Genomic DNA, 115,343 nt, shown 5'->3' on the forward strand with positions numbered 1-115,343 from the left:
CCGGGGTGGGCCTGGTCGTATGTTGAGAACTGTACAGTGGACGCGAGCATCTTTGTGGCTTTAAGTTTTTAAGGGCGCACGGTGGATGCCTTGGCACCAGGAACCGAAGAAGGACGTAGGAATCTGCGATAAGCCTCGGGGAGTCGATAACCAGACATTGATCCGAGGATTTCCGAATGGGGAAACCCGGCAGGCTTCATCGCCTGTCACCCGCACCTGAATATATAGGGTGCGTGGAGGGAACGTGGGGAAGTGAAACATCTCAGTACCCACAGGAAGAGAAAACAACATGTGATTCCGTGAGTAGTGGCGAGCGAAAGCGGAAGAGGCTAAACCTGGTCTGTGTGATACCTGGTAGGGGTTGCAGATCGGGGGTTGTGGGATTGCGTGTACCAGTGCTACCACGCTGGTGCGGAGTAAGAAATCGAGGGTATAGACGAAGGGTCTGGAAAGGCCCGGCAGAGTCGGTGACACCCCGGTAGTCGAAATGTCCTCGACTCCGTATCGCATCTCCCAAGTAGTACGGGGCCCGAGAAATCCCGTACGAATCTGGCAGGACCACCTGCTAAGCCTAAATATTCCCTGGTGACCGATAGCGGACAAGTACCGTGAGGGAAAGGTGAAAAGTACCCCGGGAGGGGAGTGAAATAGTTCCTGAAACCGTGTGCCTACAATCCGTCGGAGCTGGTCTGCGGACTGGTGACGGCGTGCCTTTTGAAGAATGAGCCTGCGAGTTAGTGCTCAGTGGCGAGGTTAACCCGTGTGGGGTAGCCGTAGCGAAAGCGAGTCCGAACAGGGCGTGTGAGTCGCTGGGTCTAGACCCGAAGCGGAGTGATCTACCCATGGCCAGGGTGAAGCGCGGGTAAGACCGCGTGGAGGCCCGAACCCACTTAGGTTGAAAACTGAGGGGATGAGCTGTGGGTAGGGGTGAAAGGCCAATCAAACTCCGTGATAGCTGGTTCTCCCCGAAATGCATTTAGGTGCAGCGTCATGTGTTTCTTGCCGGAGGTAGAGCTACTGGATGGCTGATGGGCCCCACCGGGTTACTGACGTCAGCCAAACTCCGAATGCCGGTAAGTGAGAGCATGGCAGTGAGACTGCGGGGGATAAGCTTCGTAGTCGAGAGGGAAACAGCCCAGATCACCAGCTAAGGTCCCTAAGCGTGTGCTAAGTGGGAAAGGATGTGGAGTTGCGAAGACAACCAGGAGGTTGGCTTAGAAGCAGCCACCCTTGAAAGAGTGCGTAATAGCTCACTGGTCAAGTGATTCCGCGCCGACAATGTAGCGGGGCTCAAGCACACCACCGAAGCTGTGGCAGTGACACAGTGCTCGGCCTGTCCCTTCGTGGGGTGGGTCCAGGCGTGTTGCTGGGTAGGGGAGCGTCGTGTCGCGAGTGAAGCATCCGAGTGATCGAGGTGTGGACGCGACACGAGTGAGAATGCAGGCATGAGTAGCGAATGAGGAGTGAGAAACTCCTCCGCCGAATAACCAAGGGTTCCAGGGTCAAGCTAATCTGCCCTGGGTAAGTCGGGACCTAAGGCGAGGCCGACAGGCGTAGTCGATGGACATCCGGTTGATATTCCGGAACCGGCGAAGAACCGCCCAGTACCGAATCACGTGATGCTAAGCGCCTGAAGCCTCCCGCTGTATCTCACCTTCGGGTGAGGTGCTGGGGGGTGGAACGCGTGACCCGAGCGTGTAGTAGGTAAGCGATGGAAGGACGCAGGAAGGTAGCCTCCGCGTGGCGATGGTAGTCCACGTCCAAGAGCGCAGGACCGGGGAGTGGTAAGTCCGCCCCAGCAGTGTCCGAGGCTTGATGGTGACCGTGTATGCGGGAAGTAGGGTGATCCTATGCTGCCTAGAAAAGTTCCTAGCGAGGTTCGAGCCGCCCGTACCCCAAACCGACTCAGGTGGTTAGGTAGAGAATACCAAGGCGATCGAGTGAATCGTGGTTAAGGAATTCGGCAAAATGCCCCCGTAACTTCGGGAGAAGGGGGGCCCGAGGCGTGAAACCCTTCACGGGTTAGCGTCGACGGCCGCAGAGACCAGGGAGAAGCGACTGTTTACTAAAAACACAGGTCCGTGCGAAGTCGCAAGACGATGTATACGGACTGACGCCTGCCCGGTGCTGGAACGTTAAGGGGACGGGTTAGCCGTAAGGCGAAGCTCTGAACTTAAGCGCCAGTAAACGGCGGTGGTAACTATAACCATCCTAAGGTAGCGAAATTCCTTGTCGGGTAAGTTCCGACCTGCACGAATGGCGTAACGACTTCTCCACTGTCTCAACCACGAACTCGGCGAAATTGCACTACGAGTAAAGATGCTCGTTACGCGCAGCAGGACGGAAAGACCCCGGGACCTTTACTATAGCTTGGTATTGGTGTTCGGTACGGCTTGTGTAGGATAGGTGGGAGACTGTGAAGCGGGCACGCCAGTGTTCGTGGAGTCATCGTTGAAATACCACTCTGGTCGTTCTGGATGTCTAACCTCGGTCCGTGATCCGGATCAGGGACAGTGCCTGGTGGGTAGTTTAACTGGGGCGGTTGCCTCCTAAAAGGTAACGGAGGCGCCCAAAGGTTCCCTCAGCCTGGTTGGCAATCAGGTGTCGAGTGTAAGTGCACAAGGGAGCTTGACTGTGAGACAGACATGTCGAGCAGAGACGAAAGTCGGGACTAGTGACCCGACGGTGGCTTGTGGAAGCGCCGTCGCTCAACGGATAAAAGGTACCCCGGGGATAACAGGCTGATCCTGCCCAAGAGCTCATATCGACGGCATGGTTTGGCACCTCGATGTCGGCTCGTCGCATCCTGGGGCTGGAGTCGGTCCCAAGGGTTGGGCTGTTCGCCCATTAAAGCGGTACGCGAGCTGGGTTTAGAACGTCGTGAGACAGTTCGGTCCCTATCCGCTGCGCGCGTAGGAAACTTGAGGAGAGCTGTCCCTAGTACGAGAGGACCGGGATGGACGAACCACTGGTGTGTCAGTTGTTCTGCCAAGAGCACCGCTGATTAGCTACGTTCGGACGTGATAACCGCTGAAAGCATCTAAGCGGGAAGCACACTTCAAGATGAGGTTTCCATGCCCCTTAGGGGTGAGAGGCTCCCAGCTAGACTACTGGGTTGATAGGCCGGATGTGGAAGCACAGTAATGTGTGGAGCTGACCGGTACTAATAAGCCGATAACTTAAACAACAAAGATGTTACGCGTCCACTGTACGGTCTCTCGAGATACGAACACCCCCCACCAGGCGTGGGCCCGGGATGGTTCGAAGAACTCGATAGTGTTACGGCGGTCATAGCGTCAGGGAAACGCCCGGTCACATTCCGAACCCGGAAGCTAAGCCTGACAGCGCCGATGGTACTGCACTGGAGACGGTGTGGGAGAGTAGGACACCGCCGGACTCAACTTTGTACTGTGCCCCCGTTCGAGGAGACTCGAACGGGGGCACAGTCATGTCCGGCCCTCGGAGTGGCAGACTGAGGCGCGTGACGCCGTTGATCTTCGAAGCGCTGACCCTCCGGGGGCTCACCGTGGCCGGCAGGGTGTGGGTGTCACCGATGTGTCAGTACTCCTGCCGCCCGTCAGAGCCAGGGTTCGTCAACGACTGGCATCTTGCGCATCTCATGAGCTTCGCGGTCGGGGGAGCGCCGATGGTCATGACGGAGGCCACCGCGGTCACCAGCACCGGGCGGATCTCGCCCTGGGACGCGGGGCTGTGGGAGGACCAGCACGTCGCGGGGTGGCACCGGATCGTGCACCAGCTGCACCACGTGGGCACCCCGGTGGGGATCCAGCTGTCGCACGCCGGCCGCAAGGCCTCGGTGTTCCCGCCCTTCGACCCGCGCTCCGGGAGCGTCCCGCGCGACGAGGGTGGCTGGGAGAGCGTCGGCGCGGGGGAGGACCCCTTCGGGCGGTACGCCGCACCTCGCCGCCTGGGCGTCGGCGAGATCGAAGGCATCGTCACCGCCTTCGCGCAGGCGGCGCGCCGGGCGGTCGGCTGCGGCTTCGACGCGGTGGAGGTCCATGCCGCGCACGGTTACCTGCTGTCCCAGTTCCTCAGTCCTCTGGTCAACACGCGCGACGACGACTACGGCGGGTCCGAGGAGCGGCGCAGCCGGCTGGTCCTCGACGTCGTCGACGCGGTCCGGTCCGTGCTCCCCGACCGCGTCCCGTTGCTGGTGCGGCTCTCGGCGACGGACTGGAGTCCCGATGCGCCCGGGGGCGTCGAGGGTGACCTCGAGCGGACCGTCGCCCTGGCGCGGCGCCTGCAGGATCGTGGGGTGGACCTGCTCGACATCTCCAGCGGGGGCAACGTGCCCTCACCCAGCGTCCCGGTGGGGCCCGGCTACCAGACACGTTTCGCGGCCGCCGTCAAGGATGCGGTTCAGATCCCGGTGAGCGCGGTCGGGCTCATCACGCAGGCACGCCAGGCCGAGCACGTGCTGGCCACCGGACAGGCGGACGTGGTCTCGATCGGGCGGGCCGCCCTGGCCGACCCACGGTGGTGGCACCGTGCGGCCCACGAGCTGGACCACACGCTGTCCTGGCCGCCCCAGTACGCGCGCGTCGTCGACAGCCAGGTCTACTGAGAAGCATCGATGACCAGCACGCAGCCCCGGCCCCCGTCCGGTCACCCCGCCCCGGTCGGTCCCGCCAGGGCCTCGGGTGCGGACGGCCCCCGCCCGGCGCGCGTCGGGATCCTCACCTCCGGTGGGGACTCGCAGGGGATGAACGCCGCCGTACGGGCGGTCGTGCGCACGACGCTCACCCTGGGTGGCGAGGCCTTCGCCGTCCACGAGGGCTGGGCCGGCGCGGTCGCCGGTGGGGCTCAGATCCGGCAGCTGGGCTGGGACGACGTCGCGGGTGTCCTGCACCGCGGCGGCACCGTGCTCGGGACGGCACGCTGCGCGGAGTTCCGCGACCGGGCTGGTCGTCGCGCGGCAGCCGGCAACCTGGTCCGGCGGGGGATCGACCGGCTGGTGGTCATCGGAGGTGACGGCTCCCTCCGGGGCGCGGAGGAGCTGCGCCGCGAGTGGCCGACCCTGCTGGACGAGCTCGTGGCGTCCGGGGAGGTCTCCGGGCACGACCGCCTGTCGCACCCCCGGCTCCGCGTCGCGGGGCTGGTGGGGTCGATCGACAACGACATGGCGGGCACGGAGATGACCATCGGTGCGGACAGCGCGCTGCACCGCATCTGCGCCGCGCTGGACGGGCTGCGGTCGACCGCAGCCAGCCACCAGCGCACGTTCGTGGTGGAGGTGATGGGCCGGCACTGCGGCTACCTGGCGCTGATGGCGGCGGTCGCCGGCGGCGCGGACGCCGCGCTGGTGCCGGAGGCGCCCCCGGCGGAGGGGTGGCAGGACCTGCTCGTGCGGCGGCTCCAGGCGTCCCGGGCCGCGGGGCTGCGCGACCTCATCGTCATCGTCGCCGAGGGTGCGGTTGACCGTCTCGGGCGACCCGTCCGGAGTGCCGACGTCGGGACGCTGCTCACCGAGCGCCTGGGCGGCGAGGGATCGCGGGTCACCGTCCTCGGGCACGTGCAGCGCGGTGGGCGGCCCTCGGCGTACGACCGATGGATGCCGACGCTCCTCGGCCACGCCGCTGCCCAGGAGGTGCTGGGCGACGGCGACCTTCCTGCCGTCGTGGTGGGTGTGCGGAGCAACCGGGTCACGCTGACGCCGCTGCCCGAGGCCGTGCGTGCGGTCGACGCGGTGCGCGAGGCGGCCGAGAAGGGCGACTTCGACGTCGCCAGGGCGGCCAGGGGCCGCTCCTTCGCCACTCTGAGCGCCTCTCTGGAGGATCTCTGCACGCCCCCGGGGCTGCTGGGCGCCGTGGGTGAGGAAAGGCCGACGGCCGCGACGGCCCTGGTCGGGGGAGCCAGCACGGGCGGGCAGGGCCCGGGAGGTGGGGATGGGGCGCAACCGGTCCCTCGGGCGCGCCGCGTCGGTGTCCTGCACGCCGGCGGCCCGGCCCCGGGGATGAACGCGGTGGTGCGGGCGCTCGTGCGCTCGGCAGCAGTCGGCGGCACCCGGGTGGTCGGCGTCGTGGGCTCCGTGCCGGCACTGGTCTCGGGCCCGGTGCGCGAGCTGGGGTGGGCGGAGGTCGACGACTGGATCGACCTGCCGGGGGCCGAGCTGGGCAGCCGGAGGACGGTGCTGAGGGCCGAGGACGCCGGTCGGGTCGCCGCGACGGTGGCCGAGCACCGGCTGGACGCGCTCGTCCTCGTCGGGGGGATCGAGGCCTACCGTTCGGCCGCGGTGCTGGACGCGGCCGCCGCGCAGCACCCCGCCCTGCGCCTGCCGACGGTGTGCCTGCCCGCGGCGATCGACAACAACCTGCCAGGGACGGATCTGTCCGTCGGTGCCGACACAGCCCTGAACACGGTCGTGGAGGCGCTCGACCGGCTGCGTTCCTCCGCCTCGGCCGCCCGCCGGTGCTTCGTGGTGGAGACGATGGGCGGCCCCTGCGGCTACCTGCCGATGATGGCAGGTATGGCCGCGGGGGCGGAGCGGGTCTACCTGCCGGAGGACAGGATCACGATCCACCGCCTGGCGCGTGACGCGGGACAGATGACCGAGGCCTTCGCCGGGGACCGGACGCAGTGGCTCGCGATCCGGGGCGACCAGTCCTCCGCGTCCTACACCGCCGACGTGCTGGCCAGGATCTTCGAGCAGGAGGGTGGGGACCTGTTCGACGTGCGGCAGACCGTGCTCGGGCACGTGCAGCAGGGAGGCGTGCCGACACCCTTCGACCGGCTCCTGGCCACCCGTCTGGCACAGGTGGCGCTGGCCGAGGTCGACCGCCGGCTGGCCGCGGGGCAGAGCGGGGCGTGCTTGGTGGGCGAGGTCGGTGGCCGACCCACGGTGACCCCGATCGACCGGCTGGAGGTCGAGCTGGACGACCGGGCCGACCGCCCTCGGCGGCAGTGGTGGCTCGAGCTCCGGACGGTGCACGAGCGGGTGGGCGGCCGGGCGGCGCGCGCGTGACCCGAAGGCCGGGTCCTCGGGTGTGGCGGCCCGACATCACGGTTGTGCAAAACATTGCAGCGCGTTGTTGTCCTGCAGACAGGAGCGACCTAGTGTCCTGGTGTCCCTCCGCACGTCCCCGTAGGAGTCCGCAGTGTCGCGTCGTCTGGTCCTGGCCGGTGTTCTCACCGCCTCTCTCTTCGTCCCGACCGCCGCGGGCCAGCCGTTCGTCGCCAGCTCGGCGGCGGCTCCGGGGCAGACGGCCGCCGCCCGCACCGTGACCCTGGTCGGCAGCCTGCAGCAGGAGCTCGGGTGCCCGGGCGACTGGGAGCCCGCCTGCGAGGCCACTGCGCTGGAGCCGGTCGAGGGGAGCGGCACGACCTACCGGGGCGTCTTCGAGGTGCCCGAGGGGAGCTGGGAGTTCAAGGTCGCCCTGGACGGCGGGTGGGAGGAGGACCACCCGGCCGCGAACCTGCCGCTGGTGCTGGAGGGGCCGGCCTCGCTGGAGTTCACCTTCGACGACGAGACGGACCGGGTCGGTGTGGCCCCGGCGGAGCTGGAGGGCCCCGCCGCCTCCGCCGACAAGGACCTTGCCCGGGACAGCCTGAGGCAGCCGGTGACCCGCGAGCAGTACTACTTCGTCATGGCTGACCGGTTCGCCAACGGCGACCCGTCCAACGACACGGCCGGCATCGAGGGGGACCGGCTCGACCACGGCTTCGACCCGCAGGACAAGGGCTTCTACCACGGTGGCGACCTCGCCGGGATCATGGACCGTCTGGACTACATCGAGGGGCTGGGGACCACCGCCATCTGGCTCACCCCGAGCTTCAAGAACCGCCCCGTGCAGGGCAGCGGGGACAAGGCGAGCGCCGGGTACCACGGCTACTGGGTCACCGACTTCACCCAGATCGACCCGCACCTGGGCACGAACCAGGAGATGGGCGAGCTTATCGACGAGGCGCACGCGCGGGGGATGAAGGTCTACTTCGACATCATCACCAACCACACCGCCGACGTCATCGACTACGAGGAGGGTGAGTACGGCTACATCGACAAGGCCACCGAGCCCTACCGCGACGCAGCCGGCAACGCCTTCGACGACCGCGCCCACATCGGCGAGCCGTTCCCGCTCCTGGACCCCGAGACCTCCTTCCCCTACACCCCGGTCTTCCGCACCGAGGCGGACGAGACGGTCAAGGTGCCGGGCTGGCTGAACGACCCCACGATGTACCACAACAGGGGGGACTCCACCTGGGCGGGCGAGTCCAACACCTACGGCGACTTCGTGGGCCTGGACGACCTTTTCACCGAGCGCACCGAGGTCGTCGACGGGATGGTCGACATCTACTCCACCTGGGCCGACATGGGGATCGACGGCTTCCGGATCGACACGGTCAAGCACGTCAACCTGGAGTTCTGGCAGGAGTTCAGCCCGCGCGTCCTCGAGGCCGCGCGTGAGGGCGACGAGGACTTCTTCATGTTCGGCGAGGTGTACGACGGCAACCCCGAGTACCTGTCGACCTTCACCACCGAGGGTCAGCTCCAGGCCGTCATCGACTTCGGCTTCCAGGGACGGTCGATCGACTTCGCTAAGGGCCGCCCCACGACCGACCTGCGCACCTTCTACGCCCAGGACGACTACTACACCGACGCGGACTCCAACGCCTACCAGCTGCCGACCTTCACCGGAAACCACGACATGGGCCGGGCGGCCATGATGCTGGCCAAGGACTTCTCCGGCGACGAGCTGCAGGAGCGGGTCGAGCTCACCAACGAGCTGATGTTCCTCACCCGCGGCCAGCCGGTCGTCTACTACGGCGACGAGCAGGGCTTCATCGGGTCGGCCGGTGACAAGGACGCCCGGCAGGACATGTTCGCCACGCAGGTGGACAGCTACGCCAGCGAGCCGGTCATCGCTGCCCCGTCCGGTTCGAGGGACCGCTACGACACCACGCACCCTCTCTACCAGCAGATCGCCACCCTGGGCGCCCTCACCCAGGAGCACCCGGCGCTCGCGGACGGGGCGCAGATCCACCGCTACGCCAGCGCGGACGCGGGGGTCTACGCCTTCTCCCGGATCGATGCCGACGAGCTGGTCGAGTACGTCGTGGTAGCCAACAACTCGACACAGAGCGCGACCGCGTCGGTCCCGACCTACGGCGAGAGGACCCAGTTCACCGGCATCTACGGCGACACCGCCCGGATCAGGACCGGCACCGACTCCCGGCTGGCTGTCGAGGTCGCCCCGCTCTCGGTCGAGGTCTACCGGGCCGGCAAGGCGCTCACGCCGCGCCAGGAGGCCCCGGCGGTCTACCTCGACTCGCCCTCCGCGGGTGGTGTCGTCGGTGGCCGCGCCGAGATCGGCGCCTCGGTCCCCGACCATGTCTTCGCCCAGGTCACCTTCGCCTTCCGTCCCGTCGGTACGCAGGACTGGACCGTCCTCGGGACCGACGACAACGCGCCCTACCGCGTCTTACACGACGTCTCCGGTATGCCGCACGGCACCCTGCTGGAGTACCGCGCCATCCTCCAGGACTTCTCGGACAACCTCTCCGCCTCTTCGACCTACGGCGTCGTGGGTGATCCTGCCCCCGGTGGCGGCGGGGGTGGCGGCAGCGACCCGGTCGGCCCGGTCGAGCAGCCCGACGCGGTGTCCGTGCCCGGCAGCCACAACTCCGAGATGGGTTGCCTGCCCAACCTGGGCCAGGATGGCGACTGGGAGCCGGGATGCGAGCAGGCCCAGCTGTCGCTGGACGCCAAGGACACGGTCTGGAAGGGCACCTACGACCTCGCCGCGGGCGACTACGCCTACAAGGCCGCCATCAACGGCAGCTGGGACGAGAACTACGGGGCCGGAGGTGCGCCGGGCGGGGCGGACATCCCCTACAGCACCGACGGCGGCCCGGTGACGTTCTACTACGAGCACGCCCGTCACTACGTGGCCTCCGACGCCGAGGGCCCGATCATCACGGCACCCGGCTCGATGCAGTCCGAGCTGGGCTGCCCCGGTGACTGGGACCCCGGCTGCATGCTGCCCTGGCTCGTCGACCCGGACGCTGACGGCACGTATACCTTCTCCACCACGCAGCTGCCGGTCGGGAACTACCAGGTGAAGGTCGCCCACGGTCTGGCCTGGGATGAGAACTACGGGGCCGGTGGCGCCCCGGGCGGCGCCGACATCGGCTTCTCCGTGCCGCGCCCCGGAGTCGTGACGTCGTTCAGCTACGACCTCGAGACGCACCTGCTCACGGTGACCACGTCCGAGGCCGGCGTCGCACCCGACCTGCGGTCGGCCAAGGGGCACTGGCTCGCGCCGGACCTCATCGCCTGGCCGGCCGACGGCGTCGAGTCTCCCGAACTGACCGACTGGCGCCTGCACTGGTCCCCCGACGGGGGGCTGGCCGTGGACGCCGAGGACGTCACCGGCGGCTCCTCGGCCCCGCTCACCTACGACCCGGCCGGCCTGCCGGACTCGGTCATCGAGGACTTCCCGCACCTCGACGGCTATGTCGCCCTGAGGCTGGACAAGAAGCTGGCCAAGCAGGCCGGCGAGATCCTGCAGGGCCAGGTCGCCGTGGCGATGTACGACGACCTCGGCCGGCTGCAGGACGCCACCGGCGTCCAGATCCCCGGCGTGCTGGACGCCCTCTACGCGGACAGGGCCAGGCGGACCGCATACGGGGTCTCGTGGCGCGGACCCAACCCGACCCTGACCCTGTGGGCCCCCACCGCCCAGGACGTCGACCTCCTCCTCTGGCCGGAGGGTGGGACCGGAGACCCGCAGCGCGTGGAGATGAGGCGCGGCGGGGACGGTTCCTGGACGGCGAAGGGCACAAAGTCCTGGACCGGTATGGAGTACCTCTACGAGGTGGACGTCCACGTCCCGTCCACGGGGCAGGTCGAGACCAACCTCGTCACCGACCCCTACTCGGTGGCGCTGACGCTCAACTCGCAGCGATCGGTCATCGTGGACCTGGACGACCGCCGCTGGCAGCCGCAGCTGTGGCGCACCGCCACGGCACCCGCGCTGGAGGACGAGGTCGACCAGACGATCTACGAGCTGCACGTGCGCGACTTCTCGATGGCCGACCCCGACGTGGAGGAGGAGCTGCGCGGCTCCTACCTGGCGTTCGCCGAGGACGGCTACGGTCGTCGGCACCTCGAAGAGCTGGCCGACGCCGGGATGAACACCGTGCACCTGCTGCCGACCTTCGACATCGCCTCGATCGAGGAGGACCCTGCGGAGCAGACGACCCCCGACTGCGACCTGGAGAGCTTCGCCCCCGACAGCGCGGAGCAGCAGGCGTGCGTCATGGCGCAGGCCGACACCGACGCCTTCAACTGGGGCTACGACCCGTGGCACTTCATGGCCCCCGAGGGCTCCTACGCCTCGACCGCGGAGGCCGCCCACGGGGGCGAGCGGGTCGCGGAGTTCCGCACCATGGTCGGCGGTCTGCACGACTCCGGGATGCGGGTGGTGCTGGACAAGGTCTTCAACCACACCGCACAGTCCGGGCAGGGCGAGAAGTCCGTGCTCGATCGGATCGTGCCCGGCTACTACCACCGGCTGAACGCCACGGGCCAGGTGGAGACCTCCACCTGCTGCCAGAACGTCGCGACCGAGCACCAGATGGCCGAGCAGCTCATGGTTGACGCCGTCGTGACGTGGGCCCGCGACTACAAGGTCGACGGCTTCCGGTTCGACCTCATGGGCCACCACTCGCGCGAGAACATGGAGGCGGTGCGGGCGGCGCTCGACGAGCTCACCCTCCGTCGGGACGGCGTCGACGGCTCGCAGGTCACGCTCTACGGCGAGGGCTGGAACTTCGGCGAGGTGGCGGACGACGCGCGCTTCCACCAGGCCACCCAGGGCCAGCTCGACGGCACCTCGATCGCGACCTTCAACGACCGGCTCCGCGACGGTGTGCGCGGCGGCGGGCCGTTCGACGACGACCCGGGCAAGGAGAAGGGCTTCGCCAGCGGCGGGACCAGCGACAACGACACCGACCTGGTGCAGGTGGGTCTGGCGGGCAACCTGCGCGACCTCACCCTGCGCAGTCAGGAGACCGGCGAGGTCGTCACCGGGGCCGAGATCTCCTACAACGGGGCGCCGGCCGGGTATGCCGAGCACCCGGACGAGATCGTCAACTACGTGGACGCCCACGACAACGAGACGATCTTCGACGCTCTCACCTTCAAGCTGCCGCAGGATCTGCCGATGGAGGACCGGGTCCGGCTCAACACCGTGGCGCTGTCGACGACGGCGCTGTCCCAGTCGGTCAGCTTCTGGCACGCCGGGGCGGACCTGCTGCGCAGCAAGAGCCTGGACCGCAACTCCTACAACAGCGGTGACTGGTTCAACGTGCTGGACTTCACGAGGACGGACAACGGTTTCGGCCGCGGGCTGCCGCCGGAGGGTGACAACAAGGACAAGTGGGAGATCATACGGCCGCTGCTGGCGGACGCCTCCCTCAAGCCGGAACCTGCCCACATCGAGCAGGCCTCGGTGATGGCCCAGGACCTGCTGCGGCTGCGGTCCAGCACCGAGCTGTTCCGTCTGGGCGACCCCGACCTGATCGAGCAGAAGGTCAGCTTCCCGGTGTCCGGCACCGAGCACGGCGACCCACAGGTGATCGTGATGCACATCGACGACACGGTCGGTACAGACGTAGACCCCGGTCTGGACAGGGTGGTGGTGGTGCTCAACGCCTCCGGCGAGGCCGTCGACCAGCGGGTGCCCGGCCTGGAGGGTGAGCGCTTGGAGCTGTCGCCGGTGCAGGCGGAGGGCGCCGACGACGTCGTCCGGCAGACCGTCTGGGACCCGGCCACCGGCACGGCTCACGTGCCGGCCCGCACCGTCGCTGTCCTCGTGCAGCGCTGACCGCATGAGCGGACCGTGACGACCTCGAGGGTCGACCTGCTGCGGGCCCGGGCGTACTGGCTCACCCGGGACCTGCTGGCCTTCCCCGAGCATGCGCTGCCCGGAGGCACCGCCGCCGAGGACCTCGGGTGGAGCCTGGGCGTGGCGCCGGAGGGCGGTCTCGACCCCGCCCGCCCGGAACCTCCTCAGGAGCTGCCGCTGCGGCTGGCCGACGGCGCCCTGCCGCGCTCCGTCGCAGACGCCTTCCCGCACCTGGCTGCCTGTCACCCGCTGCACCTGACGCCGACGGACGCAGCCCGAGCCGAGACGCTGCTCACCGGTCAGGTCGTGCTGCTCGGCCGGACGAGTGAGGGCCGTGTCGTGGTCGCGACCTCGCTGCAGGTCGCCGGGGTGCTGGACGACCTCTACGCGGCCCGGGCGGGCACCCGGACGCTCGGGGTGAGCTGGGCCGGTGGAGGAGGCGGTGCGCGCGTGCCGACGGTGACGGTGTGGGCGCCGACCGCCCGGTCGGTCGAGCTTCTGCTCTGGCACGAGACACCACCCGTCGGGCACGAGCGGGCGTGGACGCCGTCGGGCCGGCCCGAGACGGTCCCGATGACGCGCGAGCCCGACGGGACGTGGAGCGTGACGGGCACGACCCGGTGGGCGGACCGGTGCTACCAGCTCCAGCTCGAGCACGTGCTGCCGCGGACCGGGCAGCGTCGGCGCGTCCGCAGCACCGACCCGTGGTCCGTCGCCCTGGCGATCGGCTCCTCCCACTCGGTCATGGTCGACCTCGAGGACCCCGCCTGGGCCCCGGAGATCTGGAGCGGGACGCCGGTGCCTCCGCTGCACCGGGCGGTCGACCAGGTCATCTACGAGGTGCACGTGCGTGACCTCACCCGTGACGACCCCGAGGTCGTCCCCGGCCTGCGGGGGTCCTACCTCGGCCTGCGCGAGGGAGGAGCCGCCCACCACCACCTGGGTGCCCTGGCCGAGGCCGGGCTGACCACGGTCCACCTGCTGCCCGTCTTCGACCTGACCTCGGTCGAGGAGGACCCCGCGCTGCGGGTGGAGCCCGACCCGTGCCGGCTCGCCGAGCTGACCGCCCAGGACCCGGCGGGCACCGGGCAGCAGGCGCTCGTGCGGGCCACCGCGGACCGGGACGCCTTCAACTGGGGCTACGACCCCTGGCACTTCCTCGCCCCCGAGGGGTCCTACGCCTCCACCCCGGCCTCGGCGTACGGCGGGCGCCGGGTCGCGGAGGTCCGGGCACTGGTGGGGGAGCTGCACCGCCTGGGCCTGCGGGTCGTGCTCGACCAGGTCTACAACCACACGACGGACTCCGGCCTGCACCGGGCGTCGGTGCTCGACCGCGTGGTCCCCGGTTACTACCACCGGCTCGACGGGGAGGGCCTGGTCGAGACCTCGACCTGCTGCCAGAACCTCGCGACCGAGCACGCGATGGCCCGCAGGCTGATGGTGGACGGCTGCGTGCTCTGGGCCCGGCACTACCGCGTGGACGGGTTCCGCTTCGACCTCATGGGCCACCACAGCCGTGCCGACCTGGAGGAGGTCCGCGCCGCCCTGGACGCGCTCACCGTCGACGAGGACGGCGTGGACGGCCGAGCGGTGCACCTCTACGGCGAGGGCTGGGACTTCGGCGAGGTCGCGGGCAACGCGCGGTTCCACCAGGCCGTGCAGGGGCAGCTGGACGGGACGGGGATCGGCACCTTCGACGACCGCCTGCGCGACGCGGTGCGGGGCGGTGGCGCGCACGACGACGACCCGCGCACCGGGCTGGGCCTGGCGACGGGAGGGACGGACCCCCGCACCGTCGACCAGGTCCAGGTCGGGCTGGCGGGCGGGCTGCGCGACCTGGCCTTCCGGTCGCAGGCGACCGGCGAGCCGGTGACCGGAGGAAGCCTGATCCACGGTGGCCGCCCCGTCGGCTACGCGTCCTCCCCCGAGGAGGTGGTCAGCTATGTCGACGCCCACGACAACGAGACGCTGTGGGACATCCTCACCCTCAAGCTGCCGCCCGGCACACCCATGGCCGAGCGCGTGCGGCGCAACACCCTCGCGCTCGCCGCGGTGACCCTGTCCCAGGGGGTGCCGTTCTGGCACGCGGGCACCGAGGTCCTGCGCAGCAAGAGCCTGGACCGTAACAGCTACGACTCCGGAGACTGGTTCAACCGCCTCGACTACACGCTGCGCGACAACGGGTTCGGTCGTGGCCTGCCTCCCGCCCCGGACAACCACCACCGGTGGCCGCTGCTCGCCCCGCTGCTGGCCGACCCGTCCCTGCGGCCGACCCCCGCGGACATGGCGACCGCCCGCGACGGTGCCCTGGACCTGCTGCGCCTGCGGCGCGACCTGCCCCTGCTCCGGCTGGGCAGCGCCGGGCTCGTCCTGCAGAAGGTCTCCTTCCCGGTCTCGGGGACTCCGCACGGCCGTGCCGACGTGGTGGTCATGCTCGTCGACGACAGCGGACCCCCGACGGTGGACCAGGCCTGGTCCGGGCTGCTGGTCGTCCTCAACGCGGCCACCGACGTGGTGGCCCTGCCGCTCCCCGCGCTGCGGGGCCAAGGGTGGCAGCTGGCGCCGGCGCAGCGGGACGGCGCGGACCCGGTGGTCCGCCGCACCCGGTGGGACACGGGCGCCGGCGTGCTCACGGTGCCCGCGCTCACCGCCGCGGTGCTGGTGCGTCCCCGACCCTGAGGGCAGGGCAAAGGCCGGGTATGGGAAGTGTTCGGACGTGGTCAAGAACCTTGCCGAGCCCCGTCACCGGTTCTCAGGATGGTCCGCGTGTCACGCCGATGTGGCTGACATCACACGACTCCGAGGAGCTCCCCCATGACCGTCCGTCCCCGCACGCTCGCCGCGCTCGCCGGCGCAGCAGCACTGGCCCTGACCGCAGCCCCTGCGGCCACCGGCGCCCCGACCGTTCCAGCCGCGTCCGCCGGCGCCTCGACCTACATCGTCCTGCTGGAGGCCGGGGCGCAGGCGTGGACGCCGGGCGCGGACCAGGGCGCCGCACGGGCCGAGGTCGCGACGGCGACGGCGCGCGAGGTGGCCGCGGCACAGGCCCGGGGGCTGCACGTCGAGCGGACCTACCGCACGCTCGGCGGCTACGCGGCGACGATGACGCCGGCGCAGGCCCGCAGCCTCGCGGCGGACCCGGCTGTCGCCTCCGTGGAGCGCGACGGCGTCGTCACGCTGTCCGCAGACCAGCAGGGCGCCACCTGGGGCCTGGACCGCATCGACCAGCGCTCGCTGCCCCTCGACGGCGTCCACCGCTACACCGCGACGGGGGCGGGGGTGGACGCCTACATCCTCGACACCGGCATCCGCAGCACCCACGCCGACCTCGGCGACCGCGTCCAGGCAGGCGCAAACTTCGCCAGGGGCAAGAACACCACGGAGGACTGCAACGGGCACGGGACCCACGTCGCGGGCACCGTGGGCGGGAGCACCTACGGGGTGGCCAAGGGTGTCAACCTCGTCCCGGTGCGCGTCCTCGACTGCCGCGGCTCCGGCACCTGGTCCGGGGTCATCGGGGGTATGGACTGGGTGGCCGAGAACGCCTCCGGCCCGTCCGTGGCCAACATGAGCCTGGGCGGCGGCGCCAACGCCTCCATCGACGACGCGATCGCGCGGATGACCGGCGCCGGGGTGACCACCGTGGTGGCCGCCGGCAACGAGAACACCGACGCCTGCACCACCTCGCCGGCGCGGGCGCCCAGCGCCCTCACCGTCGCTGCCAGCGACAGCGCCGACCGGCGGGCCTCCTTCTCCAACTACGGTTCCTGCGTCGACCTCTTCGCCCCCGGCGTGGGCATCACGGCGGCCTGGCACACCGGTGACACGGCCACCAACACCATCTCCGGCACGTCCATGGCCTCGCCGCACGTCGCGGGCGTGGCGGCACTCGTGCTGCAGGGCAGCCCCGGGGCCAGCCCGGCACAGGTGGAGAGCGCGATCGAGGGCGACGCGACGAGCGGTGCCGTCAGCGGGACCGCAGGATCGCCGAACCTGCTGCTGTTCAGCGACCGCTGAGCCTCCCGGGCCACGCCGGCCCCCGTCCCCGCACCTGGGGGCGGGGGCCGCCTCACGCGTGCCGGTCCACCGGGAGCGCGCAGGTGTAGACCACGACCCGCTTGGCCGCCGGGTTGCCCTGCCCGACGCGGCGGTAGCGCTCCAGCACCTCCAGCAGCTCGGCCCGCAACGCCGTCGCCTGCTCGGCGGTGACCTGCACGGTGTGGTCCTCCAGGCCGCAGACCTGCTGCCACGTCAGGCCCCACTCCGCCCGCGCACGCAGCCAGGCGTGCGCCCGGTCGCCGAAGTGCGCCAGGTAGTCCTGGGCGAGCCAGTCCACGGCCTGGGCCTCGTCCTCGTCGAGCGGCTCGTCCTCGGACCTGCCCAGCGCGACCGCGGCCTCCGGCAGCGGCGCGGCACGCCATACCCGGCGTCGGCCGCCCCCGGTCCCGGTGTCCTCGACGAGCCCGACCTCGGCCAGCCTGCGAAGGTGGTAGGACGTCGCGCCCGTGTGCGTGCCCAGGGCCGCGGCCAGCTCGGTGGCGGTCGCCTGCCCGTGCACGCGCAGCTCCGCCAGCAGCCTGCTGCGCAGGGGGTGGGCCAGCGTCCGCAGCGCCCCGCGTCCGTCGGAGGGCGGTGCGGGCTGGGCAGGGCGGGCCATGCCGGACACCCTAACCACCGCCCCGGTAATGCACAATTGTTGTGCACACTTCGGTTGCAGAGCGGGTCGCGCAGCCCCGTGCGAGGCCGCTGACCTGCGAAGACGGGCGTTTTGGGTCGTGCTCGGGGACGCCGGTAGACTGGACCAGTTGCCCATCCATCCGACTACGAAGGTTTGCACCGTGCGTACCTACACCCCCAAGGCCGGCGACGTGACACGCGCCTGGCACGTCATCGACGCGACGGACGTCGTCCTGGGCCGCCTCGCGTCCCAGACCGCGATCCTGCTGCGCGGCAAGCACAAGACCATCTTCGCCCCGCACGTGGACACCGGTGACTTCGTCATCATCGTCAACGCGGACAAGGTGGCGCTCACCGGCGCCAAGCTGGAGCAGAAGAAGGCCTACCGCCACTCCGGCTACCCGGGCGGCCTGCGGGCCGAGACCTACGAGCAGCTGCTCGACAAGCACCCCACGCGCGCCGTGGAGAAGGCCGTGCGCGGCATGCTCCCCAAGAACTCGCTGGGCCGTCAGATGCTGACCAAGCTCAAGGTCTACGCCGGTGACAGCCACCCGCACGCGGCCCAGAAGCCCGTCCCGTTCGAGATCTCCCAGGTCGCGCAGTAAGGAAGCTGACGAAAGATGACTGACAACGACTTCAGCGCCGAGACCGGCGAGTTCGACGAGAACTCCCTGTCCGAGTACACCACCGAGTCCTCCTCGCCCGTCGAGGCCGCGGCCCGCCCGTCCGCCTCCGCGCCCGGCGCCGGCACCGGCCGCCGCAAGCAGGCCATCGCCCGCGTGCGCATCGTGCCCGGCACCGGGGAGTGGAAGATCAACGGCCGCACCCTGGAGGAGTACTTCCCCAACAAGGTGCACCAGCAGATCGTCAACGAGCCGCTGACCGCCCTCGAGCTGGACGGCGCCTACGACGTGCTCGTCCGGGTGCACGGCGGTGGCCCCTCCGGCCAGGCCGGGGCCGTCCGCCTCGGCGTCGCCCGCTCGCTCAACGGCGTCGACCCCGAGCTGAACCGCCCGACCCTGAAGAAGGCCGGCCTGCTCACCCGTGACGCCCGCGTCCCCGAGCGCAAGAAGGCCGGCCTGAAGAAGGCCCGCAAGGCGCCGCAGTACAGCAAGCGCTGATCGCCCCGTCCGGCGGACGGCGCTAGACACCGGCGAGGGCCGGCGGGAGCAGCAGCTCCCGCCGGCCCTCGGCGTCGGTACGGCTGTCGGCGGGCTGCCTCAGCGCATCGACACGTCGTCGATGAGGAACGACGTGGCCAGGGTGACGTCCTCGGCGGCCACGAAGCGCAGGGTCACCGTCTGCCCGGCGAACTGCGACAGGCTCACGCTGCGCTGCACGTAGCCGCTGGAGGCGTTGAGGTTGGACCAGGTGCCGAGCACGGTCGTCGCGCCGCCGGCCACCACCTGCACCTGCATCCGGTCGTAGGCCGACGTGCGCGTCGTCTCGGCGGTGACGACCCGGAGCCAGAAGTCGAGCGTCGCACCGGTCGAGGGGACGCTGACCTGCTGGGTGATGGCCTCGGTGCGCGTCTGCCCGTACCCGACGAGCCACGCCTTGGTCGACCCGGTGCGCGCGGCATACCCGCCGGAGCCGATGGTGCCGGTGTCACCGCTCCACCCGGTCGTGCCGCTCTCGAAGCCGCCGTTGGTGACCCCGCCGGTGGCGGGCGGCGGGTCGGTGGGGGTCGAGCCGCCGCCGGTCAGGGCCAGGGTGTGGAGCAGGCGGTTGGGCGTGCCCGAGCCGGGGCTGGTGACCCGGCCGGTGGTCGCCGCCCCGGTGACGGCCGAGGCCACCTGGGAGGGGGAGGCGGAGGGGTTGCGCTGCAGGTAGAGCGCGACCGCCCCGGCGACGTGCGGCGATGCCATCGAGGTGCCGCTGATGCTGTTGGTCGCGGTGGTGGACGTGTGCCACGCCGAGGTGATCGAGCTGCCGGGGGCGAACAGGTCCACGCAGCTGCCCCAGTTGGAGAAGCTGGAGCGGGCGTCCGAGGTGGTCGTGGACGCCACGGTGATCGCCGCTGCCGCCCGGGCGGGGGAGACGTTGCACGCGTTCTGGTTCTCGTTGCCGGCGGCGACCACGACGGGTATGCCGCGCGCGACCAGCCGGTCGACGGCCGCGTCGAGGGTGGTCGAGGCGCCGCCACCCAGGCTCATGTTGACCACGGAGGGTCGGGGGGCGTTGGTGGCGACCCAGTCCATCCCGGCGATGATGCCCGACGTGGAGCCGCTGCCGGTGCAGCCGAGCACCCGCACCGGGACGAGGGTCGCGCCCTTGGCCACGCCGTAGGCGGTGCCACCGACGGTTCCGGCCACGTGCGTGCCGTGGCCGTTGCAGTCCTCGGTGCCGCGCCCGTCGCTGATCGCGGTGTAGCCGGCGGCGGTCCGGCCCGAGAACTCGCCGTGCGAGGTGCGGATGCCGGTGTCCACGACGTAGGCGCGCACGCCCTGGCCCGTCGCGTCGTAGGTGTAGCTCCCGTCGAGCGGCAGCGTGCGCTGGTCGATGCGGTCCAGGCCCCACGTGGCGTTGTTCTGCGTGGCCTCGACGGAGATGACCGCGTCCTCCTCGACATGGGCCACCGCAGGGTCCGCCCGCAGCTCGGCCAGCTGGGCAGGCGTCAGGCGGGCCGCGTAGCCGCCCAGGGCCGTGTAGGCGTGGTCGACCGTGACTCCCCGGGCGCGGGCGCGGGCCACCTGGCGCTCGGTCGCGGCGCGGACCGCCTCGTGGGCCCGGGCCGCGGCCTTCTCCGACGGCCCGCCCTTGGCGGCCCGCGGCGTCTGGAGGACGACGATGTAGGACCCCTGGATCACGGCGTCCTGGTCGGCGTGGACCAGCGGTGCGGGGGTGTCGGGACGGTCCGGTGCGGCGACGGTCGGGCCGGTGAGCCCGATGGTCAGGGCCAGACCGGTGAGCGCGGCCAGGGTCCTTCGACGGGTGGGGTGCATCCGTGTGCTCCTTGGTGAGGACGACGGCGCCGCCTCGTCGCGGCGCCTCCGACAGCCTCGACCGTGGAGCACCGCCGTGGCGAGCACTCCTGTGCAACCTGTACCCAATCCTGACCGGATGCTGACCGGGGCTTGGCGAACTCTTGACGCTGCGGGAGTCCCGGGCCCGCCGCCGCGTACGTCATACTCGTGGGGGCCCGCTCCGCCGGGCCGCACGGACGAAGGAACGAGAAGAGGCACCAATGGCACGACTGTTCGGCACCGACGGGGTGCGAGGACTGGCCAACAAGGACATCACCGCCGAGCTCGCCCTGGACCTGTCGGTCGCGGTGGCGCACGAGCTCAGCGGCCAGGGAGCGTTCGGCGGTCACCGCTCGACGGCGGTCGTGGGTCGCGACCCGCGGGCCTCCGGCGAGTTCCTGTCGATGGCGGTCATGGCGGGGCTGGCCTCGGCCGGTGTGGACGTGCTGGACGCGGGCGTGCTGCCCACGCCGGCGATCGCCTACCTGACGCAACGGATGAACGCCGAGATGGGCGCGATGCTGTCCGCCTCGCACAACGCCATGCCGGACAACGGCCTGAAGTTCTTCGCGCGGGGCGGGCACAAGCTGCCGGACGAGATCGAGGACCGGATCTCCGGGCGCCTGGGGTCGGCCTGGGAGCGCCCGACCGGCCCCGCCGTCGGACGGATCCGTCCCTTCCCCCGCGGTGCGGAGTTCTACATCGAGCACCTGCTCACGGCCGTCCCGGGTCGGCTCGACGGCCTGCGGGTGGTGATCGACGGTGCGCACGGCGCGGCCTCGGTCGTCGGCCCGGAGGTCTTCCGCCGCGCCGGCGCGACCGTGGACGTCATCGGCGGCGAGCCGGACGGTCTGAACATCAACGACGGCTACGGGTCCACGCACGTGGCCCAGCTGCAGGAGGCGGTGCGCCTGCGCGGCGCCGACATGGGCGTCGCCTTCGACGGTGACGCCGACCGGTGCCTGGCCGTGGACGCGCACGGCCACGAGGTGGACGGCGACCAGATCATGGCGATCCTGGCGCTGTCGATGCGCGAGCAGGGGCGCCTGGCCCAGGACACGCTCGTCGCGACCGTCATGAGCAACCTGGGGCTGATCCAGGCGATGCAGGCACAGGGGATCCACGTGGTGCAGACCGCGGTGGGCGACCGTTACGTGCTCGAGGAGATGCGGGCCCGGGGTTACTCCCTCGGCGGGGAGCAGTCCGGGCACGTCATCATGCTCGAGCACGGCACGACCGGTGACGGCGTGCTCACCGCCCTCGCGCTGGCCCAGCGCGTGGTGTCCTCCGGCACGCCCCTGCACGAGCTGGCGGCCGTCATGACCCGGCTGCCGCAGGTCCTCGTCAACGTGCGCGGCGTGGACAAGAACCGCGTCGACTCCGACGAGGCCGTCCAGGCCGACGTCGCGGCCGTCGGCCAGGAGCTGGGGGGCCAGGGGCGCGTGCTGCTGCGCAAGTCCGGCACCGAGCCGGTCGTGCGGGTCATGGTCGAGGCGGACACCGAGGAGCGGGCCCGGGAGTATGCGGACCGCCTCGCCTCGGTGGTCAGCGAGCGGCTCTCCCTGCACGCCTGATCCTGCCGACGGGCGGGGCGGGGCGGTGCGCGGCGGGGCGTCGGAGGCGTGCGCCTCAGCGTGCCGGCTGACCCTCCGGGGCGGGCTGCCCCGGGGTGGGCGCCTCTGCGAGCTGCCGGGCGATCTGAGCGACGAGCTCCTCGATCTCCTCGACCCCGTTGACCGGGCCCCCCGCGAGCAGCCCGTCGGCGCCGAGGAGGACCGCCGCGGGGCTCGCTCCGGCCCGCAGCGCGTCGTAGACGGTCGAACCCGGGTCCCACCACACGCCGCCCGTGCCGGCCAGGCGCTCCTCCTCCCAGGGGCGGTGCGTGTGCACGAGCTGAACGCCCAGCTGGGGGAGCGTCTCACGCCAGCGGGGCAGGCGCGCCACCGACTCGAACGTCGGTCCGCACCAGCAGTTGACGAGGACGAGCAGCTGGGCCCGGTCCCGCACCAGGCGCCGCAGCGGGACGACGTCCAGGTCCTCGGCGAGCAGGACACCGTGCGGGACGGGGGTGCGCTCGTAGTCGTCGAGCTCGTCCGGCTCGTCGTCAGAGCTGGCGGCCGTGGGGCGCGCCGTCGGTGCTGGGGCGGGCGGCGTGCCCGCGCGCGCACCCCGGGTCCGGCGCCGGCGCGGGCTCGGCCCCGACGGGGCGGTCCGGGCGCCACCACCGAGGACCAGGACGGCCACGGTGGCGAGGACCACCGTCATCGCCAGCCACAGCACGTCGCCCGCGTCGTAGGTGCGCACCAGGGCCGCGGCCGGGGTGCCCTCCACCGCCAGCCAGGCGGTCACCACGGCCAGCGCCAGGAGGAGGACGTTGCGGGTCACCGTCCGCCCGTTGACCCGGTGGTCCCCCACGCGTCCGAAGCAGCCGCAGGTGGGGCGCGGGTCGAAGGTCATCGCGCGGGCGATGACCAGGAGGAAGGCGGTGAACAGCCCGAGCGAGGCCGCCGCGCCGACGGCGTAGGTCCACCGCCAGGGTGTCAGGAGGAGCGCCGCCGTGACGAGCTCGACCACGGGCACCGCCCGGGGCACGAGGCGGTGGCCCAGGACGGCGGGCAGGCGCAGCAGCGCGATCATGCTCGCCGTCGACCCCGGGTCGCGCAGCTTGGCGACCCCGCTGAGGACCAGCACGGCCACGAGCGCCAGCGGCGCCGACGACAGGGCCGGAAGCATGGTCACCAGGGTACGTGACGCGTCAAGGTCCTCAGACGAGCTGGGTCAGGCGGCCCGTGTCGACGTCGTAGAGGAAGCCGCCCACCTGGGCGCGTCCCTGGATCAGCGGGTGGCTGGTGACCCGGTGCACGTCCTCGACGAGGGCGGCGTGCTGGTCGGCCACGACGTGGAAGTGCTGCCACCAGGCGTCCTGGCCGGAGAGCTCGGTGATCTTCTCGCGCAGCTCGTTCTCGCTCATCCGGGTCATGGCGCAGCGGGTGTGCGGGACGACCAGCACCCGCTCGACCCCCAGCAGGTGGACGCCCAGGACGAGCGCCTCGAGCGCCGCGTCGGTGACCCGCCCACCAGGGTTGCGGAAGATCTTGGCGTCGCCGTGGGTCAGGCCGAGCATGTGCAGCGGCTCGATCCGCGAGTCCATGCAGGTGACGATGGCCACCCCGGCCCGGGCGATGCCGTCGAAGCCCGACAGCTCGTTGTCGGCGGCGTAGCGCTCGTTGGCCTCGAGCAGGTCGGCGAAGGCGGAGGACTGGTCGCTGCGGGGCTCTGGCATGAGGTCAGGGTAGTGGCGCACGCCCGCTCAGGGCAGGTCGGCCCGGGTGGGGGCCGCGGCTCCCGCCCGGGCCACGGTCCACGCACCGCAGGCCACCGCCCGGTGCAGCGCCGGCGCGACGGCGTCGGGGTCGACCTGGCGCAGCCGCACGCGCGCCTCGGGCGAGCCCAGCAGCCCGGCGTCGAGCAGCCCGCTGAGCAGCCCGGCCATGAACGAGTCTCCCGCGCCCACGGTGTCGACGACCTCCACCGGCGGCGCGGGGAGCTCGACCGTGGCCCCCTGCCGGGGCAGGTGCGCCAGGGCGCCGTCACCGCCGCGCGTGAGCACCACCAGCTCTGGGCTCAACCGGCCCCAGAGCTCGGCCACCTCGACCACGTCGGTGTCCTCGCCGTAGAGCCAGGCGACGTCCTCGACCGAGGCCTTGACCACGTCGCTGCGCCCGATGCACTCCTCGATCCGGGACCGGACCGCGTGGGGGTCGCCCATCACGGTCGGGCGGCAGTTGGGGTCGTAGGAGACGGTGGCGGTGCGGCGGGCGCGGGACATCACCTCGAGGACCGCCGAGGCGCCGGGCTCGAGAGTCGTGGCGATCGAGCCGGTGTGCAGGTGGCCGACGCCGTGCAGGTCCTGCGGACCCAGCTCCCAGACGAGGTCGAACTCGTAGCTGGCGACCCCGTCGGCGTCCAGGTGCGCGGTCGCCGTCGACGTGCGGGGCGCGTCGGTGGAGCCGGGTGTGAGGACGACGTCGGCGTCCAGCAGATGCTCGCGCACGCGGCGTCCCGCGGCGTCGTGGCCCAGGCAGGCCGTGAGCCGGCTGTCGTGGTCGAGCGCCGCGAGGCCGACGGCCACGTTGGCCGGGGACCCACCGACGTAGGACTCCCGTTCCCCGCCGCCGTGCGGCACGACCACGTCGACGAGGGCCTCGCCGACGGTGAGCACCGAGCACTGGCGCGGACCGCGCGACCTGACGCTCTCCATACCCCGTCCTGACCTCAGTGGTGGACGTCGGGGGAGAGGGAGTCGGCGATCCTGGCCACCTTGTCCAGCCGGTGGTGGGAGATGATCTCCCGGATCGTGCCCGACTTGGACCGCATGACCAGGGAGTTCGTGACGGCCGAGCCCGAGCCGTAGCGCACGCCCGTGAGCAGCTCGCCCGTCGTGATGCCGGTGGCCACGAAGAAGCAGTTGTCCCCGGTGACCAGGTCGTCGGTGGACAGCACGCGGTCGAGGTCGTGCCCGGCGTCGATCGCCCGCTGGCGCTCCTCGTCGTCCTTGGGCCACAGCCGGCCCTGGATCACGCCACCCATCGCCTTCATCGCGCAGGCGGTGATGATGCCCTCCGGCGTGCCGCCGATCCCGATGAGCATGTCGACCGCGGACTCCTCGCGGGCGGCCGCGATGGCGGCGGCGACGTCGCCGTCGGTGATGAAGCGCAGCCGCGCACCGGCCTCGCGCACCTCCTGGGTGTAGGTCTCGTGCCGGGGCCGGTCGAGCATGATGACCGTGAGGTCCTCCACGTAGCGCTTCTTGGCCTTGGCGATGCGCCGCAGGTTCTCGCGGATCGGCAGGCGGATGTCCACGCGGTCGGCGACGTCGGGGCCGACCACGAGCTTGTCCATGTAGAAGACGGCCGAGGGGTCGTACATGGTGCCCCGTTCCGAGACCGCCATCACCGCGATGGAGTTGTCCATCCCCTTCGCCGTCGGCGTGGTGCCGTCGATCGGGTCGACCGCGACGTCCACCTGCGGGCCGTTGCCGTCACCCACCTGCTCGCCGTTGTAGAGCATCGGGGCCTCGTCCTTCTCGCCCTCGCCGATGACCACGACCCCGTCCATCGCCACCGACGAGATGACCTTGCGCATGGCCTCCACGGCCGCGTTGTCCGCGAGGTTCTTGTCGCCGCGGCCCACCCAGCGCCCCGCGGCCAGGGCCGCGGCCTCCGTCACACGCACCAGCTCCAGTGCCAGGTTGCGGTCGGGCAGGACCTGCTCGGTGCTGGGGCGGGGGGAGGTGGTGGCCGTGGTCATGCGGACTCCTTCGTCTCGGGCGGCGCGGTGCCGCTCCAGCCTATCGGCCCGCGGGTCGGCCCGTGAGCCGCGGGATGCGACCATGAGGGGGTGAGCGAGACCAGCCCGACCCGTGCCGCCGCGCCGCCCCAGGGGGACACCGGCGCCCCCGGCGGCGAGGCCCCCGAGGACCGTCGCCGCAAGCGGCTCGCGTCCTACACGGTGCGCAACATGGTGTGGTCGATGCTGCTCGTCACCCTCTTCGTGCTGGCGTGGTGGTCCATGACCTACAGCAACGAGGGGTCGCAGCGCCAGGCGCCGGAGACCACGCAGACCACCGCCTACGTCGTGGAGCAGGCGGAGTGGCCCGTCTGGGTCCCCGACCCCGGGGACGAGTGGGTGCCGACCGTCGTGTGGTACGACGCACGGGTCGCCGGCGTCCCGACGTGGCACATCTCCTACACCTCGCCCGAGGGGGAGTATGTGGCGCTGCACCAGGCGGCGGACGTGACGCAGGACTGGCTCGAACAGGTGCTGGCGGGGGCGGAGGCCACGGGTGCCGACGTCGCCCTGCCCACTCCGGCGGGGGCGCGGCCGTGGCAGGAGTGGCAGGGCCCCGAGGGGGGCAATGCCGAGAACGGCTATCTGCTGGGGCCGGAGGAGACAGGCGGCACCACGGTCGTGGTCCACGGCACGGCGCAGACCGACGAGGTCGAGGACTTCCTGGGCTCGGTCAGCGCCCGCGACTGAGCGAGGACCCCCGCCCCGACCTGGAGGGCCGTGACACCGGACGTCGGCGGCGGGTGCTCAGCCCGCGGCCGCCTCCTGCTCGTCGTCCGGCCCCTCGTCGGCCTGCTCGGCAGCGCCCGCCGCCGGGGCTGCGCCCCGGTCCAGGCTGGCCTGGGCGGCGTCGAGCTTGGCCTGGCAGTGGGCGGCCAGCTGCTCGCCGCGTTCCCACAGCACCATGGACTCCTCCAGCGGCACCTTCCCCGACTCGATGCGGGCCACGAGCTGGACCAGCTCGTCACGAGCCTGCTCGTAGCTGAGGTCGGTCACCTCGGGCTGGTCAGGGGCAGGGGAGCCGGGGGCCTGAGACATGCGTACAGGATAACGGCGCGCCCGTGTCGCGTCGCGTTACGGCCTGCCGGGTCGTCGGGACAGGCCTACGGTGAGGTGACAGCACCGCGACGAGGGAGAGCAGCATCATGAGCGACCCGACGACGCCCGTCGACCCGTCAGGCCCCGGGGCACCGGGCCCGGCCCCCTCGCCGGGGCCGTCGCCCCTGGAGCCGACGCGGCCCAGCGACCCGTCCCCGGGCCCCGCGGACCCCACCCGTCCCAGCGACCCGGGGGTCCCGCAGCCCGGGCCCGAGCAGCCGTCACCGCCCGACGAGCCTGGGCTGCCGCAGCCCGGGCCCGAGCAGCCCCCTCCGCCGGACGACCCCGCCGGCCCGAGCACGCCGGACGAGCCGGGAGCGCCCGGCCTGCCCGAGGAACCTGCCGGGGCCTAACCGGCCTCCACGACCGGGCGGACGGCGAAGTCGCCCCGGGCCACGGTGACCCGCAGCAGCTCCTCCGGTCCGACCTCGGCACGGTCGCGCACGATCGCGCCGTCGCGGTGGCGCACCACGGCATACCCGCGCTCGAGGGTGTGCTGCGGCGACACGGCGCGCAGGTGACCGCGCAGATGGCCCGTGCGGTCCTGCTCGCGGGCCACCCGGTCGACGACACTGCGCCGGGCCCTGCTGCGCAGACCCTCCACCTCGCCCCGGTGCTGGGCCACGATGGCGTGCCGGTCGGCCATGACCGGCCGGCTCATGAGGGTCAGGATCCGCTCGCGCTCGGTCGTGACGCGGCGCACGAGCGCCCGGTGCGCCCGCCGCCGCACCGTCGCGAGCCCGCGCAGCTCGTCCGCGACGTCCGGCACGACCGCCGCCGCGGCGTGGGTGGGGGTCGAGGCGCGCAGGTCGGCCACGTGGTCGAGCAGGGGGGTGTCGCTCTCGTGCCCGATGGCCGACACCACGGGGGTCCGGGCCGCCGCGACCGCCCGGACCATCGCCTCGTTGCTGAAGGGCAGGAGGTCCTCGAACGAACCGCCTCCCCGGGCGATGACGATCACCTCCACCTCCGCGATCCCGTCGAGCTCGCGGAGCGCACCGGTCACCGCCGGCACGGTGTCGGCCCCCTGCACCGCCACCTGCCGGATCTCGAAACGGGCTGCCGGCCACCGGCGCCGCACGCCGGCGAGGACGTCACGCTCGGCGGCGGTCCCGCGGCCCACCACCAGGCCGATCGTGTGCGGCAGGAACGGCAGCGGACGCTTGCGGGCCGCGTCGAAGACGCCCTCCGCGCGCAGCAGCTGGCGCAGGTGCTCGAGCCGGGCCAACAGCTCTCCGACCCCCACGTGCCGCATCTGACGGGCCTCGAGCTGCAGGCTGCCGCGCTTGGTCCAGAACGTCGGCTTGGCGTGCACCACGACCCGTGCGCCCTGCTGCGGCGGGGAGGGCATGGCGTCGAGCGCGCCCACCGGGATCGCCACGGACAGCGACATGTCCACGTCGGTGTCGCGCAACGTGAGGAAGGCTGTCGACATGCCGGGACGACGGTTGAGCTGGACGATCTGGCCCTCGACCCACAGCGGTGACATCTTGTCGACGTAGTCGCTGATCTTCATCGACAGCGTGCGCACCGGCCACGGCGAGGACGCGGTGGTGTCCCGGGCGGTCGGCGGGAGGGAGGGCGAGGTCACACCCCTAGCCTAGGGAGCATGGCCGACAGCACCCACCGCCCGCGCCTGGTGCTCGTGCACGGGACGCGGATGGACGCCCGGCAGTGGGAGCCCTACGGTCCCCTGCTCCCCGGTGTCGAGGTGGTCGCTCCCGACCTGCCGGGGCACGGCCGGCGCACGGGTGAACCCTTCACGCTCGAGGCGGCGGTGCGCACGATCGCCCGGGCGGTCGACGGCGCGGACCCGGGCCAGCGCGTGATACTCGCGGGGCACAGCCTCGGGGGATACATGGCCACCGTCTACGCCGCCCAGCACCCCGGTCGGCTCGACCGGCTGGTCCTGGTCGGTGCGACGGCTGACCCGGCGGGGCCGCTCACGGCCCTCTACCGCGGATTCGCCCGGCTCGTGGGCCGTTCGGACCCCGAGCGCATGGCCCGCGCCACGAACCGCGTGGTGCGCTGGCTCGGAGCGCGCGCCGACATCGCCGCCAGGCTCCCGGGGGGCGAGGCGTACGCGGCGCTCCCGGCGGCCTGGCAGACGGTCATGGAGGAGTGCGGACCCGACCTGCTGCGGTCGGTGGACTGCCCGGTGGTGCTCGTCAACGGCCAGCTCGACCAGATGCGCCTGCACGTGCGCCGCTTCGCCGCGGCCGCGGGCGGGGCGAGGGTCATCACCGTCCCCCGGGCCACCCACCTCATGCCCCTGACGCACCCCGACCGGCTCGCGCAGATCCTGCGAGAGGTGGCGCTGCCCAGGGGGGATTCAGGGCCGTTGCCTACCATGGGGTCGTGACCACGACGACTCCAGCCACCCAGCCGACCGACGTCAACGTACCCGCGCCGGGCCTGCCCGGCGAGAAGAGGGTGCTGCTCGCGGCCCCCCGCGGCTACTGCGCCGGGGTCGACCGGGCGGTCGTGACCGTCGAGAAGGCGCTGGAGCTCTACGGGCCCCCGGTGTACGTCCGCAAGGAGATCGTCCACAACAAGCACGTGGTGCGGACCCTGGAACGACGGGGGGCGATCTTCGTGGACGAGACCAACGAGGTGCCCGAGGGGGCGCGGGTGATCTTCTCCGCGCACGGGGTCAGCCCGGCCGTCCACGCGGAGGCGCGCGCGCTCAGCCTCAAGACGATCGACGCCACCTGCCCCCTGGTCACCAAGGTCCACCGTGAGGCGGTGCGCTTCGCCGACGACGACTACGACATCCTGCTCGTGGGCCACGAGGGCCACGAGGAGGTCGAGGGCACGGCGGGGGAGGCCCCGGACCACATCACGCTCGTCGAGAGCCCGGACGACGTCGAGCACGTCGAGGTGCGCGACCCCGGCAAGGTGGTCTGGCTCTCCCAGACCACGCTGTCGGTCGACGAGACGATGGAGACGGTCCGCCGGCTGCGCGAGAAGTTCCCGCTGCTGCAGGACCCGCCCAGCGACGACATCTGCTACGCCACGCAGAACCGCCAGGTCGCGGTGAAGCAGATGGCGGGGGAGTGCGACCTGATGATCGTCGTCGGGTCGCAGAACTCCTCCAACTCCAAGCGGCTGGTCGAGGTCGCGCTGGAGTACGGCTCGCGTGACGGTCACCTCGTGGACTACGCCGAGGAGATCGACGAGGCGTGGCTCGACGGCGTGCGCACGGTGGGGGTGACCAGCGGTGCCAGCGTGCCGGAGATCCTCGTGCGCGACGTCCTGGACTGGCTGGCCGCGCGCGGTTTCGGCGACGTGAAGGCCGTGACCGCGGCCGAGGAGTCGCTGCTCTTCGCGCTGCCCACCGAGCTGCGCCGCGACCTCAAGGCCGCGGGCCAGGAGGCCAAGAAGGTGCGCCACGACCCCAGCGCGATCCCGGGGTCCGGGGACGGCCACCTGCGCTGACCTGCGGCCTCAGGAGGCGTCCCGGCGGACCTGCGGGCGCCGCTGCGGGCGGTCATCGGTCGGCGGCTCCGGCGCGGCGATCTCCTCGCGCGAGGGGGTGAGCGCCTCCAGCTCGGCGGCCAGCAGCTCAGGACTGGTCACCGGGCGCGGCGTGAGCTCCAGGGCCGTCAGGGCGGGCACGGCAGCCTCCACGAGTCCCAGCTCGTGCATGCGCCGGGAGGTCACCATCACGCGTGACTCCAGGGTGCCGACCAGCTGGTTGTAGGACTCGACCGACCTGCGCAGGGCGCTGCCCATGCCCGTGACGTGCCGGCCCAGCGTGGTCAGCCGCTGGTGCAGGTCGCTGCCGAGCCGGAGCAGCTCGCGCGCGTTGGCGCTGAGACTGTCCTGCTGCCAGGCCAGGGCGGTCGCCCGCAGGACGGCGAGCAGGATCGCGGGGGAGGCGAGCACCACCCGCCGTGCCTGGGCGTGGTCGTAGAGCTCGGGCGCCGAGCGCAGCGCCGCAGCCAGGACGGCGTCGCTGGGCACGAAGCACACCACCAGCTCCGGGGACGTCGTGAAGGCCGACCAGTACTCCTTGGCCGCCAGCGCGTCGACGTGCCCGCGCAGGCTGTCGGCGTGCTGGCGCAGCAGCCGGGCCGTCTCGGTCGAGGACAGCCCGTCGGCCTGGGCGCGCAGGAAGGCCGTCAGCGGCGCCTTGCTGTCGACCACCAGGACCTTGCCCCCCGGCAGCCGCACGACGACGTCCGGGCGGACGCGCGCGTCGTGGCGGCTGGTCGCGCTGACCTGCTCCTCGAAGTCGCACCGGTCGATCATGCCGGCGTGCTCGAGGACCCGGCGCAGCTGCACCTCTCCCCAGGTGCCGCGGGTGCCCGAGGCGTTCAGGGCCCCGGCCAGGCTCGCGGTCTGCTGGTGCAGGGTGCGGGTCTGGGCCGCGACCTGGGCCAGGTGCTCGCCGACCTGCCCGAACTGCTCCATCCGGTCGCGCTCGAGGGTGCGGACGTGGGCCTCCACCCGCTCCAGCGCGGCGCGCAACGGCGCCAGCTGCTCGGCCGACTCCCGGTCGTGCTCCGCCGCCGACTCCAGCGCGTCGAGCTGGCGGGCCAGCCCGTCGCGCTCGGTCTCGGCGCGGGCGACCCGGACGGCGACCCCCGCCCGTCCCAGGCTCACGCCGGCCAGGAACCCCACGACCAGCGTCAGCACGACGACCACCACGAGCTGCCACCACTGCATCTCCATGGGCCGGACCCTGCCACGGCGTCCTGACAGACCTCGCGTCGGCCGCGCCCCACGCCCGGTCGCAGCCGGATCGACCCGTCGTGACCACATCGTTACCCGGGCGGGGATTGACAGCCTCGGCCCGGACTGGTTTGGTACAGGCGAAACGTGAATCACCTTTCATGTTCATACCCGCACGAAGGAGTGTCCGGTGATCCGCACCCGACTGATTGCTCTCGTATCCAGCGCCGCGGTCCTGGCTGTCGCCGGCTGCGCCCCCTCCGCCTCCGACGATGCGCCGGCCGGCGACGGCGGCGGCGGTGCCGAGAACAGCGCCGCGCCCGCTGAGGGCGGCGAGGAGGCCGGCGGCACGGTCGACGTCGGCATCATCTACTCCGAGACAGGCCCGCTGGCCGCCTACGGCAAGCAGTACAAGGAAGGGCTCGAGGCGGGGATCGACTACGCCACGGACGGCACCGGCGAGGTCGACGGCACGGCGATCGAGATCACCTACCGCGACGACGCAGGCAGCCCGGACACCGCCGTCGCCGCGGCCAAGGACCTCATCGGGCAGGACTACAAGATCCTGGGCGGCACCGTGGTCTCCGGCATCGCCGTCGCGATGGCCGAGCAGGCCGTGCAGAACGAGATCCTCTACATCTCCGGACCGGCCGCGGTCGACGCCCTCACGGGGGTCAACGACTACACCTTCCGCTCTGGCCGTCAGAGCCTGCAGGACGTGGCCACCGCCGGTGCCATGCTCGAGGAGGAGGGTGGCAAGGTCGTCGTCCTGGCCCAGGACAACGCGTTCGGGCAGGGCAACCTGGCGGCCGTCGAGGCGGTCCTCGGTGCGGAGGGCGCCGAGGTGGACAGCGTGCTCGTGCCCGAGGACGCCACCGAGTTCACCGGCTTCGCCCGTCAGGTCGTCGACGCCGACCCGGACCTGATCTTCGTCGCCTGGGCAGGCGCCACCGCCGGCAACATGTGGCAGTCCCTCGACCAGCAGGACGTCTTCGACGCAGCGCCGGTCGTCACCGGCCTCGCCGACAGCGCCACCTTCGCCGCCTACGGCCCCATCGGCGAGAAGATCAGCTTCCTGTCGCACTACTTCCCGGGTGCCGCGGACAACGAGGTCAACCAGGCCCTCATCGACCACGTCACCGAGGCCGGTGGCACTCCCGACCTGTTCACCCCCGACGGCTTCGTGGCCGGGCAGATGATCGTCCAGGCGGTCGCGGAGGGCGGCGACGACGTCAACGCCATGATCGACGCGCTGGAGGGCTGGGAGTTCGAGGGTCCCAAGGGCACCACGATGATCCGCGAGAGCGACCACGCCCTGGTCCAGCCGATGTTCACCGCCACCCTGAAGCAGGACGGTGACACCTGGGTGCCCGAGCTGGTCGACACGGTGCCGGCCGACCAGGTGGCGCCGCCGGAGGCGTCCGGCAAGTGACCGACGTCACCGCTGGCTCGAGCGCGGGGGCGCGGGCCGCCCCCGCGCTCGAGGTCCGCGACCTCTCCCTGCGGATCGGCGGGGCGCAGATCCTGCAGGACATCAGCTTCGCCGTGCCGGCGGGGCAGATCGTCGGCGTGATCGGCCCCAACGGTGCGGGCAAGACGACCCTGTTCAACCTGGTGTCCGGGACGATGACGCCGACCGCCGGCCAGGTCCTCCTCGACGGGCAGGACATCACCGGTCGCAGCGTCACGCAGCGCGCCAGCGCCGGGCTGGGACGCACCTTCCAGACCTCCTCGCTCTTCCCGCGGCTGTCGGTGGAGGAGAACGTCCGGCTCGCCGCCCAGGTCCGGGAGGGCGGCGCGCTGTCGCTGACCCGTTTCCCCCGGCGCGGCGACGCCGCCTCGCGCCGGGCCGTCGAGCTGCTCGACGAGGTGGGCCTGAGCCACCGGCTCGGCCGCATGGCCGGCGACCTGCCGCACGGCGACAAGCGCAAGCTCGAGATCGCGATGCTCCTCGCGACCGACCCCTCCGTCGTCCTGCTCGACGAGCCGATGGCCGGGGTGGCCTCGGGCGACGTCGACGGGCTGACCGAGGTCATCCGCAGCCTGCACCGCGACCACGGCCGCACCGTGCTGATGGTCGAGCACCACATGGAGGTGCTGCTCGGCCTGGTCGAGCGGGTCGCCGTGCTGCACTTCGGCACCCTGCTCACGATCGACACCCCGGAGGCCGTCATGGCGGACCCGACCGTCCAGAGCGCCTACCTCGGGGAGGCGGTATGACGTCCTCCCCGCCCTCCCGGGATGCCGCGACCGTGGGCGCAGGCCCGACCGCACGCCCCACCGCGCCGGTCCTGCTCGTGCGCGACCTGCAGGCCCACGTGGCCGGCCAGCAGGTCGTCGAGCACGTCGACCTGCAGGTGGCGCCGACCGGGGTCACCGCCCTCCTCGGGCGCAACGGTGTGGGCAAGACCTCCACCATCAAGGCGGTCATGGGCCTCATCGGCCGGTCGGGCACGATCGAGCTCGACGGCGAGGACATCAGCACCCTGCCGACCTTCCGCATCGCCGGACGCGGCGTCGGCTACGTGCCCGAGGACCGCGAGGTCTTCTCCGGCCTCACCGTGACCGAGAACCTGCGGCTGGCCGAGCGGCGCGGCAGCGAGCACCGCTACGACCTCGTCTACGAGCTCTTCCCCGAGCTCGAGCAGCGGGGCGCGCAGGCCGCCGGGACCCTGTCCGGAGGGCAGCAGCAGATGGTGTCGCTGGCCCGTGCCCTCCTCAACGACAACCGGGTGCTGCTCATCGACGAGCCCACCAAGGGGCTGGCGCCCCGCCTGGTGACCGAGGTCGCCGAGGCGCTGGCGCGTGCCGCGGAGGTGGCGCCGGTCCTGCTCGTGGAGCAGAACCTGCAGGTCGTGCGCGACCTCGCACGGCACGTCGTCGTCCTGACCGACGGCCGCAGCGTCCACCACGGTGACGCCTCCGACTTCCTCGACGACCCCGTCGCCACGCAGCGCCTGCTCGGCGTGCACGGCGGCACCGACCCCGCGGGAGCAGCATGAGCACCGTCGTCCTCCTGCTGATCACCGGCGTCGGCCTGGGAGCCATCTACTTCCTGGTCGCCTCGGGCCTGTCCCTGATCTACGGGCTCATGGGCGTGCTCAACTTCGCGCACGGCGTGTTCCTCACCTTCGGCGCCTTCCTGGGGTGGGAGGTCGCCGCCCGGATGGGCGCGACCACCTGGGCCGGCTTCGCCGCCTCGCTGCTGGTCGGGGCCCTCGCCGGTGCCGTGTTCGCGGCGCTGACCGAACGCTTCCTGGTGCAACGGCTCTACGAGCGGCACATCGAGCAGGTCCTCATCACGGTGGGGCTGGCCCTGGCGGTCGTCGCGCTCTTCGACGGCATCTGGGGCACGGACGCCCGCTTCATCAGCGGTCCGCCGTGGATGAGCAGGACCACCACCATCGCGGGGGCCAACGTCCCCAACGACCGGTTCGTGGCGATCGTCCTCGCCGTCGTCGTGCTGGTGGCCATCGTGCTGTTCCTGCAGCGCACCCGCTACGGCATGATCATCCGTGCCGGCGTGGAGAACCGCTCGATGGTCACGGCTCTCGGCATCGACGTCCGCACCGCGTTCACGCTGATCTTCACCATCGGCGGGGCGGCGGCCGGTCTCGGCGGCGTCCTCGCCTCGCACGCGTTCGGCTACGTCTCGCCGATGCTGGGCCAGACGCTGCTGATCTTCGCGTTCATCGTGACCGTGATCGGCGGCCTGGGCTCGCTCACCGGCGCCGCGATCGCCTCGGTCCTGGTGGCGGTGCTCCAGCAGTTCGCCAACTACTACTGGGGCTACGGCGACTTCGCCGTGGTGGTGCTGCTGGCTGTGGTCGTCCTGACCAGACCCTCCGGACTCATGGGCAAGAAGGTGACGGCATGACCGACGCAGACATCGGCACGGACCGCCGCCGCCAGGCCGTGCGGGTCCTGCTGCCCCTCGGCCTGGTGGTCCTTCTGGCCTGCCTGCCGCTGCTGGACATCTCCGTCCCCGGGATCCTGCCCGGAGCGACCTACACCCCGGGCACGCTGCACCTGCTCGCGCTGGCCTGGGTGATGGCTGCGGTGGCGCTGTCCTACCACCTGCTGTTCGGCGTCGCCGGCCTCCTCTCCTTCGGTCACGCCCTCTACTTCGGGCTGGGTGCCTACGGCCTGGGCATCGTGATGCGCGAGCTGCAGCTGGGGCTGGTGCCCGCCGCCGTCCTCACCCTCGTCGTCGCGGTCGTCATGTCCACCGTCCTCGGGGCCGTCAGCCTGCGGGTGACCGGTATCCCGTTCGCGATGGTGACCCTGGCCTTCGCGCAGGCGGCCTACGTCTGGGTCCGCCGGGACCCTGAGCGGGTCACCGGCGGGGAGGAGGGGCTGCGTCTGCCGACCGAGTTCGTCCCCGGCTTCCTCGTCGGCGTCGCGGACACCCGCAACCTCTACTGGCTGGCGCTGGCGGTGCTCGTGCTGGCCTACCTGCTCACCGCCTGGGTGCAGAACAGCCGGGCGGGCCACGTGGCCGAGGCGGTGCGGGAGAACGAGCTGCGCGTGCGCGTGCTGGGGATGCAGCCCGTCCTGGTGAAGCTGGCGATCTTCGTGTCCGCCTCGGTGATCGCGGCGATGGTCGGCATGGTGCACCTGCTGCTGAACTCCGGGGCCGTGCCGCACGTCATGAGCGCGGAGTTCACCATCTCCCTGCTGCTCATGGTGGTGCTCGGGGGTGTCGGGTCGCGGTGGGGCGCGGTCGCGGGTGCGATCCTCTACGTCCTGCTCAACCAGCGTCTCACCGTCCTCGCCGGCGGTGCCTGGGTGGAGAGCCTCCCCGCCGTCCTGCGTATCCCGTTGTCGGAGCCGTTGTTCATCCTCGGCACCCTCTTCGTCCTCGTCGTGCTGTTCCTGCCCGGCGGTCTGGCCGGTACGGTGGCCCGGGTGACCGCCCGGTCGCGGGACCGTCGCGGTGACGACGGCCCGGACCGGCGCCCGCACCCCCCTGCCGCCGAGGAGCCGGAGGCCGATGACGTCCCGCAACGCCTGGAGGTGACGTGAGCACCCTTCCGGGGTCCGTCGCTGACGGCCTGCACACCCTGGGTCGCTGGCCCGGAGACCGGGCGCGGATCGCCCCGGCGCGGGTCGCGATCGTCGACCGCGGGGTCGAGCTCACCTACGGCCAGCTCGACCAGCGGGTCCGGGGGCTCGCTGCCCGGTTGCGCGAGGCCGGGATCGGGCGGGGGGACCGGATCGCCACGCTCGTGGGCAACTCGACGTGCCACGTCGTGCTCTTCTTCGCCTGCGCGCAGGTCGGGGCCTGCCTGGCTCCGCTGTCGTGGCGGCTCGCCCCGCGCGAGCTCGCGCGGCAGGTGGACCTGCTCGCGCCCGTGGTGCTGGTCACGGAGGAGGAGACCGAGGCCCTGGCGCGGGAGCTGGCCGGCCTGCTCCTGCGGCCGGTGCCCACGGCATACCTGACCGTGCTCGACACCGACGGCGGGCTGCCGCGGGTCCGGCCGGCGTCGGCCCCGGTGGAGGCGGTGCAGGACGAGGACGCCCTGCTCGCCGTGTTCACCTCCGGCACGGGCAGCGCGCCCAAGGCTGCGGTGCTGTCCCAACGTGCGTGCTGGTGGACCAACCTGTCGCTGTCGCGGACGGTGGAGCTCAGCGAGGACGACGTCGTGCTGGCGGTGCTCCCGCAGTTCCACGTGGGCGGGTGGAACATCCAACCCCTCCTGGCCTGGTGGACCGGGGCCACGGTGGTGCTCGAGCGGTCCTTCGACCCCGGGCGCGTGCTCTCCCTCATCCGGGAACGACGCGTCACCACGATGATGGGGGTGCCCACCCAGTACCTCATGCTCGCCGAGCATCCGTCCTTCCCGGGCAGCGACCTGCGCAGCCTGCGCAGCGCCATCGTCGGCGGTGCGCCGATGCCTGCCCCGCTGCTGCGGACCTTCCACGCCCGAGGGGTCGCGCTGACGCAGGGCTACGGGCTCACCGAGGCCGGCCCCAACGTGCTGTGCCTGCCACCCCCCGAGGCGATCGACCGGGCGGGGTGGGCCGGTGTGCCCTACCCGCACGTCGACGTGGCCCTCATGGACCCGGCGACCGGGGCCCTGCTGGAGGGGCCGGCCACCGGTGAGCTGCTGGTGCGGGGGCCGGGCCTGTTCAGCGGCTACCTGCACGACGAGACGGCCACGCACGAGGCGCTCCGCGCCGGGTGGCTGGCCACCGGCGACGTCGCCACCCGCGACGAGGGCGGCTACCTGCGCATCGTCGACCGGCTCAAGAACATCTACATCTCCGGCGGGGAGAACGTCGCGCCCGCGGAGGTCGAGGCCGTGCTGCGCCGGCACCCGGCCGTCGCCGAGGCCGGGGTCACGGGTGTGCCGCACCCCCGCTGGGGGGAGGTCGGCCTCGCCCTCGTCGTCACCCGGGCGGGCGTGCCGACCGACGAGCAGGACCTCCTCGAGCACTGCCGCCGCGAGCTGGCCTCCTTCCAGGTGCCGGAGCGCGTGCTGGAGGTGGACGCCATCCCCACGGTCGGGATCGGCAAGGTCGACCGGCAGGCGCTGCGCGACCTGGCCCGCGACCTCCATCCTGCGGACGTCTCCGGGGGGCCCCGGTGAGCGCGCCGGTAGCGACCCCGCAGCCCGGCGGACGTCCCGCGCCGCGCACCGCCAGGGGCGCCCGGACCCGGGCCCGCCTGCTCCAGGCCGCAGAGGACGTGTTCGCCGACGTGGGCTACCCCGACGCCTCGATCGTGAAGATCACCGAGCAGGCGGGGGTGGGCCTGGGCACCTTCTACGTCTACTTCGAGGGCAAGAAGGAGATCTTCGACGAGGTGGTCCGCGACCTCAACCACCGGGTCCGCGCCGCGATGACGGCCGCGACCGCCGACGCCCGGACGCGGATCGAGGCGGAGCGGGCCGGTTTCAGCGCGTTCTTCCGCTTCACCGCCGACCATCCCGCGCTCTACCGCATCGTGCGGCAGGCGGAGTTCGTCTCGCCCGAGGTGATGCGGGAGCACTACACCTCGATCCTGCAGGGCTACGAGCACGGTCTGACGCGTGCCCGCGAGGCGGGCCAGATCGCCCACCTGGACCCCACGGTGGCCTCCTGGGTCCTCATGGGGGCAGGAGAGCTCATCGGTATGCGGTGGGTGCTCTGGGAGGAGCAGCGCACGACCTACCCCGACGGCGTCCCTCCGGCCGTCTTCGAGGCACTCATGGACATCATCACCCAGCTGCTCGGCGCCGACGCCGAGGACAGGACGACGAGGAGCGACACGCGATGACCACCTGGATGCCCCTGCCCTCCCTGCAGGAGGTCGTGGGTCCGCGCTACCGGGCCGTGGAGGCCCCCGTGCGCGGCGGGACGATGCACGTCGGCGTCTGGGAGCCGGAGGGGGTGCCGACGAAGGAGGTGCCCACCGTGGTCGCGGTCCACGGCATCACCTCCTCCCACGTCGCCTGGCCGCTGCTCGCGGCCGCCCTGCCGGACGTGCGCGTGGTCGCGCCGGACCTGCGCGGCCGCGGACGGTCGCGGGACCTGCCCGGGCCCTACGGGATGCCGTCGCACGCCGACGACGTGGCGGCCGTGCTGGACCACCTCGACGTCGAGAGCGCGGTCGTGGTCGGCCACTCGATGGGCGGTTTCGTCTCGCTCGTCCTCGCCGACCGCCACCCGGGGCGGGTCCGCTCGCTGGTCCTCGTCGACGGCGGGCTGCCCCTGCTGCCACCGCCCGGGGTGGCTCCCGACGCGCTCGCGGGCGCGGTCCTGGGCCCGGTCGCCGACCGGCTGGCCATGACCTTCGCCGACCGCGACGCCTACCGCCGGTTCTGGCGCGAGCACCCGGCGATCGGGCGCGAGTGGACCGACCTGACCGACGCCTACGTGGACTACGACCTCGTCGAGGTGGACGGCGCGCTCCGGCCGGCGACGCGGGTCGAGGCCCTGCAGGAGGACATCCGCGAGCTGGTGGACGGGGACTCCGTGGCGCGGGCCCTGCAGCACCGGCGCCATCCCACGACCTGGCTCGTGGCGCCCCGCGGGCTGATGGACGAGGTGCCGCCGCTCTACCCGCAGCCGGCCCGGGAGCACTGGCTGGCCGCCTACCCCGACCTGCCGCCGGTGGACGTCGAGGACGTCAACCACTACACGATCGTCATGCTGCAGCGCGGGATCGACCAGGTGGTCCCGCACGTGCGGGCGGCCCTGTCCCTCTGACGCCGTCGTCCGGCACCCGGCCCGCACCGGTAGACTCTTGACCCCGTGGCACTCACCATCGGTATCGTCGGCCTGCCCAACGTCGGCAAGTCGACCCTCTTCAACGCCCTGACCAAGAACTCCGTCCTCGCGGCCAACTACCCGTTCGCGACGATCGAGCCCAACATCGGCGTCGTCCCCCTCAAGGACGGGCGGCTCGCGCGGCTCGCGGAGATCTTCGGCAGCGCCCGGGTCCTGCCCGCGACCGTCAGCTTCGTCGACATCGCCGGCATCGTGCGAGGAGCCAGCGAGGGCGAGGGACTGGGCAACAAGTTCCTCGCCAACATCCGCGAGGCGGACGCGATCTGCCAGGTCGTCCGCGCCTTCCGCGACGACGACGTCGTGCACGTCGACGGCAAGGTCTCACCGCGCGACGACATCGAGACCATCAACACCGAGCTGATCCTCGCCGACCTGCAGACCCTCGAGAACGCGGTCCCGCGGCTGGAGAAGGAGGTCAAGGGCAAGAGGGCCGACAAGGAGGTCCTCGACACCGCCCTGGCCGCGCGCGAGGTGCTCGAGCGCGGGGACACCCTGTATGCCGCCGGCGCCGCCGCGGGCGTCGACCTCGCGCTCGCCCGCCAGCTCGGGCTGCTGACGACCAAGCCGTTCCTCTACGTCTTCAACCTCGACGAGGACGGGCTGACGGACGAGGCCCTCCACGCCGAGCTGGCCGAGGTCGTCGCACCCGCCGAGGCCATCTACCTCAACGCCAAGCTCGAGGCCGACCTGGCTGAGCTGGACGACGAGGAGGCCCGTGAGCTGCTGGAGTCCGTCGGCGTGGAGGAGCCCGGCCTGGACCAGCTCGCCCGCGTCGGTTTCGACACCCTCGGACTGCAGACCTACCTCACGGCCGGCCCCAAGGAGACCCGGGCCTGGACGATCCGCCAGGGCTGGACGGCGCCGCAGGCGGCCGGAGTCATCCACACCGACTTCGAGCGGGGGTTCATCAAGGCCGAGGTCGTCTCCTTCGACGACCTGGACGCGGCGGGCACCATGCAGAAGGCCAAGGAGGCGGGGCGGGTCCGCATCGAGGGCAAGGACTACGTCATGCAGGACGGTGACGTCGTGGAGTTCCGCTTCAACGTCTGAGAGCCGGCGCGGCAGGGCCCGCCACCGTCCCGAGACCGGCCCAGGTCGCCCGCGGCGACCGGGGTCGGTCTCGGCGTCTCCCGGTCCGGGGCCCCCCTTTTGGAGTATTTGCACTACTGCGAGGATGAGTACTACTCTCCGTAGTGTCTTGCTCGAGGACCGGGAAGGAACGGACGAGGATGCGTGTGGTGATCGGGGCACCGGCGAACGGTGCGATGCTCAAGGACGAGGTCAGGGCCTTCCTGGAGGAGGACGAGCGGGTCACCGAGGTGGTCGACCTGTCGACGGCCGACATCACCTACCCCCAGGTCTCCTTCCGGGCCGCCCGCAGGGTCGTCGACGGCGCTGCCGACCGCGCCGTGCTCGTCTGCGGCACCGGGGTCGGCACCGCCATCGCCGCGAGCAAGGTGAGGGGCGCGCGCGCCGCCACCGCGCACGACCTGGTCACGGTCCGGGGCGCCGTCGAGAACTACGACGCACAGATCCTGTGCCTGGGCCAGAACGTCGTCGCGCCGGCCTACGCGCGCGCGCTCGTCGACCTGTGGCTGGACCTGCGGCACGACCCGTCCGGCTTCTACGGGCCGAAGGTCCGCGAGATCGACGAGCTCGAGTCCCGTGCCTGACCCGGCCCCGCGGTCGCGCACGCCTGGGAGGCAGGGATGAGCGGGGACAGCTCTATCCTCACCCCGTCCCAGATGGCCAGGGCCGCGGAGGACGCCGCCTTCGGCAAGGCGACCAGCCGCCAGCTCAAGTCCTTCCTGCTCGCCCTGACCGCCGGCGGCTACATCGCCCTCGGCTTCGTCTTCTTCACCACCAGCCAGGTCGGCGCCGACCAGCTGCCGTTCGGCGTGGCCAAGGTGCTCGGGGGCCTGGTCTTCGCCACCGGCCTCGCGCTCGTCGTGCTCACCGGCGCCGAGCTGTTCACCTCCTCGACGCTGACGCTGACCGCGCGGGCCAGCGGCCGGATCACCACCTGGCAGCTGCTGCGCAACTGGGTGGTGGTCTTCGCAGGCAACTTCCTCGGGGCGCTCACCATCGTCGCGCTGGTCTTCCTGGGCAAGGTGTGGCAGCAGGCCGACGGCGGATGGGCCGCCGTCGTCCTGGAGGTGTCGCTGAAGAAGGTGCACCACGACTTCCTCACGGCCTTCGTCCTCGGCGTCCTGTGCAACCTCATGGTCTGCCTGGCGATCTGGGCCGCCTACAGCGGCCGCACCGCGGTGGACAAGGTGGTCGCGGTCACGATGCCGATCGCGCTCTTCGTCGCGAGCGGGTTCGAGCACTCGGTGGCCAACATGTTCATGATCCCGCTGGGCATCCTCATCCGCGGCTCGGCCGGCGACGAGCTGTGGGAGACCTCCGGCCTGGACCCCGCGGCGTATGCCGACCTGACCTGGTCGGGCTTCCTCCTGGACAACCTGCTGCCGGTCACGCTCGGCAACATCGTCGGCGGGGGCCTGATGATCGGGATCCTCTACTGGACGATCTTCCACTTCCTCGACCCGCACGGCACAGACCAACCGGTGACGCCCGCCCAGCGGCGGGGTCCCTCGAACACAGGAGTGAAGTAAGGCATGGACGTCGACTTTCCGTTGTGGCTGCGGGCGCAGCACCTGCTCAACTTCGTCCTGATGGGCATGCTCATCAGGTCGGGCGTGGAGATGCTCTCGTCGCTCCCGCGCCTGTGGTGGCGCAAGGACTGCGCCCCCGGCACCGAGTGGCTGCGGTTCACCCGGCGGGAGCTGCCGAAGGAGGAGGGCGTCTACACCTCGCTGATGGACGAGAAGTCGGTGCACCCGCTCCTCTCGCTCCCGGGGCGGGAGAACATCGGGCTGGGCCGCCACTGGCACGGCCTGTCGGTGATGTTCTGGGTGCTCAACGGCGTCGTCTACGTCGGCCTGCTCTTCGCCACGGGGCTGTGGCGGCGGATCGTGCCCACCTCCTGGGACGTCTTCCCCGAGGCCTGGGACTCCCTGACCACCTACCTGAGCCTGGACGTGCCCGACCTCAGCCACTTCTCGCCCTACGACTCGCTGCAGATGCTGGGTTACACCTTCGTGATCTTCGTGCTGGCGCCGTTCCAGATGCTGACGGGGATCGCGATGTCCCCGGCGATCCGGTCCCGCTTCCCGTGGTACGTCAAGATGTGGGGCGGCCACCAGGGCGCCCGTTCGCTGCACTTCATCGGCCTCGTGCTGTTCAGCGGCTTCATCGTGATGCACGTGTCGCTGGTGTTCCTGGTCCACCGCGAGCACAACGTGGTCAACATGGTGTTCGGCGGCGGCGAGGTCACCACGGCCCGGGCCGCGCAGGCCCTGGTCATCATGGTCTCGACCGTCGTCGCGGTGGTGGCCTTCTGGATCTTCCTGTCCTACTGGTCGCTGGCCGACCGGGTACGCGCCCAGAGGTTCACCGCCGGCTTCACCGAGGTCGGCCGTCGCGTCTTCCTCAACCGGCTGCGTCCGCTCGGCGCGCGGAAGCGGGCCTACACCGACGAGGACATCTCCGAGTTCCACTGGACCAACGGCCTGCCGCCCACGCAGGAGGAGTCGGCCGTGTGGGTGCAGGCCCGGGACAACGACTGGGAGGGGCTGACCGTCACGGTGCGGGACGACATCAACGACGTGGAGCGGCAGCTGACGCTGCATGACCTGCGGGCCCTGCCGCAGCACTCCTACATCGCCACCCACACGTGCATGCAGGGCTGGTCGGCGACGTCGCGCTGGACCGGGGTGCGGCTCACCGACCTCATGGGGGTGCTCGGCCCGCGTCCGGAGGGCGCGCGCTACCTGATGGCCGAGTCCTACGGGCTGGCGCAGAAGATGTACGACAACCGGCCGCGGGAGCCGTTCTACGCCTGCATCGACCTGGAGACGATGGCGGAGGAGGAGTCGATCCTGGCCTACGAGCGCAACGGCCACCCCGTGGACGTCCACCTCGGCGGTCCGGCACGTGTCCGGGTCGAGTCGAACCACGGCTACAAGCACGTCAAGTGGGTGGCCCGGGTGATGTGGATCCACGACTACGCCGACTACGGTGACGGTCGGGGCGGGACCCGGGAGGACTCGGCCCTGCAGGCGTTCAACGGAAGGATCTGATGCGGCGTGGCGAGGATCGTGTCGACGTGCTTCCTCGTGGAGGGTGTCACCGACGACCGGGACACCAAGAGGGCGCTGCAGCCCCTGTTCGACATCTTCGCCGCGCACGGCCTGGGCCAGGCCACCTTCGAGATCGTGCCGGGAGAGCCGACGCGCCTGTGGATCAAGCACAGGGACAGCGTCGTGCCCACCCGGGAGCTGATCGACGGGGCGCTGGCCCGGGCCGGTGACTACCGGGTGGTGGACGGCTAGCTGTCAGGACGGCCGGCGACCGGACCGGCCGTCAGGCCGCACCGTCGGTCAGCCGGCCGCCGGCGCCCAGGTCGGCACGGTCGGCGGCGGCTCGGCCCCGCACCCATCCGGCAGCGTCGCTCACCACCCGGCTGCGGGTGCGGACCGTGTGCGGGAAGAGCTCGTGCACCAGCCGCTCGACCTCCTCGTCGCGGCTCCGCAGGACCAGCGCCATGCGGTCCTCGCCCGCAGCCCCGGACTCCTCGGGGGTCACCCCCGCACCGGCCAGCCTCGTCCTCGCCTCGGTCTCGGCCGCGTCGCTGGCCTCCTCCAGCCGTTGCCCGACCCGGGCGGCGAACCCGCTGAGGAACGACGAGCGGAACCCCCGCGTGCGGGTGCCGTCGTCACCGCGCTCGCCCTCACGTCGCATCGCGGCGGTCGCCTGCACGAGGAGGGAGGTGTAGAGGAGCTCGACCGCCCGTCGGTCGCCGGGGTGCCCCACCACGGTGACCAGGCCCAGGGGCTGGTCCCACAGGGCGCGGCACCGGTTGGCGGCGGCGATGACGTGCAGCAGCAGGGCCTTGGGCTGCTCGTAGGGGCGGTCGACCGGAAGCCGCACGGCGCCCGGCCCGCGTGGTGCCCGCGACCGGTCGTCCTCGGCTTCCAGCATCGCCCGGTCGATGCGGTGCCGGGCCATCAGCGACTGCGCCGCCGCGGTGAAGGTGTCGGCCTCCGCCTCGTAGGGGGTGCCCTCCGCCTGGGCCAGCAGGCGCCGCACCCGGGTCAGCAGCTTGCCGTCCACCTCCGGCAGGAGGTCCTCGTCGGGGCGGGCCTCGCCAGGAGGCGGCCCGATCACCGGCAGCGACGGGAGGCGCTCGACGAACACGGTGACGGTGAGGAGGTCGCCGCACAGCGCGGACCAGGTGGTGCTCCGTCCGCGGTCCCGCCGGCCCCGGGCGTGCTGCCGCGCCTGGCTCGGCGAGGAGGCGCGGCCCAGCTCCTCCATCTGCGCCCACCACCCCGGGTCGACCGTGCTGGGCGCGTAGGCGGCCAGCTCCTGGGTGACGCCGTCGGCCAGCAGGACGGTCCCGGCCGACGACAGCTCGCGCCGGGCCACGTGCATGACGTGTCCCGGCTGCCAGCCGCGACGCCACACCCCGGACAGGGCGGCACGCAGCTCGTCGCGGAGGCCGGCGGCCACCGCTGCTCGCACGGCGGCGTCCTGGACCGCCCCCAGCTGCTGGGCCACCGCGGCCGTGGCCGGCACTCCGCGCCGCACCCCGTGCAGCAGGGCCTGCACCGTGTCCGTCACCCGCGCCCGGGCCGTGCCCCGGCCTCCGTCCGTCTCGCTCTCGGTCTCGTGCATGGTCCCCTCCGTCGTGGTCCGCGTCCCGGTCGTGGGGCTGCGCCCGTGGGGCGTCACCCCGGCCGGTCGCTGCAGCGTGGCACGCCGGCGGCGCCCAGGCGCCCGTCGTCCACAGCGGGGGCGGAGGACCACCAGCGAGCGGGCGGGATGTGGACTTGCGTCAGCGCGCGCCGAGTTCGTCGTCGACGTAGACGTGCCGGGAGACGCGGAGCCCGGCCAGGGTCATGGCAAGTCCGCTGGTCATGAGCAGGACGAGGACGAGCGTCCACCCCTGGGTCACCTCGTGCACGAAGCCCACCGCGAAGGGGCCAACGGCGGCGAGGACGTAGCCGACCGGCTGCACGAAGCCCGACAGCCGCGCGGTGACGCGCGGGTCACGCGAGCGTGCCGTGATCAGCGCGATGGCGGTGGGAAAGGCCCATCCGGACAGGCCCAGGAGGACGGCCCACGCCCACGGCAGCTGACCGGCGGCCAGGAGGAGGCCGGTGTAGCCGGCCACCAGCAGCGTGCCGAAGGCCACCATCCACGGGGCAAGGGTGCGCGACCGGGCGATCACCGTGGGCATCACCAGGCCGCCGAAGATGCCCAGGAAGGCGATGAGGCCACCCAGGAAGCCGGCATACCCGGCCGACAGACCGGCGTCCCGGTAGATCTGCGGCAGCCAGCCGAACTGCACGTAGGCGTTCATGGCCTGCAGCCCGAAGAGGAGGGTGAGGGCCACGGCGGTGGGGGAGCGGTGCAGCCCGCCGGTGGCCGTCACCGGTCCGGTACGCCGGTCGGCCGGGTCGTTGTGCTCCCGCCACGCGATCACCGCCCAGGGCAGCAGTGCCGCGAGCGCGAGCAGACCCCATACCCCCAGGCCGCCCCGCCAGCCCACCCCCGGGACCTGGCTGACCGGTGCCACCACGGCGGCGGCGACCGCCCCACCCAGGGTCAGCCCCGAGCTGTAGAACGTCATGAGACGGACCCCGCCGTCAGAGGCGTGCCGCTTGATCCACGCCGGCACCAGCACGTTGCCGACGGCCATGCCGCCGAGGGCGAGGGCGGTCAGCAGGAGGAACAGCACCACGGACCCTGTGGCGGCACGGGCGACGAGGCCTACCACCACGGCGAGGACCCCCAGGGCGATCCCGACGGACATGCCGACGCGGTGCGCCAGCGTGACGGCCAGCGCACCGACCGCTCCGAAGCACAGCCCCGGCAGCGCGGTCATCAGCCCGGCGACGGCCGGGGCCATCCCCAGGCCGCCGCTCAGCTCCTGCAGCACCGGCCCCACCGAGGAGGCTCCGGGCCGCAGGTTGAGCGAGATGAGCACGACGGCCGCCAGCGCGAGGCCCACCCCTACCCCGCGGTGGGGGGAACCGGCGTGCGCCGGCGGCTGGGTGCTCACCACAGGAGTCCTATCACCCGAGACCTCGCGCTCCTGCGACCGGGTCGGTCCGGCGCTCGTCGCGGCCGCCACGGCGACCGCCCCCGTCCGGACCTCGGACGGGGGCGGTGCCTCGGGTGGCGGCGGGTGAGCGGTCAGCCGCGCAGCGCGTCGACCACGGCGTTGAAGGTGGCCGAGGGCCGCATCGCAGCGAAGGCCAGCTGGTCGTCGGGGTGGAAGTAGCCCCCCAGGTCGACGGGGGAGCCCTGCACCTCCAGCAGCTCGGCGGTGATCTGCTGCTCCTTGTCGGTCAGCTCCTGTGCCACCGGGGCGAACCGCTCGGCCAGCTCGATGTCGTCGGTCTGCTCCGCGAGCGCCTGGGCCCAGTACATCGCCAGGTAGAAGTGACTGCCGCGGTTGTCGATCTGGCCGAGCCGACGGGCGGGGGAACGGTCCTCGGTCAGCACGCGCTCGGTGGCCCGGTCGAGAGCGTCCCCCAGCACGCGAGCCTTGGCGTTGCCGTCCCGCTCGGCCAGGTGCCGCAGCGACTCGGCGAGCGCCAGGAACTCGCCCAGGCTGTCCCAGCGCAGGTAGTTCTCCGACTGCAGCTGCTGCACGTGCTTGGGGGCCGAGCCACCGGCGCCGGTCTCGAAGAGGCCGCCGCCGTTCATCAGCGGGACCACCGACAGCATCTTGGCACTCGTACCGACCTCGAGGATCGGGAAGAGGTCGGTGTTGTAGTCGCGCAGCACGTTGCCCGTGACCGAGATGGTGTTCTTGCCCTCGCGGATCCGCCCGACCGAGAACCGGGTCGCCTCCACGGGCGACATGATGCGGATGTCCAGTCCTTCGGTGTCGTGGTCGCCGAGGTACTCCTGCACCTTGGCGATGAGGTTGGCGTCGTGGGCCCGGGCCTCGTCGAGCCAGAAGACGGCGGGGTCGCCGGTCGCCCGGGCGCGCGCGACGGCGAGCTTGACCCAGTCGCGGACCGGCTCGTCCTTGGTCTGGCACGCGCGCCAGATGTCACCGGCGGCGACCCGGTGCTCAAGGAGCACCGTCCCGGCGGAGTCGACGACCTGGACGGTGCCGTCCGCCGCGATCTCGAAGGTCTTGTCGTGCGAGCCGTACTCCTCGGCCTTCTTGGCCATCAGCCCCACGTTGGGGACCGAGCCCATCGTGGTCGGGTCGTAGGCGCCGTGCGCCTTGCAGTCCTCGACCACCGCCTGGTAGACCCCGGCGTAGGAGGAGTCGGGGATCACCGCGACCGTGTCGTCCTCCTCTCCCGTGGGGCCCCACAGCTTGCCGCCGTTGCGGATCATCGCGGGCATGGAGGCGTCGACGATGACGTCGCTGGGCACGTGCAGGTTGGTGATGCCCTTGTCGGAGTTGACCATGGACAGCCGGGGCAGCTCGCGCAGCCGGCCCTCGATCGCCGAGCGCACCTCGGCCGCCTTCTCGCCGAGGGCGTCCAGGCCGGCGAGGATGCCGCCCAGCCCGTCGTTGGCGGACAGCCCCGCCGCCTCGAGGTCGGCGCCGTAGCGCTCGAAGACGTCGGCGAAGAAGACCTCGACCGCGTGGCCGAAGATGATCGGGTCGGACACCTTCATCATCGTGGCCTTGAGGTGCAGGCTGAGCAGGACGTCGTCGTCGGCCGCCTCGCGCACCTGCTCGGCCAGGAACGAGCGCAGGGCCGCGACGTCCATGAAGGTGCCGTCGACGACCTCGCCGGCCAGCACCGGCACGGCCTCCTTCAGGACGGTCCGGGTGCCGTCCTCAGCCAGGTGCACGATCGTCAGGGTGTCGTCGGCCTCCACCACCACGGACTTCTCGTTGCTGGCGAAGTCGCGCTCACCCATCGTCGCCACGCGGGTGCGGCTGTCGGCCGACCAGGCGCCCATCGAGTGGGGGCGGGACCGGGCGTAGTTCTTGACGGCGTCGGGGGCACGACGGTCGGAGTTGCCCTCGCGCAGCACCGGGTTGACGGCCGAGCCCTTGACCTTGTCGTACCGGGCGCGGGCCTCCCGCTCCTCGTCGGTGGAGGGGGACTCCGGGTAGTCCGGCACGTCATACCCCTGGCCCTGCAGCTCGGCGATGGCGGCGCGCAGCTGCGGCACGGAGGCCGAGATGTTGGGCAGCTTGATGATGTTGGCCTCGGGGGTCGTCGCGAGCCGGCCCAGCTCGGCGAGCGCGTCGGGCTGACGCTGCTCCTCGGTCAGGCGCTCCGGGAACAGCGCCAGGATGCGGCCGGCGAGCGAGATGTCCCGGGTCTCGACGTCGATGCCGGCGGCCCCGGCGAAGGCCTCCACGATCGGCTTGAGCGAGTAGGTCGCCAGCAGGGGAGCCTCGTCGGTGCGCGTGTAGATGATCGTGGACATGCCAGGGTCTCCTGCGGTCGAGGGCGGTGGGACGGTGTGCATCCTGCAGGTTACTAAACGCCGGTGCCCCCGGCCTCCGACGCCCTGACCGTCGACCCGTGCGGGGCCACCCGTTCGGTAGGATGGCTGCGACGGTTCGTAGTACACCTGGCGCGGAGGCGGTGGCGATGTCGGAGCTGGACGGTCGGGCGGTCGTGGTGGGTGCCGACGGGGGAGGGACGGACGGCCCGGCGCTGCGGTGGGCAGCGCTGCACGCGAGCCGGACCGGCCTGCCCCTGCTGGCGGTGCACGCCAGCGAGCCCGAGGCGCTGGCCGCCCGGGCCGCCGGGGCCGGCGCACCGGACATCACCGTGCTGCTGGAGGCGGAGGACGTGCGTGCCGGGTCGGTGCGGGCCACGGTCGCCGAGCTCGCCGCGACGTTCGGGATCGAGGCATCGGTCAGCATCGAGCGTGGCTCGCCTGTGCGTGCGCTGCTGGAGCACCAGGACCGGGCCGCGCTGATCGTCCTGGGCACCGGCCGCAAGGGAGCGCTGGAGGAGTTCGTGCTCGGCACCACCTCCATCGGCGTGGCCGCGCACGCGACGGTCCCGGTCGTGATCCTCAACCCCGAGGTCGACGTGGACGGGCTCACGCGCGGCCGCATCGCCGTGGCGGTCGACGGCAGCCCGGACAGCGAGGCGGCCGCCCGCGCGGCCGTGGCCTACGCGGCCCGCACCGGGTGCGCCCTGACGGCGGTGACGGCGTGGTACCTCGAGGTCGTCGACGGTTACGTCGTCACCGAGCCCGACAGCCCGGAGTGGCGCCAGATCGAGCAGGCGCGGGAGGCGATGCTGCGCGACGTGCTGCGTCCCGCGCTCGCCGAGCACCCCGGGGTGCAGGTTGAGCTGGACGTGCGTCGCGGACCGATCGTCGGCACGCTGCGCGAGGTGGCCCGCGAGGTCGACCTGGTCGTGGTGGGCAGCCGCGGGCGGGGCAGCTTCGCCGGGCGCCTGCTGGGCTCGGTGAGCCAGCGGGTCATGCGCGCGGCCCGGTGCCCGGTGATGGTCGTGACGTCGCCCAGGAGATGAGGCGGTTGCCTCACTCCCGGTCGGCCAGCGCCTCCGCGGCGCGCTCGGCGAGGGTGGCGCCGGCGCCCTCGAAGATGTGCACGACCACGTCGGCGCCGAGCTCCTCGTAGTCGCGGACCTCGGTGTCGTAGCGAGCCACGACCGCGACCACACCGCTGAAGCTGCCGGCGGCCAGCTGCTCCAGGGCCAGACGGCTCGCGCCGTGGAACGGCATCGCGAGCACCACGACGTCGACCTGACGCGTGGACTCGAGCCGCGACCAGAAGTCACGGTCGGCCGCGTCGGCCTCGACGATGGTGAAGCCCTCCGCCCGCAGGTCGTGCACCCGGTGGGAGTCGTTCTCCACCCCCAGCACCTCCAGGCCGTAGGCACCCGACAGCTCGCGGTAGGCGGACCGCCCGACCCGCCCCATGCCCATCACGACCGCACGCGCGCTGCCGAAGGAGATCGGCCGCTCGTGCGGGTGCACCTGGGTGGGCGGATGACCCCGCATGACCCCTCGCGCCAGCCGCAGGACGCTGTCCGAGCGCGCGTTGAGCAGGGCCGCCAGGACGAAGCTGCCGGCGACCGCGACGGACATCACCACGAGCCACGGCTCCTCCAGCATCCCTGCGGACACGGCGACCGCGACGACGATGAGCCCGAACTCCGAGTAGTTGCCGAGCAGGAGAGAGGCCTTGACCGAGGTGCGCCGGCGCAGCCGGTGGCGGTCCAGCAACCACACGTAGAGGAGGATCTGCACCGGCAGCAGGAGGAGCAGGGTCAGCCCCAGGCCCACCGTCTGCGTGGTCGCGGGCCCGCCGAAACCGATCGAGATGAAGAAGCCCACCAGCAGCAGGTCCTTGAGCATGAACAGGCTGTGCGAGAGCTCGCTGGCGGCGCGGTCGCCGGCCAGCAGCATGCCGGCGACGAGCGCCCCCAGGTCGCCCTGCAGACCCACCGCGTCGAAGGCGGCATATCCGGGCCCCAGCGCCACGGCGAGGCCGAAGAGCGCCTGCAGCTCTCCCGGGGGGATGTGGTCCCACACGCGACGGGCCACCCATCCGAACGGCACGAGGCCGAGCACGAGCGGCACGGCCCAGATGCTGGGCAGCTCCCCCTGGGTGGTGGTCATGAACACGACCGCCGCCAGGTCCTGCATCACCAGGATGCCGATGGCGACGCGCCCGTAGAACGACTGGAGCTCGGCCTTGTCCTCCAGCACCTTGACGACGAAGACCGTCGAGGAGAACGCCAGAGCGAAGGCGATCAGCATCAGGGTGTCGACGCCCACCCCGGCCAGCAGGGGGTAGCCGGCGAGGGCGAGCACCCAGAGGAAGCCGGTGCCGGCGGCCACCGAGAGCGCCAGGTGGGCCCCGGTGGTCACCCAGACCTCGCGCGAGAGCAGGCTGCGGACGTCGAGCTTGAGCCCGATACCGAACAGCAGGAGCGCGACGCCCAGGTGCGCGAGGAAGTCGAGGTAGGGCAGCTCCGTCACTCCGAGCGCATCCAGGACGAAGCCCGCACAGAGGAAGCCCAGCAGCGCCGGCAACCGCAGCACGGACATCAGCAGTCCGGCCGCGAAGGTCGCCGCAAGGAAGAAGGCGACGTCGCTCATGGCCACCTCCCTCGCGCCGGACGATGCCCAGGGTGCGGCGATTGTCGCACCCGGCGGGCCTACGCGACCAGAGCGATGCGCGCGAACCGCCGGATCAGTGCCTCCCAGGCCCGGTGCAGCTCCTGCCTCCGGCTGCGCAGCGCGGCGAGGGTCTCCTGCTCGACCGCCGGTTCGTCACCACGAGCCCAGCGGGAGACGATCCCCGCGTCCACCTCAGGATGGAACTGCACGCCCCAGGCGCTCGGGCCGAACCGCGCCGCCTGCACGGTCCCGTCGGGGGCGCTGGCCAGGCGGACCGCCCCGGCGGGCAGCTCGACGGCGACGTCGTTGTTCCAGTGCAGCACGGGGGACCCGGGCGGCAGGGCCGACGTGAGCGGGTCCTGGCGCCCGTCCTCGGTGGCGCCGAAGGGGACCAGCGCCCGTGCCCGGCCGTGCGGGTTGGGCGTCACCGTGCCGCCGAGGGCGACCGCGGCCAGCTGGTGGCCGAGGCACACCCCCAGGAACGGCCGGCCCGAGGCCACCGTGCCGGCGACGAGCGCCCGGGTCGGGAGCAGCCACCGGTGCTCGGTGTCGTCCTCGGCGCCCATCCGGCCGCCCAGCACGACCAGTCCCGCGTGGTCGACCAGCTCGGCGGGCATTGCCCGGCCGCGGTGGGCCTCCAGCACGTCGCAGTCGATCCCGGCCGAGCCCAGCCACGGCTCGATGAGGCCGGGCGGGCAGTCGTCCTCGTGCTGGACGACGAGCAGCCGGGGGCTCGCGCTGCGACTCATGCGCGCAGGCTACCGGCGGGCCGCGGTGCCGCGGGAGGACGCGCCCGGGGCGTGGGTGCGGTCTCAGCCCCCGTCGGTCGTCGGGTATGCGGTGTCCTTGGCGCCGAGCGCGGAGTCGTCGTCGTGGGTGGTCAGGGTCGGGTCCGTGACGCCGCTGACCGTCACGGCGTGGGGCTGGAGCTCGCCGGAGGCGATCTGCTCGGCCCAGTGGCAGGCCACCCGGTGGCTGCCCGCGACACCGTCGATCTCGACCGTCCGCAGCGCGGGCCGCTCGGTGTCGCACCGCGTCTCCTGCCGCCAGGGGCAGCGCGTGTGGAAGCGGCAGCCCGACGGCGGGTTGGCGGGGGAGGGCAGGTCCCCGACGAGGAGGATCTGCTCACGCGTGTCCTCGACGGTCGGGTCGGGCACCGGCACGGCCGACAGCAGCGCCCGGGTGTAGGGGTGCAGCGGTGCCTCGTACAGGTCGTCGGCGTCGGCCTCCTCGACGAGCGCACCGAGGTACATGACGCCCACGCGGTCGCTGATGTGGCGCACGACCGCCAGGTCGTGGGCGATGAGCAGGTAGGTGAGACCGAGCTCGGCCTGCAGGTCGGCGAGCAGGTTGATGACCTGGGCCTGGACCGACACGTCGAGCGCGCTGACCGGCTCGTCCGCGACGATCAGCTGCGGGTCGACCGACAGCGCGCGGGCGATGCCGACGCGCTGGCGCTGGCCGCCGGAGAACTCGTGGGGGTACTTCGACAGGGCGGTGCGGGGCAGGCCGACCTCCCGGAGCAGGTCGGTCAGCCGCTCGTGGGCGTCCCGGTCCTTGGTCATCCCGTGCGCGCGCATGCCCTCCAGGAGCAGCTGCTCGACGGTCTGCCGCGGGTCGAGGCTGCCCAGCGGGTCCTGGAAGACCATCTGCATGTGCCGGCGCTGGCGGCGCAGCTCCTCGCCCTTCAGGGAGGCGAGGTCGGTGCCGTCGAAGAGCACCTGGCCCTCGGTGAGGTCCTCCAGCCGCAGGATGGCCCGGCCGAAGGTCGACTTGCCGCAGCCGGACTCGCCGACCAGCCCGTAGGTCTCGCCACGGCGGATCTGCAGGTCCATGCCGTCGACGGCGTAGACGTGCCCGACCGTGCGGTCGAAGACCAGCCCCTTCTTGATGGGGAAGTGGACCTTGAGACCGCGCACGTCGAGCAGCACGTCGTGCTCGGCGGTGGCCGTGCCGGCTCCCGTCTCACCGGGGCCCGCCGCGGGACCGCTGCCGGGGGTGGGGTCGGGCGTGCTCATCGGGCGTCCTCCTCGACGGTGGGCGTGTCGTCCACCGGGTTGGCCGTCAGCGGGTTGTGGCACCGCAGCAGGCGGTCGTCGCCGACGGCATCCCGGTCCGGGACGAGCGTGGGGGTCTGCTGGCGGCACACGTCGACCGCGTTGGCGCAGCGCGGCGCGAAGGCGCACCCCTGCTCCCACGGGATGTTGTCCGACACCGAGCCCGGCACGGGCGTGAGCCGTCGGCCCCGCTCCTCGTGCAGCCGCGGGATGGAGGCCAGCAGGCCGCCGGTGTAGGGGTGGCGCGGGGTGGCGAACAGGTCGTGCCGCTGCGCGCGCTCGACGATCCGCCCGGCGTAGAGGACGTTGACCTCGTCGCACAGGCCCGCGACGACGCCCAGGTCGTGGGTGATCATGATCAGGGCCGTGCCGGACTCGCTGACCAGCTCCTTGAGCAGGGCCAGGATCTGGGCCTGGATGGTCACGTCCAGCGCCGTCGTGGGCTCGTCGGCGATGAGCAGGCGGGGCTCGCAGGCGAGCGCCATCGCGATGAGGGCTCGCTGCCGCATGCCGCCGGAGAGCTGGTGCGGGTACTCCTTGAGGCGCCGGTCGGGGTCGGGGATCCCGACCTTCTTCAGCATGGCCGCCGCCTCCTGCTGGGCGTCGGAGCGGTTGCGGCCCTTGTGGCGCTCGATCACCTCGGCCACCTGCACACCGAGCGGCACGACCGGGTTGAGGGAGGACAGCGGGTCCTGGAAGATCATCGCGACGTCGCGGCCACGGCGGTCGCGCAGCTGGTCGGCGGGCATGGACAGCAGGTCCTCACCGGCGAAGGTGACGCGCCCGCCCACGGTGTTGCCGCGGCCGGGCAGCAGACCCATGATCGCCAGCGACGTGACGGACTTGCCGCAGCCGGACTCGCCGACGAGGCCGACCGTCTGGCCGGGGTAGACGTCGAAGTCGACCCCGTCGACGGCGCGGAAGGCCTTGCGGCCCCGGCCGAAGGTGACCGTGAGGTCGCGCACGGACAGGAGCGCCTCGCCGGCGCCGTCGGCGGCGGGTCGTGGGCTGGTGATGGGCTGGGCGGTCATGGGCAGCCTCCTCAGCGGCGGGACTTGGGGTCGAGGGCCTCGCGGAGGGACTCGCCCATGAGCGTGAAGCCCAGGGCGACCACGATGATGCACAGGGCCGGGTAGACGGCGACCTCGGGGTGGGTGTTGAAGTACTGCTGGGCCCGCCCGAGCATCTGGCCCCACTCGGGCTGGGTGTCGTCGGGGTTGCCCAGGCCGAGGAAGGAGAGCGCGGCGGCGTCGATGATCGCCACGGCCAGGACCAGGGTCCCCTGGACGATCACCGGTCCCACGGAGTTGGGCAGCATGTGCCGGAAGACGATCGCGGGCGCCCGGACACCCAGCGCCTGTGCGGCCAGCACGTGGTCGCTGTGGCGCTGGGCCATCATCGAGCCGCGCAGCAGGCGCGCGAAGATCGGGATCTGGATGATGGCGATGGCCAGGATGACCGTCCACTGGCTCGGCCGGGCGAACATCGCGGCGAGAGAGAACGCCATGAGCAGCGAGGGGATCGAGAGCATCACGTCGACGATGCGCATGACGACCCCGTCCATCCAGCCACCGATGCCGCCGGCGAGGGTGCCGAGGATGAGGCCGCCGGTCAGGCCGCCCAGGGTGGCGAGCACCCCGACGATCAGGGTCTGTCGGGCGCCGACCATGAGCCGGGAGAGCATGTCGCGGCCGGCGTCGTCGGCGCCGAGAGGGTGACCGGGCTGGGGGCCGGGTATGGGGTTGCTCGTGGTGCGCTGGTCGATGAGCAGGCGCGCGGCGGGGTCGTGGGGGGCGATCCACGGGGCGATGACGGCCAGGACCACGAAGGCGGCGATGATGACGGCGCCGACGAGGAACACGGGGTCGCGCCGCAGTCGGCGCCAGGCGCTCTGCCACAGGCTCACGCCCTCCTCCTCGGAGAGGGTGCCGGCCTCGGCCAGGCGGTCGATGCGCTCCTTCTTGCGGGCACCCGGGCGGCCGGCCAGCCCGGGGCGCCGCGGCTCGGCCGGGCCGGTGCCGGAGCCCGTGCCTGTGCTGCCGGGGCTGGTGCCGGTGTCGGGGAGGTGGTCGGTCACGGCGCGCTCCTCACTTGGTCCGGACGCGCGGGTCGATGACCGCGTAGGCGATGTCGACCAGCAGGTTGACGAGGATGTAGATCAGGGCGGCCATCATGATGAGGACCTGCAGCACGGGGTAGTCACGGCGCTCGAAGCCGATGGCCAGCGCCTGCCCGATGCCCTGGAAGGCGAACACCTTCTCGGTCAGCACGGCGCCCGCGAGCAGCGCGCCGATCTGCAGGCCGACCACCGTGACGACGGGGATGAGGGCGTTGCGCATGATGTGCCGCACCCGGATGACCCGCGGGGTCAGCCCCTTGGCGCGAGCCGTCCGCACGTAGTCCTCCTCCATGACGTCGATGACGGCGGCCCGGGTGATCCGGAAGATGATGGCGAAGGGGATGGAGGCCAGCGCCAGCGCCGGCAGGAGCAGGTGCTTGAAGGCGTCCCAGGCGGCGTCCCACTCCCGGGTGAGGATGCCGTCGAGGACGTACATGTTGGTGATGTGGGTGGCGTTGATCCCCACGGTCTGCCGCCCCGAGGGCGGCAGCCAGCCCAGCTGCACCGCGAAGACGTACTTCAGGACGTAGGCCAGGAAGAAGACGGGGACGGCGACGCCGACCAGGGAGAAGACCACGCTGCCCGTGTCGAGGGGGCCACCGCGACGGCGCGCCGCGACGTAGCCCAGCGGGATGGCCAGCGTCAGCGCGAGGATCATCGCGAAGATGCTCAGCTCGACGGTCGCCGGCAGGCGCTGGAAGAAGACGTCCAGGGCGGGCTCCCCGCGGAAGACGCCGTTGGAGACGCCGAAGTCGCCGCGCAGGGCACGCTGGAGGAAACGCCAGTACTGCACGTAGAGCGGGTCGTCCAGGCCGAGTGCGGAACGCAGGGCCGCCGCGTTCTCGGGGGTGCCCCGCTCCCCGAGCAGTGCGCTGACGACGCCGCCGGGCAGGGAGCGGAGCCAGGCGAACAGCAGGACGCTGAGCACGAAGAGGGCGAGCAGCGCCTGCAGCGAGCGGCGCACGATGAATCTGAGCACGGGAGTCGGCTTCCTCGAAACGGGCTCGGGCCCCGCCCTCCCCGAACGGATCGGGGAGGGCGAGGCCCGGAGGGGTCACTCGGTGATGGTGACGGTGGCGAAGTTCTCCGCCGTCAGCGGGCTTGCGACCATGCCCTGCACGTTCGGACCCACGACGATCGCGGGCGGGCTGTGCGAGAGCGGCAGCCCGGGCAGCCAGTCAGGGCTCATGATCTGGGCGTTGAGCTCCTCGTACATCTGGGTACGGGTCTCCTCGTCCGCCTCGGCGTCCGCCGCCGCGATCTGCTCCTGCAACTCCTCGTGCCAGTCGTAGGCGCTCGTGCCGAACTGGTTGTCGTCGCCGCAGAAGAACGCGCACAGGAAGTTGTCCGCCGAGTTCAGGTCACCCGTCCAACCCAGGAAGAAGGCGGGCGCACGGCTGTTCTGGGTGTCGTCGATGTAACCGCCGGCCCACGGCTTGGTGACCGTCTCGACCGTGATGCCCGCGGCCTCCCAGTCGGCCTTCACCGCGTCGTAGACGCGCTGGGGGTCCGGCATGTAGGGACGCGTGACCTCGGAGGGGTACCACAGCTCGATCGTCAGGTCGGACAGGCCGGCCTCCTCGAGCAGCTGCTGAGCCTTCTCCGGGTCGTACTCGTAGGCCTCGATCGACTCGTTGTAGCCGCTGACCGTGCTCGGCATGAACTGCGTGGCCACCTCGGCGCCCTCGGGCAGCTGGGTGGAGACGAACTGCTCGCGGTTCAGCGCGTGGTAGAGCGCCTGCCGGACCAGCGGGTCCTCCAGCTGCGGGTCGGCGACCGGGTTGAGCGCCAGGTAGAGGATGTTGAACGGGTCGCGGATGAGGACCTGGTTGCCCGAGTCCTCCAGCGCCTGCCAGTCCACCGGGTTGGGCAGGTCGTAGCCCTGGATGGTGCCGGCCTCCAGCTCCTGACGGCGGGCGTTCTCGTCCGGGACGATCTTGAAGACGAGGGTCTCCACCCCGGCGGGGTCGCCCCAGTAGTCGTCGAAGCGGGTCAGGGTGACGGTGCCGCCGGCGTTGTCGTAGCCCTCGAACTGGAACGGCCCGGTGCCGGTCGGGTGGGAGGTGGCGTACTCGGGGAAGACGAACGCCTCACCCTCGAGGGCGATGCCGTTGGCGTCGTACTCCTCCATCGCCGTGGGCGACTGGATGGCGTAGGACGACTGCGAGAGCACCATCGGGAACTTGCCGGTCACCCGGCTGACGACGACCTCGGCCGTGAGGTCGTCCGTCGCCTCGCAGGACTCGTAGAGCGAGTCCTCGCCGAAGCCGAAGTCGTTGCCGTAGTAGTAGGCGCCCGAGGGGTTCTGACCGGCCTCGTTCTGGTCGGCCCACCGCTCGAAGTTGGCGCAGACCGCCTCGGCGTCGAAGTCGGTCCCGTCGTGGAACTTCACCCCCTCCTGCAGCTCGAAGGTCCAGGTCAGCCCGTCCTCGCTCTCCCAGCTGGTGGCCAGCTCGGGGACGCCCTCGGTGCCGCCCTCCTCGATGCCGATGAGGTTCTCGTAGATCTGCCGGGTCACCCGGAAGGTCTCGCCGTCGCTGGCGTAGAACGGGTCGAACGTCGTCGGTGCTCCTGCCGCGCCGAACACGAAGGTGGCGTCGCTGGCGGCCGCGCCACCGTCACCCTCGGTCTGCGTGGAGTCGCTGCCGGTGTCTCCGTCGGCGCCCGTGCCGGAGTCTCGCTCCGACTCGGCGCAGGACGTGAGCACCAGGGCGAGCGTGGCGACCGTCGCCAGCGCTCCGACCTTGCGGTTCTTCATCGTGCCTCCTACAAGGGGTCAGCCGGGCACCACGTCGGTCCGGCACCGACGAAGCCCATCACACCGCGGTGCCGCTTGGGAAGGGGTGCGGCCAAGTCGTGACGGGACCGTGACCTGCCCCGGCGTCACGTCGTGCGCCTCCCGGCCGCCCGGGCAGGATGGGGGTATGACGTACAGCTGCGCGCGGGTGCCGGTCGCCGCCGTCGCCCTGGTCGACGACCTGGCCCGCCCGACCCGCCTGCTCGCCGCCCGCCGCAGCGGCCCGCCCGCGCTGGCCGGGGGCTGGGAGTTCCCCGGCGGCAAGGTCGAGCCGGGTGAGCCGCCGGCCGGAGCGGCGGTCCGCGAGGCCCGCGAGGAGCTCGGCGTCCGGGTCGAGCTGGGCGACCCGGTGGGCCCCGGGCCCTGGCCCCTGGGGGCCACCCACGAGATGTGGCTGTGGTGGGCGGTGACCTGCCCCGGTGAGCCCGAGCCGCAGCCGCTGGCCGACCACGACGAGCTGCGGTGGGTCACGCTGGAGACCCTGCGCGACGTGCCCTGGCTCGCCAACGACCGGGCGGTCGTCGACCACGTCGAGGCCTTCCTGGTGCCCGTGGCCGACCTCGCGTGAGGCGCAGGCATCACCTCATACCTGCGAGAATGTGCCTATGCCCCTCACCGAAACCGGTACCGGCGTGCGCGCCGACATCCGCAACGTCGCCATCGTCGCCCACGTCGACCACGGCAAGACCACTCTTGTCGACGCCATGCTCACCCAGGGCGGAGCCTTCGCCGAGATGCGGGGGGAGCACGACGACCGGGTGATGGACAGCGGTGACCTGGAGCGCGAGAAGGGGATCACGATCCTGGCCAAGAACACCGCGATCCGCTACACCGGTGCCCACGCCCCCGAGGGCGGCATGACCATCAACATCATCGACACCCCCGGCCACGCCGACTTCGGTGGTGAGGTCGAGCGCGGCCTGTCGATGGTGGACGGTGTCGTGCTGCTGGTCGACGCCTCCGAGGGACCCCTGCCGCAGACCCGCTTCGTGCTGCGCAAGGCCCTCGCCGCCCGGATGCCGGTCGTGCTGTGCATCAACAAGGTGGACCGCCCGGACAGCCGCATCAGCGAGGTCGTCGACGAGGTCTACGCCCTGTTCATGGACCTGCTCGACGACCACGACCCCGAGGCGGTCGAGGCGGCGCTGGACTTCCCGGTGGTCTACGCCTCCGCCAAGGCCGGCCGCGCCTCGCTCACGGCGCCCGCCGACGGGGGGCTGCCCGACAGCCCCGACCTCGAGCCCCTCTTCGAGACGATCCTGGGCACCGTCCCGGCACCCACCTTCACCGAGGGGGCCCCGCTGCAGGCCCACGTGACCAACCTCGACTCCAGCCCGTTCCTGGGCCGGCTCGCCCTGTGCCGCGTGCACGAGGGCACGATCAGCAAGGGCCAGCAGGTCGCCTGGTGCCGCCGCGACGGCTCGGTGCAGCGGGTCAAGATCACCGAGCTGCTCCTCACCGACGGCCTGGAGCGCAAGCCGGCCGACGAGGCCGGTCCGGGCGACATCATCGCGATCGCCGGGATCCCCGACATCACCATCGGGGAGACCCTCGCCGACGCGGAGGACCCGCAGCCCCTGCCCCTCATCACCGTCGACGAGCCGGCCATCTCGATGACGATCGGCACCAACACCTCGCCGCTGGCCGGCCGGGTCAAGGGCGCGAAGGTGACGGCCCGCCTGGTCAAGGACCGCCTCGACAAGGAGCTCGTCGGCAACGTCTCGCTGCGGGTGCTGCCCACCGAGCGGCCGGACGCCTGGGAGGTGCAGGGCCGCGGTGAGCTGGCGCTGGCGATCCTCGTGGAGCAGATGCGGCGCGAGGGCTACGAGCTCACGGTCGGCAAGCCGCAGGTGGTCACCAAGGAGGTCGACGGCAAGCTGCACGAGCCGGTCGAGCGCCTGACGATCGACACCCCCGAGGAGCACCTGGGGACCATCACCCAGCTCATGGCCGCCCGCAAGGGCCGCATGGAGCAGATGACCAACCACGGCACGGGCTGGGTGCGCATGGAGTATGTCGTGCCCTCCCGCGGCCTCATCGGCTTCCGCACCGAGTTCCTCACCGAGACCCGCGGCACCGGCATCGCCCACCACGTCTTCGACGGCTACGCACCCTGGTTCGGCGAGATCCGCACCCGGCAGTCGGGCTCGCTGGTCTCCGACCGGGCGGGGGTGGCGACGTCCTACGCGATGTTCAACCTGCAGGAGCGCGGCACGATGTTCCTGGAGCCGACCACCGAGGTCTACGAGGGCATGATCGTGGGAGAGAACTCCCGCGCCGACGACATGGACGTCAACATCACCAAGGAGCGCAAGCTCACCAACGTCCGCTCCGCCGGCGCCGACGTCCTGGAGCGGCTGGTCCCGCCGCGCCTGCTCTCGCTGGAGCAGTCGCTGGAGTTCTGCCGCGAGGACGAGTGCGTCGAGGTCACGCCGGAGGCCATCCGGGTCCGTAAGGTCGTGCTCGACCAGAACCTGCGCGCCCGCGCGGCGGCCCGGGCGCGCAACCAGTCGTGACCCGCCGGCCCGACCTGCGCGACGGGCTCCCCGCCGCGGAGCCCGGCCGGCCGCTGCGGCTGGTCGCCGTGCACGCCCACCCCGACGACGAGACCCTGGCGACCGGCATCGCCCTGGCCTCCCACGCGGCGGCCGGTGACGAGGTGCACGTGATCACCTGCACCCTGGGCGAGGAGGGCGAGGTCATCCCGCCGCCGCTGGCCCACCTGGAGGGGTCGGAGGACCTCGGCCCGCACCGCCAGGCAGAGGTCGCGGCCGCCACGGCCGCGCTCGGCGTGCGCCACCACTGGCTCGGGGGCGACCCGCCGCGCTGGCGGGACAGCGGGATGGAGGGGTCGGCCGCGGCCGGGCACCCCCGGGCCTTCGCCGCGGCGCCGGTCCACGAGGCGGCGGCCGTGCTGGCCGCCCAGCTGGAGCAGATCGGCCCCGACGTGGTCCTCACCTACGACGTCGAGGGCGGCTACCGCCACCCCGACCACGTGCAGACGCACCGGGTCACGGTGGCGGCGCTGGCCTGCCTGCCCCGGCCCCGGCGCCCGCGGCTCTACGCCGTGCTCACGCCGCGGTCCTGGGCGGAGGAGGACCGGGCCTGGCTGCAGGCCCACGTGCCCGACGGGGTGACCGGCCCGGCGGGCGGGGCGGTCGTCGTGCCCGCGGCGGACGCGCCATACCCGCCCTCGGTCGTGGAGGACGAGCTGGTGACGCACGCGGTGGTGGCCCCGTCCGCGCTCCCGGCCCAGGTGGCGGCGCTGCGCGCCCACCCGACCCAGGTGACCGTGCACGACGGGTGGTACACGCTGAGCAACGACATCGCCGCCCGGCTGGCGGGTCGTGAGGGCTACGCGCCCGTGGAGGTGGAGGGGCCCTGAGCAAGGACACCGCTGCGGACGCCGGGCGCGCGCCCGGCCAGGTCGACGTCGACCGGTACCGGCAGGCCATGGGCCGGTTCGCCACCGGCGTGACCGTCGTGACGTCCCGTCACCGAGGCCACGACGTCGCCCTCACGGTCGGCTCGGTGGCGAGCGTGTCGCTGGACCCGGTCCTGCTGCTCGTCAGCCTGCACAACGAGGCGCGCGTGCTCGAGGGCGTCGACGCGGGGGAGGGCTGGGCCGTCAGCGTGCTGCCGGCCCGTCACCGGGGGCTGGCGGCGTGGCTGGGGGAGCCCGGGCGGCCCCTGCACAACCAGCTGGCGCGGATCAGCCACCGGCGCGGCGACGTGCTGGACGTGGCGATCGTCGACGACGCGCTGGCGGCCTTCGAGTGCCGCACGCACGCCGTCCACCCGGCCGGCGACCACAGCATCGTGGTCGGCGAGGTCGTCGCCGTGCACGCGCCGACGACCGACGATCCGGCCCTGGTCCACTACCGTGGGCGGCTGGGAGAGCTGCGGTGACGAGGGATGCCCGGCGACGAGACCGTGACGACGTCGGAAGGACACCGGCACATGAGCCAGACGGACACCAGGCCTGACCGCCTGCGCGAGGAGGACGGCGGGGGACCGGGCCGCGAGTGGGTCTCGGTGGTGCTCCGGCTGCTCGCGGCGGTCGTGGTGCTCGGCGGTGCCTACGTCGGCACCGCCCTCTACTTCGCCGACCGGCCGCCTGCCGGGATGAGCGTCGAGGGCGTCGACATCGGCTCGATGACCCGCGACCAGGCCGTGGCGCACCTGGAGCAGGAGCTGGTGCCCCGGCTCCAGGAGCCCCTGACCGTGACGGTGGAGGCGCAGGACGAGGAGGGGTCGCCCGAGGAGCTCGCGCTCGTCCCGGCCGAGTCGGGCCTGTCCTACGACCTGGACGCGACGCTGGAGGGCGCCGTCGGGCGCAGCTTCGACCCGCGGGTGCTCTGGGCGCACGTGTCCGGCTCCGGACGCGAGCTGGAGCTCGTCGGGGCGGTGGACCGGGAGGCGCTGACGGCCGCGGTCGGTGCGCTCGCGCAGGAGTATGACGCCGAGGCCGTCGAGGGAGAGGTCAGCATCACCGAGCAGGGCGTCGAGGTCGTCGAGGCGGGGTCCGGCCGCACCCTCGACGTGCCGGCGACCGTCGAGGCCGTCGCGGCGGCCTGGCCGGAGCAGGAGGCCGTGGAGGGCAGCGCCAGCAGCGTCGCCCCCGCCCTGACCGCAGAGGAGGTCGAGCGCTTCCGCGGCGAGCAGGTCGAGCCGGCCCTGTCGGCGCCGGTGAAGGTGACCGCCACCAGGGGCGAGGACAGCGTGACGGCCGAGGTCGCCCCGCGCGAGATCGCCGAGATGCTGTCCGTCGAGCGGTCCGAGGACCAGGCCTCCCTGTCCCTGGTTCTCGACGAAGAGGCCCTCCTGGCGCGGGTGCGCCAGGACCTCGGCCAGCTGGAGCGGGGGCCGCGGGACGCGACCGTCCGGCTGGAGGGCTCCGAGGTCGCGGTCGTGCCGGCACGGACCGGTTTCGCGCTCGACGAGGAGGGGCTGCCGGACGCCTTCCGGCAGGCGCTGACGGCCGAGGGCGAGGACCGCACGATCACCCTCGAGCTCGAGGAGATCGAGCCGGCCATCCCGACAGCGGCCTCGGAAGGCTGGACCTTCGGCACCATGTCGCGCTTCGAGTCCGTCTTCCCGACCGGCGAGCTCAACGCGCCCCGCACCGCCAACCTCACGGCGGGCGTCCGCAACGTCAACGGCACGGTGGTCATGCCGGGCGAGCAGTTCCGCCTCTCGCAGGCGCTCGGCGACCTCAGCAAGGCCGGCGGCTACGTGGAGGCCCCCATCATCCAGGACGGCCGCCTGGTCATGGGCCTGGGCGGCGGGCTGTCCCAGGTGTCGACCGTCGTCTTCAACGCGGCGTGGTCCGCCGGGGTGCAGCTCGACGAGCACACGCCCCACTCCTTCTACATCGCCCGCTACCCCGCCGGGCGTGAGGCCACCCTGGCCGTGCCCGTGATCGACAACGCCTGGACCAACGACACCGACAACCCGATCGTGGTGCGCAGCTGGATCACCGGGGACACGATCGTCATGGAGCTGCTGGGCGAGCGGCAGTACGACGTGCGCACCATCGACGGGCAGTGGCGCGACCGCACGACCGGCGAGCGCACGGTCGACGACAGCCCGGAGTGCGTGCCGCAGAACCCCGCCGAGGGCTTCACCGTCACCACCGTGCGGATCCTGTCCAGCGGCGGCCGCGAGGTGGGCCGTGACGAGTTCACGACGACCTACCAGCCGGCCGACGAGATCATCTGCACGCACCCCGACGCGGGGTACTGACGCCCCGTGCGAGGAGCACCCTCGCGGACGGCATACTCTTGGCCCATGACGTATGTGATCGCCCAGCCGTGCGTGGACCTCAAGGACAAGGCCTGCATCGAGGAATGCCCGGTCGACTGCATCTACGAGGGGGAGCGCTCGCTCTACATCCACCCGGACGAGTGCGTGGACTGCGGCGCCTGCGAGCCGGTGTGCCCCGTCGAGGCGATCTACTACGAGGACGACGTCCCGGAGGAGTGGGCGGACTACTACAAGGCCAACGTCGAGTTCTTCGACGACCTCGGCAGCCCGGGCGGCGCGGCCAAGATGGGTGTGATCCCCAAGGACCACCCCCTCGTGGCGGCCCTGCCGCCGCAGTCGCACGACGAGTGACCCGACCCCTCGCCCGGCCCACCCATCCCAGGAGGACCCGATGACCGACACGACGACCACCACCGCCCCCGTGCTGCGGCACGGGGACCACGAGCTGCCGCTGAAGGTCGTGCCCGCGGTCGAGGGCAACAACGGCCTCGACATCAGCGCCCTGCTCAAGACCACCGGGGACACCACCCTGGACGTGGGCTTCGTCAACACCGCGTCCTGCCAGTCCGAGATCACCTACATCGACGGTGACGCGGGGATCCTGCGCTACCGCGGCTACCCGATCGAGCAGCTGGCCGAGCAGTCCAGCTTCCTGGAGACCACCTACCTGCTCATCTACGGCGAGCTGCCGAGCGCCTCCGAGCTCGAGGCCTTCGACCAGCGCCTGCGCCGCCACACGCTGCTCGTCGAGGACATGAAGAACTTCTTCGACGGCTTCCCCCGGGACGCCCACCCCATGTCGGTGCTGTCCTCGGCCGTGTCCGCCCTGGGCACCTTCTACCAGGACAGCCACGACCCGCACGACGCCGAGGCCGTGGAGATCTCCACGATCCGCCTGCTGGCCAAGATCCCCACGATCGCCTCCTACGCCTTCCGCAAGAGCCAGGGCCAGTCGCTGCTCTACCCCGACAACGACTTCAACCTCGTCGAGAACTTCCTGTGGATGACCTTCGGCCAGCCCACCGAGAAGTACGACCTGGACCCCGACCTGGCCAAGGCGCTGGACCTGCTGTTCATCCTGCACGCCGACCACGAGCAGAACTGCTCCACCTCCACGGTGCGCCTGGTCGGCTCCTCCGAGGCCAACCTGTTCAACGCCATCTCCGCCGGCATCCACGCGCTCTCCGGCCCGCTGCACGGCGGTGCCAACTCCGCGGTGCTGAACATGCTCGGCCAGATCCACCGCGACGGCGGCGACGTCAAGGAGTTCGTCCGCAAGGTCAAGAACAAGGAGCAGGGCGTCAAGCTCATGGGCTTCGGCCACCGGGTCTACAAGAACTACGACCCGCGTGCGGCCATCGTCAAGAAGACGGCCCACGAGCTCTTCGAGAAGGCCGGGCACAACCCGCTGCTCGACCTGGCCATGGAGCTGGAGCAGACGGCCCTCGAGGACGACTACTTCGTCGAGCGCAAGCTCTACCCCAACGTCGACTTCTACACAGGCCTGATCTACGAGTCGATGGGCTTCCCCAGCAACATGTTCACCGTGCTCTTCGCGATCGGCCGCCTGCCGGGATGGATCGCCCAGTACCGCGAGATGATCAACGACCCGGCCACCAAGATCGGGCGCCCGCGCCAGGTCTACATCGGCGAGTCGGCGCGCGACTACCTGCCGGCCGCCCAGCGCTGACCTGCTGCTGAGCCGGGCCCCGACGGCCCCCGCCCGCACCCGCGGCGGGGGCCGTCGGCGTCAGCCCACCTGGAGGACGGGCGTCAGCCCACCTCGACGACGACCGTCGTGCCGCCGACCGGGTCGGCGGCCTCGGAGAAGGAGCTGGAGCGGGCCTCCCGCGACCACTCACGTCCGCCGACCTGCACCGACGCCACGTCCTCGGTGGCCGCGTGGCTGACCGCCCAGGTGGCGACGGCCCACGCCGTGGCCTCGTCGGGCAGCTCGAGGGTCAGCGTCCCGCGGGTGGCGTCCGGGGTGCCCGTGACCCCCAGCTGGGCGGCGGCCTTGGCCGCGAGGTCCGCGGCGCTCCCGTCCCCGCGGAGGTCGTCGAGGGCGCAGCCCATCGAGGTCGAGGTGCCCTCCTGGCCGGTGAGCACCGAGGCCAGGACGCGTCCCTCCCACTCGTGGTCGGCGTAGGCGTCGGGAAAGGCGCTGCGCTGCACCTCCTGCGCGACCTCGGTCACGACCCCGGTCTGCCAGCCGTCGACCTGGACGAGGGCGTCGTAGAAGGCGTTGCTCGCGTAGACGGGGTCGAGGATCTGCTCGACGGTGCCCCACCCCTGGCTCGGTCGCTGCTGGAACAGGCCCTGGCTGTCGGCGTCGCCGTAGCGCAGGTTGCGCAGCTTGCTCTCCTGGATGGCGGTCGCCAGGGCGATGGTGACCGCCCGGGGCGGCAGCCCACGCTGCACCGCCACGCCGGCGATCGTGGCGGCGTTGGCGGCCTGCTCCGGCGTGAGGGAGACCTCGCGGTCCGCGGCGGCGAAGACGCACCCGGGCGGCGACAGCTCGTCAGCCACCCAGCGTGCGCCGACCACGGCGGCCACCGCCGTGGCCCCGACCAGGGCCAGGGCGGTCAGCGTCCGTCCGGGCGAGGTCCGTGGCACGCCCCCGAGTGTAGGTCGCTGCTGCCCCGTCCCCGAACCGGCGCTGGCATAGGGTCGGAGGCGTGGAACGACGACGACGCGACTACCAGAGGGGGCCGGAGACCCTGCGCGGGTCGAGGGTGCCCAGGAGCACCACGGACCAGCGGCTTCTGGACAGCAGGGGCTCGGCGGACTGGGTGCACACCGACCCCTGGCGGGTCATGCGCATCCAGTCCGAGTTCGTCGAGGGCTTCGGCAGTCTTGCCGAGCTGGGGCGGGCCGTGGCCGTCTTCGGCTCGGCCCGCACGCCCGCCGACCACCCCGCCTACCGGCTCGCCGAGCAGGTCGGCGCCGGACTCGTGCGCGCGGGCTACACCGTCATCACCGGGGGCGGGCCGGGAGTCATGGAGGCGGCCAACAAGGGCGCGACCGAGGCGGGCGGGACCTCCGTGGGCCTGGGGATCGAGCTGCCCTTCGAGGCCGGGCTCAACGAGTACGTCAACGTGGGCATCAACTTCCGCTACTTCTTCGTGCGCAAGATGATGTTCGTCAAGTACAGCGAGGGCTTCGTCGTGCTGCCCGGCGGGGTCGGCACCCTCGACGAGCTCTTCGAGGCCCTGACGCTGGTGCAGACGGGCAAGATCACCAGCTTTCCGATCGTGCTGCTCGGCCGGGAGTTCTGGGGCCCGCTGATGGACTGGGTGGTGGGCACCCTCGTCGGGGAGGGGATGATCGCGCCGGAGGACGTCGACCTGGTGCGACTGACCGACGACGTGGACGAGTGCGTCCGCTGGATCGTGCAGGAGCGGGAGGAGCGCGGCAGGTCGGACTTCATTCCGACTTCCTGACGTGCGAGGATCGGTGCCGTGATCATCGTCGTGGCGGTCGTGGCCGTGCTCCTGCTGGGCGCGGTGACGGCGTGGCTCGTCAGCAGGCTCGACGTGCCCGGTGTGCCACCGGCGGTGACGACGGAGTCGGCGCGTCCGCTGCCGTCAGGCCCTCTGGGCGAGGACGACCTGCACGACGTCCGCTTCGACCAGGCCGTGCGGGGCTACCGCATGCAGCAGGTCGACGAGGCGCTGTCCAGGCTGGGCCGGGAGCTGCACGAGCGGGACGCCGAGATCGCCAGGCTGCGGGACGCGGCCGAGCACAGGGAGGCCAGCCCCGGATGACCACGACCACACCGCACCCGGACCTCTTCGTCGGGCCCGACGGGGTGGTGCGCTGCAGCTGGCCCGGGCTGAGCCACACCGACTACCGCGACTACCACGACCGCGAGTGGGGCAAGCCGGTCCACGGTGAGACCGCGCTGCTCGAGCGCCTGTGCCTCGAGGGCTTCCAGACGGGGCTGTCGTGGCTGGTGATCCTGCGCAAACGGGCCTCCTTCCGCGCCGCCTTCGCCGGCTTCGACGCCGACGTCGTCTCCCGCTTCGACGACGCCGACGTCGAGCGGCTGCTCACCGACGAGTCGATCGTGCGCAACCGCCGCAAGATCGAGGCGACGATCCAGAACGCCCGAGCCACCGTGGCCCTGCGCGAGTCCGGCGGGCTGGAGGAGCTGCTCTGGACGCACGCGCCGGAGCCCACGCCGCGGCCGATGCGCTTCGCCGACGTGCCCACGCAGACCCCTGAGTCCGAGCTGCTGGCCAAACGCCTGCGCAAGGCCGGGTTCGTCCAGCTCGGCCCCACGACCGTCTATGCCGCGATGCAGGCGTGCGGGCTCGTCGACGACCACCTCGTCGGCTGCTTCCGGGCGGGCGCCTCCCGCTCGGGGTCCCGGGTCCCCGGGGCGCGCGTCACCTCATGACGGGGGCCGTCGCCCCCCGCCTGCGACGCACCCTCGACCTGCGCTTCGTCCTGGCCGTGCTCCTGGCCTGGACCGTGCTGCGCGGCCTGAGCACCGTGCTGCTCGTGGTGCTGGCGCACGGGTGGCAGGACCCGGTGGTCTACGACCGTCCCGGGGTGCCGCGCTACTTCCAGCTCGCCACCCTCTGGGACGGAGCCTGGTACGAACGGATCGCCACGGAGGGCTACCCCGACACCCTCCCGGTGGACGGCGACGGCGACGTGCGGCAGAACGCGTGGGCGTTCTACCCCGTCTTCCCCCTCCTGGCCAGGGGCCTGACGGCCCTGACCGGCCTGCCGTTCGCCGTCACGGGCACGGTCGTCGCCACCGCCCTGGGGTATGCCGCGGCCGTCGTCGTGGCAGGTCTGCTGCGGGAGCGGGTGGGGACGTCCGGTGCGCTCGGCGCGGTCGTCCTGCTCGGCGCGTTCCCGACCTCCCCGACCTTCCAGGTCGCCTACACCGAGTCGCTGGCCCTGCTGCTGCTGGCGGCCGGGCTGTGGCTGCTCGTGCGACGACGGTGGCTGGCGGCGGGGGCGGTGGCCCTGCTCACCGGTCTGGCCCGCCCGATCGGTCTGCCTCTCGGGCTGGTCGCGCTCGTCGCGGTCTGGCTGCGCTGGCGGCGGCGGCACGACGAGCCGGTGTCTCCGGGCGAGTACGCCCGGATGGCCAGCGCCCTCGTCGGGTGCGGCCTGGCGGGGCTCGTGTGGCCGGCGGTGGCGTGGGCGCGCACCGGCGTGCCCGACGCCTACACGGTCACCATGTCCGCGTGGCGCGGAGGAGAGCGGGTCACGCCGTTCCGGCCCACCCTGGAGCGGGTCCAGTGGCTGTTCGGCGACGTGGGCGGCCCCGTGCTGCTCGCCGCCGGGCTGCTGGCGCTGGTGCTCGCGGTGACCGGCCCCTGGGCCCGGGGGCTCGGGCCCGAGCTGCGCACCTGGTGCCTGGCCTACGTCCTCTACCTGTTCGCGGCGCTCGACCCCTGGACGAGCATCTACCGCTACCTGGTCCTGCTCTTCCCGGTCCTCGTCCTGCTCGTCGGCGGCGGGTGGGATCGTGCCGATCCCCGTGCACCCTCCGGGCCGCGATGGCTCCTGGTGCTGCGGACCGTCGTCGTGGCCGCTCTGTTCCTGGGCTGGCAGGTGTGGTGGTCCTGGGAGCTGTTCCTGTTCGTTCCGCCCCGCGACAACCCGCCGTGACCGGCACGCCCGGGTCGGCGGTCAGCGCCCGCTGAAGCTCGGGGGCTCCTTGGCCAGGAAGGCGTCCACGGCGGCGCGGTGGTCCTCGCTGAGCCCGGTGCGGGTCATCATCTCGTCCTCGAAGTCCAGCGCGTCGGCGAGGGCGTGGGAGGAGGAGAAGGCGATGGCCCGCCGGACGGCGCCGTAGGCGCGGGTGGGGCCGGCGGCGAGGGTCCGGGCGACCTGCCCGACCCGCTCGGCGAGCTCGGCGTCCGGGACGACCTCGGTGGCGAGCCCCAGCTCCAGCGCCTCCCTGGCCGGGACGGTGCGCGGGAAGTAGAGCAGCTCCTTGGCCCGCCCGGGCCCCACCAGACGGGGCAGCGACCAGGAGGTCCCGGAGTCGCACGACAGGGCGATACCGGTGAAGGCCAGGTTGAAGCCGGCCGACTCCGCCACGTAGCGCAGGTCGGCGGCGAAGGCGAAGGCCGCCCCTGCCCCGGCGGCGACCCCGTTGACGGCAGCCACGACCGGCTTGTCCATCGTCGCGATCAGCTCCACGACGGGGTTGTAGTGCTCGGCCACCGTCGTCCACAGCTGCTGCGGGTCCTCCCCGAGCAGCCGCACGTGCTCCTTGAGGTCCTGGCCGACGCAGAACGCCCGCCCGGTCCCGGTGAGCACCACGCACCGCACGTCGGGGTCCGAGGCCGCGGCACGCAGCTGCGCCAGGAGAGCCTCCTTCGTGCGCACGTCGAGGGAGTTCATCGCCTCGGGGCGGGAGAAGGTGATCGTGGCGACGCCGTCGGAGCGCTCGGTCACGACGGGTGAGGGCTCGGTGCTCATGGCCCTAATCTACGCAGGCCAGACCCCTGCCGTCCGCCGCCCCCGACGGTCGGTCGGGCGCCGCCCGCAGCGTGCTCGTCACGAAGGTCTCGGCCCCCGGGCGCAGCCTCCCGGCCACGTCGAGGAAGGCCTCGCGCACGCGCTGTCCCGGCCAGTCCGCGGGCAGCACCTCCACGGGCAGGCCAGGGTCGCGGAAGAGGAACTTGCGCCACTCGTGCACCAGGGCGGTCCGCAGCGGGTAGGCCTCGTGGGGCGGGAGCCGCTCCAGGGAGGTCGGCTCCGGCAGGGTGGCGGCGAACTGCTGGTAGGCCGCGGCGAGGGCGCCCAGGTCCCACAGGCGCCCGGCCAGGGCCGTCGCGTCGTCCGTCTCGGGCGTGGCCGTCCACCCCGTCCACGCGGCACCGTGACCGGCCAGGGTCTCGTCGAGCTCGGGGCTGCGCCACGGGCTGGCCCACGTGCCGGGGGACAGACGTCCGTACCCGAGGTAGCCCAGCGACGCGGACACCCGGTCCCGCCGGCGGCGGTCCCCGTCGCCCCCGACCACGACCAGGTGCCAGGTGCCGGCCCAGGGGCGCGGACGGGCGGCGTAGATCCGCTCGTGCGCACGGGCCAGACGCTCCCGTGCCAGGGGCGTCGCGGCATACCCCCGCACCCCCTCCCGCCGCTGGGCCACGAGCCACCCCTCGCGCACCAGCCGGGAGACGGCGGTGCGGGCCGCAGCCGGCTGCACCTGACAGCTCGAGGCGAGCGCGACGAGCCCCGCGACCGGGGCCCACCAGCCACGTTCGCGCAGGTGGTCGCCGTAGAGGTCGACGACGGCGGAGCGTGCGTGCACCCCACCAGTATCACCGCACACCGGCGGGCAGCCGGGGGTCGGCGGCCTCTGCTGGATTAGGATGGGCTCACGAACCGGGAGATACTAGGGACGAGTGTCGAGAGCTCCCGCCGCGACGTGCGGCGGGTGCAGCGTTCCTCGGCCGCCACAAGGAAGGGCAACCATGGCAGCAATGAAGCCTCGCACCGGAGACGGGCCGTTGGAGGTCACCAAGGAAGGGCGCGGCATCGTCCTGCGCATGCCCCTGGAGGGGGGCGGCCGTCTGGTCGTGGAGATGAACGCTGACGAGGCGACGGCGCTCGGTCAGGCGATCAAAGAGTGTGTGGGCTGAGCGCTCGCACCCCATGACGAGGAAGCCCCCGGACCGTGCCGGTCCGGGGGCTTCGTGCTGTGCGCGGGCCTGCCGTCACCGGCGGACCGCGACGAACAGGCCGTCACCCACAGGCAGCAGGAGCGGCAGGAGCCGCTCGTCCGCCCGCAGCTTCTTGCCGAGGTCGCGCAGGAGGGTCGTCAGCTCGTCCCGGCTCGCCGGGTCGGCGACCCGGTCGTGCCACAGCATGTTGTCCAGCACCAGGACGCCCCCGGCACGCAGCAGCCGGATCGCCTGCTCCACGTAGACCGGGTAGCCCTCCTTGTCGGCGTCCACCAGGACCAGGTCGTAGGCGCCGTCGGTGAGGCGCCCCAGGACCTGCCCGGCGTCCCCGCTGATCACGCGGGTGCGCTGGGAGGGGATCCCGGCGGCCGCGTACGCCTCTCTGGCGGCCCGCTGGTGCTCGGGGTCGATGTCGATGGAGGTCAGGATGCCGTCGCGCGGCATACCCTGCAGCAGCCACAGCCCCGAGCTGCCCGCCCCGGTGCCCACCTCGACGACGTGCCGTGCCGAGACCGTCGCCGCCAGCAGTCTGAGCGTCGCCCCGGCAGCGTTGCTCACCGGGGTCGCGTCGAGCTGCTCGCCGCGCCGCTGCGCCTGCTCGATGACCGGGTGGGGGGTGATGAAGTCCTCGGCGTAGGCCAGCGAGGACACCTTCGCAGCTGCCATGGCGCCCACCCTATCTGCCCCGGCGAGCCGTCCCGGCCCGCGCGGGGTGTCCAGCGGGCTCCCAGCCGCTGGTGGCAGCATCGGGCCATGAACCCCCTGCAGCCGGACGTCGACGACCGCACCGCCGCGGTGCGCGACGAGCAGGCCTGGGTCCCGCCCACCTGGGACGAGGTCGTGCGCGAGCACTCGGCGCGCGTCTACCGGCTCGCCTACCGGCTCACCGGCGACCCGCACGAGGCCGAGGACCTGACCCAGGACGTCTTCATCCGGGTCTTCCGCTCCCTCGACTCCTACCGGCCGGGCACCTTCGAGGGCTGGCTGCACCGCATCACCACCAACCTCTTCCTCGACAGGGTGCGTCGCCGGCAGCGGCTGCGGTTCGACGCACTGACCGACGAGCTGGCCGCACGCCTGCCGCTGCGCTCCTCGGGGGCCGACCCCGAGCAGGTCTACGAGATGACGCACCTGGACTCCGAGATCCAGGCCGCCCTCGCCGCCCTGCCCCCGCAGTTCCGGGCCGCCGTCGTGCTGGCCGACATCGAGGGCCTGTCCTACGAGGAGGTCGCTCAGACCCTGGGGGTCAAGATGGGCACGGTGCGCTCCCGCATCCACCGCGGGCGCGCGCTGCTGCGCCAGTCGCTGTCGCACCGCAGGCCGACCCCTCACGGCCGGTCCGCGGCACCGCTGCGGCGGCCCGCCCCGGCTCTGGGCTGAGCACGGAGCCCTCCGCCCGTGCTGCCCCGCCCCCGCTTGGCACAATCAGGTCCATGAGCGACCCCACGCAGGGCATCGACGTCGACCGCACCGGCGCCCTGCCCCCTCCCGCCGGCCGCCCGGCCCCCCCGCCGGCCGGAGCAGCGGCGTACCCCGGGTGGAGCTCACCCGGCGAGCCCCTCGGGTCCGTCGCCCAGCACCCGCAGCCTCGGGCTGCCGACGGGGAGCCGCACGTCCCGGCTGCCGACCCGCAGCCGCACGGCCCGGCGCCCGCTGGTCCCTGGGCCGCCCCGCCCTCGGGCGCCCGTCGGCGGCACGCGCGCCCGGCGCGGCGCAGCGGCGTGCCGGTGGTGCTGGCCGCCCTGGTCGCCGGGCTCCTCGGCGGCCTGGGCGGAGGTGTCCTGGCCCAGGTCCTGGCCGGCGACCCCGCGCCCGTCACCCAGGGCAGAGGGACCGGTGCGCTCCCCGAGCCGGTCCCGGTCGTCGTGGCACCGGACGGGTCCATCCCCGGCCTGTCGCGCGCCGTGCTGCCGAGCGTGGCCCTCATCTCCGTCGGTGCCGGGGGCAACGACGGGCAGGGGTCGGGCTTCGTCATCCGTGAGGACGGCTACGTGCTGACGAACCATCACGTCATCGCCGCGTCCACCACCGGTGGGGGAATCACCGTCACGCTGCCCGGGGAGGAGCCCGTGCGCGCCGAGGTGGTCGGCTCCGACCCCGCCTACGACATCGCCGTGCTCAAGGTGGACCGGACGGGGCTGGCCGCCCTGCCGTTCGCCGACCCCGACGCGGTCGAGGTGGGACAGACGGTCGTGGCGGTCGGTGCACCGCTCGGTCTGGACAGCACCGTGACCAGCGGGATCGTCTCCGCCATCGACCGTCCCGTCGTGGCCGGTCAGAGCGAGGACGTCAGCTACATCAACGCCATCCAGACGGACGCGGCGATCAACCCGGGCAACTCCGGCGGCCCGCTGCTCGACCTCGCCGGCAACGTCGTGGGGGTCAACTCGGCCATCGCCCAGATGCCCAGCAGCGCGCTCGCGCCGGCGGGCAGCATCGGGTTGGGCTTCGCCATCCCGGCCGAGCAGGCGGAGCGCACCGCCACCCAGCTCATCGAGACCGGCACGAGCCAGCACCCGGTGATGGGGGTGCACATCGACCTGCAGTACACCGGTGACGGGGCGCGGGTCCTGGTGGAGAGCTCCTCGGGGGCCCCGGCGGTCATCCCGGGGGGCCCCGCCGAGAGTGCCGGGGTGCGGCCCGGTGACGTCATCGTCTCGGTGGACGGCACCCGCATCAGGGACTCTCAGCACCTGCTGGTCGTGCTGCGCTCCTACGCCGTCGGCGACACCGTCGAGATGGTGCTGCGTGACGATGCCGGGGACGAACGCACCGTGAGCATTACGCTGGCGGGCTCCGGCGGATAGCGTCCGCGCGGTCGGTAGGCTGTGCCTCTGACCGGGCACCCCGCCCTGCCCCGCCCCGGACGCCGAGGAGAGGTGTGACGTTCTTCAACCTCACGAGCACGGAGATCGTCCTGCTCGTGCTCCTGGCGCTCCTCGTGCTCGGTCCGCGGCGGCTGCCGCACTATGCCGCGAGGCTGGCCCAGCTCGTCCGTCAGCTGCGCGACCTCGCCGAGGGGGCGAAGGGCCAGATCCGTGAGGAGATGGGTCCGGCCTTCGACGACATCGACTGGCGTCAGCTCGACCCCCGTCAGTACGACCCCCGCCGGATCGTGCGCGAGGCGCTCCGGGAGCCCGGCAGTCCCCGGCAGGCGGCGGGGGCTGCCGCCGCCGCGGCCCCCGGGGGCGCAGCTGCCGCCGGTGTGGGAGGCGCCGCGCCCGGCGCAGAACGGTCGACGGCCACCCTGCCCCGGGCGGGCGCGCACGACCCCTCCCTGCCCACGCCCTTCGACCCCGACGCCACCTGAGGCGCCCGGGCCCGACGGCTCAGACGCGCGCGGTCGGCGTGATCCCCAGCTTGCGCCCGGCCAGACCGCGCCCGCGGCGCGCCAGCTGACGTGCGATGCCGCGCAGGGCCGTGCCGGCGGGAGAGTCGGGCGCCGAGGTGACCACGGGCCGGCCGCGGTCGCCGCCCTCGCGCAGGCTGACGTCCAGGGGCACCTGACCCAGGAGCGGGACGTCGGCGCCGATCGACCGGCTCAGCGACTCGGCCACGGCCTGGCCGCCGCCGCTGCCGAAGATCTCCTGCCTGGTGCCGTCGGGCAGCTCGAGCCAGGACATGTTCTCGATGACCCCGACCAGGCGCTGGTGGGTCTGCAGCGCGATCGCCCCGGCCCGCTCGGCGACCTCGGCCGCGGCCTGCTGCGGGGTGGTCACGACGATCAGCTCGCTGCCCGGCAGCAGCTGGGCGACCGAGATCGCGATGTCGCCGGTGCCCGGCGGCAGGTCGAGAAGCAGCACGTCGAGGTCGCCCCAGTAGACGTCGGCGAGGAACTGCTGCACGGCGCGGTGCAGCATGGGGCCCCGCCACACGACGGGCTGGTTGCCCGGGACGAACATCCCGATCGAGATGACCTTCACCCCGCCGGGCTCGGCGACCGGCGGCAGGATCATGTCGTCGACCTGGGTGGGCGGCAGGGAGACGCCCAGCATGCGCGGCACGGAGAAGCCGTAGATGTCGGCGTCGACGACACCGACGCGCAGGCCCTCCTCCGCGAGCGCCGCGGCGAGGTTGACCGTCACCGACGACTTGCCGACGCCGCCCTTGCCGGAGGCGACGGCATACACGGTCGTCAGGGAGTCGGGGCGGGCGAAGGGGATCTCCCGCTCGGCGGCGCCCCCGCGGAGCTGGTCGCGCAGCGCCCCCCGCTGCTCGTCGCTCATCACCCCCAGCTGGACGTCCACGCCGGTGACCCCGTCCACCCGCGCGAGCGCGGCGGTGGTGTCGCGGGTGATGGTGTCCTTCATCGGGCAGCCGGCGACCGTCAGCAGGACGGTCACCCGGACCCTGCCGTCGTCGGAGACGTCGACCGCCTCGACCATGCCGAGCTCGGTGATGGGCTTGCGGATCTCGGGGTCGTTGACGGTCGCGAGGGCGGCCTGGAGGGCCTCGGTGCTGGGGACGGGCATGCTCTCCATGCTAAGCGTCCCGGCTGGGCGCTCCCGATCGCGGGGGCCGCTCAGGCGTCGGCGGGTCCGGGGCGCCCGCGCTCGGCCCGGCCCTGCTCGCGTCCGCGCTCCTCGGCCCGGGTCTCCATCTCCTCCAGCAGGCCGCGCAGCTCGGAGCGCACGAAGTCACGGGTGGCGACCTCACGCATGGCCAGGCGCAGTGCCGCGACCTCCCGGGTGAGGAACTCCGTGTCGGCCAGGCCCTGCTCGTCCCTGGCCCGGTCCTGCTCCACCTGCACCCGGTCGCGGTCGGCCTGACGGTTCTGCGCCAGGAGGATGAGCGGTGCCGCGTAGGACGCCTGCAGGCTCAGCATGAGCGTCAGGAAGATGAAGGCGTAGGGGTCGAACGTCAGGGACGCCGGGGCCAGCACGTTCCAGGCGATCCAGACGATGACGAACAGGGTCATCCACACCAGGAAGCGGGCGGTGCCCATGAACCGGGCGAAGCGCTCGGCGAACGCGCCGAAGCTCTCGGGGTCCATCCGTCGTTGCGTCACCCAGCGGCGGCGCTTGGCCAGGGGCTGGTCCAGGCGCTCGGCGGCGAGGCGGTCGCTGGTGGCCGGTCGGCGGCGGGCCGGCTCAGACATCGGCCACCTCGGTCACGTTGTCACGGTCCTCACGCCAGTCGTCGGGCAGGATGTGGTCGAGGACGTCGTCGACCGTCACCGCGCCGACGAGCCGTCCCTCGGGGTCGGTCACCGGCAGGGCGACGAGGTTGTAGGTGGCCAGGGCACGGGTGACCTCGCCCAGGGGCGCCTCGGGGGAGAGCGGGTCGACGTCGGGGTCCAGGATCGAGCCGACCGGCTGGTGCGGGGGCTCGCGCAGCAGCCGCTGGATGTGGACGCTGCCCAGCAGCCGGCCGGTGGGGGTCTCGTGCGGTGGGCGCGTGACGAAGACCAGGGAGGCGATCGCCGGGTGGACCTCCTCGCGGCGGACCAGCGCCAGCGCCTCGGCGATGCTCGCCTCGGGCCCGAGGATGATCGGCTCGGTCGTCATCAGGCCGCCGGCGGTGTCCTCGTCGTAGGTCAGCAGGCGCCTGATGTCCGCCGCCTCGTCGGGCTCCATCAGCTGCAGCAGCTCCTCCTGCGTCGCGGCGGGCAGGTCGGAGAGCAGGTCCGTGGCGTCGTCGGGCTGCATGACCTCGAGGATGTCGGCCGCCCGGTCGGTCGGCAGGTGCGTGAGGATCTCCAGACGGTCGTCGTCGGGCAGCTCCTCCAGGACGTCGGCGAGCGTCTCGTCGTCGAGGGCGTCGGCGACCTCCGCCCGGCGCTTGGGGGTGAGGTCGTGGATCGCCTCCGCCAGGTCCTGGGGCTTGAGGTCCTCGTAGGCCTCGAGCAGGGCCGTCGCGGCCTGGGCCGGACCCGCCTCCTGGAGGCCGTCCACGTCCTCGGGGTCGACGAGGACGGTCTCCCCGCGACGGCGGCGCAGCCGCAGCCCACGGGAGGAGCCCGCCTCGACGCCCTTGCGGACGAAGAGCTTGGTCAGCCGCCAGTCCCCGCTGCGCTGCTGGTCCATGGCGATGTCCTCGATCACCGCCGGGACGGGTTCACCGTCCTCGTCCACCGTGACCCGCCGGTCGAACAGCTCGCCGACCACGAGGGTCTCGCCGGGCCGTTGCTGGAAGCGGCGCATGTTGACCAGGCCCGTGGTGATGACCTGGCCCGCGTCGATGGAGGTCACCCGGGTGATGGGCACGAAGACACGCCGCCGGCCGGGCACCTCGACGACGAGCCCGATGACGCGCGGGCCGTGCTGGGCCCCCCGTCCGGTGAGCGTCACCACCACGTCGCGCACCCGGCCGACCTCGTCGCCGATCGGGTCGAAGACGCTCATCCCGTTGAGACGGGCGACGAAGACGCGGGGGGAGCTCACGAGGTGAAGGATACCGAGCACGTCACCTGCGGACCCTGCGGCGGTCGTCCTGCCCGGTGGGGGGCGTCCGGAGTCGCCGGTCCCTGCCGGGGCGCGGCACAATGGCTGCGTGACCTCACCAGCACGCACCCCCGGACGTCCCGGGCCCGGCCCGGTCCTCGCCCTGGACTACCCGATGAGCCTCGGCGTGTTCGAGAAGTACGAGGAGGCCCAGGCCGTCGTCGACTACCTCTCCGACCAGGAGTTCCCCGTCGAGCAGTGCATGATCGTCGGGACCGAGCTCAAGCAGGTCGAGCGGGTCACCGGCCGCCTGACCACGGGCCGCGTCGCGCTGGGCGGGCTGCTCTCCGGCGTCTGGCTGGGCCTGTTCGTCGGGCTGATCTTCGCGCTCTTCGCCCAGACCGGCGACGCCCTCTTCACCGTCCTGGGCTCGGTGCTGTTCGGCGCCTTCTTCGGCCTGGTCTGGGCGCTGATCGGCTACTCGATGACCCGTGGACAGCGTGACTTCGTGTCCGTCTCCCAGGTGGTCGCGACCCGCTACGAGGTGCTCACCGAGCACAAGCTCGCGCAGCAAGCCCGCGACCTGCTCGACCAGCGGCCGGGGGCCACGCTGACCTGACGGGCCGGGCCGGGCGCGACCTGCCTCAGCCGCGCGCCCCGGCGGACCGCACCCACGCCTCGACCTCGTCCGCGGTGCGGGGGAGCATCGCCGAGAGGTTGCGGTGGCCGTCGGCGGTGATGACGATGTCGTCCTCGATCCGCACCCCGATGCCACGCAGCTCCTCGGGCACCAGCAGGTCGTCGGACTTGAAGTAGAGCCCGGGCTCGACCGTGAGCACCATGCCCTCGCGCAGCTCGCCCTCGACGTAGTCCTCCCGCAGCGCCAGCGCGCAGTCGTGCACGTCCAGGCCCAGGTGGTGGCTCGTGCCGTGGACCATCCACCGGCGGTGGAACTGGCCCTCCTCGGCGTCCAGGGTCTGCTCCAGGGTGACACCCTCGGGCAGCAGGCCCCACTCGAGCAGGTGGCGTGCGACGACCTCGATGGCCGCGGCGTGGACGTCCTTGAAGCGGTTGCCTGGACGGGCTGCGGCCAGCCCCGCCTCCTGCGCCTCCAGGACGGCCTCGTAGACCTTGCGCTGCGCGGGGGTGAAGGTGCCGTCGACCGGCACCGTCCGGGTCACGTCGGCGGTGAAGAGCGAGTCGGTCTCCACCCCGGCGTCGAGCAGGAGCAGGTCGCCGTCCCGGACCTCGCCGGTGTTGCGGATCCAGTGCAGCGTGGTCGCGTGCTCACCGGCGGCCGCGATGGAGTCGTAGCCGACGCCGTTGCCGGCGTGCCGGGCGTGCAGCCCGAAGACCCCCTCGACCCAGCGCTCGCCCCGGCCCCGCCGCACCGCCTCCGGCAGCTGCTCCACGACGGCGTCGAAGGCCCGGGCGGTCGCCTCGACGGCCTCCTCCATCTGCCGTACCTCCCACTCGTCCTTGACCAGGCGCAGCGTGGACAGCGTCCGGGCCAGCACGGCGTCCGCCTCCTGGGCGGCGGACCGGCTCGCCTCGTCGGTGGTCAGGCCCACCTGCCCGCGGACCGCGTCGACGGTCTCGGCGACCTCACGGTCGGCGTCCCGCACGACCAGCAGCGACAGCCCGCCAGGTCCGGCGTCCTTGGCCAGCGCGTCAGGCAGCTCGTCCAGGTGGCGGGTGGCGACCCCCAGCTCGGAGGCGGCGGAGGCCAGGGTCGGGCGGGTCCCGACCCAGAACTCCCCGACGCGGGAGTCGGCGAAGAACTCCTCGCTGTCCCGGTCGGCCAGCGGCAGGAAGTAGAGCACGGCCTCGTGACCGTCGGCGCTCGCGCCGTCGGGGGAGGTGCGCGGCTCCAGCACCAGCACGGCGTCCGGCTCGCGGTCGGCGCCGAGACCGGTCAGGTGGGCGAAGGCGCTGTGCGGGCGGAAGACGTAGTCGGTGTCGTTGCTGCGGATCTTCAACCCGCCGGCGGGGACCACGACGCGGGTGCCGGGGAAGGCGGCGGAGACCTGCTCGCGACGGCGCGCTGCATACCTGGCCGCCTCGGTCAGCGGCGGCAGGTCGTTGCTGCGAGGTGCCCAGTCACGTCCCATGAAGGCGCGGAACGCGGCTCCGGAGGGGCGGTTGCGGTGCTCGGCCTTGTGCTGCTTCTCACTCACCCGGTCATCGTAGGTGGTGCCGTCCGGGACCCGGGCCCGAGCACCCGGCGGGTGGACGCGGGGTGGCCCCGGGAGCCTAGGCTGGACCGGTGAGCGAGCTGACCCCGACCCCTCCAGTCGCCGGCGAGGTCACCGGGCCCCAGCTGGTCCCCGCCCCGGGCGTGCGCCCCGCCCGACGGGTGGGACGGGTATGGCGTGACCGCGCCGTCCACGTCGTCCGCGGCGTCTCGCCGCCCACCATGGCGCTGGGCACCCGGCTCGGCGGGGACGAGGACATCTCCCAGCGGCACGCGCGGGCGGTGATCGACCTGGCGCTGCGGGTGGGCGAGGCGATGCTGTCCACCGGCGCCTCGGCGGCCGACTGCGTGGCCAACGTGCTCCGGCTCACCTACGCCTACGGTGTCCGCTCGACCCACGTCGACGTCACCTTCACCTCCATCACCGTCTCGATCCACCGCGGCCTGCACGAGGACCCGCTGTCGGTGATGCGGGTCATCCCGGGGCGGGCGCCGGACTACACGCGGCTGGAGGCGGTGCAGCGGCTCGTGGACGAGGTCGCCGGCGACGCCGCGGCCGGGCGTGAGCCCGTCGACGTCGTCGAGGCACGCCGGCGCCTGACCGAGGTGCTCACCGCGTCCCACCCCTACCGGCGCTGGGTCGTCACCGTGGGCGCCGCGCTGCTGACCGTGGGCGTGGTGATGCTCTTCGGGGCGGCCCCCGGCATGTGGGTGGTGGCCGCGGTCTCGGCGGTCGTCGTCGACCGGGTCCAGCGGGTGATGTTCGGCATCGGGCTGGCCGCGTTCTTCGCCCAGGTGCTCAGCGCGATGGTGCCCACCACGATCGCGCTGGGTCTCTTCTGGGCGATGGAGCACGGCCTGGAGCTGCCCGGGGTGCGGTCGCCCTCCCTCGTCGTCATCGCCGGCATCGTCATGCTCCTGGCCGGCCTGGGCGTCGTCGGGGCCGCGCAGGACGCGCTGGACGGCTACTACGTCACGGCGGGCGCGCGCGTGATGGAGGTCGTGATCATGACCCTGGGCATCGCCGTCGGTGTGGCTGTCGTCATCGGCACCGCCAACCGCCTGGGCGTGTCCATGGAGATCTCACCCTTCGTGGTGCTCGGTGGCACACCGCTGCTGAGCACCGCCGGGGCGCTCCTCATCGCCGTCGGGTTCTGCCTGGGCACCTACACGGGTCTGCGCGCCACGCTCGTGGCCACGCTGGTCGCCGCCCTGGGCTGGCTCGTCTTCGAGCTCGCCCTGGGGGTGGGCCTGGGGCCGGTGGAGAGCACCGCGGTGGCCGCGACCCCCGTGGGGGCCCTCGCCTACGTCGCCCACCGCCGCCTGCGCCTGCCCGAGCTGGCCATCGGCACGGCCGGCATCGTCACCATGCTGCCGGGCCTGGCGGTCTACCGGGCCGTCTACCTGCTGCAGGACGGTGCGCCCAGCGTGGTGCCCAACGCCGCCGTGCACCTCATCACCGCGGTCGCGACCGGGCTGGCGCTCGCCGGCGGGCTGTCGATCGGCGGCTACGTCGCACGCCGCCGGCTCGGGCTGGACATCGCCGCCCAGCGAGCCCGGCGACGCTCGCGCGGACGCGTGGTCGAGGGCTGAGGACGCGGGACCGCTCAGTCGTTCCAGGTCCAGGAGGCCAGGATCTCCTCCAGGACCGGCGCGGCGTCTTCGGCCTGGCTCTCGACGGCCGAGAACGTCACCACGTAGAGGGTCCCGTCGTGGCTGATCCACCGCTGGGTCTGGTGCACCGCGACGCCCTCCACCTCCCGCACCAGCGTGTAGCCGGGCGCCCGGTTGCCGTCGACCTCGACCGGCTCCAGCAGCTCGTACTCGCCGTCCTCGCCCGCGAGCTCGGCCGCCGTCTCCTCCACGGCCGAGGTCAGGTTGGAGACGTACTCCTCCTCGGTCACCACCACGTTGGTGAAGAAGTCGTCGACCCGCTCGGTGTCCTTGGCCGCCACGAGGATGCCCTCACCCTCGACGAGGTCGAGGGCGTCCTCCCACCGGTCGGGGATCTCGATCTCGAAGCTGTCGTCGGCCGCGGTCACGCTCCTGGGCCCGGCCGTCGATGCCGCCTCGTCATCGGGGGCCGCGGAGGTCACCGCGGCCTCCTCGGGGGCCTGCGAGGTGGCAGCCGCGTCGTCCGCGGTGCCGGTGGCGGCATCCTCGGAGGTGGCCACGGCGTCGTCGACGCTCGGGGCGGAGGAGCTCACCTCGTCGTTGGTGGGCTCCTCCTGGGCGCACCCGGCGAGCACGGTCAGGGCCAGCAGCGCGGTCGCACCGGTGGTGGCCACCGGACGGCGACGTCGTGGCGTCAGGGTCATGGGGCTCCTCGGGTCGGGCACCCGGCAGGCCCGGGCGTCGTCGGCACAGCAGGTCCAGTATGCCGTCGCGCACCGCATACCGTGTCCTCATGCTCACGGTCCCGCCCGACGCCGTCATCGACCTGCACACGCACTCCCGGCACAGCGACGGCACCGAGCCTCCGGCGACCGTCGTCCGCGAGGCTGCCGCCGCCGGCATCGACGTGGTCGCGCTCACCGACCACGACGTCGTCTCGGGGTGGGCCGAGGCAGACGCGGCGGGCCGCGAGGTCGGGGTGGTGGTGGTTCCCGGCATCGAGGTGTCGTGCAGCTGGCGGGGGATCTCGGTGCACCTGCTGGCCTACCTGCCGGACCCGCACGACGCGGACCTGGCCGGGGAGCTCGCGGCCAGCCGCCACAGCCGGGACACCCGGATGCAAGCGATGGTGGAGCGGCTGGCCGCGGACGGCTTTCCGGTCACCTACGACGAGGTGCGCGCCTCGGCGGCCGACGACGCCGCCCTGGGCCGGCCCCACATCGCGGACGTGCTCGTGCGCAACGGGGTCTTCGGTCATCGCGACGACGCCTTCCGCGAGCTGCTGACCACGCGTAGCCGCTACTACGTCTCCCATGCCGCGCCCGACCCGGTGCGGGCGACCGAGCTCGTCGTCGCCGCAGGGGGAGCGGCGGTGCTGGCCCATCCGTTCGCCGCCAAGCGCGGACGCACCGTGACCGACGAGGTGGTCGCCGAGATGGCCGCCGCCGGCCTGGCCGGCCTCGAGGTCGAGCACCGTGACCACGGTCCTGCGGAGCGGCAGCACGCCGCGGACCTCGCGGCCCGCCTGGGTCTTGTCACGACCGGGTCCAGCGACTACCACGGGACCGGCAAGCAGAACCGGCTCGGCGAGAACACCACGACCCCCGAGGCGCTGGAGGAGATCCTCGCGGGGGCCTCGGGGACACCCCTGCTGGGGTCGGTCGGCTGAGCCGGTCGCCCCGGGTCGTGCGACCGGCCTCCGCGACGGGTGCGCCCCTCCGGGTCAGTCGGTCGTGGCCGCGCCCCGGGAGGAGCCGGGCACGCGGGTGGTGCGGCGGCGCCGCCGACCGCCCTGGCCCCCCGCCGCGGCGGGCTGCTCACCCTGGCTCTCGGCGTTGTCCCGTCGACGGTTCCCGCCCTCGCGCCGGCCCTCCGAGGCGCCGCCCCGGCCGCCGCGCTCACCTGACCGCCCGCCGCGGGCACCGTCCCGGCCGCTGCGGCCCCGGCCCCGCCCGGACCCCCGCGACTCGGGTCCGCCCAGGTCCTCCAGCCGCTCCCCGGCGAGCCCCTCGTGGGTGCGGGCCGACCTCGGCAGCGTGCCTCGGGTGCCCTCGGGGATGTTGAGCTGCTCGTAGAGGTGGGGGCTGGAGGAGTAGGTCTCCTCCGGCTCGGGGTAGCCCAGGTCCAGGGCCTTGTTGATCAGCCCCCACCGCGGCATGTCGTCCCAGTCCACGAAGGTGATCGCCACACCGGTGGTTCCGGCACGGGCCGTGCGGCCGATGCGGTGCAGGTAGGTCTTCTCGTCCTCGGGGCACTGGAAGTTGATGACGTGGGTGACGGCCTCGACGTCGATGCCGCGCGCGGCGACGTCGGTCGCGACGAGCACGTCCACCTTGTCGTTGCGGAACGCTCGCAGCGCCTGCTCGCGCGCGCCCTGGCCCAGGTCGCCGTGGATGGGTGCCGCGGCGAACCCGCGGTCCGCCAGGTCGTCGGCGACCTTGGCCGCGGTGCGCTTGGTCCGGGTGAAGATGATCGTGCGGCCGCGGCCCTCGGACTGCAGGATCCGGGCGACCATCTCCACCTTGTCCATGGCGTGCGCCCGGTAGGCGAACTGCTCGACCGCAGCGACGGTCTGGCGGTCGTCGCCGTCGTCGCTCATCGCCCGGATGTGGGTGGGCTGGGTCATGTACTGGCGGGCGAGCGAGACGACCGCGCCCGGCATGGTGGCGCTGAACAGCATGGTGTGGCGGCCGGCGGGGGTCAGCGCCAGCAGCTTCTCGACGTCGGGCAGGAAGCCCAGGTCGAGCATCTCGTCGGCCTCGTCCAGGACCACCGTCCGGGCGTGCGCCAGCGACAGGTGGCCCTTGGCGGCCAGGTCGAGCAGCCGCCCGGGCGTGCCGACGACGACCTCGACGCCCTTGGCCAGGGTCTCGATCTGCGGCTCGTAGGCCCGCCCGCCGTAGATCGTCAGGACGCGGATGCCACGGTGCGTGCTCGCCTTGGCCAGGTCGCCCGAGACCTGCACGGCCAGCTCCCGGGTGGGGGCGACCACCAGCGCCTGCGGGGCGCCGGGGGCGGCGAGGTCGGCGAACCCGGCGTCACCGGGGGCGAGCACGTGGTGCAGCAGCGGCAGGCCGAAGCCGAGGGTCTTGCCGGTGCCGGTCTTGGCCTGGCCGATGATGTCGTGCCGCGACAGCGCGACGGGCAGCGTCATCGCCTGGATGGGGAAGGGGTGGGTGATCCCGTTGTCGGCCAGGCCCCGGACGAGGTCGGGGTGGAGGCCGAAGTCGGCGAAGGTGCGGTCTTCCTGCATGGGTCTTCCGATCGGTCGGGTGGTCCGGACGCGCGGGTATGCAGCGCGCCGGGCTCTCGCGGGCCGATCGGGAACATCCTTGTGGAGGGTGTCGGGCGACGCGCCCGACGTGCAGCAACCGCAGCGAAGCGGCCGACCGGTCACCGGTGAACCCCTCCAGGGTAGCGGAGGAGCGGAGCAGCTCCGTCAGCACGCGGCACGGCGCGTCCTCCGTGCGGAGGACGCGCCGTGCGGCGTGCGGTCGTGCGGGTGTCAGCTGATGCGGCGGGCGCTGTTGTCGCGACCGGTCACGGCGCCGTAGACCAGGACGGCGACGATCGCGAAGATGGTGCCCAGGATGAGGCCCCAGAAGCTGAACTGGTCACCCTCGGTACCCAGGAAGTTGGCTCCGACCCAGGAGCCGATCAGGGAGCCGACGGCACCCAGGAGGATGGTCATCGGCAGGGAGATGTTCTGCTTGCCCGGGAGGATGAGACGGGCCAGGGGGCCCACGATGCAGCCCACGATGAGGGCGACGACGATGGTCCAGAGCATGGCGTTGGAGACCTTTCAGATCGACACGAGCCGGGGATGGACCCAGCCTCGGCACCACGGTGTCCCGTGGTCACACCAGTCACGGTAGTGACATCTGCACGGCGGCGCCACCGCAGGCGTCCGGTCGGTCAGTGCGTGGTGCCGAAGCCCACGCGGCTCTTCTCCGGCGAACCGATCTCGACGTAGCCGAGGGCGGCCGTCGGCACGAGGACGGTGGCGCCCTTCTCGTCGACGAGCTCGACGATCGGCGCCCCGCTGCTCACCGCCTCGGCGATGGCGGCACGCACCTGGTCGGGTGTCTGGGTGGACTCGAGGGTCACCTCGCGGGCGACGTCACGGACACCGATGCGGATCTCCACGGTGGTCCTCCTTCTTGGCTGGTAGGGAAGTGGTGCTGCGACGAGGTTAACCCGGCGCCGGCCGCTCCCCGGGCGCGGCCCGGGGACCCGGGTCCGACCCCTCCTCCACCTGGGGCACGTACCCCATACCCCGCCACGCCAGCCTGGCCACCAGGTCGGCGGCGTGGGCCCGGGACAGCGGCGAGCCGCTCTCCACCCAGTGCCGGGCCGCCGACTGGGCCATGCCGACGAGGGTGGTCGCCAGCAGGACGCACTCGGACCACCCCAGGGCGGTCTGGTCCTGCACCACGCGGCCGATGAGCTCGGCGCACCGGCGGCGCGCGCCGTCGAGCAGCTCGGCGACGGCCGGCTCCCCACCCATGTCCGAGTCGAAGACGAGCTGGTAGCCCGAGCCGGGGCGGTCGACGAGCTCGAAGAACCCGTGCAGGCAGGCCCCGATCCGCTCCCCGTTGTCGGGGGTGGACGCGAGGGCGGCCTCGATCATGGCCACCACGTCGTCGCACACCCCGCGGGCGATGCCCAGGTAGAGGTCGAGCTTGCTGTCGAAGTGCTGGTACAGCACGGGCTTGGAGACCCCGGCCCGCTCGGCGATGTCGTCCATGGCGGTCGCGTGGTAGCCCTTCTCGGAGAAGGCGCCCAGGGCGGCCGCGAGCAGGAGCGCCCTGCGCTCGTCCCGGGGGAGACGCACCCGGGCCTCACCGCGTCCACGTGCCCCGGTTCCCGCCACCGTCCCACCTCGTCTCTGGTGCGTTCATCCTAGGGCCACCACGGCCCGGCGTGGGTACGGCCGGGCCGGGGGTCGGCGGCGGCGCGCAGGCCTGTCGGGGCTCGATGGTGTGATGGGATCATGACAGCCGGACCGGACGACGCCGCAGGAGCTGCCCCGTCGCACCTCGACGAGGTCCAGGAACGGGTCGCAGGCCACCGCGGCGGGGTCCTGCTCGTCCTCGGGGCTCCCGGGACGGGCAAGACCACGACGCTCGTCGAGCATGTCCGGCGACGGATCCGCACGGGCGGAGCAGACCCGGACTCCTGTCTCGTGCTCGCCCCGACGAGGCAGGCGGCCGCCCGGTTGCGGACCGAGATCGGGCGTGGGCTCGGCCGGACGTTCGCCGAGCCGCTGGCCCGCACCCCGTCCTCGCTGGCCTTCGCCGTCCTCCGCCTGGCCGCCGCCGGCTCGGGGGAGCCGGTGCCGCGGCTGCTGTCCGGCGCGGAGCAGGACGTCGTCCTCAGGGAGCTGCTCGCCGGGCACGCATCCTGGTCCGACGCCGGCGCACGCGTGCCGCGCTGGCCCGACCATCTGGCGGCAGCCCTGCCGACCGCAGGGTTCCGTGGCCAGCTGCGCGACCTGCTCATGCGGGCCGTGGAGCACGGTCTGGAGCCGGACGACCTGCGGCGCCTGGCCGACGAGCACGGGCGTGCCGAGTGGGACGCCGCTGCCGACGTGCTCCAGGAGTACGACGAGGTCACCGCGCTGTCCGACCCGGGCGCCTACGACCCGGCATGGATCGGCACGGCCGCCGCCGACGTCCTCGAGGACGACCCGGAGCTGCTGGCCAGGGTCCAGGCCCGGATCCGCCTCGTCGCGGTCGACGACGCGCAGGAGCTCACGGCGTCCGCGGCCCGCCTCCTGAGGGTCCTGCGGCCACCCGCGGCGGACGTGCTGCTGGTGGGTGACCCCGACGCCGGAGTCCTGGGGTTCCGGGGGGCGGTCCCGGACCGCTTCGTCCGCCTGGCGCACGAGCTGCACGGGCGTCGTGGGCAGGGGACCACCCGGGCGCCTGCCCCGACGTCCCCGGTGGAGGTGCCCACGGCCGTGCTGCCGTTCCGCTACCGCGGAGGCCCTGAGCTGGCCGGGGCCTCGGCGCGTGTGGCCGAGCGGATCGGCACGACGGTCGGGGCCGCCCACCGCGGGCCGGCCCCCGTGCCGGACAGGGACCGACCGGGCGCCCCGGGGTATGACGGGCGCGGCACGACGGAAGGCTCCGGTGGCCAGACGTCCCCGCCGGTGGAGGTGGCGGTCGCCCGAAGCCGGGCCCAGGAGGTCGCGCACGTGGCCCGGCAGCTGCGCGCGGCGCACCTGCGGGAGGGCGTCCCGTGGGAGCAGATGGCCGTGATCGCCCGGTCGGGCGGGCAGCAGGACACGGTGCGGCGGGCCCTGGCCGCGGGCGGGGTGCCGGTGCGCGTGGACCGTGCCGGTCTGCCGCTGGGGCAGGACCCCGCGGTGACGCCGCTGCTGGTCGCCTTCGACGTGGTGACCCGCGAGCCCGACCTGCCCTGGTCCACGACCGCGGAGGAGGCGATCACGCTGCTGACGAGCCCGCTGGGTGGCGTCGACCCGGTGCACCTGCGACGCCTGCGCCGTCGGCTGCGGGCCGCCGAGCTCGTCGACGGCGGTCAGCGGTCGGCGGACGAGGTCCTGGCCGACCGGCTGGCCGAGCCGGGGCTGGTGCTGACCTCACCGGCCGACCTGCACCCCGACCTGGCGCCGCTCGTGCGGCTGGCACGCGTCCTGGACGCCGGTCGGGCCGCTGCCGACCGGGCACCGGCGGGGACGGCCGAGGACGTGCTCTGGGCGTTGTGGGACGCCAGCGGCCTGGCCAGGGTCTGGACGCAGCAGGCGCTGGCCGGCGGTGCGCTGGGGGCCCGGGCGGACCGTGACCTCGACGCCGTGCTGGTCCTCTTCGGAGCCGCCGAGGCCTACGTCGACCGGCTCCCCGGCAGCCGGCCGCGCAGCTTCCTCGACCACGTGCGCAGCGCGGAGGTCGCCGCCGACACCCTGGTCGTCGGCGCCCGCGCGGGTGGCGCGGTGGAGATCCTCACCCCGCAGGCGGCCGCCGGGCGGCAGTGGAGCCATGTCGCCGTGGTCGGCGTGCAGGACGGGGTCTGGCCCGACCTGCGCCTGCGCGACACCCTGCTCGGCGCCGAGGCGCTGGTCGCGGCCCTCCGGGGGCAACCGGTGGGCGGGCCGCAGTCCGTGCGGGCCGCGCAGGCCCAGGTGCGCTCGGACGAGCTGCGCCAGTTTCACGTGGCGGTCAGCCGTGCCTCCGCACGACTGCTGGTGACCGCCGTGGCCAGCACCGAGGACCAGCCCTCCGGCTTTCTCGCCCTGGTCGACCCCGAGCACCAGGCCCGTCCGCCGGTGGAGGTCGAGCCCGCCCTCACCCTGCGCGGTCTGGTCGGGCACCTGCGGCGGGAGGCGGTCTCGGCCCAGCGTGCGGGCGACCTGGCGCACCGGGACGCTGCCGTCGACACGCTGCTGACGCTGGCACAGGCCGACGTCGGCGGGGCCCCGCCCACCACCTGGTGGGACACCCGTGGCCTGTCTACAGCCCGGACGGTCACCCCCGAGGGGCCGGTCCGGGTGTCGCCGTCCAGGGTGCAGACCTTCCTCGAGTGCCCGCTGCAGTGGTTCCTCACCGCCCGGGGTGCCGAGAGCGGCGACGCGGTCCGTGCCGAGATCGGCACCCTCGTGCACGACGTGGTGGCGGCCGAGCCGGACGCGTCGCGCGAGCAGCTCACCGACCGGCTGGAGGAGCGTTGGCCCGAGCTGGGCCTGCGTCCCGGCTGGGTCGCCGACCGGCAGCTGCAGGAGGCCCGCGGGATGGTCGAGCGCTACGTCCGTTACGTCGACGAGTCCCGTGCGGCCGGTCGCGAGCTCGTCGGCACCGAGCTCGCGCTGGCGGTCACCGTGCGGCCCGAGGACGCCGGCGGTCGGGAGGTCGAGCTGCGGGGCACGGTCGACCGGCTGGAGCGCGACCCTGACGGCGACCTCGTCGTGCTCGACCTCAAGACCAGCCGCACCAAGCCGGCGGCAGCCGAGATCGAGCGGCACGCCCAGCTGGGTTCCTACCAGGTCGCCGTCGACGAGGGTGCCTTCGAGCACCTGGCGCCGGGTGCCCGCAGCGCAGGCGCGCAGCTGGTCCAGCTCGGCAGCGGCACCCGCGGGACCACCACCCAGCGGCAGGGCCCGCTCGCGGGTGACGCTGACCCGGGCTGGGCCCGCACCATGCTCCTGGACGCCGGGGCGGGGATGGCCGGCAGCACCTTCCCGGCCAGGGTGGGTCCGGCGTGCCGGACCTGCTCGGCGAGGTTCAGCTGCCCGATGCAGCCCGAGGGACAGGGACGATGAGCACCGTGACCGATCGCGACGGCACGCCGGCACGGCCCGCCCCGGCCGTCTCGCCGCGCTACAGCGCGGCCGATCTCGCCGAGGCGCTCGGCACGCACCCGCCCACCCCCGAGCAGACGGCCGTGATCGAGGCCCCGCTGTCACCCACGGTCGTCGTGGCCGGCGCCGGCTCCGGCAAGACCGAGACCATGGCCACGAGGGTCGTGTGGCTCGTCGCCAACGGTCACGTCCACCCGGCGGAGGTGCTGGGCCTGACGTTCACCCGCAAGGCGGCCCTGGAGCTCAGCGCACGCCTGGCCACCAAGCTCGACCTGCTGCGCGGCGCAGGGCTCTGGTCGCCCGGTGGGGATGACGACGGACGGGGTGAGCAGGACGCCTTCGACCTGCCGACCGTCTCCACCTACCACGCCTACGCCGGCCGGCTCGTGAGCGAGCACGGCCTGCGCCTGGGGGTCGAGCCCGACGCCCAGCTGCTGTCGGAGGCTGCCTGCTGGCAGCTCGCGCACGAGGTGGTGGCCGCTCACGACGGGGACATGGCCGCGATGACCTACGCCGAGTCGACCGTCGTGCGGTCCGTGCTCAACCTCGCCGGCGAGCTCGGCGAGCACCTCGTCGACCCCGGGGCCGCCCACCGGTGGGTGGAGCAGCAGGCCGAGCGGGTCGCCGCGCTGCCGGGCCGGGACGGTGCGCGTCCCCGGGCCGTGGGGCGCAACCTGTCGGCGACCCTGCGGGCCCAGGCGCTCGTCTACCCCCTCGTCGAGCGCTACCGGGCCGCGAAGGCGGCCCGCGGCGCGCTGGACTTCGGCGACCAGATGGCGCTCGCCGCCCGGCTCGCCCGTGACGTGCCCGCCGTCGCCGTCGCGGAGCGCGCCCGCTTCCGGGCCGTGCTGCTGGACGAGTTCCAGGACACGTCGGAGGCCCAGATGGTCCTCATGAGCTCGCTCTTCGGCGGCGCCGACCTGCCGGTCACGGCCGTCGGCGACCCGCACCAGTCGATCTACGGCTGGCGGGGCGCCAGCGCCGGGACCCTGACACGGTTCCCGCGTGAGTTCGCCGTGGACGGACGGCCGGCCGGGGTGCTCAACCTGAGCGTCTCCTGGCGCAACGACCGGGCTGTGCTGGCGGCGGCCAACGCCGTCGCAGGCGACCTGCAGGCCGTGACCCGGATCCCGGTCGAGACGTTGCGGGCCGGACCCGCCGCCGACGACGGTCTGGTGGAGGTCGCCCGGCTGGTGGACCACGTGGCCGAGGCGGAGCACGTCGCCGGCTGGGTCAAGGACCACTGGGGCGGGCCCGGAGCCGCCACCGCAGCCGTCCTGTGCCGCGCCCGCGCCCAGTTCCCGACGGTCGTGGACGCGTTGCGGCGTCGTGGCCTGCCCGTCGAGGTCGTCGGGCTCGGCGGGCTGCTCGACAGCCCGGAGGTCCTCGACCTCGTCGCCCTCCTGTGGGCGGTGCAGGAGCCGACGCGCGGAGACCAGGTCATGCGGCTGCTGACCGGGCCGGTCTGCCGGCTCGGTGCCGCCGACGTCGACGCCCTGTGGGCCTGGGCCCGGGTGCAGGCGCGCCCGCCGGCGGGGTCGGACCGTCTCGGTCGGGAGCACGCCCCCGTGCTCGCCGAGGCGCTCGACGACCCGCCCTCGGACACCTGGGTCGGCCCCGACGGGCAGCACCTCAGCCCGGAGGGCGCCGCCCGCGTCTCCTGGCTGTCCGGTGTGCTGCGGCGGATGCGCTCGCTGGTCGGTCTCTCGCTGCCCGACCTGGTCGTCGAGGCGGAGCGGCTGCTGGGGCTGGACCTGGAGGTCGCGGCCGACCCTGACCTGCACCCCACCTGGGGACGGGCCCAGCTCGACGCCCTCGCCGATGTCGCTGCCGGGTTCGCCGCGGCCGCCGACCGGGTCAGCCTGGGCGGCTTCCTCGACTGGCTGGACGCCGCCCGGCAGCACGAGCGCGGGCTCGAGGAGGCGGAGGTCCCCGAGCTGGCGGAGGTGAGCGTGGACCGGCAGGCGGTGCAGGTCCTGACGGTGCACGCGGCCAAGGGCCTGGAGTGGGACCTCGTCGCGGTCCCGGGCCTGGTCGAGGGCACGTTCCCGGCGGGCGGGTCACCTGCCCGGGCCGACGACGGTGGCTGGGTCGTGCCGGAGCGGGCGGACAAGGGCTGGCTCACCGGCATCGGCCGCCTCCCCACCCCGTTGCGGGGCGACCGCGAGGACCGCCCTGACCTGGGCTGGGCGTCCGTCGGCGACACCCACGAGCTCGACGACGAGCTGGCTCGCGTCTTCCGGGAGGGCGGCCGCTACGCGGTCCGCGAGGAGCGGCGCCTGGCCTACGTCGCCCTGACCCGCGCCCGCCACCGCATGCTGCTGACCGCCCCGGTGTGGTCCACCGGCAAGCGACCCCGCGTGACCTCACGCTTCCTCGACGAGGTGCGCGCCGCCGCGGACGTGGGGGTCGCCGTCCGCGCGTGGGAGCCGATGCCCGACCCGGACGACCCCCGGGAGAACCAGAACCCGCGGCTCGCCGAGGAGGAGTCCGCCCCGTGGCCCGTGGACCCTCCGGCCCGCCGGCGGCACGTGCAGGATGTCGCGACCGCACTGCTCTCGGCAGGGGCGGCCCGCGCGTCCCGGGCGGCCGCCGCGGACACACCGTGGCAGGACCTCGCACGCCAGCTCCTGACCGAGCGCGAGGAAAGCAGGCGCGCCGTGCCGTCACCACCGCTGCCCAGCCACCTGTCGACGTCCTCGGTCGTCGAGCTCGCGGCGGACCCGACCCGGTTCCGGGCCCGGCTGCGGCGGCCGCTGCCCGCTCCGCCCGCGGGCCACGCCCGGCTCGGCACCGCCTTCCACGCCTGGGTCGAGCAGCACTACGCCGCGGCGGCCCTGGTCGACCTGCACGACCTGGCCGGCGCGGAGCCGGAGGACGGTGCCGAGGAGGACCTGGAGGTCCTGCAGCGCAACTTCCTGGCCAGCGAGTGGGCCGGGCGCTCCCCGACCGCCGTGGAGGTGGGCGTGGAGACCTCTCTGGGCGACCGGAGCGTGCGTGGGCGGCTCGACGCGGTCTTCACCGACCCCGACGGCGGCGTGACGATCGTCGACTGGAAGACGGGGCGGCCGGGGACCTCCCAGCAGCAGCGTGCCCGCGCTCTCCAGCTGGCCGTCTACCGCCTGGCCTACGCCCGGCTCACCGACCGGGATCTCGCGCAGGTGCGTGCCGCCTTCTTCTACGCCGCGTCCGGCGAGACCGTCCGCCCGGACCTGCCGGGCGAGGACGAGCTCGAGCAGCTCCTCGGCGACCTGGCGGACGACCCCCTCCGGGACGGCTGACGCCCAAGGTCCGGACGGGCCGGGGGGCTCAGCGCCCGTCCGTCCCCCGGTCGGGCGTGGGCATGCCGTAGAGCTCGTGCAGCCGCTCCTCGTCCGGCAGCTGCTCGACGTCCTGGTCGGCGGGCCTGGCGGTGCCGGCGGCTGCGGCGCGGTCCTCCTCGACCAGGTGCTCCCCGTCGGCGCCCTGGGCCGGGCCCACGTCGTCAGGGCCGGTAGGCGCGGCGGCGTCCACCACGCGGGCGGGCGTCGGCGAGGCAGCGGCCCCCGTGGTGTCCGCGTCGGGCACGAGCCCGTCCTGCGGCGGGGCGCCGGTCGGAGCCACCTGCTCGATCTCGCCGCCCCCGTCACCCTCCGGTGCGGGGTGGGCGACGACGTCGGCATCGGCCTCGGCATCGGCATCCGCGTCGTCATGGACGTCCGCGTCCGCGTCGGCGTCGTACGGGGGACCGGTGACGGCCGGGGCGGGCGAGCCGTCCGGGACGGGTGCCTCGATCTGGACGGTCGCATCGTCGTCGCGGTCCTCGACCTCTACCGGGCCGGGCGCCTCCTGCGCGGTCAGCGGCGGGACCTCCGCCGTGGGGTCCGCCTCACCCGGTTCGTCCTCGCCCTGGGCCTGCTGGTGCGCGACCTGCTCCGGGTGCGCGGCCGGGCGGGCGCCGGAGGGGCGCGCTGTCACCGGGACCAGCGAGTCGTCGGCCTCCGTCAGACGGTCCATCCGGCGCAGGGCCTCGACGCACCGGCGTGCGCCCTCCTCGTCCCCCTCCGAGACGGCGTGGGCCAGCCCACGCAGGCTGCCCAGCTCGGCGACGAGCCGTGCCCGGGCGTGGAGGTAGGGGTCGGGGCGGTGCGCCCGGGCGAGCGTGTAGCTGTCCAGGACCGCCTCCCACGCCTGCCGCGAGGACTGCGACCACAGCTCGGCCAGGTCGACGGCGGGGTCGCCCACCATCGCCTCGTCCCAGTCGGTGACCGCCACGACGCGCCCGGTGGCGGCGTCGTCCTCGTCGGTGAAGGCGACCACGACGCTGGAGCCGCCGAACGCCCCGTGCACGGGAGTGGTGGCGAACTGCCACAGCGGGGCCGCCTCGAAGGCCTCCTCCCACCGGGCCAGCAGACCTGTCGGGACACGACCGGTCTCCGCGGCCCGGTCGACCTCCGCGATCGCCCGCTGGCGGGCGCCGGAGGCGTCGAAGACGGGCACGTCCTGCTCCTCGAAGACCGCCCGCGGGATGTTGTGCACCGCAGCCAGCGCGCGGCCCACGGCGCTGGCCAGGCCCGGACCGGCCGGCAACCGGCGCAGGTCCAGCGGGCTGCCCTCGACGTGGGGGTACACGGCGGCGCTGCCGTCCTTGCCGACCGGCGCGTAGCCGGCGGCGGCCGGGACCTTGAAGGGCACGTGCCGGGGCAGCTGGCGCACGAGCTCGTCGTTGCGGCGCAGACGCGCACCCGCCACCGGGGTGAGGGGGCAGCGCACCACCCAGCGCCGTCCGGTGCCGTCCTCCACGAGGGCGGTCTGCAGCTCACGACCGCGTTCGTCGTCAGCGGGACCCAGCGCGGCCACCGCCACCGGCTTCATCCCCGGGACGGCGGCGCTGGCGAGGGCGGCCAGGGCCAGATCCGTGCGCATCACCGTCATACCGTATGCCGTGCGGTCGCCCCAGCCAGGGAGGCGGACCGGCACGTCCTGGTCCCGTCACCGGCAGCACCTACAGTGGCTCGCGTGAGCCGAGCCGACGAGACCCTGCTGGACCTCGCGCTGTCCCGGGCCACGGTCGACCGCTCCGCCCGCGAGCGCGCCGACGACGCCACCGTCGCGCAGGCCCTCGAGGACCCGCGGACGCGCGTGCTGGTGATCCGGGACGGGCGCAGCAGAGCGGCGGCGGGGGACCCGGCGTCGCTGGACCTGCGGGCACCCGCTCCCGGTGACGCTGCTCGGTCACCGTGGTTCCTCGGTCGCCACGACGGTGTCGCCTACCTCGCCGTCGACGAGACGCCCCCCGCGTCGGTACCCGACGCCGCGGGGGCGCCGGGCGACGGGTGGGTCTCGCTGCGCGAGGTGGGGGCCGAGCTGGACGACACGCAGGCAGGTCTGCTGACGACGGCGACCGCGCTGCACGGGTGGCACCACCGGCACCGGCACTGTCCGCGCTGCGGTGCGGTCACCGACGTCGTCCAGGGCGGCTGGGTCCGTCGGTGCCCTGCGGACGGGTCCGAGCACTACCCGCGCACCGACCCGGCGGTCATCGTCGCGGTCGTCGACGGCGACGACCGGCTGCTGCTGGCCACCGGCAGCGGATGGCCGGACGGACGTGTCTCGGTGCTGGCCGGTTTCGTGGAGGCCGGCGAGACGATGGAGGCAGCGGTGGCCCGCGAGGTCCACGAGGAGGTCGGGGTCGAGATCGACGACCTCGTCTTCCGCGGCGACCAGCCGTGGCCCTTCCCGGCCTCGTTGATGCTGGGCTTCCGGGCCCGGGCCCGGACCACGGTGCTCACGCCGGACCCCGCCGAGATCCGGTCGGCGGCCTGGTACACCCGCCAGGAGCTGGCCGACCACGTCGCCGACGGCAGCCGCACCCTTCCCACGCGGGTGTCGATCGCCCGCGTCCTCATCGAGGAGTGGTTCTCCGGACCGCTGCCCGAGCCGAGGCGCGAGGTGTCACCGTGACGGCGGAGACGCCGCCGGCCGTCCAGGGCGCCGACGCGGTGCTGCAGGGCCTCGACCCCGAGCAGCGCGAGGTGGCCGCCCACCCGAGCGGGCCGATGGCGGTGCTGGCGGGTGCCGGGACCGGCAAGACCAGGGCCATCACCCACCGCATCGCCTTCGGCGTGGCCAGCGGCGCCTACCACCCCTCCCGCATGCTCGCCGTGACCTTCACCGCCCGCGCGGCCGGGGAGATGCGCACCCGGTTGCGGGGTCTGGGGGTGCCGATGGTGCAGGCCCGCACCTTCCACGCCGCGGCGCTGCGTCAGCTGCAGTTCTTCTGGCCCCAGGCCGTCGGGGGAGCACCACCGGAGGTCGCCGCCCAGAAGATCCCCGCCGTCGTCGAGGCCGCCGGGCGTCTGCGCCTGCGTCTGGACCGGGCGGGCCTGAGGGACGTGGCGGCCGAGATCGAGTGGGCCAAGGTCAGCATGCTCACCGCGCAGACGTATGCGGCCGCGGCCCGCGCGCAGGGCCGCCAGGCGGCCGGTCTCGACGCCACGGCGATGGCCCGGCTCATCGAGGTCTACGGCGAGGTGTGCGCCGAGCGGCACGTGATCGACTTCGAGGACGTGCTCCTGCTCACCGTCGGCCTGCTCGACGAGCACCCCCGGATCGCCGCGCAGGTGCACGAGCAGTACCGGCACTTCGTCGTCGACGAGTACCAGGACGTCAACCCGCTGCAGCAGCACCTGCTCGACCTGTGGGTCGGCGAGCGCGCGGACGTGTGCGTGGTCGGGGACCCGGCGCAGTCCATCTACTCCTTCACCGGCGCCTCCGCCGACCACCTGCTGTCCTTCGCCTCCCGGCACCCGCAGGCGCGGACGGTGCGGCTCGTCCGCAACTACCGCAGCACGCCCCAGGTCATCCACGTGGCCAACCTCGTGCTGGCGGGAGCGCGCCGCCCCGAGGGGCCGGCGGCCCGCGCGCTCGCGCCGACCGTGGAGCTGGTCGCCCAGCGAGGCGACGGTCCTGCGCCCACCCTCACGGCATACCCGGACGACGAGGCCGAGGCGCGGGGGGTCGCCGCCACGGTCCGGCGCCTGCTGGACGAGGGGGTGGCGGCCAGCGAGGTCGCGGTGCTGTTCCGCACCAACGGGCAGTCCGAGGCGGTCGAGACGGCGCTGGCGCGCGCCGACGTGCCCTACCTCGTCCGCGGTGGTGAACGCTTCTTCGCCCGGGCCGAGGTTCGCTCGGCGGTGCTCCTGCTGCGCGGTGCCGTGCGCGGCGACGACGCCTCGTCCCCGCTGGGGGAGGTGGTGCGCGCCGTGCTCTCGGGGGCAGGATGGGCGCCGAACCCCCCGGAGGGTGGCGGAGCGACCCGGGAGCGGTGGGAGAGCCTGCAGGCTCTCGCGCTGCTCGCGGACGACCTGGCCTCAGCCTCTCCCGACGCCCGGGTCGCCGACCTGGTCGCCGAGCTGGACCGCCGCGCCGCGGAGCAGCACGCCCCCGCGGTGCAGGGCATCACGCTGGCGTCGCTCCACGCGGCCAAGGGCCTCGAGTGGGACGTCGTGCTGCTGGTCGGCTGCAGCGACGGGCTGCTGCCCATCACGCTCGCCGACAGTCCCGAACGGGTCGAGGAGGAGCGTCGGCTCCTCTACGTCGGCATCACCCGGGCCCGTGAGCAGCTCCATCTGAGCTGGGCCGCCGCGCGCACACCCGGCGGTCGCGCGGGCCGCACCGTCTCGCGGTTCCTCGCGCCAGCGGCCTCTGTGCTCGGCGAGGGCGCGGCCGCCGGCCGTCCACGGCGCGCCAAATCCGCACGCGGCCCTGCCGCGAGGTCACCGCGGACCTGCCGCACGTGCGGGACCATCCTGGACACCGCCGCCGAGCGCAAGGTCGGTCGCTGCGCTGCCTGCCCCCCGACCTACGACGAGCGCGTCTTCGAGGCCCTGCGGGCCTGGCGCAAGCAGACCGCGGGCGAGGCCGGGATGCCGGCCTTCGTGGTGTTCACCGACGCCACGCTGACCGCGATCGCCGAGGCCATGCCCGCCGACCACGCCGCGCTGCAGCGCATCTCCGGGGTCGGGGCCCGCAAGCTGGAGATGTACGGCGACGAGGTGCTGGCCGTGCTGCGCGCCGGCGGCGTCGACGAGGCCTGACGCCCACCACCAGAACCTGCTGGTCACGGGCTCGCGGAGGGGCTCGGGGACACTCCGGAACAAATACGTTGTGCGCTGCCCGCGGCGGGCATAGAGTGTTCCCTGTCCAGCTCACGGCCGTCGGCCGTGGGGTCGCGCAGTGCATGAGAGGAGGGTGGAAACCATGGAGCTGAGCATCGTCAACCTCGTCGGTACCTCCGTCGACGGCACGCGTGTCTCGCTGCTGCCCACCCTCAAGGGTGCACTGCGTCCGCGCGCCTTCCGCGCCGTCGCAGGCGATGCCCTGGGAGGGCGTGGCTCCGGCCTCGTCACCGGCATCACCGCCGCGCCGACCACCGACCCCATCCTGGACGTGACTTCCGAGCCCACCAGCTAGGCCACCGGCCTTCCTGCGTCTACCGGCCGCGAGTCCTCGTCCGAGGATCCGCGGCCGTTCTGCTGTCCGCACCGGGAACGCCTCCCGGTCGTTCTCGGACCGGTCCGCGGATCTGCCTCACAGCCGAGGGAGACCGACATGACGATCACCGCGCACCACGACCTCAGACAGCATCGACACCAGCAGGAAGGAACAGACGTGCCCAGCGCCATGCTCACGCACGCCGAGACCACCCACGAGCACGGCCTCCACAGCGTGACGGCGATCGCCGAGCTCGCCGGCCTCCACGACGCGGCTGCCGCCGGCAGCGGGCTGCCGTGCCAGGAGAACCCGCCGGACCTGTGGTTCGCCGAGCTCCCGGCGGAGGTCGAGGCCGCCAAGTCGCTGTGCGGCGCCTGCCCCGTCCGGGAGGCCTGCCTGGCCGGTGCGCTCCAGCGCGCCGAGCCGTGGGGCGTCTGGGGAGGCCAGCTCCTCGTCCAGGGGGCCGTCGTCCCCCGCAAGCGTCCACGGGGCCGTCCTCGCAAGGACGAGGTCGCCGCGTGACCGGAACGGCCCCCGCGGCCGACCGACCAGCACCACCTGCATCGACAGACCGAAGGAACCGACATCATGAACCAGCAGATGAACCTGCTCGAGGCGCGGGCCGTGGCCCGCGACCGCGAGCGCCAGCTGCGCCCGCACCCGCGGGCGCCCCGGCAGCGGCTCTCGGCCCGCCGGCTCGTGCTGCCCCTCCTGGGCCGCCGGGCCGCCGGGTCGGAGGGCTACCGCCCCAGGCACGCACTCGCCGCCCGGTGAGGAGCTGCACCAGCACGGGCCCGGTCGGCACGCCGGGCCGCGGGGGCCGTCCCACCGGGACGGCCCCCGTCGCGTGTCAGCGGTGCCAGGGGCAGGCGGGGTGCGCGGTCCACCGCCGCGCGACGACATGGGGTGCGTCCGGCCCGAGCTCGTAGCCGAGCCCCGGCGACACCGGGCGTCCGCCCTGGACGGCGGACACCAGGAGCAGGACCACCCCCTCCACGGCCCGCGCCAGCGCGTCCGGCACGTCCGGCCCCACCACCTGCTCCGCGGGGTGGCCCAGGGCCGTGGCCAGCGCGGGCCACGCCGGGTCCTTGTCCCTGCGGTGCAGGTCGAGGCAGTGCAGGCAGGGACCGCCACCGGGACCGACCACCGGTCCGACGACCACGCGACGGTGCTGGGTCACCACCGGCACGGTCGGGGTGCCCGACCGGGCGAGCGCCACGCCCACCTCGAGCGGCACCACCTGCTGGTGCACGACCACCAGCACCCCGGCGTGGCTCTCCGTCGGCACGTTCCCGAGCACGCGCCGCAGACGTCCGGCCAGGGAGCCCGCGCCGAGGACGGCGCACGCGGGGGGCGGCTCCGGCCCGCCGCCGGTTTCCCGGCCCCGCGTGGCCAGTGCGCCGGCCAGCACCGGACCGAGCTCCTCTCCCGTGCCGTCCGGCTGCACGGCCGGTCCGGGGTCGAGCATCACGGCGCCGGGCCCCACCCCGACCTGCAGCTCCCCGCCGGGGCGGCGCAGCACCGTCACCGACGGGCGTGCCGGGAGGTGTCCGTCCGCGTCCTCGCCTCTCACCGGGCCAGCCTCGCACCGGAGCGCGGGCCGGCCCGGTGGTTGTCCACAGGGGCCGGTCAGGACCTGCCGTCGTCGTCCCGGTCGTCGGTCCCGCCACCCGGGGCCTCGTCCGGGCCGGCCTCGCCCTGGCCGGCGTCGCCCTGGGAGAGGAGACGCTCGATGTCCTCGTCGGAGATCGACAGGTCCGCGTCCTGGGCGGTGCGGCGGTCGGCATACCCGAGGGGGTCGTCGAGGTCGGTGGCCGTGGGGGCGAGGTCCGGGTGCCCCCAGGCCTCGTCCCGACCGCTCTGACCGCCGGCTGCCTCCAGCGAGCTCCACAGGTTGGCGGCGTCGCGCATGCGCCGCGGGCGCAGCTCCAGCCCGACCAGCGAGGCGAAGGTCTTCTCCGCCGGCCCGCCGGTGGCGCGTCGGCGGCGCACCGCCTCGGCAAGGGCGTCGGCGTGGGGCAGATGCGGCTCGGTCGCGCGGGCGGTGACGACGTCGACCCAGCCCTCCACCAGGGCCAGCAGCGTCTCCAGGCGGGTCAGGGCCGCCTGCTGCGCGGGGCTGGGCTCCACCGCGAAGAGTCCTTCGCCCAGGGCGGCCTGCATCGCCTCCGGGTCCTGCGGGTCGGCGGAGCGGACCGCCTCCTCGATGCCCTCGGTGTTGATCCGGATGTCGCGCGCGTACTCCTCCACGGCCGTGAGCAGCTGGGGCCCCAGCCACGGGACGGCGGCGAACAGGCGGACACGGGCCGCCTCCCGGACCGCCAGGTAGAGGTGGACCTCCCCGGCGTCGACCTCCAGGCCCTCGGCGAAGGCGGCGACGTTGGCGGGCAGCATGGCGACCGACTCGTCGCCCACGAGCGGGATGCCCACCTCCGTGCCGGAGAGCGTCTCCCCGGCGAGGGTGCCCACGGCCTGACCGACCTGACCGCCGAACATGCTGGCGCTCATCCGGCGCACCATCGGCTCCATCTGGCCCATGAGGGCCGCGGGGTTCATCCCGGGCGGCAGGCCCGGGATCTGCGGGGCGCCCTCAGCGCCCAGCTGGCCGAGCTGCTGCTGCATGGCGGCGTTCATCGCCGCCTGCAGGCCCTGGGCCACGGGCGCTGTGAGGCGCTGCCACACCGGCAGCGTGGCCTCGACCCACTCGGCCCGGCTGAGGGCACGGGCGGGTCCGTCGGGCCGGGGGAAGTCGGTGACCTGGTCCAGCCAGAGGGAGGCGACCTGCACGACCTGCTCCACGTCGTGCCGGGTGCCGGTGCCGATCGAGGCGTCACCGGCCTGGGACACCACCTGACGGGCCACGTCGTGGGCGAGCTCGGAGTTGACCGGGCCCTCGTCGGCCCCACCCCCTCCGCCCAGCAGCATCTCCATCTGGGCACGCATCTGCTGCAGCTGCGCAGGGTCCATCGACCCCAGGCCCATGGACTCCAGGGCCTCCCGCATCTGCGGGGGCACAGCCCCGCCGAAGAGCGCCTCCAGCGGGTCGGGCTCGTCGTCGGGACGCTGTGCGGGCGGGTGGTCTGACACGGTGGGTCGGTCCTTCCTGGCGGGGCTGGTGCGTCCAGCCTGCCACTCCTGAGACGATGACGTCCTGCTCGGGGGGCGATGAGGACCACCGCCCCTGACAACACAACACCAGGAGGCCCCGGTGAGTTCCACGACAGAGCCCGACGCGCGGCCCGAGCGGCGCGTCGGCCCCCTGCGGGTGGCGCTCACCCGCGCCGCCTCCGCCCTCGGCTCCACCCTCGCCGAGCAGGTCGCGCTGGCCGGTGACCGGGTCGTGGGGCTGGACGTGACGGCCGGCGCAGCCGCGGACGTCGACTGGCGCGTCGGTGACATCGCCTCCCCCTCGGTCGTGGGTGCCCTCGGGGACGTGGACGTGCTGGTGCACCTCGCCTGGGAGCACGACCTGGGCACGACCCTGCGGGAGCAGCCCGCCGCGCGCCGGGCACGGATGGTCAGCGAGGCCCGCACCCTGACCACGGCGGCGGCCGCCGCCGGGGTGGGCCACCTTGTCCTGGTGACCAGCGCGATGGTCTACGGCGCCCGTCCTGACAACCCCGTCCCGGTCCCTGACGCGAGCGCCCTGCGCACGACCGACACGGAGGGGCTGGTGGCCGACCTGGTCGCGGTCGAGGAGGAGACCACCGCGCTCGCCCGGCTGCACCCGGGGCTGCGGCTCACCGTCGTGCGCCCCGCGGCGCTGGTCGGGCCGGGCATCGACACGATGATCACCCGTCACTTCGAGGCTCCGCGCCTGCTCACCCTCAGGGGCACCACGCCGGCGTGGACCTTCTGCCACGCCGAGGACCTCGGCTCCGCCCTCGTCACGGTGGTGCACGAACCCGTCCCCGCAGAGGTCACCGTCTCGGCCTGGGGGGCCCTGAGCCAGGCCGAGGTGGAGGAGATCTCCGGCATGCGCCGCGTCGAGCTGTCGGTGGCCGCGGCCCAGGCCGCTGCCGACCGGCTCCACCGCCTGGGTGTCATCCCGGTCCCGGCGACCGACCTGGCCTACGTGACCCATCCCTGGGTGACCGAGCCGACCGCCCTGGCGGAGCACGGCTGGTACCCCGCCTACGACAACGCGGCCTGCCTGTCCGTGCTGCTCGAGGGCGTGCGGGGGCACCACGCCGTGATGGCCCGCCGGCTGCGGTCGCGCGACGCGGTCGGGGCCGCTGCGGCCGGGGCGGCCAGCGCCGCCGTCGCCGTCATCGCGACCGCGGCCCTCATGCGACGACGGCGCTCCCGCGACTGAGGCCACCGGCGTGCAGCCGGCTCCCAGCGCCGATGGGGCATGATGACGCGGTGAGCCGTCCGACCGTCGTGACCGCAGTCCGGGACACCGCCCTGTCCGTCGATGAGGCGCTCGACGCCGTCAGCCACCCGCGGGCCGGGGCCGTCACGCTGTTCGTCGGCACCGTCCGTGAGCACGACGAGGGGCGGGAGGGAGTGACCACGCTCGACTACAGCGCGCACCCCGACGCGCTCGACCGGCTCACCGAGATCGCCGAGGCCGTCGCCGCCGGCGAGCAGATCCACGGCGTGTATGCGGTGCACCGCACCGGCTCCCTCGTGGTCGGTGACCTCGCCGTCGTGTGCGCGGTCTCCGCCGAGCACCGGGCCGAGGCCTTCGAGGCCGGCCGGCTGCTCATCGAGGAGCTCAAGGCCCAGGTGCCGATCTGGAAGCGCCAGCAGTACGACGACGGCGACCACAGCTGGGTGGGTCTGTGAGCGCGGAGTACCACGAGGGTTACGCGCAGCCCTCCGAGCGTCCGCCCCACACGGGGATCAGCCGACGTTCCGGCAGCGGGCTGGTCCTGCTCGTGGTCGCCGTCCTCGTCGCGGCGGCCCTCAACTGGATCACCGTGGACCGCGTGGTCTACCTGCCCGGGCCCCTCTACGACACCCTCGGCACCCTTGACGACGAGCCCGTCGTCAGTGTCGACGAGGACCTGGACACCTACCCCACCGAGGGGTCGCTCTACTTCACCACCGTGCGGCTGGACGGCGGGCCGGGCGAGGAGGTGACGGCCTGGGAGTGGCTCCGGGCTGGGCTGGACCCCTCGCGCTCGGTCTACCCGCGCGAGCAGGTGTTCCCCCCGGACGTCACGGCCGAGCAGGTGCGCGAGCAGAACAGCGAGCTCATGCGGCACTCGCAGGACGACGCCGCCGTCGTGGGCCTGCGCGCGGCGGGCATCGAGGTCCCCGAGGACATCGTCGTGGCCCAGGTGATCGCTGACGCCCCGGCCGACGGCGTGCTGCACGTGGACGACCAGATCGTGCGGGTCGAGGGCGAGGCCGTGACGGACACCGAGACGGTGCGCAGCCGGCTGCAGGCGGTGGAGCCGGGGGAGAGCGCCGCGATCACCGTGCTGCGCGAGGGCGAGGAGCTGGAGATCGACGTGCCGACCAAGCGCGACGAGGAGACCGGACGCACCGTCGTGGGGGTCTACCTGGCGCCCCGCTACGACATGCCCTACGAGGTCGAGGTGCAGGCGGGCAACGTCGGTGGACCGAGCGCCGGCCTGATGTTCTCGCTCGCCGTCTACGACACCCTCACCCCGGGCGCGTTGACCGGAGGCGCCTCGATCGCCGGCACGGGAACGATCAGCGGGCAGGGCGCCGTCGGACCGATCAGCGGCGTGCAGCAGAAGATGTTCGCCTCCGGCCAGGCCGGCGCCGACCTGTTCCTCGCGCCCGTCGCCAACTGCGACGAGGTCGTCGGCGCCGAGCCCCGCGGGCTGGCGGTGGTGCCGGTCGCGACGTTCGACGAGGCGCTCGGGTATGTCGAGCAGGTCGCCGCCGCGCAGGACGGCAGCTCACCCGACCTGCCCACGTGCGAGCAGGTGCTTCAGGAGGCTGACGACGCCACCTCCACGGGCGGCTGAGGCTCAGTCCTCGCGCAGGGTCATCGACAGGGCGTGCGTCAGGCCGGGGGCGATGTCCGCGCCGATCGCGACCGCGTCGTCGCTGTCGTGCTCGCGCTGGCGCAGCAGGCACACCTGCTGCCCGCCGCGCAGGCACGCCGCGAGGAGCCGGACGTCCTTGCGGCCCGGGTGCGCCGCGAGCTGGTCCGCGGCCGCTGCAGGGTCCTGCGGCAGGTCGCGCTCGGCCTCGGGCGGCACGACGATCCGCTCGACCGCGATGGCGGCACCCTCGACGTCCTCGGGCCAGGCGATGCGCCCCAGGAGCGACTCCAGGTCGGAGGTGGGTGGCAGGCCCTCCTGCTCGACGGCGGTGTAGCTGTCCGGCTCGGCCTCGCCCAGCCGCCCGTGCAGGCTGGGCTCGCGCTCGCGCAGCAACGACGTCCGCACAAGCGCGAAGAGCCGCGGCGGCTGGTCCCAGCCGAGCCGGGCCACGTGGCGCTCGGTGTCGACGGCTGCGGTCAGCAGCGGGCTGGGCTGGACGGCGGGGTGGTCGGTCGGCACCGCACCATGGTCGCACCTCCCTGTCCGGGACGGGGTGCGCGGTCCGCGCGCGATCCGCGGGCGATCCGCGACCGGCCGGGGACGGGGGTCCCATCCGCCTGTCGGGCCGGGGGCGTCCGCCGGTTAGGCTGGGGCGGTGAGCCAGCAGGGAAACGACCCAGACCGCGACGAGCCGTCGGGCCCTCCCCCCGGTGGCGGCACCGGGCCGGGCGGCCGCGGCGCCGGACCCTTCGGCGCGGGGTTCGGGGGTGCCGGGGGAGGGGTGCCGCCCACCGGTGGTCGTCCGGCCGGACCTGGGCGTCCCGGGGGCCCCGGTGGTCCCGGCGTCCTCGGCCGCCGCAGCCGGCTCATCCCCACCGTCCTGGTCCTGCTCGGTGTGCTCGCCGTCATCGGCTGGGGAGCCACGCTGTGGACCGAGTTCCTCTGGTACGAGTCCGTCGGGTTCCGCCACGTGCTCACCACCCGGCTGCTGACGCAGGCCGGACTGCTCCTCGGGGCCGGGGCGCTCACCGCCGCCGCGGTCTGGTCGGGCCTGTGGCTGGCGTGGCGCCACCGCCCGGTCTACGCGCCCAGCACCCCTGAGCAGGCGGCCCTCGACCGCTACCGCAGCGCGCTCGACCCGATGCGCAAGCTCGTCTTCGTGGCCGTGCCGCTGCTGCTCGGGGCGTTCACCGGCACCGCGGCCGCCTCCCAGTGGCAGACCGTGCTGCTCTTCGTCCACCGTCAGCCGTTCGGGGTCGAGGACCCGGAGTTCGGGATCGACGTCGGGTTCTTCGTCTTCAGCCTGCCGTTCTGGCAGATGCTCGTCTCGTTCGCCACGCTCGTGCTGGGGCTCTCCCTCATCGGCGCCCTGCTCACCCACTACATCTACGGCGGCCTGCAGCTGCAGGGCGGGCCGGGCACGTCGCGCACGACGCCCGCCGCGCGGGTCCACCTGGCCACCGTCCTGGCCCTGATCCTGCTCGTGCGGGCGGGGGGCTACTGGATCGAGCGCTACACCCTGTCGATGACCGAGCACGCCCGGATCACGGGTATGCAGTACACGGACGTCAACGCGGTCCTGCCCACGCGCAGCATCCTCGCCGTCGCCGCCCTGCTCTGCGCGGCCTTCTTCGTCGCGACCATCTGGACGAGGACCTGGCGCCTGCCGCTCATCAGCCTCGCGGGCCTGCTCGTGGTCGCGCTCCTGCTCGGGGGGGCCTACCCGGCCCTGGTCCAGCAGCTGCGCGTCGTGCCCTCCGAGGCCCAGCTGGAGACTCCCTACATCGCCCGGGCGATCGACAGCACGCTGGCCGCCTACGACCTGGAGGACCTGGAGAAGATCGACTACAACGCCGAGACGGAGGCCGAGCCCGGCCAGCTGCGCAGCGATGCCGAGACCATCCCCGGCATCCGCATCGTCGACCCCTCAGTGGTGTCGCCGACGTTCCGCCAGCTGCAGGGCGTGCGCAACTACTACCAGTTCGCCGACGCGCTCGACGTCGACAGCTACGAGGTCGACGGCGAGATGGTCGACACGGTCATCGCCGTGCGCGAGCTCAACCAGGAGGGCATCTCCGCGGGCCAGCGCAACTGGGTCAACGACCACACCGTCTACACCCACGGCTTCGGTGTCGTCGCGGCGTACGGCAACCGGCGCTCGGCCGAGGGCGAGCCGGTGTTCTACGAGCGCAACATCCCGCCGGTGGGCGGCCTGGGCGAGTACGAGCCGCGCATCTACTTCGGCGAGGCGTCGCCGATCTACTCCATCGTCGGGGCGCCCGAGGGTCAGGCGCCGCGCGAGCTCGACTACCCGGCCAGCGGGCAGGAGGAGGGCACCGGCGAGGTGCGCAACACCTATGCCGGGGCGGGCGGGGTGCCGATCGGTGACGTCGCCCGCCGGGCCGCGTACGCCATCAAGTACCGCCACCTGGAGATTCTGCTGTCGGACTCGGTCAACAGCGAGTCGGTCATGCTCGACCACCGCATGCCGCGGGAGCGCGTGGAGCGGGTGGCTCCCTGGCTGCGCCTGGACGGCAACCCCTACCCGGCCGTCGTCGACGGCAGGGTGCTGTGGATCGTCGACGGTTACACGGTCAGCAGCCGCTACCCCTACAGCCAGCTCGAGGAGCTGGGCGAGGCGACCGCGGACTCCCTCCAGGTCGGTGCGGAGAACATCCAGTCGATCGGCCAGGGACGGGTCAACTACATCCGCAACTCGGTCAAGGCGACCGTGGACGCCTATGACGGGACGGTCACCCTCTACGAGTGGGACGAGGAGGACCCGCTGCTGATGGCCTGGTCGCAGGCCTTCGACGGCAGCGTGCAGCCGATGTCGGCGATCAGCGCCGACCTGATGAGCCACTTCCGCTACCCCGAGGACCTGTTCAAGGTCCAGCGCCAGGTGCTCTCGCGCTACCACGTGCAGGACGCGGGGTCGTTCTTCACCGGGCAGGACTTCTGGGCGGTCTCGGAGGACCCGACGGTCGAGGGCGAGTTCAAGCCCGACATCCCGCCCTACTACCTGTCCGTGGCGATGCCGGGGCAGGAGGAGCCGACCTTCAGCCTGACGACCACCTACATCCCGGCCGGCTCGGAGCGCCAGAACCTCACCGGCTACCTCGCGGTCGACGCCGACGCGGGGGAGACGGAGGGCCAGCCGCGGGAGGACTACGGCAAGCTGCGCATGCTGGTGCTGCCGCGCGAGACGACCGTGCGCGGTCCCGGGCAGTTCCAGAACGAGGTCAACTCCTCCAACGAGGGGTCCGAGGCGTTCGACGTCACGCTGTCGCAGTTCCTCAACCTCAACCGCCAGCAGGGCTCGCAGGTGACGATCGGCAACCTGCTGACGCTGCCCGTCGGGGACGGCCTGCTCTACGTCGAGCCGGTCTACGTGCAGTCCCAGGGTGGGTCCTCCTACCCGCTGCAGCGCGTGGTGGTCGCCGCCTTCGGCAACGAGCTGGGTTGGTCGGACACGCTGGACGGTGCGTTGGACGAGCTGTTCGGCGGCGACTCGGGCGCCACGGCCGGGGACGCCGGCGACGAGGGTCCGACGCAGAGCCCGTCCCCGGACGAGGAGCCCGCCGACCCCGGTGACGGTGGCGAGCCCGAGCCCAGCGGTGACCTCGCCACGGCCGTCGCTGACATCGAGCAGGCCTACGCCGAGGGCCAGGCCGCGCTCGAGGCTGGGGACTGGCAGGCCTACGGGGAGGCGCAGGAGCGTCTGCAGGACGCGATCCGGCGGGCCGTGGCGGCTAGCCCGGAGGGTGGCTCCGTCACCGTCCCCGGTGGCGGCGGTACCGACGACGCGTCCCAGACCAGCGCGCCCTGAGGGCACGCACACGTCATACCCGAAGGCGGCCCGACCACCCGGATTTGGTCGGGCCGCCGACGGTGACGTAGAGTGGTGCACGCAACGCGGGGTGGAGCAGTTCGGTAGCTCGCCGGGCTCATAACCCGGAGGTCGCAGGTTCAAATCCTGCCCCCGCTACCACCCGGACAGGCCCGGAGGTCATCGACCTCCGGGCCTGTTCTCGTGCCGGCAGGCGTTCGTCCGGCACACCCTGATGCCTCCCCGGCCCGCGGGCCGGGGAGGCACGGCCCGGCCCGTACAGTTGAGGATCTATGCCGCTGGACTTCCCGATCGCCACCACCACGCTGCCCAACGGCCTGCGCGTCGTCGTCAGCGAGGACCACTCCGTGCCCAGCGTCTCCGTCAACCTGTGGGTCGACGTCGGCTCGCGGCACGAGAGGCCCGGCCGCACCGGCCTGGCGCACCTGTTCGAGCACCTGATGTTCCAGGGCTCCGAGCGGGTCGACGAGGGCGAGCACATGGCGCTGCTCATGTCGCAGGGCGGGCGCGCGAACGCCACGACGTCCTTCGACCGCACGACCTACGTGGAGTCGGTGCCTGCCGGGGCGCTGGAGCTGGCGCTGTGGCTCGAGGCCGACCGCCTCGGGCACCTGCTGCCGGCGGTCACCCAGGCCAACCTGGACAACCAGCGCGACGTGGTCGTGGAGGAGAAGCGGCAGCGCTACGACACCGTCCCCTACGGGCAGGCGCTCGCGCACGCCTGCCGGCTGGCCTTCCCGGAGGGGCACCCCTACCACCACACCACCATCGGGGAGATGGAGGACCTGCGGGCGGCGACGCTCGAGGACGTGCACAGCTTCTTCTCCGCCCACTACGGCCCCCGGACCCTCGTGCTGACGATGGTCGGTGACGTCTCCCCCGAGGAGGGGTTCGCGCTGGCGGAGCGCTACCTCGGGCACCTGCAGGACGGCACGGTGCCTCGCCCGGCGTCCCGGGAGCCCCTGACCCCGCTGACCGAGCCGGTCACGCTCGACCTGCTCGAGGAGGTCCCGAGCGAGCGCCTCTACCTGGCGTTCCGGCTGCCCGCGGTCACCGACCCGGACTTCCTGCCGTGCGCCATGGCGCTCGACGCACTGGCCTCCCTCGGCGTCTCCCGGTTGCAGCTGCGCCTGCTGCGCAGGGAGGAGACCGCCAGCGGCGTCCACGGCACAGCCCTCGGCCTCGCCGACGGCACCTCGCTCGGTCTGCTCGTGGTGGACGTCACCGACGGCGTGGATCCGGACGTCGTCGAGGCGGCCGTCCACGAGGAGCTGGAGACGCTGGCGCGCAGCGGGCCCACCGAGGCCGAGCTGGAGGCCTCACGCGCGGACACCGAGCGGTCCTGGCTGGAGGCCCTGGCCAGCTTCGACGAGCGGGCCGAGCTGCTCTCCCGCGCCGTCGCGGTGTTCGGCGACGCCCAGCAGGTCAACCGCTACCTCGACGACGTGCTCGCCGTCACCGCCGAACAGGTGCGCGCCGCGGCCGCGCGGTGGCTGGCCCCGTCCGCCGCGGTGACGTTGCGCTACCGGCGACCGGCCGAGACGGTCGCCGGAGCGGACGAGAGGGTCCAGGACGTGGAACCGGTCGCGGCCCTCGCCCTGGACGGGGGTGCACGGTGAGCGGGCGCGTGCTCGAGCGCCCGGCGGTGCGACCGCCCCAGCCGTGGGCCTTCCCCGTGCCGCGCCGGACCCACCTGTCCAACGGGATGCGGCTGCTGGTCGTCGACATGCCGGGGCAGCACGTCCTGTCGTTGCGGGTCAACCTGCGCCTGCCGGTCTCGCACGAGGAGCCGGGCACCGAGGGCTCGACGCTGCTCATGGCGCGTGCCCTCGACGAGGGGACCTCACGGCATACCAGCGAGGAGCTGGCCGAGCTGGCCGAGCGCAACGGCATCGCCTGGGGCGCCGGTGCCGGGGAGCGAGGGGTCCACCTGGGGCTCGAGGTCACGGCCCGGCACCTGGGCACGGCGGTGGCGCTGCTGACGGAGTGCCTGGCGGAGGCCGCCTTCCCCGACGCGGAGGTCGCCCGGCTGGCGCGGCACCGCCTCGCAGACATCGCCCACGACGAGGCGGACCCGGGGTCCCGGGCGGCCCTGGAGTTCGTCCGGACCTACTACCACGAGGACGACCGACCGCACCTGCCGCTGGGCGGCACCCGCGAGACCGTCTCCTCCCTGACCCCTGAGCACCTGCGCGCCCGCCACGGGCAGCTGAGCCCCCGCGGGGCCACCGCCGTGCTGGTGGGTGACCTGTCCACGGTGCCCGGTGCCGTGTCCCTCCTCGGTGCCACCCTCGGCACCTGGCAGGGGTCGGGCGACCTCGTCGACCTTCCCGGTCCGGCCCGGCGGGCCGACGGGGCCGGGCGGACCGTGCTCGTGCCGCGTCCGGGCCTGGCGCAGACGGAGATCTACCTGGGGCGTCCCGGTCCCGACCGGCGTACCCGGCACGGGTGGGGCACCTTCCAGACCCTGGGCATGCTGCTCGGCGGGTCGCCGCACGCCCGCATCGACAGGGTCCTGCGGGAGGAGCGCGGCTACACCTACGGCATGCGTGCGGGCTTCCGCCCGCGGGCGGTCGGCGGCCTGACGGTCGTGGGCGGCTCCGTGCGGGCCGACGCGACCGTCGACGCGTTGCGCGAGCTGAGGGTGATCCTGGACACGCCCGGCGTCGACCTGACCGAGCGCGAGGTGCGAGAGGCGGCCGACTTCCTGTCGATGACGGCACCCGGCAGGTACGGCACCGCCGACGCCGTCGCCGACGAGATCGTCGCCCTCGTCAGCGACGGGCTGGAACCCGCCACGGTGACCGAGACGCTGGCACAGCTGCGGGACCTGACCGCGGCCCGGGTGGGCCAGGCGTGGGACGAGGTCCGTACCGGCCCTCCGTGGACGCTGGTGCTCGTGGGTGACCCCGCGCACCTCGACGGTGCGGAGGAGCTGGGCTTCGGCCCCGTCAGCGTGGTCGGCTGAAGGTCAGCCCTGCGCGCCCTCCGAGGGGGCCAGTGCGCCCAGCACCATGTCGTGCAGCGCTCCGTTGCTGACGACCACGGCGGTGGGCTCGCCGGTCCCCGGGCCGACCACCTCGGCACCCCACGGGTCGCTCATCCGCCCACCGGCCTCACGCACGAGCGCGCTGAGCGTCGACAGCTGGAAGCGGTCCATGGACGCGGCCAGGGCCACGTCCGTGGCGCCCTCCGCCGTCAGGGCGTGGCTCCAGAAGTCGCCGTAGGCCCGCGTGCGCCACACCCGGTCGGACAGCTGGGCGAAGCCCTGCCCGTGGGGGCCGAAGAGCCACGAGGCGACCTCGTCGACCGACACCGACGCGTGCTCCAGCACCGAGGTGTCGCTGACCCCCACCTGGCGGGCGCGGCTGAGCTGGCGGCCGGTCCACGCCCCGGAGCCCCGCCCGGCCCACCACCGCCGGCTCAGCGAGGGGGCGGCGACCAGCCCGAGCACGGGCTCGTCCTCCACGACCAGGGAGATCAGCGTCGCCCAGACCGGGACCCCGCGCACGTAGTTGGCGGTCCCGTCCAGGGAGTCGAGCACCCAGCACCGGTCACCCTGCCCCGTCGGCTCCAGGACGCGGCCCTCGACCCTGTCCCGGGGACGGGTGCGCTGCAGCTGGTGCCGCAGCAGCTCCTCCAGCCGCGCGGTGGCCTGCGTCGTCAGGGCCCCCTCGTCGGTGACGGAGACCTTCAGGTCCATCGACCCGAAGAGCTCCACTGCGGTGCGCTCCACGGCGTCCGCGAGGACGTGCGCGAGGCGGAGGTCGTCGTCGAAGGTGGCCACCGGCACACCGTAGCCGCAGGTCGGGGCCGTGCCGCAGACGCTCGCCGGACGCCGCCGGAGTCAGGGGCGTTCGTCCCCGGTGCGGCTGCGCAGCAGCCGGCGCAGCGACTCCAGCCGGGCCGGGCCGGCCGGGCCCGCCAGCCCCTGGGCCACCCAGGCGTCCAGGCCGCACTCGGGCTCGTCGTGGCTGCAGCCGCGCGGGCACCCGGCGGTGCCCGGCACGAGGTCCTCGAAGTGCTCGACGAAGGTCGCGGGGTCGACGTGACCGAGACCGAACGAGCGGACTCCCGGGGTGTCGACGACCCAGCCGCCGCCGGCGAGCTCGAGGGCGACCGCCGAGGTGGAGGTATGGCGCCCACGGCCGGTGACCGCGTTGACGACCCCCGTCGCGCGGTCCGCGTCGGGCACCAGGGCGTTGACGAGGGTGGACTTGCCGACCCCGGAGTGACCGACGAGCACACTGACCCTGTCGGCGAGGTGGCGCCGGACCTGCTCGACCGCGGCCGCCTCCAGCACGTCGGTGCCCTCCCCGCCGGGACCGGTGCCCGGGACGCTGCGGCTGACCACGGAGGGGACGTCGAGGGCCTCGTAGTGGGAGAGGAAGTCGGCGGGGTCGGCCAGGTCGGCCTTCGTGAGCACGAGCAGCGGGTCGAGACCGGCGTCGTATGCGGCCACCAGGCAGCGGTCGACCATGCGCGGCCGCGGCTCGGGGTCGGCGAGGGCGGTCACGACCACGAGCTGGTCGGCGTTGGCCACGATGACACGCTCCACGGTGTCGGTGTCGTCGGCGCTGCGGCGCAGGACCGTGTCGCGGTTCTCGATGCGCACGATGCGGGCCAGGGCGTCCGTGTCACCGGAGGTGTCACCCACCATCGCGACCCGGTCACCGACCACGATCCGGGTGCGGCCGAGCTCGCGGGCCCGCATCGCGACCACCGTCCGGCCGTCGAGCCGGGTGGTGTAGCGACCGCGGTCGACCCCCGTCACCATGCCCACCACGGCGTCCTCGTGCGCAGGACGCTCCTTGGTGCGGGGGCGCGTGCCCCGGCGGGAGGGACGGTGGCGGACGTCCGACTCGTCGAGGTGGTCGTAGCGTCCGCTCACGCCTGCACCGCCGCGGCGTTCCCGCGGGCCGCCCCGTCGCCTCCGACCGCCCGCTCCCACGCCTCGTGGAACCCGGGGAAGGTCTTGTCCGCGGTGGCCACGTCCTCCACCTGCACGCCGGGCACCGCGGCGCCCACCACGGCCGCGAACATCGCCATCCGGTGGTCGTGGTAGGTCCGCAGGCGGGCGGCGTGCAGCGGCACCGGGGTCACGGTCAGCCCGTCCTCGGTCTCCTCGGCGCGCCCGCCGAGGCGGCCGATCTCGGTGACCAGGGCCGCCAGCCGGTCCGTCTCGTGCCCCCGCAGGTGACCGATGCCGCTGAGCCGGCTCGGGCCGTCGGCGAGGGCGGCCAGGGCGGCGACCACGGGGGTCAGCTCACCGACGTCGGACAGGTCGAGCTCCACACCCGCGAGCCGGGCCGGCCGCCCGTCGTCGCCGGCCGGCCCCCGGACGACCAGGCCGACCTCGGTCAGCGACGTCCTGGCACCCATGAGCTCCAGGATCTCGCGCAGCCGGTCCCCGGGCTGGGTGGTCACCGCCGGCCAGCCGGGGACGGTGACCGTGCCCCCGGTGACCGCGGCCAGCGCCACGAAGGGTGCGGCCGAGGACAGGTCGGGCTCGACCGCCACGTCGAACGCCCGGACCGGCCCGGGCTCGATGCGCCACGTCCGGGCGTGGGGCTGGTCGACCCGGACACCGACGGCCCGCAGCGCCTGCACCGTCATCTCGACGTGGGTGGTGCTCGGCAGCGTCTGCCCGGTGTGCTCCAGCGTGAGCCCCTCCTCGAACCTCGCCCCGGCGAGCAGGAGGGCGGAGACGAACTGCGAGCTGGCCGAGGCGTCGACCGGCACGTGCCCGCCCCGCACGGACCCGCGGCCGGTCACGGTGTAGGGCAGGGTGCCCCTGCCCCCGTCGTCGACCTCGACACCCAGCGCGCGCAGGCCCTCGAGCACCGGACCGACGGGGCGGGTCCGCGCGGTCGGGTGGCCGTCGAAGCGCACCGCACCGTGCGCCAGCGCCGCGATCGGCGGGACGAAACGCATGACCGTGCCCGCCTGCCCGCAGTCCACCTCCGTGTCCCCGTGGAGCCGGTCCGGAGCGGTGACGGTCCAGGCGTCCTCGGAGCCGTCGTCCACCACGACGCCGAGGCAGCGCAGGGCCTCGACCATCCG

General features: G+C 73.0%; 96 protein-coding genes, 1 tRNA gene and 2 rRNA genes (1 of these 99 running past the window's edge). 60 read left to right on the top strand and 39 right to left on the bottom strand.

The features are described 5' to 3' along the window. The first annotated feature begins 58 nt into the window (after positions 1 to 58). From K330_RS0102170 to K330_RS0102200, 7 genes are all read left to right on the top strand, one after another. Positions 59 to 3,187, top strand: a 23S ribosomal RNA gene (locus K330_RS0102170). 93 nt (positions 3,188 to 3,280) lie between these two features. Then, a 5S ribosomal RNA gene (gene rrf, locus K330_RS0102175) occupies positions 3,281 to 3,397 on the top strand. Between the two features lie 51 nt (positions 3,398 to 3,448). Beyond that, a complete protein-coding gene (locus K330_RS0102180) occupies positions 3,449 to 4,585 on the top strand; it encodes an NADH:flavin oxidoreductase/NADH oxidase (RefSeq protein ID WP_051145434.1) in 1,137 nt (378 codons plus the stop codon). A 9-nt stretch (positions 4,586 to 4,594) separates the two neighbouring features. Beyond that, the gene (locus tag K330_RS18585; protein WP_022920218.1) at positions 4,595 to 6,982 is read left to right on the top strand and encodes a 6-phosphofructokinase; all 2,388 of its coding nucleotides are present in this window, start codon (positions 4,595 to 4,597) and stop codon (positions 6,980 to 6,982) included. A gap of 133 nt (positions 6,983 to 7,115) precedes the next feature. Continuing rightward, positions 7,116 to 12,845: a pullulanase-type alpha-1,6-glucosidase gene (gene pulA, locus K330_RS0102190; RefSeq protein ID WP_022920219.1), complete on the top strand. Its 5,730-nt coding sequence runs from the start codon at positions 7,116 to 7,118 to the stop codon at positions 12,843 to 12,845. Between the two features lie 15 nt (positions 12,846 to 12,860). Further along, the gene (gene pulA / locus K330_RS0102195; protein WP_022920220.1) at positions 12,861 to 15,545 is read left to right on the top strand and encodes a pullulanase-type alpha-1,6-glucosidase; all 2,685 of its coding nucleotides are present in this window, start codon (positions 12,861 to 12,863) and stop codon (positions 15,543 to 15,545) included. Positions 15,546 to 15,680: 135 nt separating this feature from the next. After that, positions 15,681 to 16,883 (top strand): S8 family peptidase, encoded by a 1,203-nt coding sequence (locus K330_RS0102200; RefSeq protein WP_022920221.1) that lies wholly within the window; start codon positions 15,681 to 15,683, stop codon positions 16,881 to 16,883. A 52-nt stretch (positions 16,884 to 16,935) separates the two neighbouring features. On the opposite strand, the gene K330_RS0102205 is transcribed toward K330_RS0102200, so the two are convergent. Further along, the gene (locus tag K330_RS0102205) at positions 16,936 to 17,523 is read right to left on the bottom strand and encodes a winged helix-turn-helix domain-containing protein (RefSeq protein WP_051145435.1); all 588 of its coding nucleotides are present in this window, start codon (positions 17,521 to 17,523) and stop codon (positions 16,936 to 16,938) included. Between the two features lie 181 nt (positions 17,524 to 17,704). Between K330_RS0102205 and rplM the strand changes: the two genes are divergently transcribed. Both rplM and rpsI read left to right on the top strand, forming a co-directional pair. Beyond that, positions 17,705 to 18,148 carry a 50S ribosomal protein L13 gene (rplM, locus tag K330_RS0102210; RefSeq protein ID WP_022920223.1) on the top strand — a complete coding sequence of 148 codons (444 nt, stop codon included), beginning with the start codon at positions 17,705 to 17,707 and terminating at the stop codon, positions 18,146 to 18,148. 15 nt (positions 18,149 to 18,163) lie between these two features. Then, positions 18,164 to 18,664, top strand: coding sequence for a 30S ribosomal protein S9 (rpsI, locus tag K330_RS0102215; RefSeq protein ID WP_022920224.1), 501 nt, complete (start codon positions 18,164 to 18,166; stop codon positions 18,662 to 18,664). Between the two features lie 99 nt (positions 18,665 to 18,763). Here the strand turns inward: rpsI and K330_RS0102220 are convergent, their stop codons facing one another. Further along, a complete protein-coding gene (locus tag K330_RS0102220; RefSeq protein WP_022920225.1) occupies positions 18,764 to 20,488 on the bottom strand; it encodes a S8 family serine peptidase in 1,725 nt (574 codons plus the stop codon). 242 nt (positions 20,489 to 20,730) lie between these two features. Here K330_RS0102220 and glmM point away from each other — a divergent pair, with 242 nt between their 5' ends. After that, positions 20,731 to 22,083: a phosphoglucosamine mutase gene (glmM, locus tag K330_RS0102225; protein WP_022920226.1), complete on the top strand. Its 1,353-nt coding sequence runs from the start codon at positions 20,731 to 20,733 to the stop codon at positions 22,081 to 22,083. Positions 22,084 to 22,138: 55 nt separating this feature from the next. On the opposite strand, the gene K330_RS0102230 is transcribed toward glmM, so the two are convergent. From K330_RS0102230 to glpX, 4 genes are read right to left on the bottom strand one after another with little or no spacing between them, the layout of a single operon-like run. Then, on the bottom strand, positions 22,139 to 23,242 hold the full coding sequence (locus tag K330_RS0102230; protein WP_156875655.1) for a MauE/DoxX family redox-associated membrane protein: 1,104 nt from the start codon (positions 23,240 to 23,242) through the stop codon (positions 22,139 to 22,141). 31 nt (positions 23,243 to 23,273) lie between these two features. After that, positions 23,274 to 23,792 carry a beta-class carbonic anhydrase gene (locus tag K330_RS0102235; RefSeq protein WP_029202221.1) on the bottom strand — a complete coding sequence of 173 codons (519 nt, stop codon included), beginning with the start codon at positions 23,790 to 23,792 and terminating at the stop codon, positions 23,274 to 23,276. Positions 23,793 to 23,819: 27 nt separating this feature from the next. Continuing rightward, positions 23,820 to 24,770, bottom strand: coding sequence for a carbohydrate kinase family protein (locus tag K330_RS0102240; protein WP_022920229.1), 951 nt, complete (start codon positions 24,768 to 24,770; stop codon positions 23,820 to 23,822). Positions 24,771 to 24,784: 14 nt separating this feature from the next. After that, entirely contained in the window at positions 24,785 to 25,819 is a 1,035-nt protein-coding gene (gene glpX, locus K330_RS0102245) for a class II fructose-bisphosphatase (protein WP_022920230.1), read from the bottom strand. 90 nt (positions 25,820 to 25,909) lie between these two features. Here glpX and K330_RS0102250 point away from each other — a divergent pair, with 90 nt between their 5' ends. Next, entirely contained in the window at positions 25,910 to 26,548 is a 639-nt protein-coding gene (locus K330_RS0102250) for a DUF4245 family protein (protein WP_022920231.1), read from the top strand. Positions 26,549 to 26,605: 57 nt separating this feature from the next. Here the strand turns inward: K330_RS0102250 and K330_RS0102255 are convergent, their stop codons facing one another. Further along, positions 26,606 to 26,896 (bottom strand): exodeoxyribonuclease VII small subunit, encoded by a 291-nt coding sequence (locus K330_RS0102255; RefSeq protein WP_022920232.1) that lies wholly within the window; start codon positions 26,894 to 26,896, stop codon positions 26,606 to 26,608. Positions 26,897 to 27,003: 107 nt separating this feature from the next. Between K330_RS0102255 and K330_RS23510 the strand changes: the two genes are divergently transcribed. Next, complete coding sequence (locus K330_RS23510) at positions 27,004 to 27,309, top strand: hypothetical protein (RefSeq protein ID WP_156875656.1); 306 nt, start codon at positions 27,004 to 27,006, stop codon at positions 27,307 to 27,309. Here K330_RS23510 and xseA read toward each other — a convergent pair. Beyond that, the gene (gene xseA / locus K330_RS0102260) at positions 27,306 to 28,547 is read right to left on the bottom strand and encodes an exodeoxyribonuclease VII large subunit (protein ID WP_022920233.1); all 1,242 of its coding nucleotides are present in this window, start codon (positions 28,545 to 28,547) and stop codon (positions 27,306 to 27,308) included. The two genes, K330_RS23510 and xseA, sit on opposite strands and share 4 nt — an antisense overlap. 18 nt (positions 28,548 to 28,565) lie before the next feature. On the opposite strand from xseA, the gene K330_RS18590 reads away from it, so the two are divergent. Next, positions 28,566 to 29,318 carry an alpha/beta fold hydrolase gene (locus tag K330_RS18590; protein WP_022920234.1) on the top strand — a complete coding sequence of 251 codons (753 nt, stop codon included), beginning with the start codon at positions 28,566 to 28,568 and terminating at the stop codon, positions 29,316 to 29,318. Between the two features lie 53 nt (positions 29,319 to 29,371). After that, positions 29,372 to 30,394 (top strand): 4-hydroxy-3-methylbut-2-enyl diphosphate reductase, encoded by a 1,023-nt coding sequence (locus K330_RS0102270; protein ID WP_029202224.1) that lies wholly within the window; start codon positions 29,372 to 29,374, stop codon positions 30,392 to 30,394. Between the two features lie 9 nt (positions 30,395 to 30,403). Here the strand turns inward: K330_RS0102270 and K330_RS0102275 are convergent, their stop codons facing one another. Further along, the gene (locus tag K330_RS0102275) at positions 30,404 to 31,633 is read right to left on the bottom strand and encodes a DNA recombination protein RmuC (protein WP_022920236.1); all 1,230 of its coding nucleotides are present in this window, start codon (positions 31,631 to 31,633) and stop codon (positions 30,404 to 30,406) included. 190 nt (positions 31,634 to 31,823) lie between these two features. Here K330_RS0102275 and K330_RS0102280 point away from each other — a divergent pair, with 190 nt between their 5' ends. The 13 genes from K330_RS0102280 to K330_RS0102340 all read left to right on the top strand — a co-directional run bounded on the left by K330_RS0102280 (position 31,824) and on the right by K330_RS0102340 (position 44,304). Next, the gene (locus K330_RS0102280; protein WP_022920237.1) at positions 31,824 to 33,065 is read left to right on the top strand and encodes a substrate-binding domain-containing protein; all 1,242 of its coding nucleotides are present in this window, start codon (positions 31,824 to 31,826) and stop codon (positions 33,063 to 33,065) included. Continuing rightward, positions 33,062 to 33,853: an ABC transporter ATP-binding protein gene (locus K330_RS0102285; protein WP_022920238.1), complete on the top strand. Its 792-nt coding sequence runs from the start codon at positions 33,062 to 33,064 to the stop codon at positions 33,851 to 33,853. Before K330_RS0102280 ends, K330_RS0102285 begins: the two co-directional genes overlap by 4 nt. Beyond that, a complete protein-coding gene (locus K330_RS0102290) occupies positions 33,850 to 34,635 on the top strand; it encodes an ABC transporter ATP-binding protein (protein WP_022920239.1) in 786 nt (261 codons plus the stop codon). The genes K330_RS0102285 and K330_RS0102290 overlap by 4 nt, the downstream gene beginning before the upstream one ends. Further along, positions 34,632 to 35,510 carry a branched-chain amino acid ABC transporter permease gene (locus K330_RS0102295; RefSeq protein WP_022920240.1) on the top strand — a complete coding sequence of 293 codons (879 nt, stop codon included), beginning with the start codon at positions 34,632 to 34,634 and terminating at the stop codon, positions 35,508 to 35,510. The genes K330_RS0102290 and K330_RS0102295 overlap by 4 nt, the downstream gene beginning before the upstream one ends. Then, entirely contained in the window at positions 35,507 to 36,658 is a 1,152-nt protein-coding gene (locus tag K330_RS18595) for a branched-chain amino acid ABC transporter permease (RefSeq protein ID WP_022920241.1), read from the top strand. The genes K330_RS0102295 and K330_RS18595 overlap by 4 nt, the downstream gene beginning before the upstream one ends. Continuing rightward, positions 36,655 to 38,226: a class I adenylate-forming enzyme family protein gene (locus tag K330_RS0102305; protein ID WP_022920242.1), complete on the top strand. Its 1,572-nt coding sequence runs from the start codon at positions 36,655 to 36,657 to the stop codon at positions 38,224 to 38,226. Before K330_RS18595 ends, K330_RS0102305 begins: the two co-directional genes overlap by 4 nt. Next, positions 38,223 to 38,894, top strand: a complete 672-nt coding sequence (locus K330_RS18600; protein WP_022920243.1) for a TetR/AcrR family transcriptional regulator — start codon at positions 38,223 to 38,225, stop codon at positions 38,892 to 38,894. Before K330_RS0102305 ends, K330_RS18600 begins: the two co-directional genes overlap by 4 nt. Then, the gene (locus K330_RS18605) at positions 38,891 to 39,826 is read left to right on the top strand and encodes an alpha/beta fold hydrolase (protein WP_022920244.1); all 936 of its coding nucleotides are present in this window, start codon (positions 38,891 to 38,893) and stop codon (positions 39,824 to 39,826) included. The genes K330_RS18600 and K330_RS18605 overlap by 4 nt, the downstream gene beginning before the upstream one ends. Before the next feature lie 45 nt (positions 39,827 to 39,871). Beyond that, entirely contained in the window at positions 39,872 to 40,957 is a 1,086-nt protein-coding gene (gene ychF, locus K330_RS0102320) for a redox-regulated ATPase YchF (RefSeq protein WP_022920245.1), read from the top strand. A gap of 179 nt (positions 40,958 to 41,136) precedes the next feature. Then, entirely contained in the window at positions 41,137 to 41,580 is a 444-nt protein-coding gene (locus tag K330_RS0102325; protein ID WP_022920246.1) for an RpiB/LacA/LacB family sugar-phosphate isomerase, read from the top strand. A gap of 36 nt (positions 41,581 to 41,616) precedes the next feature. Further along, the gene (focA, locus tag K330_RS18610) at positions 41,617 to 42,525 is read left to right on the top strand and encodes a formate transporter FocA (protein WP_022920247.1); all 909 of its coding nucleotides are present in this window, start codon (positions 41,617 to 41,619) and stop codon (positions 42,523 to 42,525) included. Between the two features lie 3 nt (positions 42,526 to 42,528). Next, entirely contained in the window at positions 42,529 to 44,052 is a 1,524-nt protein-coding gene (locus K330_RS0102335) for a molybdopterin-dependent oxidoreductase (protein ID WP_022920248.1), read from the top strand. 6 nt (positions 44,053 to 44,058) lie between these two features. Then, positions 44,059 to 44,304 carry a hypothetical protein gene (locus K330_RS0102340; protein ID WP_022920249.1) on the top strand — a complete coding sequence of 82 codons (246 nt, stop codon included), beginning with the start codon at positions 44,059 to 44,061 and terminating at the stop codon, positions 44,302 to 44,304. Between the two features lie 31 nt (positions 44,305 to 44,335). Here K330_RS0102340 and K330_RS18615 read toward each other — a convergent pair whose 3' ends face one another. The 3 genes from K330_RS18615 to K330_RS0102355 form a co-directional block, all read right to left on the bottom strand. Then, positions 44,336 to 45,649, bottom strand: a complete 1,314-nt coding sequence (locus tag K330_RS18615) for a DUF2786 domain-containing protein (RefSeq protein ID WP_022920250.1) — start codon at positions 45,647 to 45,649, stop codon at positions 44,336 to 44,338. Positions 45,650 to 45,809: 160 nt separating this feature from the next. Continuing rightward, the gene (locus tag K330_RS0102350; protein ID WP_051145457.1) at positions 45,810 to 47,039 is read right to left on the bottom strand and encodes an MFS transporter; all 1,230 of its coding nucleotides are present in this window, start codon (positions 47,037 to 47,039) and stop codon (positions 45,810 to 45,812) included. A 134-nt stretch (positions 47,040 to 47,173) separates the two neighbouring features. Next, positions 47,174 to 49,393, bottom strand: coding sequence for an NADP-dependent isocitrate dehydrogenase (locus K330_RS0102355; protein ID WP_022920252.1), 2,220 nt, complete (start codon positions 49,391 to 49,393; stop codon positions 47,174 to 47,176). Positions 49,394 to 49,560: 167 nt separating this feature from the next. Between K330_RS0102355 and K330_RS18620 the strand changes: the two genes are divergently transcribed. Further along, complete coding sequence (locus tag K330_RS18620; RefSeq protein ID WP_022920253.1) at positions 49,561 to 50,460, top strand: universal stress protein; 900 nt, start codon at positions 49,561 to 49,563, stop codon at positions 50,458 to 50,460. A 10-nt stretch (positions 50,461 to 50,470) separates the two neighbouring features. Here K330_RS18620 and K330_RS0102365 read toward each other — a convergent pair whose 3' ends face one another. The 7 genes from K330_RS0102365 to K330_RS0102395 form a co-directional block, all read right to left on the bottom strand. Next, complete coding sequence (locus tag K330_RS0102365; protein ID WP_022920254.1) at positions 50,471 to 52,057, bottom strand: cation:proton antiporter family protein; 1,587 nt, start codon at positions 52,055 to 52,057, stop codon at positions 50,471 to 50,473. A gap of 59 nt (positions 52,058 to 52,116) precedes the next feature. Next, positions 52,117 to 52,827, bottom strand: a complete 711-nt coding sequence (locus tag K330_RS18625; RefSeq protein WP_051145436.1) for a type 1 glutamine amidotransferase — start codon at positions 52,825 to 52,827, stop codon at positions 52,117 to 52,119. A gap of 63 nt (positions 52,828 to 52,890) precedes the next feature. Then, positions 52,891 to 54,096: an ABC transporter ATP-binding protein gene (locus K330_RS18630; protein WP_022920255.1), complete on the bottom strand. Its 1,206-nt coding sequence runs from the start codon at positions 54,094 to 54,096 to the stop codon at positions 52,891 to 52,893. Then, entirely contained in the window at positions 54,093 to 55,166 is a 1,074-nt protein-coding gene (locus tag K330_RS18635) for an ABC transporter ATP-binding protein (protein WP_022920256.1), read from the bottom strand. Before K330_RS18635 ends, K330_RS18630 begins: the two co-directional genes overlap by 4 nt. Before the next feature lie 11 nt (positions 55,167 to 55,177). Continuing rightward, positions 55,178 to 56,086, bottom strand: a complete 909-nt coding sequence (locus K330_RS0102385; protein WP_229665774.1) for an ABC transporter permease — start codon at positions 56,084 to 56,086, stop codon at positions 55,178 to 55,180. Between the two features lie 136 nt (positions 56,087 to 56,222). Further along, entirely contained in the window at positions 56,223 to 57,233 is a 1,011-nt protein-coding gene (locus K330_RS0102390; protein WP_029202228.1) for an ABC transporter permease, read from the bottom strand. 75 nt (positions 57,234 to 57,308) lie between these two features. Further along, positions 57,309 to 59,012, bottom strand: coding sequence for an ABC transporter substrate-binding protein (locus K330_RS0102395; protein ID WP_022920259.1), 1,704 nt, complete (start codon positions 59,010 to 59,012; stop codon positions 57,309 to 57,311). 166 nt (positions 59,013 to 59,178) lie between these two features. Here K330_RS0102395 and K330_RS0102400 point away from each other — a divergent pair, with 166 nt between their 5' ends. The 7 genes from K330_RS0102400 to K330_RS0102430 all read left to right on the top strand — a co-directional run bounded on the left by K330_RS0102400 (position 59,179) and on the right by K330_RS0102430 (position 66,507). Continuing rightward, complete coding sequence (locus K330_RS0102400; protein ID WP_022920260.1) at positions 59,179 to 59,619, top strand: (deoxy)nucleoside triphosphate pyrophosphohydrolase; 441 nt, start codon at positions 59,179 to 59,181, stop codon at positions 59,617 to 59,619. A 37-nt stretch (positions 59,620 to 59,656) separates the two neighbouring features. Continuing rightward, on the top strand, positions 59,657 to 61,567 hold the full coding sequence (typA, locus tag K330_RS0102405) for a translational GTPase TypA (RefSeq protein WP_022920261.1): 1,911 nt from the start codon (positions 59,657 to 59,659) through the stop codon (positions 61,565 to 61,567). Continuing rightward, positions 61,564 to 62,436 (top strand): N-acetyl-1-D-myo-inositol-2-amino-2-deoxy-alpha-D-glucopyranoside deacetylase, encoded by an 873-nt coding sequence (gene mshB / locus K330_RS0102410; protein WP_022920262.1) that lies wholly within the window; start codon positions 61,564 to 61,566, stop codon positions 62,434 to 62,436. The genes typA and mshB overlap by 4 nt, the downstream gene beginning before the upstream one ends. A gap of 68 nt (positions 62,437 to 62,504) precedes the next feature. Further along, positions 62,505 to 62,960 (top strand): flavin reductase family protein, encoded by a 456-nt coding sequence (locus K330_RS0102415; protein WP_022920263.1) that lies wholly within the window; start codon positions 62,505 to 62,507, stop codon positions 62,958 to 62,960. Positions 62,961 to 63,011: 51 nt separating this feature from the next. Continuing rightward, on the top strand, positions 63,012 to 64,796 hold the full coding sequence (locus tag K330_RS0102420) for a VanW family protein (RefSeq protein WP_022920264.1): 1,785 nt from the start codon (positions 63,012 to 63,014) through the stop codon (positions 64,794 to 64,796). Between the two features lie 45 nt (positions 64,797 to 64,841). Next, a complete protein-coding gene (gene fdxA, locus K330_RS0102425) occupies positions 64,842 to 65,168 on the top strand; it encodes a ferredoxin (RefSeq protein WP_022920265.1) in 327 nt (108 codons plus the stop codon). Between the two features lie 40 nt (positions 65,169 to 65,208). After that, a complete protein-coding gene (locus tag K330_RS0102430; protein WP_022920266.1) occupies positions 65,209 to 66,507 on the top strand; it encodes a citrate synthase in 1,299 nt (432 codons plus the stop codon). Positions 66,508 to 66,590: 83 nt separating this feature from the next. Here K330_RS0102430 and K330_RS18640 read toward each other — a convergent pair whose 3' ends face one another. After that, entirely contained in the window at positions 66,591 to 67,433 is an 843-nt protein-coding gene (locus K330_RS18640) for a hypothetical protein (protein ID WP_022920267.1), read from the bottom strand. Positions 67,434 to 67,495: 62 nt separating this feature from the next. Between K330_RS18640 and K330_RS18645 the strand changes: the two genes are divergently transcribed. Genes K330_RS18645 through K330_RS0102455 form a run of 4 tightly spaced genes read left to right on the top strand, consistent with a single transcriptional unit; the run spans position 67,496 to position 70,451 of the window. Further along, entirely contained in the window at positions 67,496 to 68,260 is a 765-nt protein-coding gene (locus tag K330_RS18645; RefSeq protein ID WP_040657628.1) for an LOG family protein, read from the top strand. Positions 68,261 to 68,278: 18 nt separating this feature from the next. Beyond that, on the top strand, positions 68,279 to 68,584 hold the full coding sequence (locus K330_RS18650) for a DivIVA domain-containing protein (RefSeq protein ID WP_022920269.1): 306 nt from the start codon (positions 68,279 to 68,281) through the stop codon (positions 68,582 to 68,584). Beyond that, positions 68,581 to 69,219 carry a DNA-3-methyladenine glycosylase I gene (locus tag K330_RS0102450; protein ID WP_022920270.1) on the top strand — a complete coding sequence of 213 codons (639 nt, stop codon included), beginning with the start codon at positions 68,581 to 68,583 and terminating at the stop codon, positions 69,217 to 69,219. Before K330_RS18650 ends, K330_RS0102450 begins: the two co-directional genes overlap by 4 nt. Continuing rightward, complete coding sequence (locus K330_RS0102455; RefSeq protein ID WP_022920271.1) at positions 69,216 to 70,451, top strand: hypothetical protein; 1,236 nt, start codon at positions 69,216 to 69,218, stop codon at positions 70,449 to 70,451. The genes K330_RS0102450 and K330_RS0102455 overlap by 4 nt, the downstream gene beginning before the upstream one ends. Before the next feature lie 21 nt (positions 70,452 to 70,472). Here K330_RS0102455 and K330_RS0102460 read toward each other — a convergent pair whose 3' ends face one another. Beyond that, the gene (locus K330_RS0102460) at positions 70,473 to 71,270 is read right to left on the bottom strand and encodes an enoyl-CoA hydratase/isomerase family protein (RefSeq protein WP_022920272.1); all 798 of its coding nucleotides are present in this window, start codon (positions 71,268 to 71,270) and stop codon (positions 70,473 to 70,475) included. A gap of 4 nt (positions 71,271 to 71,274) precedes the next feature. After that, on the bottom strand, positions 71,275 to 72,105 hold the full coding sequence (locus K330_RS0102465) for a PaaX family transcriptional regulator (RefSeq protein ID WP_022920273.1): 831 nt from the start codon (positions 72,103 to 72,105) through the stop codon (positions 71,275 to 71,277). Between the two features lie 163 nt (positions 72,106 to 72,268). Between K330_RS0102465 and K330_RS23100 the strand changes: the two genes are divergently transcribed. Beyond that, complete coding sequence (locus K330_RS23100) at positions 72,269 to 72,436, top strand: DUF3117 domain-containing protein (RefSeq protein WP_022920274.1); 168 nt, start codon at positions 72,269 to 72,271, stop codon at positions 72,434 to 72,436. Positions 72,437 to 72,511: 75 nt separating this feature from the next. Here the strand turns inward: K330_RS23100 and K330_RS0102475 are convergent, their stop codons facing one another. Then, positions 72,512 to 73,144, bottom strand: coding sequence for an O-methyltransferase (locus tag K330_RS0102475; RefSeq protein ID WP_022920275.1), 633 nt, complete (start codon positions 73,142 to 73,144; stop codon positions 72,512 to 72,514). Positions 73,145 to 73,231: 87 nt separating this feature from the next. On the opposite strand from K330_RS0102475, the gene sigE reads away from it, so the two are divergent. From sigE to K330_RS18660, 3 genes are all read left to right on the top strand, one after another. After that, positions 73,232 to 73,858 (top strand): RNA polymerase sigma factor SigE, encoded by a 627-nt coding sequence (gene sigE / locus K330_RS0102480; protein WP_022920276.1) that lies wholly within the window; start codon positions 73,232 to 73,234, stop codon positions 73,856 to 73,858. Between the two features lie 53 nt (positions 73,859 to 73,911). Next, positions 73,912 to 75,285: a S1C family serine protease gene (locus K330_RS18655; RefSeq protein ID WP_022920277.1), complete on the top strand. Its 1,374-nt coding sequence runs from the start codon at positions 73,912 to 73,914 to the stop codon at positions 75,283 to 75,285. Positions 75,286 to 75,359: 74 nt separating this feature from the next. Further along, positions 75,360 to 75,788 carry a twin-arginine translocase TatA/TatE family subunit gene (locus tag K330_RS18660; RefSeq protein ID WP_022920278.1) on the top strand — a complete coding sequence of 143 codons (429 nt, stop codon included), beginning with the start codon at positions 75,360 to 75,362 and terminating at the stop codon, positions 75,786 to 75,788. A 19-nt stretch (positions 75,789 to 75,807) separates the two neighbouring features. Here the strand turns inward: K330_RS18660 and K330_RS0102495 are convergent, their stop codons facing one another. From K330_RS0102495 to K330_RS0102505, 3 genes are read right to left on the bottom strand one after another with little or no spacing between them, the layout of a single operon-like run. Next, positions 75,808 to 76,950: an Mrp/NBP35 family ATP-binding protein gene (locus K330_RS0102495; RefSeq protein WP_029202232.1), complete on the bottom strand. Its 1,143-nt coding sequence runs from the start codon at positions 76,948 to 76,950 to the stop codon at positions 75,808 to 75,810. 50 nt (positions 76,951 to 77,000) lie between these two features. After that, a complete protein-coding gene (locus K330_RS18665; protein ID WP_022920280.1) occupies positions 77,001 to 77,576 on the bottom strand; it encodes a DUF1003 domain-containing protein in 576 nt (191 codons plus the stop codon). Continuing rightward, positions 77,569 to 78,861, bottom strand: coding sequence for a magnesium transporter MgtE N-terminal domain-containing protein (locus K330_RS0102505; RefSeq protein WP_029202233.1), 1,293 nt, complete (start codon positions 78,859 to 78,861; stop codon positions 77,569 to 77,571). Before K330_RS0102505 ends, K330_RS18665 begins: the two co-directional genes overlap by 8 nt. A gap of 109 nt (positions 78,862 to 78,970) precedes the next feature. Here K330_RS0102505 and K330_RS0102510 point away from each other — a divergent pair, with 109 nt between their 5' ends. Then, the gene (locus K330_RS0102510) at positions 78,971 to 79,480 is read left to right on the top strand and encodes a YflT domain-containing protein (protein WP_022920282.1); all 510 of its coding nucleotides are present in this window, start codon (positions 78,971 to 78,973) and stop codon (positions 79,478 to 79,480) included. 25 nt (positions 79,481 to 79,505) lie between these two features. Here K330_RS0102510 and K330_RS0102515 read toward each other — a convergent pair whose 3' ends face one another. After that, on the bottom strand, positions 79,506 to 81,038 hold the full coding sequence (locus K330_RS0102515; protein WP_022920283.1) for an aminopeptidase P family protein: 1,533 nt from the start codon (positions 81,036 to 81,038) through the stop codon (positions 79,506 to 79,508). 89 nt (positions 81,039 to 81,127) lie between these two features. Here K330_RS0102515 and K330_RS0102520 point away from each other — a divergent pair, with 89 nt between their 5' ends. Continuing rightward, complete coding sequence (locus tag K330_RS0102520) at positions 81,128 to 82,648, top strand: threonine/serine exporter family protein (RefSeq protein WP_022920284.1); 1,521 nt, start codon at positions 81,128 to 81,130, stop codon at positions 82,646 to 82,648. Between the two features lie 14 nt (positions 82,649 to 82,662). Here K330_RS0102520 and K330_RS0102525 read toward each other — a convergent pair whose 3' ends face one another. Continuing rightward, entirely contained in the window at positions 82,663 to 83,373 is a 711-nt protein-coding gene (locus tag K330_RS0102525) for a hypothetical protein (protein ID WP_156875657.1), read from the bottom strand. Positions 83,374 to 83,462: 89 nt separating this feature from the next. Here K330_RS0102525 and K330_RS0102530 point away from each other — a divergent pair, with 89 nt between their 5' ends. Further along, complete coding sequence (locus tag K330_RS0102530) at positions 83,463 to 84,338, top strand: PHP domain-containing protein (RefSeq protein ID WP_029202235.1); 876 nt, start codon at positions 83,463 to 83,465, stop codon at positions 84,336 to 84,338. Positions 84,339 to 84,392: 54 nt separating this feature from the next. Here K330_RS0102530 and K330_RS18670 read toward each other — a convergent pair whose 3' ends face one another. From K330_RS18670 to K330_RS18675, 4 genes are all read right to left on the bottom strand, one after another. Beyond that, on the bottom strand, positions 84,393 to 85,922 hold the full coding sequence (locus tag K330_RS18670) for a DEAD/DEAH box helicase (protein WP_022920287.1): 1,530 nt from the start codon (positions 85,920 to 85,922) through the stop codon (positions 84,393 to 84,395). A gap of 252 nt (positions 85,923 to 86,174) precedes the next feature. Next, complete coding sequence (locus K330_RS0102540; protein WP_022920288.1) at positions 86,175 to 86,456, bottom strand: GlsB/YeaQ/YmgE family stress response membrane protein; 282 nt, start codon at positions 86,454 to 86,456, stop codon at positions 86,175 to 86,177. Positions 86,457 to 86,584: 128 nt separating this feature from the next. Continuing rightward, positions 86,585 to 86,815 (bottom strand): DUF3107 domain-containing protein, encoded by a 231-nt coding sequence (locus tag K330_RS0102545; RefSeq protein WP_022920289.1) that lies wholly within the window; start codon positions 86,813 to 86,815, stop codon positions 86,585 to 86,587. Between the two features lie 46 nt (positions 86,816 to 86,861). Next, positions 86,862 to 87,503: a TetR/AcrR family transcriptional regulator gene (locus K330_RS18675; protein WP_022920290.1), complete on the bottom strand. Its 642-nt coding sequence runs from the start codon at positions 87,501 to 87,503 to the stop codon at positions 86,862 to 86,864. A 159-nt stretch (positions 87,504 to 87,662) separates the two neighbouring features. On the opposite strand from K330_RS18675, the gene K330_RS0102555 reads away from it, so the two are divergent. Together K330_RS0102555 and K330_RS0102560 are read left to right on the top strand one after the other, a co-directional pair. After that, positions 87,663 to 90,947 (top strand): ATP-dependent helicase, encoded by a 3,285-nt coding sequence (locus K330_RS0102555; protein WP_022920291.1) that lies wholly within the window; start codon positions 87,663 to 87,665, stop codon positions 90,945 to 90,947. Continuing rightward, positions 90,944 to 94,267, top strand: a complete 3,324-nt coding sequence (locus tag K330_RS0102560; RefSeq protein ID WP_022920292.1) for an ATP-dependent helicase — start codon at positions 90,944 to 90,946, stop codon at positions 94,265 to 94,267. Before K330_RS0102555 ends, K330_RS0102560 begins: the two co-directional genes overlap by 4 nt. A gap of 28 nt (positions 94,268 to 94,295) precedes the next feature. On the opposite strand, the gene K330_RS22380 is transcribed toward K330_RS0102560, so the two are convergent. Beyond that, positions 94,296 to 95,891: a phosphotransferase gene (locus tag K330_RS22380; protein ID WP_051145437.1), complete on the bottom strand. Its 1,596-nt coding sequence runs from the start codon at positions 95,889 to 95,891 to the stop codon at positions 94,296 to 94,298. Between the two features lie 93 nt (positions 95,892 to 95,984). On the opposite strand from K330_RS22380, the gene nudC reads away from it, so the two are divergent. From nudC to K330_RS0102590, 5 genes are all read left to right on the top strand, one after another. Next, positions 95,985 to 96,929, top strand: coding sequence for an NAD(+) diphosphatase (gene nudC, locus K330_RS23515; protein WP_022920294.1), 945 nt, complete (start codon positions 95,985 to 95,987; stop codon positions 96,927 to 96,929). After that, positions 96,926 to 99,064, top strand: coding sequence for an ATP-dependent DNA helicase UvrD2 (locus K330_RS18690; protein WP_022920295.1), 2,139 nt, complete (start codon positions 96,926 to 96,928; stop codon positions 99,062 to 99,064). Before nudC ends, K330_RS18690 begins: the two co-directional genes overlap by 4 nt. Before the next feature lie 163 nt (positions 99,065 to 99,227). After that, complete coding sequence (locus tag K330_RS0102580; protein WP_022920296.1) at positions 99,228 to 99,440, top strand: hypothetical protein; 213 nt, start codon at positions 99,228 to 99,230, stop codon at positions 99,438 to 99,440. A gap of 210 nt (positions 99,441 to 99,650) precedes the next feature. After that, positions 99,651 to 99,983, top strand: a complete 333-nt coding sequence (locus tag K330_RS0102585; protein ID WP_022920297.1) for a WhiB family transcriptional regulator — start codon at positions 99,651 to 99,653, stop codon at positions 99,981 to 99,983. A gap of 66 nt (positions 99,984 to 100,049) precedes the next feature. Beyond that, positions 100,050 to 100,235 (top strand): hypothetical protein, encoded by a 186-nt coding sequence (locus K330_RS0102590; RefSeq protein WP_022920298.1) that lies wholly within the window; start codon positions 100,050 to 100,052, stop codon positions 100,233 to 100,235. Between the two features lie 76 nt (positions 100,236 to 100,311). Here K330_RS0102590 and K330_RS22385 read toward each other — a convergent pair whose 3' ends face one another. Then, positions 100,312 to 101,034, bottom strand: coding sequence for a hypothetical protein (locus K330_RS22385; protein WP_156875658.1), 723 nt, complete (start codon positions 101,032 to 101,034; stop codon positions 100,312 to 100,314). A 56-nt stretch (positions 101,035 to 101,090) separates the two neighbouring features. Then, complete coding sequence (locus tag K330_RS18700) at positions 101,091 to 102,548, bottom strand: zinc-dependent metalloprotease (RefSeq protein ID WP_022920300.1); 1,458 nt, start codon at positions 102,546 to 102,548, stop codon at positions 101,091 to 101,093. A 121-nt stretch (positions 102,549 to 102,669) separates the two neighbouring features. Here K330_RS18700 and K330_RS18705 point away from each other — a divergent pair, with 121 nt between their 5' ends. Genes K330_RS18705 through K330_RS18710 form a run of 3 tightly spaced genes read left to right on the top strand, consistent with a single transcriptional unit; the run spans position 102,670 to position 105,409 of the window. Beyond that, a complete protein-coding gene (locus K330_RS18705) occupies positions 102,670 to 103,776 on the top strand; it encodes an NAD-dependent epimerase/dehydratase family protein (RefSeq protein WP_202804490.1) in 1,107 nt (368 codons plus the stop codon). Between the two features lie 50 nt (positions 103,777 to 103,826). Beyond that, positions 103,827 to 104,252, top strand: a complete 426-nt coding sequence (locus tag K330_RS0102610; RefSeq protein WP_022920301.1) for a molybdenum cofactor biosynthesis protein MoaE — start codon at positions 103,827 to 103,829, stop codon at positions 104,250 to 104,252. Then, entirely contained in the window at positions 104,249 to 105,409 is a 1,161-nt protein-coding gene (locus K330_RS18710; protein WP_022920302.1) for a YlbL family protein, read from the top strand. Before K330_RS0102610 ends, K330_RS18710 begins: the two co-directional genes overlap by 4 nt. Before the next feature lie 3 nt (positions 105,410 to 105,412). Here K330_RS18710 and K330_RS0102620 read toward each other — a convergent pair whose 3' ends face one another. Further along, positions 105,413 to 105,949 carry a PPA1309 family protein gene (locus K330_RS0102620; RefSeq protein ID WP_022920303.1) on the bottom strand — a complete coding sequence of 179 codons (537 nt, stop codon included), beginning with the start codon at positions 105,947 to 105,949 and terminating at the stop codon, positions 105,413 to 105,415. Between the two features lie 136 nt (positions 105,950 to 106,085). Here K330_RS0102620 and K330_RS18715 point away from each other — a divergent pair, with 136 nt between their 5' ends. From K330_RS18715 to K330_RS0102640, 4 genes are all read left to right on the top strand, one after another. Further along, positions 106,086 to 109,259, top strand: a complete 3,174-nt coding sequence (locus tag K330_RS18715) for a UPF0182 family membrane protein (RefSeq protein ID WP_084617092.1) — start codon at positions 106,086 to 106,088, stop codon at positions 109,257 to 109,259. A gap of 85 nt (positions 109,260 to 109,344) precedes the next feature. Beyond that, positions 109,345 to 109,421: transfer RNA gene (locus K330_RS0102630), tRNA-Met, on the top strand. Positions 109,422 to 109,552: 131 nt separating this feature from the next. Continuing rightward, positions 109,553 to 110,899 (top strand): M16 family metallopeptidase, encoded by a 1,347-nt coding sequence (locus tag K330_RS18720; protein WP_022920305.1) that lies wholly within the window; start codon positions 109,553 to 109,555, stop codon positions 110,897 to 110,899. Continuing rightward, the gene (locus K330_RS0102640; RefSeq protein ID WP_022920306.1) at positions 110,896 to 112,248 is read left to right on the top strand and encodes a M16 family metallopeptidase; all 1,353 of its coding nucleotides are present in this window, start codon (positions 110,896 to 110,898) and stop codon (positions 112,246 to 112,248) included. The genes K330_RS18720 and K330_RS0102640 overlap by 4 nt, the downstream gene beginning before the upstream one ends. Positions 112,249 to 112,251: 3 nt before the next feature. On the opposite strand, the gene K330_RS0102645 is transcribed toward K330_RS0102640, so the two are convergent. The 3 genes in view from K330_RS0102645 to aroA are tightly spaced (at most 60 nt apart) and all read right to left on the bottom strand, a layout consistent with a single transcriptional unit that may run on beyond the window. Further along, positions 112,252 to 113,067: an inositol monophosphatase family protein gene (locus K330_RS0102645; RefSeq protein WP_029202238.1), complete on the bottom strand. Its 816-nt coding sequence runs from the start codon at positions 113,065 to 113,067 to the stop codon at positions 112,252 to 112,254. Between the two features lie 60 nt (positions 113,068 to 113,127). Further along, on the bottom strand, positions 113,128 to 114,171 hold the full coding sequence (gene rsgA, locus K330_RS0102650; protein ID WP_022920308.1) for a ribosome small subunit-dependent GTPase A: 1,044 nt from the start codon (positions 114,169 to 114,171) through the stop codon (positions 113,128 to 113,130). After that, a protein-coding gene (gene aroA, locus K330_RS0102655) for a 3-phosphoshikimate 1-carboxyvinyltransferase (RefSeq protein ID WP_022920309.1) crosses the window boundary here: on the bottom strand, positions 114,168 to 115,343 show its 3' portion. The gene runs 165 nt beyond the window's last position; the window shows 1,176 of its 1,341 coding nt (coding positions 166–1,341); its start codon lies beyond the right edge, outside the window; it ends in the stop codon at positions 114,168 to 114,170. Before aroA ends, rsgA begins: the two co-directional genes overlap by 4 nt.

The sequence above is a fragment of the Ornithinimicrobium pekingense DSM 21552 genome, assembly GCF_000421185.1.
GTDB lineage: Bacteria > Actinomycetota > Actinomycetes > Actinomycetales > Dermatophilaceae > Ornithinicoccus > Ornithinicoccus pekingensis.

Excerpts from the sequence above, each read along its gene's own strand:
- focA (WP_022920247.1), top strand. The coding sequence starts at position 41,617 with ATGAGCGGGGACAGCTCTATCCTCACCCCGTCCCAGATGGCCAGGGCC.
- K330_RS18620 (WP_022920253.1), top strand. The coding sequence starts at position 49,561 with ATGTCGGAGCTGGACGGTCGGGCGGTCGTGGTGGGTGCCGACGGGGGA.
- K330_RS18665 (WP_022920280.1), bottom strand. The coding sequence starts at position 77,576 with ATGTCTGAGCCGGCCCGCCGCCGACCGGCCACCAGCGACCGCCTCGCC.
- K330_RS0102420 (WP_022920264.1), top strand. The coding sequence starts at position 63,012 with ATGAGCCAGACGGACACCAGGCCTGACCGCCTGCGCGAGGAGGACGGC.
- K330_RS18720 (WP_022920305.1), top strand. The coding sequence starts at position 109,553 with ATGCCGCTGGACTTCCCGATCGCCACCACCACGCTGCCCAACGGCCTG.
- K330_RS18615 (WP_022920250.1), bottom strand. The coding sequence starts at position 45,649 with ATGCACGAGACCGAGAGCGAGACGGACGGAGGCCGGGGCACGGCCCGG.
- K330_RS18605 (WP_022920244.1), top strand. The coding sequence starts at position 38,891 with ATGACCACCTGGATGCCCCTGCCCTCCCTGCAGGAGGTCGTGGGTCCG.
- K330_RS0102475 (WP_022920275.1), bottom strand. The coding sequence starts at position 73,144 with ATGGCAGCTGCGAAGGTGTCCTCGCTGGCCTACGCCGAGGACTTCATC.
- sigE (WP_022920276.1), top strand. The coding sequence starts at position 73,232 with ATGAACCCCCTGCAGCCGGACGTCGACGACCGCACCGCCGCGGTGCGC.
- glmM (WP_022920226.1), top strand. The coding sequence starts at position 20,731 with ATGGCACGACTGTTCGGCACCGACGGGGTGCGAGGACTGGCCAACAAG.
- K330_RS18595 (WP_022920241.1), top strand. The coding sequence starts at position 35,507 with ATGACCGACGCAGACATCGGCACGGACCGCCGCCGCCAGGCCGTGCGG.
- K330_RS0102455 (WP_022920271.1), top strand. The coding sequence starts at position 69,216 with ATGACGGGGGCCGTCGCCCCCCGCCTGCGACGCACCCTCGACCTGCGC.
- rpsI (WP_022920224.1), top strand. The coding sequence starts at position 18,164 with ATGACTGACAACGACTTCAGCGCCGAGACCGGCGAGTTCGACGAGAAC.
- typA (WP_022920261.1), top strand. The coding sequence starts at position 59,657 with ATGCCCCTCACCGAAACCGGTACCGGCGTGCGCGCCGACATCCGCAAC.
- K330_RS23510 (WP_156875656.1), top strand. The coding sequence starts at position 27,004 with ATGAGCGACCCGACGACGCCCGTCGACCCGTCAGGCCCCGGGGCACCG.
- K330_RS0102585 (WP_022920297.1), top strand. The coding sequence starts at position 99,651 with ATGCTCACGCACGCCGAGACCACCCACGAGCACGGCCTCCACAGCGTG.
- K330_RS18630 (WP_022920255.1), bottom strand. The coding sequence starts at position 54,096 with ATGAGCACGCCCGACCCCACCCCCGGCAGCGGTCCCGCGGCGGGCCCC.
- K330_RS0102220 (WP_022920225.1), bottom strand. The coding sequence starts at position 20,488 with ATGCACCCCACCCGTCGAAGGACCCTGGCCGCGCTCACCGGTCTGGCC.
- K330_RS0102335 (WP_022920248.1), top strand. The coding sequence starts at position 42,529 with ATGGACGTCGACTTTCCGTTGTGGCTGCGGGCGCAGCACCTGCTCAAC.
- K330_RS18670 (WP_022920287.1), bottom strand. The coding sequence starts at position 85,922 with ATGCAGGAAGACCGCACCTTCGCCGACTTCGGCCTCCACCCCGACCTC.
- K330_RS0102590 (WP_022920298.1), top strand. The coding sequence starts at position 100,050 with ATGAACCAGCAGATGAACCTGCTCGAGGCGCGGGCCGTGGCCCGCGAC.
- K330_RS0102200 (WP_022920221.1), top strand. The coding sequence starts at position 15,681 with ATGACCGTCCGTCCCCGCACGCTCGCCGCGCTCGCCGGCGCAGCAGCA.
- K330_RS0102415 (WP_022920263.1), top strand. The coding sequence starts at position 62,505 with ATGGGCCGGTTCGCCACCGGCGTGACCGTCGTGACGTCCCGTCACCGA.
- K330_RS0102495 (WP_029202232.1), bottom strand. The coding sequence starts at position 76,950 with ATGCCCGTCCCCAGCACCGAGGCCCTCCAGGCCGCCCTCGCGACCGTC.
- K330_RS0102555 (WP_022920291.1), top strand. The coding sequence starts at position 87,663 with ATGACAGCCGGACCGGACGACGCCGCAGGAGCTGCCCCGTCGCACCTC.
- K330_RS0102325 (WP_022920246.1), top strand. The coding sequence starts at position 41,137 with ATGCGTGTGGTGATCGGGGCACCGGCGAACGGTGCGATGCTCAAGGAC.
- K330_RS0102180 (WP_051145434.1), top strand. The coding sequence starts at position 3,449 with ATGTCCGGCCCTCGGAGTGGCAGACTGAGGCGCGTGACGCCGTTGATC.
- K330_RS22380 (WP_051145437.1), bottom strand. The coding sequence starts at position 95,891 with ATGCGCACGGATCTGGCCCTGGCCGCCCTCGCCAGCGCCGCCGTCCCG.
- K330_RS18590 (WP_022920234.1), top strand. The coding sequence starts at position 28,566 with ATGGCCGACAGCACCCACCGCCCGCGCCTGGTGCTCGTGCACGGGACG.
- K330_RS0102365 (WP_022920254.1), bottom strand. The coding sequence starts at position 52,057 with ATGAGCGACGTCGCCTTCTTCCTTGCGGCGACCTTCGCGGCCGGACTG.
- K330_RS0102355 (WP_022920252.1), bottom strand. The coding sequence starts at position 49,393 with ATGTCCACGATCATCTACACGCGCACCGACGAGGCTCCCCTGCTGGCG.
- K330_RS0102205 (WP_051145435.1), bottom strand. The coding sequence starts at position 17,523 with ATGGCCCGCCCTGCCCAGCCCGCACCGCCCTCCGACGGACGCGGGGCG.
- K330_RS0102255 (WP_022920232.1), bottom strand. The coding sequence starts at position 26,896 with ATGTCTCAGGCCCCCGGCTCCCCTGCCCCTGACCAGCCCGAGGTGACC.
- K330_RS0102525 (WP_156875657.1), bottom strand. The coding sequence starts at position 83,373 with ATGACCCTGACGCCACGACGTCGCCGTCCGGTGGCCACCACCGGTGCG.
- K330_RS18625 (WP_051145436.1), bottom strand. The coding sequence starts at position 52,827 with ATGAGTCGCAGCGCGAGCCCCCGGCTGCTCGTCGTCCAGCACGAGGAC.
- K330_RS0102240 (WP_022920229.1), bottom strand. The coding sequence starts at position 24,770 with ATGGAGAGCGTCAGGTCGCGCGGTCCGCGCCAGTGCTCGGTGCTCACC.
- K330_RS0102430 (WP_022920266.1), top strand. The coding sequence starts at position 65,209 with ATGACCGACACGACGACCACCACCGCCCCCGTGCTGCGGCACGGGGAC.
- fdxA (WP_022920265.1), top strand. The coding sequence starts at position 64,842 with ATGACGTATGTGATCGCCCAGCCGTGCGTGGACCTCAAGGACAAGGCC.
- K330_RS18655 (WP_022920277.1), top strand. The coding sequence starts at position 73,912 with ATGAGCGACCCCACGCAGGGCATCGACGTCGACCGCACCGGCGCCCTG.
- K330_RS0102460 (WP_022920272.1), bottom strand. The coding sequence starts at position 71,270 with ATGAGCACCGAGCCCTCACCCGTCGTGACCGAGCGCTCCGACGGCGTC.
- K330_RS0102395 (WP_022920259.1), bottom strand. The coding sequence starts at position 59,012 with ATGAAGAACCGCAAGGTCGGAGCGCTGGCGACGGTCGCCACGCTCGCC.
- K330_RS18585 (WP_022920218.1), top strand. The coding sequence starts at position 4,595 with ATGACCAGCACGCAGCCCCGGCCCCCGTCCGGTCACCCCGCCCCGGTC.
- K330_RS0102560 (WP_022920292.1), top strand. The coding sequence starts at position 90,944 with ATGAGCACCGTGACCGATCGCGACGGCACGCCGGCACGGCCCGCCCCG.
- K330_RS18635 (WP_022920256.1), bottom strand. The coding sequence starts at position 55,166 with ATGACCGCCCAGCCCATCACCAGCCCACGACCCGCCGCCGACGGCGCC.
- K330_RS0102230 (WP_156875655.1), bottom strand. The coding sequence starts at position 23,242 with ATGCTTCCGGCCCTGTCGTCGGCGCCGCTGGCGCTCGTGGCCGTGCTG.
- K330_RS0102275 (WP_022920236.1), bottom strand. The coding sequence starts at position 31,633 with ATGGAGATGCAGTGGTGGCAGCTCGTGGTGGTCGTCGTGCTGACGCTG.
- K330_RS0102530 (WP_029202235.1), top strand. The coding sequence starts at position 83,463 with ATGCTCACGGTCCCGCCCGACGCCGTCATCGACCTGCACACGCACTCC.
- K330_RS0102540 (WP_022920288.1), bottom strand. The coding sequence starts at position 86,456 with ATGCTCTGGACCATCGTCGTCGCCCTCATCGTGGGCTGCATCGTGGGC.
- K330_RS0102290 (WP_022920239.1), top strand. The coding sequence starts at position 33,850 with ATGACGTCCTCCCCGCCCTCCCGGGATGCCGCGACCGTGGGCGCAGGC.
- glpX (WP_022920230.1), bottom strand. The coding sequence starts at position 25,819 with ATGACCACGGCCACCACCTCCCCCCGCCCCAGCACCGAGCAGGTCCTG.
- K330_RS23100 (WP_022920274.1), top strand. The coding sequence starts at position 72,269 with ATGGCAGCAATGAAGCCTCGCACCGGAGACGGGCCGTTGGAGGTCACC.
- K330_RS0102580 (WP_022920296.1), top strand. The coding sequence starts at position 99,228 with ATGGAGCTGAGCATCGTCAACCTCGTCGGTACCTCCGTCGACGGCACG.
- K330_RS0102295 (WP_022920240.1), top strand. The coding sequence starts at position 34,632 with ATGAGCACCGTCGTCCTCCTGCTGATCACCGGCGTCGGCCTGGGAGCC.
- K330_RS0102450 (WP_022920270.1), top strand. The coding sequence starts at position 68,581 with ATGACCACGACCACACCGCACCCGGACCTCTTCGTCGGGCCCGACGGG.
- K330_RS0102400 (WP_022920260.1), top strand. The coding sequence starts at position 59,179 with ATGACGTACAGCTGCGCGCGGGTGCCGGTCGCCGCCGTCGCCCTGGTC.
- K330_RS0102235 (WP_029202221.1), bottom strand. The coding sequence starts at position 23,792 with ATGCCAGAGCCCCGCAGCGACCAGTCCTCCGCCTTCGCCGACCTGCTC.